Annotated in this window: 103 protein-coding genes and 3 pseudogenes; 51 read left to right on the top strand and 55 right to left on the bottom strand. The window is 63.7% G+C overall.

The features are described 5' to 3' along the window. Positions 1-190 precede the first annotated feature (190 nt). The 4 genes from BUB53_RS18295 to BUB53_RS18280 are packed head-to-tail and all read right to left on the bottom strand — an operon-like array spanning position 191 to position 5,246. The gene (locus BUB53_RS18295; RefSeq protein WP_073036810.1) at positions 191-757 is read right to left on the bottom strand and encodes a sarcosine oxidase subunit gamma; all 567 of its coding nucleotides are present in this window, start codon (positions 755-757) and stop codon (positions 191-193) included. After that, positions 750-3,698 carry a sarcosine oxidase subunit alpha family protein gene (locus tag BUB53_RS18290; RefSeq protein ID WP_073036808.1) on the bottom strand — a complete coding sequence of 983 codons (2,949 nt, stop codon included), beginning with the start codon at positions 3,696-3,698 and terminating at the stop codon, positions 750-752. The genes BUB53_RS18295 and BUB53_RS18290 overlap by 8 nt, the downstream gene beginning before the upstream one ends. Next, entirely contained in the window at positions 3,695-3,982 is a 288-nt protein-coding gene (locus BUB53_RS18285) for a sarcosine oxidase subunit delta (protein WP_073036806.1), read from the bottom strand. The genes BUB53_RS18290 and BUB53_RS18285 overlap by 4 nt, the downstream gene beginning before the upstream one ends. 13 nt (positions 3,983-3,995) lie before the next feature. Then, positions 3,996-5,246 carry a sarcosine oxidase subunit beta family protein gene (locus BUB53_RS18280; protein WP_073036804.1) on the bottom strand — a complete coding sequence of 417 codons (1,251 nt, stop codon included), beginning with the start codon at positions 5,244-5,246 and terminating at the stop codon, positions 3,996-3,998. An 89-nt stretch (positions 5,247-5,335) separates the two neighbouring features. On the opposite strand from BUB53_RS18280, the gene BUB53_RS18275 reads away from it, so the two are divergent. Next, a complete protein-coding gene (locus BUB53_RS18275) occupies positions 5,336-6,295 on the top strand; it encodes a GlxA family transcriptional regulator (RefSeq protein ID WP_073036840.1) in 960 nt (319 codons plus the stop codon). A 7-nt stretch (positions 6,296-6,302) separates the two neighbouring features. Here BUB53_RS18275 and zapE read toward each other — a convergent pair whose 3' ends face one another. Continuing rightward, a complete protein-coding gene (zapE, locus tag BUB53_RS18270; protein WP_073036838.1) occupies positions 6,303-7,364 on the bottom strand; it encodes a cell division protein ZapE in 1,062 nt (353 codons plus the stop codon). A 132-nt stretch (positions 7,365-7,496) separates the two neighbouring features. Here zapE and BUB53_RS18265 point away from each other — a divergent pair, with 132 nt between their 5' ends. Both BUB53_RS18265 and BUB53_RS18260 read left to right on the top strand, forming a co-directional pair. Next, on the top strand, positions 7,497-8,738 hold the full coding sequence (locus BUB53_RS18265) for an MFS transporter (RefSeq protein WP_073036802.1): 1,242 nt from the start codon (positions 7,497-7,499) through the stop codon (positions 8,736-8,738). Between the two features lie 19 nt (positions 8,739-8,757). Beyond that, on the top strand, positions 8,758-9,120 hold the full coding sequence (locus tag BUB53_RS18260; protein ID WP_188745026.1) for a cupin domain-containing protein: 363 nt from the start codon (positions 8,758-8,760) through the stop codon (positions 9,118-9,120). A gap of 9 nt (positions 9,121-9,129) precedes the next feature. Here the strand turns inward: BUB53_RS18260 and BUB53_RS18255 are convergent, their stop codons facing one another. From BUB53_RS18255 to mbfA, 9 genes are all read right to left on the bottom strand, one after another. Further along, positions 9,130-10,050, bottom strand: a complete 921-nt coding sequence (locus BUB53_RS18255) for an alpha/beta fold hydrolase (RefSeq protein WP_073036800.1) — start codon at positions 10,048-10,050, stop codon at positions 9,130-9,132. Beyond that, a complete protein-coding gene (locus BUB53_RS18250; protein ID WP_073036798.1) occupies positions 10,047-10,964 on the bottom strand; it encodes an ornithine cyclodeaminase family protein in 918 nt (305 codons plus the stop codon). Before BUB53_RS18250 ends, BUB53_RS18255 begins: the two co-directional genes overlap by 4 nt. After that, complete coding sequence (locus BUB53_RS18245) at positions 10,961-11,581, bottom strand: HAD family hydrolase (RefSeq protein ID WP_073036796.1); 621 nt, start codon at positions 11,579-11,581, stop codon at positions 10,961-10,963. The genes BUB53_RS18250 and BUB53_RS18245 overlap by 4 nt, the downstream gene beginning before the upstream one ends. 4 nt (positions 11,582-11,585) lie before the next feature. Further along, positions 11,586-12,551, bottom strand: coding sequence for a DMT family transporter (locus tag BUB53_RS18240; RefSeq protein ID WP_073036793.1), 966 nt, complete (start codon positions 12,549-12,551; stop codon positions 11,586-11,588). A gap of 19 nt (positions 12,552-12,570) precedes the next feature. After that, the gene (locus BUB53_RS18235; RefSeq protein ID WP_073036791.1) at positions 12,571-13,017 is read right to left on the bottom strand and encodes a YaiI/YqxD family protein; all 447 of its coding nucleotides are present in this window, start codon (positions 13,015-13,017) and stop codon (positions 12,571-12,573) included. Continuing rightward, positions 13,014-14,456, bottom strand: coding sequence for a Si-specific NAD(P)(+) transhydrogenase (sthA, locus tag BUB53_RS18230; protein ID WP_073036789.1), 1,443 nt, complete (start codon positions 14,454-14,456; stop codon positions 13,014-13,016). Before sthA ends, BUB53_RS18235 begins: the two co-directional genes overlap by 4 nt. A gap of 3 nt (positions 14,457-14,459) precedes the next feature. Further along, on the bottom strand, positions 14,460-15,293 hold the full coding sequence (gene fghA / locus BUB53_RS18225) for an S-formylglutathione hydrolase (protein ID WP_073036788.1): 834 nt from the start codon (positions 15,291-15,293) through the stop codon (positions 14,460-14,462). A gap of 82 nt (positions 15,294-15,375) precedes the next feature. Next, positions 15,376-16,308: an AEC family transporter gene (locus BUB53_RS18220; RefSeq protein WP_073036786.1), complete on the bottom strand. Its 933-nt coding sequence runs from the start codon at positions 16,306-16,308 to the stop codon at positions 15,376-15,378. A 109-nt stretch (positions 16,309-16,417) separates the two neighbouring features. Then, positions 16,418-17,395, bottom strand: a complete 978-nt coding sequence (gene mbfA, locus BUB53_RS18215) for an iron exporter MbfA (protein ID WP_073036784.1) — start codon at positions 17,393-17,395, stop codon at positions 16,418-16,420. A gap of 164 nt (positions 17,396-17,559) precedes the next feature. Between mbfA and BUB53_RS23035 the strand changes: the two genes are divergently transcribed. Both BUB53_RS23035 and BUB53_RS18210 read left to right on the top strand, forming a co-directional pair. Beyond that, a complete protein-coding gene (locus tag BUB53_RS23035) occupies positions 17,560-17,718 on the top strand; it encodes a hypothetical protein (protein ID WP_188745027.1) in 159 nt (52 codons plus the stop codon). 81 nt (positions 17,719-17,799) lie between these two features. Then, complete coding sequence (locus tag BUB53_RS18210; RefSeq protein WP_073036782.1) at positions 17,800-18,417, top strand: TetR/AcrR family transcriptional regulator; 618 nt, start codon at positions 17,800-17,802, stop codon at positions 18,415-18,417. A gap of 48 nt (positions 18,418-18,465) precedes the next feature. Here the strand turns inward: BUB53_RS18210 and BUB53_RS18205 are convergent, their stop codons facing one another. From BUB53_RS18205 to smpB, 4 genes are all read right to left on the bottom strand, one after another. After that, positions 18,466-19,650 (bottom strand): amino acid aminotransferase, encoded by a 1,185-nt coding sequence (locus BUB53_RS18205; protein WP_073036779.1) that lies wholly within the window; start codon positions 19,648-19,650, stop codon positions 18,466-18,468. Next, a complete protein-coding gene (gene sseA, locus BUB53_RS18200) occupies positions 19,650-20,507 on the bottom strand; it encodes a 3-mercaptopyruvate sulfurtransferase (protein WP_073036777.1) in 858 nt (285 codons plus the stop codon). The genes BUB53_RS18205 and sseA overlap by 1 nt, the downstream gene beginning before the upstream one ends. 77 nt (positions 20,508-20,584) lie before the next feature. Beyond that, on the bottom strand, positions 20,585-20,866 hold the full coding sequence (locus BUB53_RS18195; RefSeq protein WP_073036775.1) for a hypothetical protein: 282 nt from the start codon (positions 20,864-20,866) through the stop codon (positions 20,585-20,587). A gap of 92 nt (positions 20,867-20,958) precedes the next feature. Beyond that, entirely contained in the window at positions 20,959-21,435 is a 477-nt protein-coding gene (smpB, locus tag BUB53_RS18190) for an SsrA-binding protein SmpB (RefSeq protein ID WP_073036773.1), read from the bottom strand. A 228-nt stretch (positions 21,436-21,663) separates the two neighbouring features. On the opposite strand from smpB, the gene BUB53_RS18185 reads away from it, so the two are divergent. Beyond that, positions 21,664-22,167, top strand: coding sequence for a CoxG family protein (locus BUB53_RS18185; protein ID WP_073036771.1), 504 nt, complete (start codon positions 21,664-21,666; stop codon positions 22,165-22,167). On the opposite strand, the gene BUB53_RS18180 is transcribed toward BUB53_RS18185, so the two are convergent. Beyond that, positions 22,160-22,864, bottom strand: a complete 705-nt coding sequence (locus tag BUB53_RS18180; RefSeq protein WP_073036768.1) for an SGNH/GDSL hydrolase family protein — start codon at positions 22,862-22,864, stop codon at positions 22,160-22,162. The two genes, BUB53_RS18185 and BUB53_RS18180, sit on opposite strands and share 8 nt — an antisense overlap. Positions 22,865-23,080: 216 nt before the next feature. Between BUB53_RS18180 and BUB53_RS18175 the strand changes: the two genes are divergently transcribed. From BUB53_RS18175 to BUB53_RS18115, 14 genes are all read left to right on the top strand, one after another. Beyond that, positions 23,081-24,013 (top strand): ABC transporter ATP-binding protein, encoded by a 933-nt coding sequence (locus tag BUB53_RS18175; RefSeq protein WP_073036766.1) that lies wholly within the window; start codon positions 23,081-23,083, stop codon positions 24,011-24,013. Further along, positions 24,010-24,771, top strand: coding sequence for an ABC transporter permease (locus BUB53_RS18170; RefSeq protein ID WP_073036764.1), 762 nt, complete (start codon positions 24,010-24,012; stop codon positions 24,769-24,771). The genes BUB53_RS18175 and BUB53_RS18170 overlap by 4 nt, the downstream gene beginning before the upstream one ends. Before the next feature lie 118 nt (positions 24,772-24,889). Further along, entirely contained in the window at positions 24,890-25,687 is a 798-nt protein-coding gene (locus tag BUB53_RS18165) for a S49 family peptidase (protein WP_073036761.1), read from the top strand. Position 25,688: 1 nt separating this feature from the next. Then, a complete protein-coding gene (locus BUB53_RS23030) occupies positions 25,689-25,859 on the top strand; it encodes a hypothetical protein (RefSeq protein ID WP_188745028.1) in 171 nt (56 codons plus the stop codon). Beyond that, positions 25,856-26,821, top strand: a complete 966-nt coding sequence (locus BUB53_RS18160; RefSeq protein WP_073036759.1) for a calcium/sodium antiporter — start codon at positions 25,856-25,858, stop codon at positions 26,819-26,821. The genes BUB53_RS23030 and BUB53_RS18160 overlap by 4 nt, the downstream gene beginning before the upstream one ends. 15 nt (positions 26,822-26,836) lie before the next feature. After that, complete coding sequence (locus BUB53_RS18155; RefSeq protein ID WP_073036757.1) at positions 26,837-27,616, top strand: SDR family oxidoreductase; 780 nt, start codon at positions 26,837-26,839, stop codon at positions 27,614-27,616. 290 nt (positions 27,617-27,906) lie between these two features. After that, complete coding sequence (gene uvrC, locus BUB53_RS18150) at positions 27,907-29,775, top strand: excinuclease ABC subunit UvrC (protein ID WP_073036755.1); 1,869 nt, start codon at positions 27,907-27,909, stop codon at positions 29,773-29,775. A 70-nt stretch (positions 29,776-29,845) separates the two neighbouring features. Then, positions 29,846-30,520, top strand: a complete 675-nt coding sequence (locus tag BUB53_RS18145) for a TetR/AcrR family transcriptional regulator (protein ID WP_073036752.1) — start codon at positions 29,846-29,848, stop codon at positions 30,518-30,520. Then, positions 30,517-31,821 carry a phenylacetate--CoA ligase family protein gene (locus BUB53_RS18140; protein ID WP_073036750.1) on the top strand — a complete coding sequence of 435 codons (1,305 nt, stop codon included), beginning with the start codon at positions 30,517-30,519 and terminating at the stop codon, positions 31,819-31,821. The genes BUB53_RS18145 and BUB53_RS18140 overlap by 4 nt, the downstream gene beginning before the upstream one ends. Then, positions 31,818-32,579 carry an enoyl-CoA hydratase/isomerase family protein gene (locus tag BUB53_RS18135; RefSeq protein WP_073036748.1) on the top strand — a complete coding sequence of 254 codons (762 nt, stop codon included), beginning with the start codon at positions 31,818-31,820 and terminating at the stop codon, positions 32,577-32,579. Before BUB53_RS18140 ends, BUB53_RS18135 begins: the two co-directional genes overlap by 4 nt. Positions 32,580-32,628: 49 nt before the next feature. Further along, a complete protein-coding gene (pgsA, locus tag BUB53_RS18130; protein WP_073036746.1) occupies positions 32,629-33,210 on the top strand; it encodes a CDP-diacylglycerol--glycerol-3-phosphate 3-phosphatidyltransferase in 582 nt (193 codons plus the stop codon). A gap of 3 nt (positions 33,211-33,213) precedes the next feature. Beyond that, positions 33,214-33,459 (top strand): molybdopterin converting factor subunit 1, encoded by a 246-nt coding sequence (moaD, locus tag BUB53_RS18125; protein WP_073036744.1) that lies wholly within the window; start codon positions 33,214-33,216, stop codon positions 33,457-33,459. 2 nt (positions 33,460-33,461) lie between these two features. Beyond that, entirely contained in the window at positions 33,462-33,905 is a 444-nt protein-coding gene (locus tag BUB53_RS18120; protein WP_073036741.1) for a molybdenum cofactor biosynthesis protein MoaE, read from the top strand. A gap of 171 nt (positions 33,906-34,076) precedes the next feature. Continuing rightward, positions 34,077-34,367 (top strand): SCP2 sterol-binding domain-containing protein, encoded by a 291-nt coding sequence (locus BUB53_RS18115; RefSeq protein WP_073036835.1) that lies wholly within the window; start codon positions 34,077-34,079, stop codon positions 34,365-34,367. A gap of 335 nt (positions 34,368-34,702) precedes the next feature. Here the strand turns inward: BUB53_RS18115 and BUB53_RS18110 are convergent, their stop codons facing one another. Continuing rightward, positions 34,703-35,665, bottom strand: coding sequence for a Hint domain-containing protein (locus BUB53_RS18110; protein WP_073036738.1), 963 nt, complete (start codon positions 35,663-35,665; stop codon positions 34,703-34,705). Beyond that, positions 35,652-36,266: a toxin-activating lysine-acyltransferase gene (locus BUB53_RS18105; protein WP_084729319.1), complete on the bottom strand. Its 615-nt coding sequence runs from the start codon at positions 36,264-36,266 to the stop codon at positions 35,652-35,654. Before BUB53_RS18105 ends, BUB53_RS18110 begins: the two co-directional genes overlap by 14 nt. A gap of 252 nt (positions 36,267-36,518) precedes the next feature. Between BUB53_RS18105 and BUB53_RS18100 the strand changes: the two genes are divergently transcribed. Next, complete coding sequence (locus BUB53_RS18100) at positions 36,519-37,868, top strand: aminotransferase class III-fold pyridoxal phosphate-dependent enzyme (protein ID WP_073036831.1); 1,350 nt, start codon at positions 36,519-36,521, stop codon at positions 37,866-37,868. Between the two features lie 69 nt (positions 37,869-37,937). On the opposite strand, the gene BUB53_RS18095 is transcribed toward BUB53_RS18100, so the two are convergent. From BUB53_RS18095 to BUB53_RS18085, 3 genes are all read right to left on the bottom strand, one after another. After that, positions 37,938-38,225 carry a sll1863 family stress response protein gene (locus BUB53_RS18095; protein ID WP_073036736.1) on the bottom strand — a complete coding sequence of 96 codons (288 nt, stop codon included), beginning with the start codon at positions 38,223-38,225 and terminating at the stop codon, positions 37,938-37,940. Between the two features lie 159 nt (positions 38,226-38,384). Continuing rightward, positions 38,385-39,929, bottom strand: coding sequence for an alanine/glycine:cation symporter family protein (locus BUB53_RS18090; RefSeq protein WP_073036734.1), 1,545 nt, complete (start codon positions 39,927-39,929; stop codon positions 38,385-38,387). A 26-nt stretch (positions 39,930-39,955) separates the two neighbouring features. Then, on the bottom strand, positions 39,956-40,390 hold the full coding sequence (locus BUB53_RS18085) for a universal stress protein (protein WP_073036731.1): 435 nt from the start codon (positions 40,388-40,390) through the stop codon (positions 39,956-39,958). A gap of 312 nt (positions 40,391-40,702) precedes the next feature. Between BUB53_RS18085 and BUB53_RS18075 the strand changes: the two genes are divergently transcribed. Continuing rightward, on the top strand, positions 40,703-41,119 hold the full coding sequence (locus tag BUB53_RS18075) for a protein tyrosine phosphatase family protein (protein WP_073036726.1): 417 nt from the start codon (positions 40,703-40,705) through the stop codon (positions 41,117-41,119). 5 nt (positions 41,120-41,124) lie between these two features. Continuing rightward, positions 41,125-41,853: a 2-dehydro-3-deoxygalactonokinase gene (locus BUB53_RS18070; RefSeq protein ID WP_073036724.1), complete on the top strand. Its 729-nt coding sequence runs from the start codon at positions 41,125-41,127 to the stop codon at positions 41,851-41,853. Between the two features lie 88 nt (positions 41,854-41,941). Here BUB53_RS18070 and BUB53_RS18065 read toward each other — a convergent pair whose 3' ends face one another. The 4 genes and pseudogenes from BUB53_RS18065 to BUB53_RS18050 form a co-directional block, all read right to left on the bottom strand. After that, positions 41,942-42,850: a metal ABC transporter permease gene (locus BUB53_RS18065; RefSeq protein WP_073036828.1), complete on the bottom strand. Its 909-nt coding sequence runs from the start codon at positions 42,848-42,850 to the stop codon at positions 41,942-41,944. A 5-nt stretch (positions 42,851-42,855) separates the two neighbouring features. Beyond that, positions 42,856-43,749: pseudogene (locus BUB53_RS18060) on the bottom strand (metal ABC transporter permease); the annotation flags it as partial. Beyond that, positions 43,739-44,557: a metal ABC transporter ATP-binding protein gene (locus tag BUB53_RS18055; RefSeq protein WP_073036722.1), complete on the bottom strand. Its 819-nt coding sequence runs from the start codon at positions 44,555-44,557 to the stop codon at positions 43,739-43,741. The gene BUB53_RS18055 and the pseudogene BUB53_RS18060, both read right to left, overlap by 11 nt. A gap of 1 nt (position 44,558) precedes the next feature. Continuing rightward, on the bottom strand, positions 44,559-45,536 hold the full coding sequence (locus tag BUB53_RS18050; RefSeq protein WP_084729317.1) for a metal ABC transporter solute-binding protein, Zn/Mn family: 978 nt from the start codon (positions 45,534-45,536) through the stop codon (positions 44,559-44,561). A 156-nt stretch (positions 45,537-45,692) separates the two neighbouring features. On the opposite strand from BUB53_RS18050, the gene deoC reads away from it, so the two are divergent. From deoC to BUB53_RS18035, 3 genes are all read left to right on the top strand, one after another. Further along, a complete protein-coding gene (gene deoC, locus BUB53_RS18045; RefSeq protein WP_073036720.1) occupies positions 45,693-46,682 on the top strand; it encodes a deoxyribose-phosphate aldolase in 990 nt (329 codons plus the stop codon). Between the two features lie 51 nt (positions 46,683-46,733). Then, positions 46,734-49,079: an aldehyde dehydrogenase family protein gene (locus BUB53_RS18040; RefSeq protein ID WP_073036718.1), complete on the top strand. Its 2,346-nt coding sequence runs from the start codon at positions 46,734-46,736 to the stop codon at positions 49,077-49,079. A gap of 206 nt (positions 49,080-49,285) precedes the next feature. Continuing rightward, positions 49,286-49,981, top strand: coding sequence for a sulfotransferase family protein (locus tag BUB53_RS18035; RefSeq protein ID WP_073036716.1), 696 nt, complete (start codon positions 49,286-49,288; stop codon positions 49,979-49,981). Between the two features lie 98 nt (positions 49,982-50,079). On the opposite strand, the gene BUB53_RS18030 is transcribed toward BUB53_RS18035, so the two are convergent. Further along, complete coding sequence (locus BUB53_RS18030) at positions 50,080-52,263, bottom strand: hypothetical protein (protein ID WP_073036714.1); 2,184 nt, start codon at positions 52,261-52,263, stop codon at positions 50,080-50,082. Between the two features lie 148 nt (positions 52,264-52,411). Here BUB53_RS18030 and BUB53_RS18025 point away from each other — a divergent pair, with 148 nt between their 5' ends. Further along, entirely contained in the window at positions 52,412-53,086 is a 675-nt protein-coding gene (locus tag BUB53_RS18025) for a thiamine diphosphokinase (RefSeq protein ID WP_073036712.1), read from the top strand. A 4-nt stretch (positions 53,087-53,090) separates the two neighbouring features. On the opposite strand, the gene BUB53_RS18020 is transcribed toward BUB53_RS18025, so the two are convergent. The 3 genes from BUB53_RS18020 to BUB53_RS18010 all read right to left on the bottom strand — a co-directional run bounded on the left by BUB53_RS18020 (position 53,091) and on the right by BUB53_RS18010 (position 56,335). Continuing rightward, positions 53,091-54,011, bottom strand: a complete 921-nt coding sequence (locus BUB53_RS18020) for a DMT family transporter (protein WP_073036709.1) — start codon at positions 54,009-54,011, stop codon at positions 53,091-53,093. Between the two features lie 86 nt (positions 54,012-54,097). Beyond that, positions 54,098-55,471: an L-serine ammonia-lyase gene (locus BUB53_RS18015; RefSeq protein ID WP_073036707.1), complete on the bottom strand. Its 1,374-nt coding sequence runs from the start codon at positions 55,469-55,471 to the stop codon at positions 54,098-54,100. A 159-nt stretch (positions 55,472-55,630) separates the two neighbouring features. Then, a complete protein-coding gene (locus BUB53_RS18010) occupies positions 55,631-56,335 on the bottom strand; it encodes a glutathione S-transferase family protein (RefSeq protein WP_073036705.1) in 705 nt (234 codons plus the stop codon). A 135-nt stretch (positions 56,336-56,470) separates the two neighbouring features. Between BUB53_RS18010 and rpiA the strand changes: the two genes are divergently transcribed. From rpiA to BUB53_RS17980, 6 genes are all read left to right on the top strand, one after another. After that, a complete protein-coding gene (gene rpiA / locus BUB53_RS18005; RefSeq protein WP_073036703.1) occupies positions 56,471-57,259 on the top strand; it encodes a ribose-5-phosphate isomerase RpiA in 789 nt (262 codons plus the stop codon). 32 nt (positions 57,260-57,291) lie between these two features. Then, positions 57,292-58,647, top strand: coding sequence for a glutathione-disulfide reductase (gor, locus tag BUB53_RS18000; RefSeq protein ID WP_073036701.1), 1,356 nt, complete (start codon positions 57,292-57,294; stop codon positions 58,645-58,647). An 81-nt stretch (positions 58,648-58,728) separates the two neighbouring features. After that, a complete protein-coding gene (gene hflK, locus BUB53_RS17995; protein WP_073036699.1) occupies positions 58,729-59,892 on the top strand; it encodes an FtsH protease activity modulator HflK in 1,164 nt (387 codons plus the stop codon). Beyond that, positions 59,892-60,929, top strand: a complete 1,038-nt coding sequence (hflC, locus tag BUB53_RS17990) for a protease modulator HflC (RefSeq protein ID WP_073036697.1) — start codon at positions 59,892-59,894, stop codon at positions 60,927-60,929. Before hflK ends, hflC begins: the two co-directional genes overlap by 1 nt. Beyond that, on the top strand, positions 60,926-61,123 hold the full coding sequence (locus BUB53_RS17985; RefSeq protein WP_084729303.1) for a DUF2065 domain-containing protein: 198 nt from the start codon (positions 60,926-60,928) through the stop codon (positions 61,121-61,123). Before hflC ends, BUB53_RS17985 begins: the two co-directional genes overlap by 4 nt. Before the next feature lie 223 nt (positions 61,124-61,346). Continuing rightward, positions 61,347-62,741 (top strand): Do family serine endopeptidase, encoded by a 1,395-nt coding sequence (locus BUB53_RS17980; protein ID WP_084729313.1) that lies wholly within the window; start codon positions 61,347-61,349, stop codon positions 62,739-62,741. 156 nt (positions 62,742-62,897) lie between these two features. On the opposite strand, the gene BUB53_RS17975 is transcribed toward BUB53_RS17980, so the two are convergent. The 4 genes from BUB53_RS17975 to rbfA are packed head-to-tail and all read right to left on the bottom strand — an operon-like array spanning position 62,898 to position 65,552. Continuing rightward, positions 62,898-63,461: a DUF1643 domain-containing protein gene (locus BUB53_RS17975; RefSeq protein WP_084729301.1), complete on the bottom strand. Its 564-nt coding sequence runs from the start codon at positions 63,459-63,461 to the stop codon at positions 62,898-62,900. After that, entirely contained in the window at positions 63,458-64,363 is a 906-nt protein-coding gene (gene truB / locus BUB53_RS17970; RefSeq protein WP_073036693.1) for a tRNA pseudouridine(55) synthase TruB, read from the bottom strand. Before truB ends, BUB53_RS17975 begins: the two co-directional genes overlap by 4 nt. A gap of 54 nt (positions 64,364-64,417) precedes the next feature. Continuing rightward, a complete protein-coding gene (locus BUB53_RS17965) occupies positions 64,418-65,170 on the bottom strand; it encodes a phosphodiester glycosidase family protein (RefSeq protein ID WP_143163270.1) in 753 nt (250 codons plus the stop codon). Further along, complete coding sequence (gene rbfA / locus BUB53_RS17960; RefSeq protein WP_073036691.1) at positions 65,157-65,552, bottom strand: 30S ribosome-binding factor RbfA; 396 nt, start codon at positions 65,550-65,552, stop codon at positions 65,157-65,159. Before rbfA ends, BUB53_RS17965 begins: the two co-directional genes overlap by 14 nt. Before the next feature lie 176 nt (positions 65,553-65,728). Between rbfA and dapB the strand changes: the two genes are divergently transcribed. Further along, positions 65,729-66,547 (top strand): 4-hydroxy-tetrahydrodipicolinate reductase, encoded by an 819-nt coding sequence (gene dapB, locus BUB53_RS17955; RefSeq protein ID WP_073036689.1) that lies wholly within the window; start codon positions 65,729-65,731, stop codon positions 66,545-66,547. Between the two features lie 397 nt (positions 66,548-66,944). Here dapB and BUB53_RS17950 read toward each other — a convergent pair whose 3' ends face one another. Continuing rightward, positions 66,945-67,124: a DUF1674 domain-containing protein gene (locus BUB53_RS17950; RefSeq protein WP_073036687.1), complete on the bottom strand. Its 180-nt coding sequence runs from the start codon at positions 67,122-67,124 to the stop codon at positions 66,945-66,947. Between the two features lie 67 nt (positions 67,125-67,191). Here BUB53_RS17950 and BUB53_RS17945 point away from each other — a divergent pair, with 67 nt between their 5' ends. The 7 genes from BUB53_RS17945 (at position 67,192) to BUB53_RS17915 (ending at position 75,839) form a co-directional block, all read left to right on the top strand. After that, positions 67,192-68,469 (top strand): RsmB/NOP family class I SAM-dependent RNA methyltransferase, encoded by a 1,278-nt coding sequence (locus tag BUB53_RS17945; RefSeq protein ID WP_073036685.1) that lies wholly within the window; start codon positions 67,192-67,194, stop codon positions 68,467-68,469. Between the two features lie 191 nt (positions 68,470-68,660). Then, entirely contained in the window at positions 68,661-70,406 is a 1,746-nt protein-coding gene (locus tag BUB53_RS17940) for a heparinase II/III family protein (protein ID WP_073036683.1), read from the top strand. A 34-nt stretch (positions 70,407-70,440) separates the two neighbouring features. Further along, positions 70,441-72,030, top strand: coding sequence for a bifunctional phosphoribosylaminoimidazolecarboxamide formyltransferase/IMP cyclohydrolase (gene purH, locus BUB53_RS17935; RefSeq protein ID WP_073036681.1), 1,590 nt, complete (start codon positions 70,441-70,443; stop codon positions 72,028-72,030). Between the two features lie 10 nt (positions 72,031-72,040). Continuing rightward, a complete protein-coding gene (gene lspA, locus BUB53_RS17930) occupies positions 72,041-72,514 on the top strand; it encodes a signal peptidase II (protein ID WP_073036679.1) in 474 nt (157 codons plus the stop codon). Between the two features lie 52 nt (positions 72,515-72,566). Further along, positions 72,567-73,091, top strand: a complete 525-nt coding sequence (locus BUB53_RS17925) for a DUF3035 domain-containing protein (RefSeq protein ID WP_073036677.1) — start codon at positions 72,567-72,569, stop codon at positions 73,089-73,091. Between the two features lie 106 nt (positions 73,092-73,197). Next, on the top strand, positions 73,198-74,529 hold the full coding sequence (locus BUB53_RS17920; protein WP_073036675.1) for a M16 family metallopeptidase: 1,332 nt from the start codon (positions 73,198-73,200) through the stop codon (positions 74,527-74,529). After that, positions 74,526-75,839, top strand: a complete 1,314-nt coding sequence (locus BUB53_RS17915) for a M16 family metallopeptidase (protein WP_073036673.1) — start codon at positions 74,526-74,528, stop codon at positions 75,837-75,839. The genes BUB53_RS17920 and BUB53_RS17915 overlap by 4 nt, the downstream gene beginning before the upstream one ends. A 9-nt stretch (positions 75,840-75,848) precedes the next feature. Here BUB53_RS17915 and BUB53_RS17910 read toward each other — a convergent pair whose 3' ends face one another. Genes BUB53_RS17910 through BUB53_RS17895 form a run of 4 tightly spaced genes read right to left on the bottom strand, consistent with a single transcriptional unit; the run spans position 75,849 to position 79,808 of the window. After that, positions 75,849-76,415, bottom strand: a complete 567-nt coding sequence (locus BUB53_RS17910; protein WP_073036660.1) for a PqiC family protein — start codon at positions 76,413-76,415, stop codon at positions 75,849-75,851. Positions 76,416-76,420: 5 nt separating this feature from the next. After that, a complete protein-coding gene (locus tag BUB53_RS17905) occupies positions 76,421-78,514 on the bottom strand; it encodes a PqiB family protein (RefSeq protein WP_073036659.1) in 2,094 nt (697 codons plus the stop codon). Continuing rightward, complete coding sequence (locus BUB53_RS17900; RefSeq protein ID WP_073036657.1) at positions 78,511-79,149, bottom strand: paraquat-inducible protein A; 639 nt, start codon at positions 79,147-79,149, stop codon at positions 78,511-78,513. Before BUB53_RS17900 ends, BUB53_RS17905 begins: the two co-directional genes overlap by 4 nt. Positions 79,150-79,163: 14 nt before the next feature. Further along, the gene (locus BUB53_RS17895; protein WP_073036644.1) at positions 79,164-79,808 is read right to left on the bottom strand and encodes a paraquat-inducible protein A; all 645 of its coding nucleotides are present in this window, start codon (positions 79,806-79,808) and stop codon (positions 79,164-79,166) included. A 421-nt stretch (positions 79,809-80,229) separates the two neighbouring features. Here BUB53_RS17895 and BUB53_RS17890 point away from each other — a divergent pair, with 421 nt between their 5' ends. Then, a complete protein-coding gene (locus tag BUB53_RS17890) occupies positions 80,230-82,134 on the top strand; it encodes an ATP-binding protein (protein ID WP_084729311.1) in 1,905 nt (634 codons plus the stop codon). 5 nt (positions 82,135-82,139) lie between these two features. Here BUB53_RS17890 and gyrB read toward each other — a convergent pair whose 3' ends face one another. The 9 genes from gyrB to mutM form a co-directional block, all read right to left on the bottom strand. After that, positions 82,140-84,557: a DNA topoisomerase (ATP-hydrolyzing) subunit B gene (gyrB, locus tag BUB53_RS17885; protein ID WP_073036640.1), complete on the bottom strand. Its 2,418-nt coding sequence runs from the start codon at positions 84,555-84,557 to the stop codon at positions 82,140-82,142. A gap of 183 nt (positions 84,558-84,740) precedes the next feature. Next, on the bottom strand, positions 84,741-85,361 hold the full coding sequence (locus tag BUB53_RS17880; RefSeq protein WP_073036638.1) for a LysE family translocator: 621 nt from the start codon (positions 85,359-85,361) through the stop codon (positions 84,741-84,743). Beyond that, positions 85,358-85,789 carry a VOC family protein gene (locus tag BUB53_RS17875; RefSeq protein ID WP_073036636.1) on the bottom strand — a complete coding sequence of 144 codons (432 nt, stop codon included), beginning with the start codon at positions 85,787-85,789 and terminating at the stop codon, positions 85,358-85,360. The genes BUB53_RS17880 and BUB53_RS17875 overlap by 4 nt, the downstream gene beginning before the upstream one ends. Next, positions 85,786-86,898: a DNA replication/repair protein RecF gene (recF, locus tag BUB53_RS17870; RefSeq protein ID WP_073036634.1), complete on the bottom strand. Its 1,113-nt coding sequence runs from the start codon at positions 86,896-86,898 to the stop codon at positions 85,786-85,788. The genes BUB53_RS17875 and recF overlap by 4 nt, the downstream gene beginning before the upstream one ends. Before the next feature lie 59 nt (positions 86,899-86,957). Further along, complete coding sequence (dnaN, locus tag BUB53_RS17865; protein WP_073036632.1) at positions 86,958-88,076, bottom strand: DNA polymerase III subunit beta; 1,119 nt, start codon at positions 88,074-88,076, stop codon at positions 86,958-86,960. 174 nt (positions 88,077-88,250) lie between these two features. Beyond that, complete coding sequence (dnaA, locus tag BUB53_RS17860; RefSeq protein ID WP_229709589.1) at positions 88,251-89,639, bottom strand: chromosomal replication initiator protein DnaA; 1,389 nt, start codon at positions 89,637-89,639, stop codon at positions 88,251-88,253. Between the two features lie 489 nt (positions 89,640-90,128). Beyond that, the gene (gene rpsT / locus BUB53_RS17855) at positions 90,129-90,392 is read right to left on the bottom strand and encodes a 30S ribosomal protein S20 (RefSeq protein ID WP_073036819.1); all 264 of its coding nucleotides are present in this window, start codon (positions 90,390-90,392) and stop codon (positions 90,129-90,131) included. 290 nt (positions 90,393-90,682) lie between these two features. Further along, positions 90,683-91,459, bottom strand: a complete 777-nt coding sequence (locus BUB53_RS17850; RefSeq protein WP_073036619.1) for an enoyl-CoA hydratase — start codon at positions 91,457-91,459, stop codon at positions 90,683-90,685. A 65-nt stretch (positions 91,460-91,524) separates the two neighbouring features. Continuing rightward, the gene (gene mutM / locus BUB53_RS17845; protein WP_073036617.1) at positions 91,525-92,376 is read right to left on the bottom strand and encodes a bifunctional DNA-formamidopyrimidine glycosylase/DNA-(apurinic or apyrimidinic site) lyase; all 852 of its coding nucleotides are present in this window, start codon (positions 92,374-92,376) and stop codon (positions 91,525-91,527) included. 135 nt (positions 92,377-92,511) lie between these two features. On the opposite strand from mutM, the gene BUB53_RS17840 reads away from it, so the two are divergent. The 5 genes from BUB53_RS17840 to BUB53_RS17820 all read left to right on the top strand — a co-directional run bounded on the left by BUB53_RS17840 (position 92,512) and on the right by BUB53_RS17820 (position 98,645). Then, on the top strand, positions 92,512-93,336 hold the full coding sequence (locus tag BUB53_RS17840) for a dienelactone hydrolase family protein (protein ID WP_073036615.1): 825 nt from the start codon (positions 92,512-92,514) through the stop codon (positions 93,334-93,336). A 97-nt stretch (positions 93,337-93,433) separates the two neighbouring features. After that, entirely contained in the window at positions 93,434-94,177 is a 744-nt protein-coding gene (ubiE, locus tag BUB53_RS17835; RefSeq protein ID WP_073036613.1) for a bifunctional demethylmenaquinone methyltransferase/2-methoxy-6-polyprenyl-1,4-benzoquinol methylase UbiE, read from the top strand. 1 nt (position 94,178) lies between these two features. Then, positions 94,179-95,711 carry a 2-polyprenylphenol 6-hydroxylase gene (gene ubiB / locus BUB53_RS17830; protein WP_073036611.1) on the top strand — a complete coding sequence of 511 codons (1,533 nt, stop codon included), beginning with the start codon at positions 94,179-94,181 and terminating at the stop codon, positions 95,709-95,711. A 127-nt stretch (positions 95,712-95,838) separates the two neighbouring features. After that, positions 95,839-97,959 (top strand): YjbH domain-containing protein, encoded by a 2,121-nt coding sequence (locus BUB53_RS17825; RefSeq protein WP_308424336.1) that lies wholly within the window; start codon positions 95,839-95,841, stop codon positions 97,957-97,959. 2 nt (positions 97,960-97,961) lie between these two features. Beyond that, the gene (locus BUB53_RS17820; protein WP_084729299.1) at positions 97,962-98,645 is read left to right on the top strand and encodes a YjbF family lipoprotein; all 684 of its coding nucleotides are present in this window, start codon (positions 97,962-97,964) and stop codon (positions 98,643-98,645) included. 82 nt (positions 98,646-98,727) lie between these two features. Here the strand turns inward: BUB53_RS17820 and BUB53_RS17815 are convergent, their stop codons facing one another. The 4 genes from BUB53_RS17815 to BUB53_RS22845 all read right to left on the bottom strand — a co-directional run bounded on the left by BUB53_RS17815 (position 98,728) and on the right by BUB53_RS22845 (position 101,268). Continuing rightward, entirely contained in the window at positions 98,728-98,985 is a 258-nt protein-coding gene (locus BUB53_RS17815; RefSeq protein WP_073036607.1) for a hypothetical protein, read from the bottom strand. 141 nt (positions 98,986-99,126) lie between these two features. Beyond that, positions 99,127-100,014 (bottom strand): phosphotransferase family protein, encoded by an 888-nt coding sequence (locus BUB53_RS17810; protein ID WP_084729297.1) that lies wholly within the window; start codon positions 100,012-100,014, stop codon positions 99,127-99,129. A 73-nt stretch (positions 100,015-100,087) separates the two neighbouring features. Continuing rightward, the gene (locus tag BUB53_RS17805) at positions 100,088-100,768 is read right to left on the bottom strand and encodes a flagellar hook capping FlgD N-terminal domain-containing protein (protein WP_084729296.1); all 681 of its coding nucleotides are present in this window, start codon (positions 100,766-100,768) and stop codon (positions 100,088-100,090) included. An 11-nt stretch (positions 100,769-100,779) separates the two neighbouring features. Further along, positions 100,780-101,268, bottom strand: coding sequence for a flagellar hook-length control protein FliK (locus BUB53_RS22845; RefSeq protein WP_159437867.1), 489 nt, complete (start codon positions 101,266-101,268; stop codon positions 100,780-100,782). 672 nt (positions 101,269-101,940) lie between these two features. Between BUB53_RS22845 and BUB53_RS22840 the strand changes: the two genes are divergently transcribed. The 4 genes and pseudogenes from BUB53_RS22840 to BUB53_RS23515 form a co-directional block, all read left to right on the top strand. Continuing rightward, positions 101,941-102,117, top strand: coding sequence for a hypothetical protein (locus BUB53_RS22840; protein WP_159437866.1), 177 nt, complete (start codon positions 101,941-101,943; stop codon positions 102,115-102,117). A gap of 146 nt (positions 102,118-102,263) precedes the next feature. Continuing rightward, positions 102,264-102,548, top strand: a complete 285-nt coding sequence (locus BUB53_RS17790) for a rod-binding protein (protein WP_308424337.1) — start codon at positions 102,264-102,266, stop codon at positions 102,546-102,548. Beyond that, positions 102,541-102,900, top strand: a complete 360-nt coding sequence (locus BUB53_RS17785; protein WP_073036599.1) for a hypothetical protein — start codon at positions 102,541-102,543, stop codon at positions 102,898-102,900. Before BUB53_RS17790 ends, BUB53_RS17785 begins: the two co-directional genes overlap by 8 nt. 206 nt (positions 102,901-103,106) lie before the next feature. Further along, positions 103,107-103,247 (top strand): annotated as a pseudogene (locus tag BUB53_RS23515) (flagellin N-terminal helical domain-containing protein); the annotation flags it as partial. Here BUB53_RS23515 and BUB53_RS17780 read toward each other — a convergent pair. Then, a pseudogene (locus BUB53_RS17780) lies at positions 103,235-104,500 on the bottom strand (flagellar hook protein FlgE); the annotation flags it as partial. The pseudogenes BUB53_RS23515 and BUB53_RS17780 overlap by 13 nt on opposite strands. Positions 104,501-104,688 lie beyond the last annotated feature (188 nt).

Genomic DNA, 104,688 nt, shown 5'->3' with positions numbered 1-104,688 from the left:
GGCCGAACGCAGCACGTCGATACAGGCCTCGGCGGCAAAGGCAACGCTGTCGTCCTGGCTGAGGAACACGAAATCGCCGGACAGGCTCCGGCGGGCATGCATCGCGCAGGAAACGGCGGATCGGGCGGTATCCAGGTTTTCATGATACATGGCGTGTTGTCTCTCTCTGGCTTGGCGGATTGCGTATGGGTCAGGAGGTGTTCCTGATCGAGGTTTCGACGGCGTGCAGGAAGGAATTGGCCGAAGAACTGGCCGACAGCAGCAGGAACGTATCCTCGCCGGTGCGGACGATCAGTGCGCCCAGATGTTCCATCACGGTGCGCGCGGCATCGCCTTCGGCAAAGGCATCGCGGTGCAGATCAACCGGACAGATGCGTTCCAGAACGGTGCGGCTGTCGGGGCCGGTGATTTCCAGCCCGGTCCAGACATCCGTCTGGTCGGTGGTATAGGCCGTTCCCTTGAGGCGGGTGGCGACGGCACGTTCGGCATCGGGCGTGGCATGCGTGAAGATCACGAAGGCCTGATCGGAGCCGAGGCGGACAAGGCGCGCGCCCTCTTTGGTGAGGGTCGAGCGGCCCGGTTCGGGCAGGGCCGCGCCATAGGCGGATTTCACGGCCTTGAGCGCGGCGTCCTCGGCCCCAAGCGGCAGGGCGATGGACACGATGGCCAGATCCGCCGGGGCGTGCAGGCGTGTCGTGCCGAAGATCTTGTCATACCCGGCCAGCGGCGGGGTGGATATCAGCGTATAGTCAGGCACGGAGGCGCTCTCCTTCCGGGTCGATGAAGTGGGCGGAAACGATTTCGACTTCGGTTTCGCCACCTTTGAGCGGGTTCACGGCGCGGACGATTTCGCCCATGCGTTCATCGCCACGCCTGATGAAGCCGAGGCCGACGGAATGGCCAAGGCTGGGGGAGTACGCGACAGAGGTCATCCAACCCTGATCGGTTTCGGTACTGGCGGTTTCGCCGCGATTGACGAAATGCGACCCGGCGGTGAGGGGCTCGGCCCGGTTGACGGGCCGGACGCCGACCAGTTTCACCGCGTCGTCGCGGATCATGTCCGGGCGTTGCGACAGGACGTTGCCGATGCACTCCTTTTTCTGGCTGACCATGCGGCCCATACCGAGGTTATGCGCGGTGGTCTGGCCGTTGAGTTCGGGACCGGCGGCGTGGCCCTTTTCGATCCGCATCACGCCAAGGGCCTCGGTGCCGTAGGGGGTGGCGTTGAATTCGCGGCCCGCCTCGATCAGCACGTCCATCATGGAGTTGCCATAGCGGGCGGGCACGGCGATTTCATAGGCCAGTTCGCCCGAGAAGGAGATGCGGAACAGGCGCGCGGGCATGCCGCCGCAAACCGTGATCTCGCTGCAGGCCATGAAGGGGAAGGCCTCGTTCGAGATGTCGTGGCTTTCGTCCACTACCTTGCGCAGCAGGTTGCGCGCGTTGGGGCCGGCCACGGCGAATTGCGCCCAGCCATCGGTGGTCGAAATCAGGTGCACATCCATGTTGGGCCACAGGCACTGGCGGGCGAATTCGAGGCGGCGGAACACCAGCACCGCATTGGCGGTGGTCGTGGTCATGACGAAGTGGTTTTCCGACATCCGCGCGGTGGTGCCATCGTCATAGGCGATGCCGTCTTCGCGCAGCATCAGGCCATAGCGGACCTTGCCGACGGGCAGTTTGGCAAAGCCGTTGGCATAGACCTTGTTGAGGAATTCGGCGGCGTCGCGCCCCTGAATGTCGATCTTGCCGAGGGTGGTCACGTCACAGATGCCGACCGAATTGCGGGTCATCTCGACCTCGCGGTCGACGCTGTCGCGCCAGCCCTTTTCACCGGGGCGGGCGAACCATTGCGCGCGCAGCCAGTTGCCGACCTCGACGAAGGTCGCGCCGTTTTCGGTGGCCCAGTTGTGGCTGGGCGTCAGGCGGTAGGGGCGGAAATCGGTGCCGCGCGCGCGGCCTGCCAGCGCACCCAGGGGGATGGGTGTATAGGGCGGGCGGAAGATGGTGGTGCCGGTCTCCGGGATCGTCTTGCCGGTGCATTCGGCCATGATGGCCAGCGCCGGGATATTGGCCGTCTTGCCCTGATCGGTGGCCATGCCGAGCGTGGTATAGCGTTTCAGGTGTTCGACCGAGCGGAAGCCCTCGCGGTAGGACAGTTTCACGTCCTTCACGGTGACGTCGTTCTGCTGATCGAGCCAGGCGCGCTTGCGGCTTTCGCGGACATGCCAGAAGGCCGAGCATGTGCTGGGCTCGTCCTCGGCGCGGGGGGCGTCGGTTTTGGCGGGGGTGAACCCCAGGGCCTCGATCTGGGCATTGGCGGCGGCCTGCCCTTCGGCCAGCGCCGCGGCCAGCGTGAGCGCGCCATTGGCGGCCCCGGCCACGGCCATGCCTGCGGGCAGGCTGGCGCCGGGGACGAAGGCGTTCAGGTCGTCGCGCCATTCGGGGCGGCCGCGCTGGTGACAGGTGAGGTGGACATTGGGGTTCCAGCCGCCCGACACGGCGAGCGTATCCGCCGGGATCACCTGACCGTCGGTGAGAGTTATGGATTTCAGCCCCTTGCGGCCCACGGTATCCATCACCGCCGCATTGCGGACATGGCGGATGCCGGGCAGGTCGATGGGGGCGGGTGCATCGCGGGTGTCGATTACGGCGGGGACGGCGACGCCACGGGCCAGCAGATCGGCGGCGGTGCGCCAGCCGTCGTCGTTGTTGGTGAACACCGCCACCTCCTGCCCCGGCGTGACGCCGAAGCGGTTGGCATAGGTGCGCACGGCCCCGGCCAGCATGATGCCCGGACGGTCGTTATTGCCAAAGGCGATGGGCCGTTCGGTGGCCCCGGCGGCCAGAACGGCGCGTTTGGAGTAGATGCGCCACAGCACCTGACGGGGCTTGCCGCCCGCGTCGGACAGGTGATCGGTGCAGCGTTCGAGCGCGCCGTAGGTGCCGTGATCGTAGGCGCCGTAGACCGTGGTGCGCGGCATCAGGCGGACGTTGTCCATCGCGGCCAGTTCGGCCACGGCCTGCGCGGCCCAGTCGGCCCCGGCCATGTCATCGACGGCGTGCGTTTCGGCGTTGAGGCGGCCGCCGGGGGTGAAATCCTCGTCCGCCAGCACGACGCGCGCCCCGGCACGGCCAGCGGCCAGCGCCGCCGACAGGCCCGCGGGCCCCGCGCCGATCACCAGCAGGTCGCAATGGATGAAGCCCTTGTCATAGCTGTCGGGATCGTCCTGCATGGACAGGCGGCCAAGGCCGGCCGAGGCGCGGATCACCGGCTCGTACAGTTTTTCCCAGAACGCCCTGGGCCACATGAAGGTCTTGTAATAGAAGCCCGCCGACAGGAAGGGCGACATCAGGTCGGTCAGCGCCATCAGGTCGAATTCCAGCGGGCCACGATGGTTCTGGCTGTTGGCGGCGAGCCCGTCGAACAGTTCGACCGTGGTGGCGCGGGTGTTCGGCTCTTGCTGCGCGCCGGAGCGCAACTCGACCAGCGCGTTGGGTTCTTCGGACCCGGCGGTGAGGATCCCGCGCGGGCGGTGATATTTGAACGAGCGGCCCACGAGGCGCTGGCCGTTGGCCAGCAGCGCCGAGGCGAGCGTATCGCCGGGGTGGCCCGCCATGCGCTTGCCGTTGAAGGTGAAGGCGACGGTGCGGGTGCGGTCGATCTGGCCACCCGAGATGCGGTTTTTCTGGGTCATTTGTCGCGCCCCCGGCTGCGGGCCACGTCGCGGGCCATCTGCACATCGGTGATTTCGTGAGTGGTCGTGTCGCGCGTGACCACGAGCCACGAGCGGTCGCCCTGTTCGTGATACCAAAGCTCCCGATGGGGGCCGGCGGGGTTGTCGCGCAGGTAGGCGTAATCGTGGAATTGCTGCATGGCGTCTTCGGCCTGCCAGTCGGGGCGGTCGATCAGCGCGGCGTCGCCCAGATAGATGAATTCGGCAGCATCGCGGGGGCCAAGCAGGGGGTGGTTGATGATCATCTGTCGTCCCTCCTCAATGCAGGTTGGGCTGGTTGCCCATGCCTTTTTCGTCGATCAGGTTGCCCGAAATGAACCGATCAAGACGCATTTGCGTGGCGGTCGGGTGCGGTTCGTCGCGGGCCAGCAGGTGGGCATAGCAGAAGCCGCTGGCGGGCGTGGCCTTGAACCCGCCATAGCACCAGCCGCCGTTGAAATAGAGCCCGTCGATCCCGGTCTTGTCGATGAAGGGCGAGCCGTCCATCGACATGTCCATGATCCCGCCCCATGAGCGCAGAAGCCGCGCGCGCCCGATCATCGGCATGATGGCCATGCCGCCTTCGGCCACGTCTTCGACAACCGGCAAGTTGCCGCGCTGTGCGTAGGAATTGTAGCCGTCCAGATCGCCGCCGAAGACCAGACCGCCCTTGTCGGACTGGCTGACATAGAAATGGCCCGCGCCGAAGGTGATGACGCCGGGGATCACCGGCTTGAGCCCTTCGGTGACGAAGGCCTGAAGGACGTGCGATTCGATGGGCAGGCGCATGCCCGCCTTTTCCATCACCCGGCTGGACGAGCCCGCGACACAGACCGCCACCTTGCGCGCGCGGATCGCGCCGCGCGAGGTCTGCACGCCGGTGCAGCGACCGTTTTCGATGTCAAAGCCGGTGACTTCGCAATTCTGGATGATGTCCACGCCGCGCGAATCCGCGCCGCGCGCATAGCCCCAGGCCACGGCATCGTGGCGCACGGTGCCGCCGCGCCGCTGATAAAGGCCGCCCTTGATCGGGAAGCGGGCATTGTCGAAATCGAGGAACGGCAGTTCGGCGCGCAGCTGATCGGCATCGGCGAGTTCGGCATCGGCCCCGGCGAGGATCATCGCGTTGCCCCGGCGCACGAAGGCGTCGCGCTGTGCGTCGGTGTGGATCAGGTTCAGGATCGAGCGCTGGCTGACCATGGCGTTATAGTTGAAATCCTGTTCCAGCCCTTCCCAGAGCCTGAGCGAGAATTCATAGAACGGCTCGTTGCCCGGCAGCAGGTAGTTGGAGCGGATGATCGTGGTGTTGCGCCCGATATTGCCCGAGCCGATCCAGCCCTTTTCCAGCACGGCGATATTGCGCATGCCGAATTCCTTGGCCAGATAGTAGGCCGTGGCAAGGCCGTGCCCGCCCCCGCCGACGATGACGATGTCGTATTCGGGCTTGGGGTCGGGCTCGCGCCAGACGGGTTTCCAGCCCTTGTTGCCGGTCAGACCTTCGCGGAAGATCCGGAATGCAGAATAGCGCATTTGCGTTCGGTCCCATTTCTGAACTTCCCGTCAGATTGGGCGTCATTTCCGATTTGAACTTTCACGAAAAGGTCGGATACATTCACAAAATGGACAATCACGCCACAAATCCCCGTGACAGCCGCCGGATCGGCATCTTGCCGGTCGAGGGATTCGCCATGATGTCTTATGCGGCGCTGACCGAGCCGATGCGCGCGGCGAACCTGCTGGCGGGGCGGGACCTGTACGAGATGGTCAATATCGGGCGCAGCATGGCGCCGGTGGCCAGTTCCGGCGCGGGACTGGTGGCGCCGCAGGCGAAGCTGGGCGACGATCCGCGGCTGGATTACCTGTTTGTCGTGGCCGGGGGCGACCCGGCGGCCTTTGCGGACCGGGCGATCACCGGATGGCTGCAACGGCTGGCGCGCCGGGGGGTTCTGCTGGGCGGTGTGTCGGGCGGGCCGGTCATCCTGGCGCAGGCGGGGCTGATGGAGGGGCGGCGCATGACGGTGCACTGGGAACATGCCGCCGCACTGAGCGAGGCGCTGCCGCATCTTCTGATCGAGCGCACGCTGTACGTGATCGACCGCGACAGGGTGACCTGTGCGGGGGGCACCGCGCCGATGGATCTGATGCATGCGCTGATCATGCAGCATCACGGCGCGCAGTTCGCCCGGCTGGTCAGCGACTGGTTCATGCATACCGAGGTGCGCCCCTCGGTCGGGCCGCAGCGCGCCGGGCTGGTGGAGCGGGTGGGCACCACCGCGCCCGCGATCCTGGATGCGGTGGAGGCGATGGAGGCCAATCTGGGCGATCCCCTGCCTCTGGCGCGGCTGGCCGAGGTGGCGGGGCTGTCGCCCCGGCAGCTGAACCGGCAATTCAGCGACAAGCTGGGCCGCCCGGCGATGCGCTATTACCGCGATCTGCGGCTGGACATGGCGCAGAACCTGTTGCGCAACTCGCCGCTGAGCCTGACCGAGATCGCGCTGGCCACGGGGTTTGCCAGTTCCTCGCATTTCTCGCGGGTCTATGCGCAGCGGTTCGGGCAACCGCCGTCTGCCTATCGGTAGGGTGGGATTAGTCCTGACCCCAGCCGTCGGACTGCATTTCGCGCAGGCGGCTGGCAGTGCGTTCGAATTCGAAACTGCCTTCGCCTTCGAGATAGAGGTATTCCGGCTCGGCGGCGGCGGAGCAGATGAGGCGCACCTTCGCCTCGTAGAGCGCGTCGATCAGGGTGACGAAGCGCTTGGCCTCGTTGAAGTTCGAGCGCCCGAGTTGGGGGATATTCTCCAGCACCAGCACACGCGCGGCCCCGGCCAGCGCCAGGTAATCGGCGGGACCGAGCGGCTTGCCGCAGAGATCGTAGAAGCTGGCGCGCGCCACGCCGTTGTGGAAGGCGGGAATTTCGACCTCGCGCTTGTTGACGTGCAGGGTGAGGACATGCGCGGGCTGGCCATCGGTCAGATCGTCCCACAGCGCGGCCATCTGTGTGCGGGTCTCGGGGCCGAGGGGGGAGAAATAGGTGCGGCTGCCGGAGAGGCGGTCCTGCCGGTAATCGGTGGGGCTGTCCATTTCGTGCACGACCATGCGCTGTTTGAGCAGGTCGATGAAGGGCAGGAAAAGCTGCCGGTTCAGCCCGTCCTTGTAGAGATCGTCGGGCGGGCGGTTGGAGGTGGTGATCACCACGACGCCCGCTTCGAACAGGGCCTCGAACAGGCGGCCCACGATCATCGCGTCGGTGATGTCGGTGATCTGCATTTCATCGAAGGCCAGCAGGCGCACATCGTCCGAAACGGATTTGGCGACGGGGGCGAGGGCATCCTCGACGCCGCGTTCGCGGGCGGCGTGCATGCCGGCGTGGATTTCCTGCATGAAGGCGTGGAAATGCACGCGGCGGGCGGGCACCGGGACGGTTTGCACGAACAGGTCCATCAGCATCGACTTGCCGCGCCCCACCCCGCCCCACAGGTACAGCCCCCTGGGTGGTTCGGGCGCACGGCGGAACCAGCCCTTTCTGGCGGTCTGGCTCAGCCCGTCATGGATGCGGTCGAATTCGGGCAGGGCCGCCTTTTGCGCGGAATCCGGGGTCAGGTCGCCTTGCGCGACCTTCTGGGCGTAGAGATCGGTCAAAAAGTCCATCCGCCCCGCATAACGCGGCGCAGCGCGCAAGAAAAGATGCAAGCGGCGTGTTGATGAACGGCATCACAAAGGCTGAATTGACGGCAGCGGGGTTTTGCCTAATCTGGCGCGGCGCAGGAACAGGATGACCCGATGACCCCGAAAGCCAACCTTTTCACGCCCGTGCTGATCGCGGGGTGCCTGATCATGCTGGTGTCGTTCGGCATCCGGGCGTCGTTCGGGGTGTTCCAGATTCCGATTGCCGAGGAATTCGGGTGGCTGCGCAGCGAATTCAGCCTTGCGATTGCCATTCAGAACCTCGCCTGGGGGATCGGACAGCCGATTTTCGGGGCGCTGGCCGAGCGGATGGGCGACCGCAAGGCGATCGTGCTGGGGGCGCTGGCCTATGCCGCCGGTCTGGTTCTGTCCTCGTTCGCCGTATCGCCCGAGGCGCATCAGGTTTACGAGATCCTTGTGGGCTTCGGCATTGCCGGGACGGGGTTCGGCGTGATCCTGGCCGTGGTGGGGCGGGCGAGTTCGGACGAGAACCGCTCGATGAGCCTGGCCATCGCCACCGCCGCCGGGTCCGCCGGGCAGGTGTTCGGCCCGCCGGTGGCCGAGGCGTTGCTGGGCGTGATGAGCTGGCAGATGGTGTTTCTGGTCTTTGCCGGGCTGATCCTTGCCTCGCTGGCCTTCCTGCCGATGATGCGCGCCCCCGAGGCCGCCAGCCGCGCGGAACTGGAGGAAAGCATCGGTGCGTTGCTGGGGCGGGCGTTTCGCGATCCGTCCTATACGCTGATCTTCCTGGGCTTTTTCAGTTGCGGCTATCAGCTGGGCTTCATCACCGCGCATTTCCCGGCCTTCATCACCGAGATGTGCGGCCCGATTTCGCCCGGCGGGGTGCTGCATTCGGTCGGGGTGACGACGACCTCGGCGCTTGGGGCGGTGGCCATCGGGGTGATCGGCATGGCCAATATCGCCGGGACGCTGACCGCCGGGTGGCTGGGCAAGCGGTATTCCAAGAAATACCTGCTGGCCGGGGTCTATGCCGCGCGCACGGTGGTGGCGGCGGCGTTCATCATGGTGCCAATGACACCCGCGACGGTGCTGCTGTTCTCGGTCAGCATGGGCGCGCTGTGGCTGGCGACGGTGCCGCTGACCAGCGGGCTGATCGCGCATATCTACGGGCTGCGCTATATGGGGACGCTTTATGGCATCGTGTTTTTCAGCCACCAGGTGGGCAGCTTCATGGGTGTCTGGCTGGGCGGGCGGATGTATGACATGTACGGCGATTACACCATGGTCTGGTGGGTCGGCGTGGGTGTCGGCGCGTTTTCGGCGCTGGTGCATCTGCCGGTGAAGGAAAAGCGCGACCTGCCGCCGCTGGCGGCGTGAGGGTGACGGTTTTGCCCGGATGAGTGAGCGCGCCGTGATCGTCAGCAAGGACACTGCCGAACATTATGGCTGGGGCGCGCGCTGCGATGGCTGGATTCTGGCCTCGGGGGAGGATCTGCTGATCATACAGGAGCGCATGCCCGCCGGAACCGCGGAGGTGCGGCATTATCATCGCCGCGCGAAGCAGTTCTTTTTCGTTCTGTCCGGCAGGCTGACCATGGAAGCCGATGGAGATGTCTTCGAGATTGGCGCCCAACAGGGCATCGAAATCGGGAAAGACGTTCCTCATCAGGCGCGCAATGACAGCGATCAGGAGGTTGTTTTCCTGGTTGTCTCGGCCCCGACCAGCCGGGGGGACAGGATCGAGGCTCCGGGCCCGTAAACGGCGGGGTCAACGGATCAGTTGCGCCTCCAGCACCGACAGCAGTTCGGAATCGTGGGTATAGGCCAGGGCGTGACCCGCAGTCTCGATCACTTCCTGACGGGCGGCGCGGTTCCATTCGGCCAGTTTGCCAAGGCCCGAAATCGGGATCACCCCGTCCGCCCGCGCCCAGATCGCCAGAACGGGCAGGCCCGCCGCAGCGACCGCCCGGTGGGCGGGCTGCATGTCTTGCTCGAGCATATTGCGCAGCGAGGACAGGACGGCAGGGCGAAAGCCGCGTATGTCGAGTTCGGCCAGTTGCAGATCGACCGCATCGGGGATGGAAGAGGACATGCCGCGTTCGGTTTCCAGCGCAGCGCGGTAGTTGCGGGCGTAGAACGCCATGAACAGCCATTGCCCCAGCCGGTTGTGATTGACGACAAGCCGCGCGACCGGGCCCAGATCGCGCCCCATCCCGGCGGGGGCGAGCAGAACGAGCTGCCGGATGCGTTGCGCGTGTTTGGCGGCGAAGGCGGCGGCGATGGCCCCGCCCATCGAATAGCCCATAAGGGTGACGGGCCGATCCACCCCGAGGGCATCGAGCAGGTCTTCCAGTTGGGACACGAAAAATGCCGCGTCCTGCGTACCGCGCGGGCGGGCGGAATGGCCGCGCCCGTAAAGATCGTAGGTCAGCACGCGAAAGCCCTGTTTCGCCAGCCCCTGCGCAATCGGCCCCCAGACGAAGGAGGGCGTGGTCAGCCCGTGGATGCAGACGACGATGGGGCCGTCTTGTGGCCCGGCCCATTGGTAATGGGTGGCCCCGCGCGGCAGGTCGGCCAGGTGCCCCGGCGCATCGGGGCGGGCCCTGGTGACAGAGGGGCGCAGCAGTTCAAGAATGAAGGGCGTGGCAATGACAGCCACGCCGAGCGCCGCAAGCGCCCACCAGATCATTGCGCCGCCAGCCACGCGTCAAGGATGTAGCGGCTGGTCATCAGGTCCAGATGCGCGCCGCCGCCATTCTTGAACAGGGTGATTTCATCGTCGGTGATGCGGTGAAACCTGTCGGGCTCATAGTGGTCGGCGATCAGGTCGTCGCGGGTGATGGTGCCCTGTTCGAGAGGTATCCTGATTTCGCCGATATGGCCGACAGTGGTGTCGTAGCTGTCCACGAAGAGGCGCGCGCGTGTCATGCCCTGGTCGTCCACCTCGCGCATGTCGGGGCGGTAGGCGCCGATCACGTCGATATGCTGACCGGGGCGGAACCATTCGCCATGCAAGAGCGGTTCGGTGGACATGGTGGCCGACGTGACGATATCGGCGTCGCGCACGGCACTTTCCAGATCGTCGGCCACTTGCAGGCCGGGGCAATCCTGCACCATCGCCTCGGCATTGGCGCGGGTGCGGTTCCAGACACGGAAGCGGGCCTTGGGGAAGATCGCCGAATAGGCCTGAAACAGCGAGCGGCCCACGGTGCCGGCGCCGACGATCAGGATGTTTTCGCTGTCCGGGCGGGCCAGCTTGCGGGCGGCGAACACGCTGTCTCCGGCGGTTTTCCACTTGGTCACAAGGTGGAAATCCACCAGTGCGGCCAGCGTACCGTCGCCATCGTCATAGAGGTTCACCGCGCCGTTGATCATCGGGTTGCCCTGTTTCGGGTTGCCGGGAAAGATCGTTGCGGTTTTCACCGCCAGCCCCATCCCGTCGATCCAGGCGGCGCGGTTGAGCATGGTGTCGGGATCGCGATAGAGGAAGTTATCCGCGATCTCGGCCTTGGGCAGTTTGTGCCCGGCCTCGAACGCGTCGCACAGGCCCATCCATGTCAGGTGTTTTTCGCCTTCGTCGAAGGGGATGATCGTGATGGTCATGCGGCCTCGTCCTTTGTCAGCAATCCGTGTTCCACCAGACAATGCGCCCAACCGGCGGGGCCGTCAAACAGGTGTGTTTTCCAGCCGCGCGATCGGGCGGCGGCGATGTTGTCGGCGCGGTCGTCGGTGAACAGCAGGGTTTCGGGCGGCAGGGCGCAGTCCCGTTCGACGGCGGCGTAAATCGCCGGGTCGGGTTTGATCAGGCCCATTTCGCCGGAAATATAGTGGCGGTCGAATTCCGTGAGGAAGGGAAACTGCGCGGCGCTGAGCGGGAAATTCTGCGCGCCGAAATTGGTCAGCGCGAAGGTGGGGATGCCCCTGGCCGCGAGGGCGCGCAGCAGGCGGACGGAATGGGGAATGGCGGGTTGGGCGATCTCGGTCCAGCCGTCGCGAAAGCGCAGGATTTCGGCCTGCCAGTCCGGGTGGGCCTGCGCGGTTTCGGCGATGGTGGCGGCAAAATCGTGCCCCGCGTCGATCCGGTTCATCATGGCATGCACATCGAAAGCCGAGAACAGCGCGGCGGCGCGCTCGGGGCCGATGGTTTCGGCAAAGCGGCGCTCGGGCTGCCATTCGATCAGGACATTGCCGATGTCGAAAATCACGGCGTTGACGGTCATGGAGTTACCTGCGGTTGGGGGATCGGGCGGTGATCGTGCGGTTTCTGGCGGTTTCGCGCCAGACCAGATAGAGCCCCGACCCGACGATCAGCAAAATCCCCGCCCATGCGGTGGGGCCGGGCCATGTGCCGAACACGGTGACGCCCCACATGATCGCCATCGGCATCGAGACATACTCGAACGGGGCGGCAAAGGCGGCTTCGGACAGGCGATAGGCCTGCGAGATGAAAAACCCGCCCATCAGCCCGGTGGTGCCGAGCATCACGAACAGGGGCCAGTCGCCCGGCGCAACCGGGCCCCATGCGCGCAGCAGGAATTCCAGCGACGGGTGGCCGGACCCGGCATAATCGCCATGCCCCAGCGCGGCCCCGAAAATCAGGCTGGCCACGATGAAGGTGGCCTGAATGTAGAACGCCATGGTGGCCGCGGTTTCGGTGCCGCCGATCTTGCGCGCCAGAATGTGCATCACGGCGTAAAGCGTGGCCGCCGCGATGGGCAGGAGCGAGGCCGCCTGAAAGGTCGCCGTACCGGGCCGCACGATCACCAGGACGCCGATGAAGCCCACGGCAATCGCCGCCCAGCGCCGCGCGCCCACGGTTTCGCGCAGGAAGATCACGGAAAACACCGTGATCACCAGCGGCGAGACAAAGAACACCGCGACCGCATCGGCAATCGGCATCGCCGCCAGCCCGAGGAACAGGCACATATTGGCGAACACCACGCAGAAGCCGCGCAACAGGTGCATACCCAACCGCCGGGTGCGGATCACGTGCAGGCCGCCGTTCAGCGGCATGAGGATACCCAGAAACAGCGCCATCGCGATGGTCGAGCGGATGAAGATCACCTGATGCAGCGCATAGCGATCCGACAGGAACTTGATCCCCACATCGTTGAGCGAAAAGCACATCACCGCCACAAGCGCGCAAAGCGCGCCCATCAGGTTGGATCGCGACGTGGTGACGGTTGTCATGAATGCCCCTCGGGGTGTTTTATCGGGCCGCCGCGCGCACGGCCCGTTCCAATGCGTCCAGAAAACGGGAGCGGTCGGCCTTTGTAAAGCCCTTGCCGCCGCCCTGGCGGAAGGGATCGGCGGCGCGCAGGTCGGCCATCAGGTCGCGCGTGGCGAGTACGTTGCCGATATTGGCGGCGGTCAGCGCCTCGCCGTTGTGTTTCAGCACCTGTGCGCCGGACTCGACGCATCTGGCAGCCAGCGGAATATCCCCGGTGATCACCACATCGCCCGGCCCGGCGCGTTCGGCGATCCACATATCGGCCACGTCCGGGCCGTCGGGGACGATCACCGTTTCGACCAGCGGGTTCTGCGAGGGGCGTAAACCGCCGTTCGACACGATGAACATGCGCAAGCCGTGCCGGGTGCCCACCTTTTCGACCTCGGCCTTGACCGGGCAGGCGTCGGCATCGACATAGATGCTCACGTTTTGGCCTTCCCGGTTTTATCCTCGTCGCGTTTGACCTTGTATTCCTCGGGGATGGGCATGCGGTTGAACGCGTCCAGCCCGGCGATTTTATACGCCTCGGCCAGCGTGGGATAGTTGAACGTGTTCTTTACGAAGTAATCCACCGTCCCCTTGAGGTTCAGCACCGCCTGCGCGATGTGGATCAGTTCGGTCGCGCCTTCGCCCACGATCTGCACGCCCAGAACCCGGCGGGTTTTCAGGCTGAACAGCATTTTCAGCATGCCGTGTTCGAGCCCCATGATATGCCCGCGCGAGGTTTCGCGGAACCGTGCGACACCGACCTCGTAGGGGATGCCGCGCTCCTGCATTTCCTCTTCGGACATACCGCAGGTGGAAATTTCGGGCACCGAATAGATACCGTAAGGGAACCACGGGCTTTCGGGCAATGTGGGCGTATCGAGCGCATGGCAGGCCGCGACACGGCCCTGTTGAAGCGAGGTCGAGGCCAGCGAGGGATGCCCGATCACGTCCCCGGCGGCATAGATATGGGGCTGATCGGTCTGATAGGTCTTGCGATCCACCGACAACCGGCCGCGATGATCAGTTTCCAGCCCGGCAGCCTTGAGGTTCAATGCCTCGGTCGCGCCCATGCGCCCGGCGGCGAACAACAGCATTTCGGCGCGCACATGGCGGCCATTGGCAAGGCTGACCTCAACATGCTCGCCCGCGTCCTCTGTTTTCTCGATGGCGCTGCCAAGGCGCAGGTCGACACCGTTTTCGCGGATCTGGTGGGTGAAATCCTCGATCAGGCGGCGGTCGATGAAATCGAGGAATGTCTCGCGCGGCTCGATCAGGGTGACACGCACATCGAGCGCGGAAAACATGGTGGCGTATTCCACGCCGATCACGCCCGCGCCGACCACGATCAGGCTGCGCGGAATGCGCGCCAGTTCGAGAAATTCGTCGCTGTCCACCACCGTCTTGCCGTTGAAGGGCACGGTATCGGGGCGATAGGTTTTCGTGCCCGTCGCGATCAGGAACTTGTCGGCGGTGAGTCTGGTTTTCTCGCCCGCCTCGGTCGCGACTTCGATCTCGGTCGGGGAGACAAAGCGCGCCAGCCCGTTGAGCGTATCCACGTGGTTGCGGGCGAACTGGTGTTCCAGAACGTCCACCTCGTGATCCAGCGTCATGTGCAGGCGCGCCTTGAGGTCATGGGCGCCGATATCGTCCTTGACCCGGTAGGAGCGGCCATAAAAGCTGCGTTCGCGCCAGCCCGACAGGTTCAGCACCGTTTCGCGCAGGGTTTTCGAGGGGATCGTGCCGGTATGCACCGACACCCCGCCGAAGCGATCCTTGCGATCCACCACCAATACGCGGCGCTTCAGCTTGCCGGCCTGAATGGCGGCGGCGCGGCCCGCCGGACCCGAGCCAATGATGATCAGATCGTAATGTGCCATGGATTATTTCGCGTAAAGCGCCTCGGCATGGAAGGCAACGTGATCTTCCATAAAGGTTGAGATGAAGAAATAGCTGTGATCATAGCCCGGCTGCATCCGCAGGGTGGCCTGCTGGCGGCGTTCGGCACAGGCGGCGGCAAGGGCCTCGGGGCGCAGCAGGTCGAGGAACTGATCGCTCGTGCCGGTATCCACCAGAACCGGCCCGTCAAAGCCACGTTCGCGCATCAGAAGGCTGGCGTCATGGGCGGCCCATGTGGCCTCGTCATCGCCCAGATAGGCCGTGAACTGCTTGCGGCCCCAGTCGCTGGCCGTGGGGTTGGAAATGGGCGCAAAGGCCGACACGCTGGTGAAGCGCCCCGGCAGGGACATGGCCAGCGTCAGCGCACCGTGCCCGCCCATGGAATGGCCGGTGATGGCCTGACGCTCTTCGTCGATGGAAAAGTTGGCGTTCAGGACGCGGGGCAGTTCGTCGGCGATGTAATCCCACATCCGGTAATGCGCCGCCCACGGGTCTTGCGTGGCGTTCACGTAGAAGCCCGCGCCCTGCCCCAGATCATAGGCCTCGTCATCGGCCACGCCCGCGCCGCGCGGCGAGGTGTCGGGGAACACCAGCGCGATGCCCTGCTCGGCGGCCCAGCCCTGGGCGGCGGCCTTGGTCATGGCGTTTTCATGGGTGCAGGTCAGGCCCGACAGGTACCACAGCACCGGGACCGGGCCGTCCCTCGCCTCGGCCGGGAGGAACAGGCCAAAGGTCATGTCGCAATCGCAAGCTCTCGATTTGTGGGAATAGACCCCCTGAACACCGCCAAAGCAGGCGTTTTCCGATACGGTTTCCATGGCTGTCCTCATATCTGGCATGTCGGTTGCCCGAAACTGACCACGCCACGGGGGGCAAAGGCAAGCCCGCAGGCGTCACTCGTCAGTAAAGACCCGACACCCAGCCGATCACCAGCGACACGGTCAGCACCGCGAAGGCGGTCGAAATCAGGATCGAGGCCGATACCCGGTGCGGCGCAACCCCGTAGTGCTGCGCGAGGATATAGACATTGCCCGCCACCGGCAGTGCCGCGGCGGCGATCATCACGGCGGCGGCGTAAGGCTCGACCGTGAACAGCACCAGCGCTGCCAGCGCGACGAACGCCGGATGCAGGATCAGTTTGCAGGTGCTCAGCCACCCGGCAATCACCGGCCGTTCCGCGGATTTCGAGGCCAGCGACGCGCCGATGGCGAACAGCGCGCCCGGCGTGGCCGCCCCGCCCAGCAGGATGACGAACTGGTTCATCGGGTCGGGAATGGGCAGGCGCAGCGCCGACCAGCCGAGGCCCAGCGTGATCGAAACGATCATCGGGTTCTTCAGCAGGCCCAGCCCGACGGTGCGCAGGATGCCCAGCGACATCCGCCCGTCGCGCGAGCCGGTGATCAGGATCACCACCAGCGAGCCGAACACGATCAGGTCCACCGCCAGCACCAGCATGACAGGCCCGATCGCAGCCTCGCCCATCAGCAGGGTCAGCATCGGAACGCCCAGAAACCCGACATTGCCGATCACCGCGCATTGCGCCTCGATCGCCGCTTGTTCGATGCTTAGCCGCCGGATCATCGCCACGGCAGTGGCGATGGCGTAAACGAATGCCGTTGCGCTGAGGTAGGCCAGGACGAACTGCCAGTCCAGAATTTCGGCCAGCGAAAGATTGGCCGAAAACCGGAACAGCATGGCCGACAGCGCGAAGTAAAAGACGAACTTGGTCAGCCACGCGGTCGCCACTTCGGGGAAAAACCCTGTGCGCCCCGCGCCATAGCCCAGCCCGATGATCAGGAAGAAAGGCAGCGTCTGAAGGAAGATGTCCAGCATGCGCACTTGGTAACAGGTTGGACCGGATGGTCAATCTGGCACGGCGCGATGCCGTCGCTTTCTTCCGGTCGCAAATCCGCCCGGCGGGGGCAGACAGCCTCCCCTTGCGCTATCCGCTGCCGATCAGGACACCGGCGGCAAAGACCAGAGCGCCGCCCAGCACCACCTGAAACGCCGCGCGGAAGAACGGCGTTTCCATATAGCGGTTCTGAATCCAGGCAATCGCCCACAGCTCGACGAACACCACGGCGATGGCGATCACCGTCGCGGTCCAGAAGTCGGGGATCAGATAGGGCATCGCGTGGCCCAGCCCGCCGACGGTGGTCATGATGCCCGAGGCAAAGCCGCGTTTCACCGGGCTGCCACGGCCCGACAATTCACCGTCGTCGCTGGCGGCCTCGGTAAAGCCCATGGAAATCCCGGCCCCGACCGAGGCGGCAAGCCCCACGAGGAACGTGGTCCAGGTATCCTGTGTGGCAAAGGCAGTGGCGAAGATCGGCGCCAGCGTCGAAACCGAGCCGTCCATCAATCCGGCCAGACCGGGCTGTACCCATGTCAGAAGGAACTGGCGGTGCGCGGTGCGCTCTTCGGCGGCGCGGGCGTCGTCATCGAGATGTTCGGCCTCCAGTTCGGTGGCGCGGTCCTGATGGCCCGCTTCGGCGGCGGCCAGATCGCCCAGAAGTTTGCGGGTGGCGGCATCGGCGGTGCGCTGCGCGGCCTTGTGATAGAAGGCTTCGGCATCGCGCTCCATCGCCTCGGCCTCGGCGCGGATGCGCTCGATCCCGAGGTTTTCCATCAGCCAGACGGGACGGCGCGCATAGAACCCGGCCACGTGTTCGCGGCGAATGAGCGGGATCACACCGCCAAAGCGGCTGTCATGCAGGTCGATCAGGGCGCGGCGGTGGCTGTCTTCCTCAGCGGCCATGCCGTCGAACACCATGGCGGTGTCCGGGTAGTCGGCGCGCAGGCGTTCGGCGTAGTTGCGATAGATCTGCGCATCGTCCTCTTCCGAGGAAATGGCCAGCGCGAGAATTTCCTGTTCGTTCAGGTCCGAGAAACGGCGGCGGGACGAGACACCGGGAATCATGCGTGAATACTCCAAAATTAGAATGATTCTAAATTAGCGCCGCAAAGCCAAAACGCAAGGCCGTGAATATATCTAAACTGTTTAGTTCATTTTTGACTTGAAAACTGAACCGAATCGTTTAGATGTGGCGAAAGTAAACTGATTGGTTCAGATTGGAGACTGCCATGAAACCCGTTCTTGCCGCCATTGCCCTTGCCCTGACTGTCACCCCCGCCCTTGCCGGAGGAATCGACATGAGTACCCTGACCCCGACCCTGACCTATCCCGATCCGGCACCGGCCCCTGCCCCCGTGACCAAGGGCAATGCCGGGATCGACAAGTAAGGACATGGGCCTGACTCGCCGAGATGCTTGCAGCCACCCCACGGCCGGGACTAGACTGATCTGGCTTTGGGGAGACTGCGCATGACGGCCACGGCCTCGGAAATCAAAAAAGGCCGGAAGTTCGATCAGGTGCTGGACGGCGCGCGCGAAGTGTTCATGCGCGACGGCTTCGAAGGTGCCAGCGTTGACGAGATTGCTCGCGTGGCCGGGGTATCCAAGGCCACGCTCTACAGCTATTTCCCCGACAAACGGCTGTTGTTTTCCGAAGTCGCGCGCGTGGAATGCAACCGGCAGGCCGACGAAGCCGTGCAGGAGGTCGGGCCGGACGATCCCATCGAAGACGTCCTGCGCGAGGCCGCCGAACGTATCGTGCATTTTTTCCTGTCGGATTTCGGGCAGCAGGTGTTTCGCATCTGCGTGGCCGAATCACATCGTTTTCCGGAACTGGGCTGCCGGTTCTACAAATCCGGCCCGGCGATGGTGCGGGACCGGCTGACCCAGGTGCTGACCCCGTATGTGGAACGTGGCGTGCTGAAGATCGACGACATGGATCTGGCCGCCAACCAGTTTGGAGAACTGTGCAAGAGCGACCTGTTCATACGCTGCCTGTGCGGCATCTCGACGGATATCCCCGAGGCCGAAGTCGAACGGGTGATCAATGGCGCGGTCGAGATGTTCCTGGCCCGTTACCGGGCATGACGGCAGTACGGCGCCAAGGCGTTTGACACGCCTTGGCTCTCTTTCAAATCAGGCACCGACGTCGATGATCGCCCTGGCCAGAACCGGCACGGTTTCCTTGTTCAGACCGGCAATATTGATGCGGCTGTCGCCCACCATGTAGATCGCGTGTTCATCGCGCAGGCGATCCACCAGTTCCGGCGCGATCCCCAGCCGCGAGAACATGCCGCGATGCTGCGCGACAAAGCCGAACCGATCCGACCCGGAAAGCCGCTGCAATTCGCTGGCCAGTTGTTCGCGCAGCGCCAGCATGCCGGTGCGGACCTCTTCCAGTTCGGTCTGCCAGTCGGCGCGCAGGTCGTCATTGCCCAGAACGATCGACACCAGCCGCGCGCCGTGATCGGGCGGGAAGGAATAGTTCTGCCGGTTGAGATAGGCCAGGTTACCTTGGGTGACGGCGTGCATGCCCTTGTCCTGCGCCACGGCCATCAGCAGGCCGGTGCGTTCGCGGTATATGCCGAAATTCTTGGAACAACTCGCCGCGATCAGGGTTTCGGGGCAGCCCGCAGCAACGGCGCGCGTCGCCGCGGCGTCGGCCTCGAGCCCGTCGCCGAAGCCCTGATAGGCGATGTCGATCATCGGCGTCGCGCCCTTGTCGTTCATCAGGTCGATCACGGCCCTGAACTGCACCATGTTCAGGTTGGCGCCGGTGGGGTTGTGACAGCAGCCGTGCAGCAGCACCACATCGCCCGCGCGCACCTGGCCCAGATCCTCGATCATGCCTTCGAAATCCACGCCACCCGAGCTTTCGTCGAAATAACGGTAGGCGACGGTTTCCATGCCCAGATGCTTGAGAATGCTCAGATGGTTGGGCCATGTCGGGTCCGACACGAACACGCGCACCTGCGGGTTGGCCATTTTGACCAGCTCAAAGGCCTGACGCACCGCGCCGGTGCCGCCGGGCGTGGCCACGGCGGCCACCTGATCGCGGGGCACGGCATCGCCCAGAACCAGCGCGATCATCGCGTCGGCAAAGGCCGGATCGCCCGCAAGACCGGTATAGGCCTTGGTGGTTTCGTCGTCCCACCAGCGGCGCTCGGCCTCTTTCACGGCGCGCATGATCGGCGTCACGCCCTGCGGGTTCTTGTAGACGCCCACGCCGAGGTCGATCTTGGTGTCGCGCGGATCGTCGCGATAGGTTTGCATCAGGGCAAGGATCTTGTCCTTGGGCTGTTCCTTGAGATGTTCGAACATCAGTCTTCTCCGGTGGCGACGGGCACCGTGGGGAAGGCCCCCCATTCGGTCCATGACCCGTCATAAAGTGCATGGTCGGTTTTCCCGACCCGTTCCAGCGCAAGGTTGATGATGGCGGCGGTCACGCCCGACCCGCAGCTGGTGATCACGGGTTTCCCCATATCCACGCCGGCCCGCTCGAAGACGGCGCGCAGGTCGTCGGGAGATTTCATCGTGCTGTCTTCGTTCAGCAAATCGCGGTAATAGACGTTCTTTGCACCCGGAATATGACCGCTGCGCAGGCCCTCGCGCGGTTCGGGCTCTTCGCCACGGAACCGTCCGGGCGACCGGGCATCGAGGATTTCGTAATCCCCCAGCTTGGAGGCGGCGGACACCTGTGTGACATCCTTGACCATCTGGTTCTGGCGGCGGACGGTCATGTGACGATCCCGCACGATGGGCGGCATGTCTTCGACCGGGCGGCCCTCGGCCTGCCATTTGGGCAGGCCACCGTCCAGAACGGCGATATTGTCCTGCCCCATCAGGCGGAACAGCCACCACACGCGGGCTGCGGAAAACAGGCCCTGCGCATCGTAAACCACCACCTGATGCCCGTCGCCCACGCCCATCGCCCGCAGGCGGGACATGAACTTTTCGACCGGCGGGACCATATGCGGCAGGTCCGAACGGTGATCGCTGATATCGTCGATATCGAAGAATCGCGCGCCGAGAATATGGACAGCGTCATACTCGGCGCGGCCATCGCGGCCTTCGGTCGGCAGGAAACAGGTGCCGTCGAGAACCCGAAGATCGGGATCTTTCAGGTGGTCGGCCAGCCAGCCGGTAGAAACAAGCGTTTTCGGATCGTCATGTGCCATCGGCGCCCCCCGGTTTCGGACGCCCAAGCACTAGCGCGCAGGGCCATGAAGGGCAAGCGCCCAGACCCGGCAGCGCGTTATTTCACAAGCATGTTCTTGATCAGGCCGACAATCACCAGCACCACGCCGCCGCCGATCCCGCCCGAGGCCACCTGCCCGACCAGAGCACCGATATCCACACCGCCCGCGGCTTCGGCAATACCGTCCGCACCGACCATCGACAGAAGCTGCCCGCCCAGACCGCCGCCAACAATCCCGGCGATGGAATTGCCCAGCACGCCGAGATTGACGTTCTTCAGCAGGCCCCCGGCAATATTGCCGCCCACCGCGCCTGCGATCAGACTGATCAGAAGTTCCATGATTACCCCCAAGGTTTTTGGACACCCCGCCAGCCTAACAAAGCGCTTGGCACCGGCCCAAGGGGAATTGGGGCGGCGGTATCCCCGCCGGACTAACCGTGTTCCTTGAGCAACCGTTGTTTCTGGCGGTTCCAGTCGCGCCTGGCCTCGGTTTCGCGCTTGTCGTGGGATTTCTTGCCCTTGGCGATCCCGATCTTCATCTTGGCCATGCCGCGATGGTTGAAATACAGAACCAGCGGCACCAGCGTCATGCCCTTGCGCTGTGTCGCGTTCCAGAGATGCGCCATTTCCTTCTTTGAGACCAGCAGCTTGCGCTTGCGTTTCTCTTCATGGGCAAAGGTCTTGGCCTGCTCATACGGCGCGATATAGGAGTTCACCAGCCACAGCTCGCCGTCTTCGACCAAGGCATAGCTTTCGGCGATGTTGGCCCCGCCTTCGCGCAGGGATTTCACCTCGGAGCCTTCAAGGACGATGCCGCATTCGAGATCCTCTTCGATGGCATAATCGAAGCGGGCGCGGCGGTTTTCCGCCACCACCTTGTAGTTCGGGTTGTCCTTGGGCTTGGCCATGATGCCTGTCCTGTGCCTTGTCTGCTGCGCCGGGCGCGAAGCGGCAAGATAGACCTTCGGGAGGGGCGATCCAAGGGGGTGCGCGCGAATCCTGCGCCGGCCGTCGGATTAATGGAGAAAACCGGCAGGGGGCCGGGATCGCGGACCGGGCGGGCGCAATGGCTTGGCCGGATCATCGGCTTGGGCTAGGCTGGCGCAGGACATGCACGCGACAGGAGGGGACGCCCCATGAAAATGAACGACGAGCGGATTATCGAGGCCGACCGCGCAACCGTCTGGGCAGCGCTGCTGAACCCCGATGTGCTGAAAGAATGCGTACCGGGCGCGCAGGAGGTGACGGGCAACCCCGAAGACGGGTTCGAGGCCACCGTGACCCAAAAGGTCGGCCCGGTGAAAGCCACGTTCAAGGGCGCGGTGACCGTTTCGAACATGGTGGACCACGAAAGCCTGACCCTGACCGGAGAGGGCAAGGGCGGCGCGGCGGGTTTTGCCAAGGGCGGGGCCGATGTCCGTCTGGAAGAGGTGCCCGAGGGCACCAAGCTGATCTACGATGTCGAGGCCAAGGTCGGCGGCAAGCTGGCGCAGCTTGGCAGCCGGATCGTCGACGGGTTCGCCAAGAAGATGGCCGACAATTTCTTTACCCGGCTCGAAGAGGTGATCGAAGGCCCGAAGGAAGGCGACGACACCGAAGAGGCGGAAAAGAAAGGCTGGCTGAAGCGGCTGATCAGTTGACGGGCTGCCTGCGGCGTGAGCGTTCGCGGATCAGGTCCGAGATACGCTCGCCGATGGCGCGGCTGCCCTTGGCCGAAGGGTGAATCCGATCCAGCCCGTGGTAGGACCGGTCGCCATACGGCACCAGATCGGCCAGCGACACGAAATGAACGCCCCGGTCCAGCGCGGCAAGGCGGGCAAGACGGCGATCCATTTCATCGCCGTCATCGGCGCAGCCCTCGATGGGCGAGGTCACGCCGGGGGTGCGCAGGTAGCCGACGAACACCACCTGCGCACCGGTCTGGCGCAGTTTCGACACGAAACCGGGAATGCGCCCGCGCCGCCCGTCCCTGGAGATCAGGCGGCTGATCCGCCCGTTGCAGGGGCCGCAGCCGCAGCCCATCCAGATATCGTTGCCGCCGCCGTTCAGCACGATCCAGTCCCATTTGCCGGGGCGGTATTGCTTGGTGATGTTCAGGCCCATGCTGCCCGATATGGGCAAGGCATAGAGATACCGCGCGCCCACCACCGAACGGTCGGTCACCGGTTCATGCAGTTCCTGTTCGATGGCATGGGACACGCCCATGCCCTTGGCACTGTGCATGGCCATCATCGAATCACCCAGAAGCAGAATGCGTGCGTGCGAGTCGCGAGTGACGGGTTCGGTGCAGCCCATCAGGAAAAGAAGGGCGGCAAGGGGTGCAAGGCGTCGGATCATGATGGTTATAAGCGTTCCTGTCGGCTGTGGAAGCAGGGTAACATGGCGAGGGTAAAGCCTGTCCATATCCCGGCTGGCTTTCCCGGGAAACAGTCTGATGCCGTGGCGGGAACGATCACTTTCGCATCAGCGCACAATCGGGCCTGCGCAGGTGTGCCCTTGCGCGACCGGTGAATTCCCATAGCTTGACGCGCAGCAATTCAGGGAGGGCACCGCATGTCATCCATCGTAGAGGTACAGGGCCTGCGCAAGGTCTATGACGACGGGTTCGAGGCGCTCAAGGGCGTCGATCTGTCGATCCATAAGGGCGAAATCCTGGCGCTGCTCGGACCCAATGGCGCGGGGAAAACAACATTGATTTCAACGCTGTGCGGGATCACCACCCCCACGGGCGGCAGCGCCAGCGTGGGCGGGCATGACATCATCGGCGGCTATCGCGCGGCGCGGGCGATGATCGGTCTGGTGCCGCAGGAGGTGGCGCTGGAGCCGTTCGAGAAGGTGATCAACACGGTCCGGTTTTCGCGCGGCCTGTTCGGCAAGAAACAGGACGATGCGCTGGTCGAGCGCACGTTGCGGCAGTTGTCCCTGTGGGACAAGCGGCACAACCAGACCAAGGAATTGTCGGGCGGGATGAAGCGCCGGGTGCTGATCGCCAAAGCGCTGATCCACGAGCCACAGGTGCTGTTCCTGGACGAGCCCACGGCGGGCGTCGATGTGGAACTGCGCCGGGACATGTGGCAGGTGGTGGAAGAGTTGCGCGCCCAGGGCGTCACCATCATCCTGACCACCCATTACATCGAAGAGGCCGAGGCCATCGCCGACCGCGTCGCGGTGATCAACAAGGGTGAAATCCTGCTGGTGCAGGACAAGGCCACGCTGATGCAGCAGATGGGGCGGAAATCCCTGCGGATCGAACTGGCCGAGCCGATCACGGCCGTGCCGGAAGCGTTGAGCGAATACGAGCTGGAACTCTCGGACGACGGCCAGTCGGTGACCTATCACTATGACACGCGCGGCCAGAGCGGCACGGGCATCACCCGGCTGATGCAGGCGCTGGCGCAGGCCGGGCTGCACCTGCGCGACATCCACACGCGGCAATCCAGCCTCGAGGAAATCTTCGTCGGGCTGGTCAGGGAGGGCGCAGCATGAACCTGTATGCGATCGGGGCGATCTATATCTACGAGATGAAGCGCTTTTTCCGCACCTTGATGGAAAGCCTTCTGTCGCCGGTGATATCGACCTCGCTTTATTTCGTGGTGTTCGGCTCGGCCATCGGCAGCCGCATCGACCAGGTCGAGGGCGTGACCTATGGCGCGTTCATCGTACCGGGGCTGATCATGCTGAGCGTGATGACCCAGGGGATCAGCAATGCCAGTTTCGGCATCTATTTTCCCAAGTTCATCGGCACCGTCTATGAATTGCTGTCAGCGCCGGTGAATTTCCTTGAAATCGTTCTGGGCTATGTCGGGGCGGCGGCGACGAAATCGCTGATGATCGGGGTGGTGATCCTGCTGACCGCCGGGTTTTTCGTCGATCTGGATATTCAGCACCCCTTGGCGATGCTGGCCTTTCTGGTGCTGACCTGCCTGTCGTTCTCGCTGTTCGGGTTCATTATCGGGATCTGGGCGCAGAGTTTCCAACAATTGCAGATCATCCCCCTGCTGGTGATCACGCCGCTGGTGTTCCTTGGGGGCTCGTTCTATTCGATCTCGATGCTGCCGCCGATATGGCAAACGCTCACACTGTTCAATCCGGTGGTCTACCTGATCTCGGGCTTTCGCTGGTCGTTCTTCGGGCAGGCGGATGTGCCCGTGGGGCTGAGCCTGCTGGCGATTGCGGGCTTTACCGGGATTTGCCTTGCGCTGATCTGGCTGATCTTCCGCACCGGATACCGGATCAAGGAATAAAACGGGGCCGTACGGGCGTGACTTATTTGCCCGTGCGGCGGGACTTTTTCAGCGATCCGTAAACCGCGCGGGGCCTGCCGCCTTGTTTGTCGGCGACCGGCATTCTACATCGGGTCGCATGAAAGAGCGTATTCCCTTTCTCAATCGCGGCCCCCTGGTGTCGGTGATCCGCCTGAGAGGCGCCATCGGAACCGGCAGCCGCTCACAGCTGAATGACGAGGCGCTGGCCCCGGTCATCGAAAAGGCGTTCCGGCGCGGCAAGCCCAAGGCGGTTGCGCTGCTGATCAACTCGCCCGGCGGATCGCCGGTGCAATCCTCTCTGATCGCGGCGCGCATCCGGCGGCTGGCCGAAGAGCAGGAGATTCCCGTTCACGCCTTTGTCGAGGATGTCGCGGCCTCGGGCGGGTATTGGCTGGCGAGTGCCGCCGACGACATATGGATCGACGAGGCGTCGATCGTGGGGTCGATCGGCGTGATCTCGGCAGGGTTCGGGGCGCATGTGCTTTTGTCACGACAGGGCGTGGAGCGGCGGGTACATACCTCGGGCAAATCGAAAAGCTTCCTCGATCCGTTCCTGCCGGAGAAACCGCAGGACGTCGAACGCCTGAAAAGCATTCTGGAACAGATGCATGGCGTGTTTGAAACACAGGTGACATCGCGCCGGGGCGACAAGCTGTCGGGCGACGCAGAGCTGTTCACCGGGGAATTCTGGCTGGGCCGCCGCGCGGTCGATCTGGGGCTGGCCGACGGGATCGGCCATGTGGTGCCCAAGATGAAAGAGCTGTACGGCGACAAGGTGCGCTTTGCGCAGTATGGCCGCAAGCGCGGATTGTTCCAGCGGTTCGGCATGACCCTGGCGCAGGACGCGGTCTCCACCATCGAAGAACGCGCCGCCTACGCGCGGTTCGGGCTTTGACATGGTCGTAAAGATCGTCGTTCTCTTCCTCGTTTTCATGGGTGTGATGGCCATGTTCGGCAAGCTGCGCTTTCCCGGCCAGCAAAAGCTGAGTTCGGCCAAATGCCCGAAATGCGGCCGATACAGGATCGGCAAGGGCCCCTGTAGCTGCACGAAAGGCAAGCGCAAATGATGCCGTGGATTCTTGCAGCCCTTGGCCTGCTCATCCTGCTGCTGGCCGGCGATGCATTGGTCAAGGGCGCGGTGAACCTGAGCCTTCGGGTGGGCATCCCGGCCCTGATCGTCAGCCTGACCATCGTGGCCTTCGGCACTTCGGCGCCCGAATTGCTGATCTCGGTCAATGCCGTGCTGGACGACAAGCCGGGGCTGGCGCTTGGTAATGTGGTGGGGTCGAACACCGCGAATATCCTGCTGGTTCTGGGGATACCCGCGATATTGTCGGTCTTGCACACCAGCACCTGCAACACCCGCAAGACCTATGTCTTCATGCTGGTTGGGTCGATCCTGTTCATCGCACTCGCCTTTCTGGGCGAATTCACACTGGTGTCGGGGCTGATCCTGCTGGCCGTACTGGCCTGTGTCCTGACCGATGCCTTTCTGGAGGCCGGACGGCATCGCCGTGAAACCGCCGCGCTGGCGCTTGCCGATTCCGAAGAGGGCGAGGATATCGAGGGCGCGGACCCGGACATGCCGTGGTGGCAGATCGTCGTCTTTCTGGTTCTGGGTCTGATCGGGCTGCCACTGGGGGCCGATCTTCTGGTCGACAATGCCTCGATCATCGCGCGGCAATATGGCGTCAGCGATACCGTGATCGGGTTGACGCTTGTGGCGCTTGGCACATCGCTTCCGGAACTGGCGACCACGGTGATGGCCGCGCTGCGCAAACAGGCCGATGTGGCGCTTGGCAATGTCATCGGGTCGAACATGTTCAACCTGCTGGCGATCATCGGGATCACTGCCGTGATCGGGCCGATCCCCGTCGATCCCGAGTTCCTCCAGTTCGATCTGTGGGTGATGCTGGGCGCGTCGCTGCTGATCGTGCCGTTCGTCTTTTTCCGGCAGGACATCACGCGGCTCTGGGGTGTGGCCTTGACCGGGCTCTATCTGATCTATGTGTTTGTCGTGCTGTCATGAACGGAGACTGACACGATGACACAGGCACTGGTGACCGGCGCGGGCAAGCGCCTTGGGCGGGCGATGGCGCTGGAACTGGCGCGCCGCGGCTATGACGTGGGCGTACATTACGCCACCAGCGCCGACGAGGCCGAAGCGGTGGCCGAAGACATCCGCGGCATGGGTCAGCGCGCCGTGGCGTTGCAGGCCGACCTGTTGCAGGAGGATCAGGTGCAGGCGTTGCTGCCCGAAGCGGCACGCGCTTTGGGCGGGCCGATCACCTGCCTGATCAACAACGCCTCGATCTTTGAATACGACAATATCGGCACCGCCACCCGCGAAAGCTGGGACAGGCATATGGAAAGCAACCTGCGCGCGCCTTTCGTGCTGACGCAGGCGCTGGCCGCGCAGATCCCCGAGCCGGGCCAGTGCGACAATGGCGAGACACTGGCGCATGGGCTGGTGGTGAACATGGTCGATCAGCGGGTGCGCAAACTGACGCCCGAGTTCATGACCTACACGCTGGCCAAGATGGGGCTGTGGGCCTTTACCCGCACCGCCGCGCAGGCGTTGGCGCCGCGAGTGCGCGTAAACGCAATCGGGCCAGGACCGACCCTGCAAGGCCACCGCCAGAGCGACAGCCATTTCCAGCGGCAACGGCAGACCACCGTTCTGAACCGTGGCGCGAATGCCGAGGATATCGTTGCGGCGCTGGCCTATTTTCTGGATGCACCGGCGGTCACGGGGCAGCTTTTGTGCGTGGATGGCGGGCAGCATCTGGGCTGGCAGACACCCGATGTCCTGGGGGTGGAGTGATTATCCCCGCGTCAACTTGTACACTTGTCGCAGAACCGTTACCTCAGCGTTACAAAAAGCCCTTTGTTTTCAACATTTTGCAGGCACTGGATGTTTTTTGCGTTTGTTTTCAAAAGGTTAAAATACCGCCTAAATTTTATGCAGATCGAAGAACCCCCCTTAAAACAAGGGAAATTTTCCCGTCCCCGAAACTTGCCCCCAAAGTTATCCACAAGAATCGTGGACAGGTTTCCTCTTGCCTGTAGCGCAATAAGATTGCAGCCAGCCCCGAGAATCATATCTTAACGCATATGTCCGAGCAGCCCACAGACAGCCCCCCAAAAACCGGACACAAGGTGATCCATTCCTACCTGCGAACGCTGGATGCGTCGCCGGGGGTGTATCGTATGCTCGATGCCCAGGCGCGGGTGCTATATGTGGGCAAGGCGCGGAATTTGCGCGCCCGCGTATCCAGCTATGCCCGACCCACGGGGCACACGCCGCGGATCGCACGGATGATCAGCGAAACCGCCTCGATGATGTTCCTGACCACGCGCACGGAAACCGAGGCGCTGTTGCTGGAACAGAACCTGATCAAGCAGCTCAAACCGCGCTACAACGTGCTGCTGCGCGACGACAAGAGTTTCCCCAATATCCTTGTCACCGCGCATGATTTTCCGATGATCAAGAAACATCGCGGCGCGAAGAAGGAGAAAGGCCATTACTATGGCCCCTTCGCCAGCGCGAGCGCAGTGAACCGGACGCTGGCGCAGTTGCAGCGCGCGTTCCAGTTGCGCAATTGCACCGACACGCAGTTCGAAAGCCGCACCCGCCCCTGCCTGCAATACCAGATCAAGCGCTGCACCGCGCCTTGCGTGGGGTATATCAGCCAGGAAGAGTACAACGCCGCGGTGAAGGATGCCGAGCGGTTTCTGTCCGGTCGCTCGACCGAGATTCAGAACAAACTGAAAACCGAGATGTCCAAGGCCTCGGACGCGATGGAGTTCGAACGCGCGGCGGCCCTGCGCGACCGGATCAAGGCAATGACGCAGGTGCAGACGGCGCAGGGCATCAACCCCCGCACGGTGACCGAGGCCGACATTCTGGCGCTGCATCTGGAAAACGGGCAGGCCTGTGTGCAGGTGTTCTTCATCCGCGCCGGGCAGAACTGGGGCAACCGCGATTTCTATCCCCGCGTCGGTGCCGATGTGGAAGAGGCCGAAGTGCTGGAGGCCTTCATCGGCCAGTTCTACGACAGCAAGGAGCCCGCGCGGCAATTGATCCTGTCGCATGGCATCGAAAACGCCGACCTGATGACAAAGGCCCTGACCGGCAAGCTGGGGCGCAAGGTGGAGTTGCTGGTGCCCAAACGCGGCGAGAAGGCCGAGCTGGTGGATGCCGCCCTGCGCAATGCCCGCGAGAGCCTTGCGCGCAAGATGTCGGAAACCGCCACGCAGGCGAAACTGCTGAAAGGGCTGGCCGAGGCCTTCGATCTGCCCGGCCCGCCGCAGCGGATCGAGGTGTATGACAACAGCCATATTCAGGGCACCAACGCCGTGGGCGCGATGATCGTGGCCGGCCCGGACGGGTTCATGAAGAACCAGTATCGCAAGTTCAACATCAGGGGCGACGACCTGACCCCCGGTGACGATTTCGGCATGATGAAAGAGGTGCTGACGCGGCGCTTCAAACGGTTGCTCAAGGAAGACCCGGACCGCGAACAGGGGCATTGGCCCGACCTTCTGCTGATCGATGGCGGTGCGGGGCAGGTCAGCGCCGTGGCGCAGATCATGCGCGACATGGGCGTAACCGACATCCCGATGGTGGGTGTCGCCAAGGGCGTGGACCGCGACCATGGCAAGGAAGAGTTCCACCGCACCGGTCAGCGGCCCAAGGCGCTGCGCCACAACGACCCGGTGTTGTATTTCATCCAACGCCTGCGCGACGAGGCGCACAGGTTCGCCATCGGCACGCACCGCGCCAAACGAGCCAAGGCCGTGGGCGCGACCCCGCTGGACGAAGTGCCCGGCGTGGGCGCGGCGCGCAAGCGCGCTTTGCTGACCCATTTCGGCAGCGCCAAGGCCGTGAGCCGCGCCAACCTGGCCGATCTCAAGGCCGTCGACGGCGTGTCTGAAGGGCTGGCGCAGAAAATCTATGATTTCTTCCACGAAAAGGGTTGATGAATTTTACCATATTGACTTGTAGATAATTTTTATGAACATGATGTCATGTTTATATTTAAGGCAGACCATGACGCTCACAGCACCTACCGCTGACACCACCCCCCTGCCCGATACGCATGCCACACTTTTGGCCGAGCGAGCGCAGGACAAGCCCAAGGGCGAACGCACCCGCGCGCAGATCATGATGGCGGCTTGCAACGTGCTGGACCGCACCCCGCCGCAGGACGTGACCATCGGCGCGATCTGCAAGGCCGCGGGCATCGCGCATGGCACGTTCTACATCTATTTCCCGGATCGTGACGCGCTGCTGGCCGATCTGTTGCTGGGCTTCGTAGCGCATTTGCAGGGCCGGATGCTGGCGGCCGGACATGACACTCCACAGGATCGCATACGCGCCGCGACCCGCGCCTATGCGGTGATGTTCGAACAGAACCAGGGCCTGATGCGTTGCCTCGTGCATCACCTCGATACCTTCCCCGAAGCGCGTGCCGCCTTTCATCGGCTGAACCGCGATTGGCTGGAAACCGTCGTCGGCGCCATGCAACGGCGGCTGGAACAAGAAGGCCGCACCGTCACCGGGGACGAGTTGTGGCGCAGGGCCTATGCCCTTGGCGGGATGGTGGATCACTACCTGTCCAGCCTGTTCCTGTCCCGCGAACCGGGGGTCGTTGCGGTTTCGGCCAGCCGCGACGCGGTGATCGAAACGCTGAGCCTGATCTGGGAAAGGGGACTGGAACCATGAGCCTGATCGACAACGCGCACCGTATGGACCCCGACGATCTGGCCGCCCACCGGCAACAGGCTTGGGCGCGCCAACGGGCCTATGTGATGGAAAATTCGGAGTTTTACCGCGACTTGTGGCAGGGCCGGACCCCGCCCGAGGATTTGCGCGACCTGCCGGAACTGCCCCTTTCGGACAAGGCGCAGTTGCGCATTTCGCAGGCAGACCACCCGCCTTATGGCAACTACCTGGCCTCGGGTGTGCGGCAGGCGGTGCGCCTGCACCGGACATCGGGCACCACGGGGCAGGCGATGAACCTGGCGCTGTCGGAGCGTGATTGCGCCATCACCGAAACGGTCGGCGGGCGCTGTCAGGCTTCGGCGGGGCTGACGCCCGATCATACGGTGGTGCATTGCCTGAACTACCAGATGTGGATGGGCGGGTTGACCGATCACATGACCTTGCAGGCGACCGGCGCGATGGTGGTGCCTTTTGGTGTCGGATCGACCGAACTGCTGGTGCGCACCATTCAGGAGGTGGGGATCACCGCGATCTCCTGCACGCCGTCCTATCCGGCGGTTCTGGAACGTGTGATCGAACAGAAGTTTCCGGGTCTCACCCCGCGCGATCTGGGGCTGAAGCTGGGCCTGTTCGGCGGCGAGGCCGGGCTGGACGACCCGGCCTTTCGCCAGCGGCTGCGCGATGTCTGGGGGATGGAGCCGCGCAATGCCAATTACGGCGTGTCCGATGTGTTCTGCAATTTTGCGGCGCAGTGCGAACACGATACGCGGCTGCATTTCATGGCCGCCGATGTGCTGCATGTCGAACTGATCGACCCGGACACCGCCACGCCCCTGCCGCTTGAGCCCGGCCAGACGGGCGAAATGGTGCTGACCCATCTGGCGCGCGAGTGTCAGCCGCTGGTGCGGTTCCGCACCGGCGATATCATCACGGTCGACGAAACCGAACCATGCCGCTGTGGCTGCACCGGTTTCCGGTTCCGGGTGGTGGGGCGCTCGGATGACATGGTGGTGGTGCGCGGGCTGAACCTGTTTCCCACGATGGTCGCCGCCGTTCTGAACGAATTCAACGAGTTGTCGGGCGATTACCGCATCCATCTGGACACCCCGCCACCCTATGACAGCCTGCCGGTACAGGCGGAGCTGGCCAAGGGGCAAGCCGAGGATACCGGACTGGCCGAGCGTGTGTCGGCCGCGATCAAAGCCAAGCTGGGCGCGACTGCCCGCGTGACCCTGCTGCCCGCGGGCAGTTTCGAATTGACCGAAGGCAAGACCAAGCGCGTGATAAGGGAGTACCGATGACCGATTTCACCTATGACACCGTCCTGAGCGAATTGGGCGAAAACGGCGTTCGCACGATCACCCTCAACCGGCCCGGCAGCCTGAACGCGATGAACCGGCAGCTGATCGACGATGTCGCGCGGGCGTTCGAGGAGGCCAATGCCGACCCGGCGACACGGGCAATGATCTTCACCGGGGCAGGCAAGGCATTCTGTGCGGGCGACGACCGGCGCGAACATGTCCACCCCGAGACCGAGGAAGAGGCCCGCGATCTGGTGCAGGCGATCCAGAGAGCGACCCATGCGATCACCCTTGGCGCCAAGCCGGTTGTCGGCGCGATCAACGGCTGGGCCGTGGGCGGCGGGTTTGAATGGGCGATCAACTGCGACTTTCCGATCTGGGCGCAATCGGCGCGCGGGTTCTTTCCCGAGGTCTCCCTGAACCTGTTCGTGACCGGCGCGGTCACGTCTTTGCTGCCTGCTCTGGTGGGGCTGAACAAGGCGCGCGAGATGCTGTTTTTCGGGGATCGTTACGACGCCGACGAGTTGCTTCGTATCGGGCTGGCGTGGAAAACCGTTCCGGACCAAGATCTTATGAGCGCCGCACAGGATACCGCGCAGCGCCTTGCCGATCTGCCGCCGCTGTCGGTACGCGCCATGAAACGGGTGTTGAACGCCGCCGCCCTGCCCGACCTGCACCGCGCGCTGCAATTGGAAACCGATGCCACCGTGGCCGGATTCATGGACCCGGAAACCACCCGGCGGCTGAGTGCGTTCTGAGCGGTTTTGAGTCCTTTCCCTCGGGGCGGTCAGCGGCTAGAACAGGGCCATGATCTGGACCGTACCCAATATCCTGACGGCCTTGCGGCTTTTGGCGGCGCCCGCCGTGGCGGTGATGTTTCTGTATTTCCACCGCCCCTGGGCCGACTGGTTCGCGCTGGTGCTGTTCATCGGCGCTGCGATCACGGACTGGTTCGATGGGTATCTTGCAAGGGCTTGGAAACAAACAACAAAACTTGGCACGATGCTGGACCCGATTGCCGACAAGGCGATGGTGGTGATCGCGCTGATGGTGATCGTTGGGTATTCCAGCATGTCGCCCTGGCTGGTGTTGCCGGCGACGGTGATTCTGTTTCGCGAGGTGTTTGTCAGCGGGTTGCGTGAGTTTTTGGGCGATACGGCGGGGACGCTCAGGGTCACGAAGCTGGCCAAGTGGAAAACGACCGCGCAAATGATTGCAATTGCTGTGCTTTTTGGACAAGGCGTGGCCGAGCACTATATCGGGGCTATGGCGCGGATTACGGTGATGCTGGGCCATGCGGGGCTGTGGATCTTGTGGATCGCCGCCGCGCTCACGTTGATCACAGGCATAGATTACTTCAAGAAATCAATGCCTTACCTGAAGGATTGAGACATGGATGTACTGTATTTCGCATGGGTGCGGGAGCGGGTTGGGCATCCGAAGGATCGGGTGGAGACCGGCGCCGCGACGGTGCGCGAACTGGTTAACGAACTGCGCGAGAAGGAAGAGCGGTACGCCGCCGCCTTTGCCGATCTGGACGCGCTGCGGGTGGCCGTGGATCAGGAACTGGCCGATTTCGACGCGCCGCTGAACGGTGTGCGCGAAGTGGCGTTTTTTCCCCCAATGACGGGGGGTTAAGCGTGGATATCCGGGTTCAGGACGCGCCGTTCGATCTGGGCGCCGAGGCCAATGCCTTTGCCGCGAAACAATCGGGGATGGGGGCGCTGGTGACGTTCACGGGCATCGTGCGCGATCTTAACGATGGCGGGTTGGATGCCATGAAGATCGAGCACTACCCCGGCATGACCGAAAAGGCGATCGAAAAGATCGCCGCAGAGGCGCTAAGCCGTTGGAATCTGGGCGATATTCTGGTCATCCATCGCTATGGGCGGTTGCAGCCGGACGAGGTGATCATGATGGTCGCCACCTCTGCCCCACACCGGGCGGATGCCTTCCAAGGGGCTGAATTCCTTATGGATTTCCTGAAATCCCGCGCCCCGTTCTGGAAAAAGGAAGTCGGCGGCGACTCGGTCGATTGGGTGGCGGCCAGGGACGAGGACGAGGACGCGCTGAGCCGGTGGTGAGTTTCGTACGTTTTGTACGATGTGTACGCGGGTTTTGTACGAAACTCAGGGGGTTTGCGGAAATCTGCGCCCATGATGGACACAACGGCCCATTTGACGCAGGGTTCCGATTGCCCCGCGCCCGGATTTCGCCAAGCTGACCGCAGGACATTTCCGCAACGCGAGGCCGGCATGAGCGACGTCATCCAATCCTATATCGACACCCTGACCCCCAAGGCGCGCGGCACGATCAAGGGCACCGCCAAGCTGGTGATCACCGGCGAGGGCGCGATCATGCTGGACGAGACCGGCGCACGGGAAGGCGACGAAGAGGCCGACGTGGTGCTGATCGCCAGCGACGCGGTGTTCCGCAACATCCTGTCGGGCGAACAGAACCCGGTGATGGCCTTCATGTCGGGCAAGCTGAAGGTCGAAGGCAACACCCAGCGCGCACTGAAGGTGAGCAGCATTCTGACGGGGTGAGGGAGTGCCTTGCGCGAGGGCGGTTCTGGCGCGGCATCGCATGTCCGCGGGCAGGCGGCCCGACAGAGGGTCTGTGCGGTTTATGCCAGCCCCATCCGCAAAAGACCGGATCGAGGCGCGACCGCCAACCAATCGCCTGTCCGGGGGGCGGACAGGCGATGGCGCGGCGGCCTTTGGCCGCTGTTCGCGCGGGGGTGCCTTGCGGATTGGTCCGGTGTCTTCTTCGCGCGAGACAGAGACATAAGCGCGCCGCGCATCGCGCCTTCGGGGAAATATCGCAGACCGGGCAAACCCCGTGACGACCGGAGCCCTTCGGGCGCTTTTGGCTGTGGCGCTCAGGAGGTCTGGCGTTTGCGGGCGGTGGGCGCATCGTGCTCTGTGTCGAGGGCGCGGCCCGCCTGCCCGCCTTCGACGATGCGCTTTTGCAGATGCGATGGCGGGATGAGGCGCGCGGGGGTGGCGAGGCGCCGCTGCACATCGGGTCCGGGGAACAGCGCCTCGATTTCAAGCAGGGCGTAGGGAGGCAGGGTGTTCCTGGCCTCTTCGCCGAGCAGCAGGCTTTCGGATGCGGTGCCCTCGGCCAGAACGATCTGGTGCCGGTCGAAAAGCAGGTGATGGTAGGACACCGGACCGTCCGGCGGCGCCAGATCGACCCCCGGCCAGCCCAGAAAGCGGACGGCGGGCAAAAGAACCTCGTCGACATCGCACATCCGCCGCACCCATGCGCCGGTGACAAGCAGCCGATGCTGGCGCGACACCCGGAGATCGTTCCGGGGCAGGCCAGCGCCAAGCGCCCCCTTGCGGATGCGTATGGGGCGCATGCGCTCTTCCTGCGCCAGGGCCGGTGCGTGAACCGTGCGCTGGCCGGTCCAGCGGACCGGTTGCAGGTTCTCGTCGCGGGTCATCACCAGATCGCCGGGGCGGATCGATTCCACCGGCCTGGGACCGGCGGCGGTTTCGATCATCGTGCCCGCCACGAAACAGGGCACGCCCGTGATGGTGATGGTGACCGTCTGCGTATCGTTCCCGCCGGTATCCTGAACGCGTATGACGAAAGTATCGGTAAGGGTTTGCCCCGCATCGAGCGCCTGAACCGCGGGGTTGGTTTCATCAAGATCGTAGGTCCATGTTCCGGTGGAGGGATCGACGCTGGCGCTGCCATAGGAGGGGCCGCTCTGGACCGACCATGTGTCGGACCAGATGTTGCCCGAGGTGTCGTCGAGATCGCCGGTCACCAGGGATGTGCTGTCGGCGTCGATGGCACCTGTGCTGTCGCCTCCGATCTCAGGCGCGCCCATGGGGTTGCTCCTTGAGAAGGCGTTTGAACTGGCCCACGCCGTAAGACCGGATGTCGATCCGGTCATCGGCCGAGGCGCGGCTCCATTCGACGATGCGGTATCTGGTGCCCGGCTTGTTGTGCCACAGCGTTCTGAGCCGCAGCACATCGGGGTTTTGCGTCAGCAGGGGAACGATCTGGTCGAGATGTCCGAAGGGGGCGATGAAATCGACCAGCCAGTGCGACGTGCCGCTGTTCCAGTCCTCGGGGCCGAGCGGCTTGTGATCGACGGCAAATCTGTATTCGGCCTGCGGCGACAGCCCCGCCCAGGTGATCGCGGCGCGCGGATGGCCGTTGGAGCGGAACAGCTTGTACTGGCCCAGACGCAGCGGCGGCTCGAAACAGGCGAAAAGATCGTAGAGTGGCCGCGGGCGGTGATAGCGCGTGAGCGCGGCAAGGTAGAACAGGCTGCCGAAATCGGCCAGGAAGGGCTCGGGCAGGTCGAACCAGTCTTTCGGGAAGGGCCGGGCGGAAGACGACGGGAGCGGGCCGGACTCGCGCAGTTCGGCAAAATGGCGCATCGTGGCGCGGAAGAATTGCTCCGAGTCCGATTTCCCGGTCATGGTGTTTATCTGCGATGACGGATATCGCCGCTTTGCGCGGTCTGGCTGCCGTCATGCCTGCCTCAATCATGCGCGATACGGTGCGCTATCCTCTGCATGCTACCCAAAAACCGGGGGTTCGGCAATGCATTTGTCCGGTGCGCCCCGCATCCGGGTGCGACCAAACAGCGCCTGCGCCCTCTGGACAGTGCCGCCGCGCGGGTGCAACAGTTTGATCAAATATCCGACTCATGGATCGAACGGAGCTGTACGATGAAAGACGACAATTTCCTGCGCGAGATGAACGCCAAGTATCTCTGGCACCCGATGGGCCATCCCGGCGAGGCGCGCGAGAACGCGCCCAGGATCATCAAGGGGGCCGAGGGCACCGAGATCATCGACATCGACGGGCACCGCAGTGTCGATGCCGTGGGCGGGCTGTGGTGCGTGAACCTCGGCTATTCCAACGATGCGGTGAAGCAGGCGATCTCGGATCAGTTGTGGGAGCTGCCCTATTATTCGTCCTTCGCCGGCACCAGCAACCCGCCCGCGATCGAGGCGTCCTATGCGGTGCAGGAGTTCTTTGCCGAGGACGGCATGGTGCGCAGTTTCTTCACCAGCGGCGGGTCGGACAGCGTGGAGACCGCGCTGCGCCTGTCGCGGCAGTATCACCGCCTGCGCGGCGAGCCGACCCGCACCAAGTTCCTGAGCCTGAAGAAGGGCTATCACGGCACCCATTTCGGCGGCGCCAGCGTGAACGGCAACAACCGCTTCCGCATCGGGTACGAGCCGCTGTTGCCGGGCTGTTTTCACCTGCCCAGCCCCTATTGCTATCGCAACCCGTTCGATGCCATCGACCCCGAGTTGCTGGCCCAGAAGATCGCGGCGGCAGCGGTGGACGAAATCGAATTCCAGGACCCCAGCACCATCGCGGCCTTCATCATGGAGCCGATCCAGGGCGCCGGTGGGGTGATCGTGCCCGATGCCAGCTTCATGAAGCTGATGCGCGAGATTTGCGACAAGTACGGCATCCTGATGATCTCGGACGAGGTGATCACCGGGTTCGGGCGCACCGGCGACTGGTCGGGCGCGCGGCACTGGGGCGTCAAGCCCGACATGATGACCTGCGCCAAGGGCATCACCAGCGGGTATTTCCCGGTGGGCGCAGTCATGATCGGCGAGAAGGTGGCCGACGTGTTCGAAAACGCGGGCGCGGACGGGGCGATCTGGCATGGCTACACCTATTCGGCGCATCCGGTGGGGGCGGCGGCGGTCGTGGCCTGCCTGTCGGAAACCCTGCGGCTGGACACCAAGACCAACGCGGCGGCGCGGGGCACGCAGCTTTATGACGGGGTGTGCAAGCTGGCCGAAAAATACGACATCATCGGCGATGTGCGCGGCGGGCACGGGTTGATGACCGGGATCGAGATCGTCAGCGATCGCGACGCCAAGACGCCGATGGATGGCGAAACGATGAAGCGCATTCACCAGACGGCCTATGAAAACGGTGCGATGGTGCGTCTGGGGGCGCATAACATCCTGATGTCGCCGCCCCTGACCATCACCGAGGCCGAAGTCGACCGGATCGTCGGCGCGCTGGACAAGGGGTTTGCCGCGGCCTGAGGGGACCGACAGCACTCACAATCGGACATGCGCGCCCTGTGACGGGGCGCGCATGTCGTGTTTCCGGGGTCAGCCGAAGCGGTTCCAGGCGTTCTTCATCGCGTCCGACATGGCATCCCATGCCTTGTCGGCGCCGTCCTTGAAATCCTTCCACGCCTCGGCGCTGGCGGACTGGACCTGTTCGAGTTCCTTTTCCATCCGGTCGCGGCGCTTTTTCAGCTCGTCGATCTGTTCCTTGTATTCGATCTGCGCGTCGGCCTGGGCCTGCCTGGCCTTGGCTTGCAGCTTGTCGATATCGGCCTTCCATTCATCCAGTTTGGCGTTCATCTTTTCCTGATAGGCGGTCTTGTCGTCCATGGAATCGTCTCCTTCAATCGAATTGATCGCTGTGGCGAAAGGGTAGCGCCTATTTCGCACCGATCAATGCGCAGTGCAGCATTGCGCGACAATGCGCCATGAACACGCAAAGGGCCGGCGCATGGCACCGGCCCCCTGCCGTTCGCTGTGAATCGCGCGTTAGTGGAACTTGTGAATCTCACCCGATTTCAGGCGTGCGAGATAGCTGTGCAACTCTTTCTTGACGATGGGCATGAGGAAGTAGAGCCCGAACACGTTGACCACCGCCATGGCAAAGATCGCCGCATCCGAGAAGTCGATCACCGGGCCGAGATTGGCCGCCGCGCCGATCACCACGAAGATGCAGAAGATGACCTTGAAGGTGATTTCCTTGCTCTTGCCTTCGCCGAACAGGTAGGTCCAGGCCTTGAGCCCGTAATAGGACCAGCTGATCATGGTCGAGAAGGCAAACAGGATCACCGCCAGCGCCAGCACATAGGGGAACCATCCGAACGCCGTGGCAAAGGCCGCCGAGGTCAGGCTGACGCCCGAGGAACCGTCCGCCGTCTGGATCATGCCGCTGTCGGTCACGAGGTAGAGGCCGGTTTCCGGATCGCTCACAAGCTGCCCCGAGATGATGATGACCAGCGCGGTCATGGTGCAGATCACCACGGTGTCGATGAAGGGTTCCAGAAGCGATACGAAGCCTTCGGTGATCGGCTCCTTGGTGCGCACCGCCGAGTGGGCGATGGCCGCCGAGCCGACGCCCGCCTCGTTCGAGAAGGCGGCCCGCTTGAAGCCCTGGATCAGCGCCCCGACCATGCCCCCGGCAACGCCCAGCCCGGTGAACGCCCCGGCAAAGATCTGTCCGAAGGCCCAGCCGATCATGTCGGCGTTCATCAGGATGATGACCAGCGCAGCCAGCACATACATCACGCCCATGAAGGGCACGACCTTTTCGGTCACGCTGGCGATGGATTTCAACCCGCCGACGATCACCGCGAACACCACCACCGCAAAGATCACGCCGGTGATCCAGCCGGGGAATTCCCCGACGATCCCGGTGATCTGCTGGTGCGCCTGATTGGCCTGGAACATGTTGCCGCCGCCCAGCGCGCCGAGGATACAGAAGATCGAGAACATCACCGCAAGGATCTTGCCGCCGGGCAGGCCGCGTTCGGCAAAGCCCTTGGTCAGGTAATACATCGGACCGCCCGAAACGGTGCCGTCCTCGTATTCGTTGCGGTATTTCACGCCCAGCGTACATTCGGTGAACTTGGATGCCATGCCCATCAGACCCGCGAGGATCATCCAGAACGTGGCCCCCGGCCCGCCGATGCCGATGGCCACCGCGACCCCGGCGATATTGCCAAGGCCCACCGTGCCCGACAGGGCGGTGGCAAGCGCCTGGAAGTGGCTGACCTCACCGGCGTCGTTGGGATCGGAGTAGTCGCCCTTGACCAGCGATATCGCATGCCCGAAGGCGCGGAACTGGATAAAGACGAAATACAGCGTAAAGACCGTCGCCGCGATCACCAGCCAGGCCACGATCCACGGAAAGGACGTGCCGGGAAAGGGGCTGAAGATGAAATTGACGAACCAGCCGGTGGAAGACGCGAAAAGCTGATTCACCTTCTCGTCGATGGATTGGGCCAATGCCGGGGCCGCGCCGATCAGGCTGAGCCCGGCTGCGGCTGCCGCCGCCCGTGTAAATGTACGATACATGGAATGCTTCCCTGCTGATATTGGTTTTATGGCACGATGGTGCAGGGCACCGGGGCCGTCTGCACAAGCGCGCTGGCGACCGATCCGAACACGCGCGCACCCCAGGCCGAATGGCCGTTGCGCCCGATAAAGATCTGGCCTGCCCCGTTTTCCCTGGCGATCTCGCACAGAACCTCGGCGATCCTGCCATAGCGGATGACGCTTTCGATTTCGGCGCCCTTGCCCGACGCCTCCTTGACGACCGGGGCCATCAGGGCGGTTTCGGCGCGCTCCAGCTCTTCGCGGCGGCGCTTGTGGCGCTCTTCCAGTTCGGTGGGCGTCAAGAAGGAATAGGGCGACCATTCCAGCACATGCGCGATCAGAACCGCACCGCCCTGCGCCGCAGCGCGCTCGATCGCGAAATCCAGCGCGCGCCGCGCGGCCTCGCTGCCGTCATATCCGACGACGAATTTTCCGGACATCAGTGTAACTCCCTCGTTCTGTTGGCTGCCGCATTATACATCAGGCGCGGCAGAATGACGCATCATAGCATGAGCCGCCCGATCAATTTTCCCCATTTTCTCGATTAATCGGTTCATTTGCCTGCAAAATGATCGTTTTTCGGACTGAACGGCTGAATAAGCAGGCATTCGCAGGCCGCGCCCAAATCCCCGCCCAGCCGGACAGCCCCCCGCCCCGTGCCGGGGGCATATCGGCCTGCCCGGCCTTTCCGGCCATTGAAATCGCCCCTGATTTCGGCGCATATGTCGGCCCAGACCCCAAGGAGGCGCGCCATGGACATTCGCAGGATCACCGAGGATTACGCGGTCAGCCCGCAGATTTCCCCCGACGATATTCCCGAAATCAAGGCCGCCGGGTTCCGCTCGATCATGTGCAACCGCCCGGATGGCGAGGATTACGGACAGCCCGAATTCGACGCCGTGGCCGAGGCCGCCCGCGCCGAGGGGATCGAGGTGCGCTGCGTGCCGATCGTGTCGGGCATGGTCACGCCGCAGGCCGCGCAGGACTTCGCCGCGGCACTGGAGGACATGCCCAAACCGATGCTGGCCTATTGCCGCTCGGGCACGCGCTGCACCATGCTGTGGAGCATCGCCAGCTACGGCAGGCTGAGCGGCGATGAGATCGTTTCGGCGGCGCGCGATGCGGGGTACGATATGTCGGGGCTGGTCCGGCAGCTGGACCGGGGCTGAGCCCGATGACCGGCTGGATCGCCATGGGCCGCGACGGCGACGGGGTGACGGCCCATGCGATGCAGGGCGCGACCCTGATCCGCAGCGCCCGTGGAACCGATGAGGCCGCCGCGCTGGCCCATCTGGATTTCGACGCCAGCCGCACCGTTCATATCGGCGATGGCACCCCCAACGGTATCCCCACCGCCGTGCTGCCCACGGGCGGCGCCCGCCTGCCCGCCCTCACGCAGGACACCCCGCCCGATGTGATCGGGGCCTGGGTGCGTATCTGGATCGCCGGGGCGCTGGCGGATCGTCCGAACTGGGATGGCGTGATCTGCGCCGCGCAGGGCGATGTGCGCCACTGGATTCACATCAGCGCCAATGAGGTGGTGAGCTGCCAAAGCACCCTGACCCCGCGACTGGCCGCCGCGCTGGAGGGCGCGACACCGCCGGACGAACAGGCGCTGGCCGACAGCCTCAGCCGCCCCGAACGTCTGGCCGCGCATCTGCGCGCCGCTGAGGTCAGCGGCAACCGCGCCGCGATCACCGGCCACCTGATCGGGGCCGAACTGGCCGCGACACGGCGCTATTGGCTGGGGCAGGAGGTAATCCTGATCTCACCCGACGGCACCGCCTCGGGGCTTGAAACGGCGCTTGTCGCCCAGGGCGTGCCGGTTGGCACACTGGCCGCCGATGGCCTTCTGCCCGCCGGTCTGGCCGCGCTGGCCTCGGCGTTCGGTCTGGCGGACTGATCTTTCTCCTGCTCATAAATATCCCGGGGAGTGTGAGGGGCAGCGCCCCTCACTCAATCAAACCTGCGCGCCGAAGGCGCTCCTTTTTCTAACTGCGGGTCCGGCAGGGGCCGAACAGCGCCGCCGCGCCGAGGATCACCCCCGACACGGTGGCGATCATCCCCGCCGCGCTGACCGCGTGCCGGCCGCCCAGCCAGAGCGGCCCATAGCCCGCCAGCACGTAACCCAGCAGCGCCGACAGCGTGGCAAAACCGACGCTCCACCAGATCTGGCGCTCCAGCCGGTTTGTCATCAGCCGCGCGGCGGCGGGCGGGCAGATGAACATGGCGATCACGATGATCGAGCCCACTGCGTCAAACGCCGCGACGGCGGCGATGGCGGCCATGACCACGAGGATCAGGCCGATCCCCCGCACCGGCAGGCCGAGGGTTCGGGCGAAGCCTTCGTCGAAGGTGGACAGTTTCAGCGGCCGCCACAGGATCGCCGTCAGCGTCGCCACCAGCGCCAGCACCGCCGCCATGCGGGGCAGTTCCGGCGGCAGGGCGCGCAGCGCCTGTGGGTCGCTCAGGGCCGCCCAGCCCGTGCCGTCCAGCCAGATCAGGCTTTCCAGATTGCCATAGAGCGCGTGCTGCACGTCGAGATGGACGCTGGACGTGTCGCTGAGTTCCAGCAGCAGCACCCCGGCGGCGAACATCGAGGTGAAGACCACGCCCATGGCCGCGCCCGGCTCGATCCCGCCGAGGCGGCGGACGGCCTCGATCAGCAGCACGGCCACCAGCGCCGCGCCGCCCGCGCCCAGCATCATCGGCCATGTGGCCACGGCTCCGGTCAGCAGGAAGGCGGCGACGATGCCGGGCAGGACCACATGGCTGATCGCATCGCCGATCAGGGCCTGACGGCGCAGCAGCAGGAAATTCCCCGGCAGCGCACAGGCGATGGCCGCCAGCGTGCCGATCAGCATGGGCGGCAGCGAAAGCGAGACGAATTCGGCCCCCATCATGCCTGCACCTTCCGGCGGCGCAGGGCAATGGCCAGCACGCCCCGGCGCGGTGCCGCCAGCAGCGACAGGGCGAATATGGCGGTGGCCAGCAGGACGATGATCGGCCCTGTCGGCAGGCCCGGCGCGGTGGCGGAAATCGCCGCGCCGCCATAGCCCGAGATCCCGCCGATGCCTCCGGCCAGGGCGATGACGACGCCCGAGCGGTCGGACCAGAACCGCGCGGCCACAGGCGGGACGATCAGCAGCGCCACGATCAGGATCAGCCCGACGATCTTGAGCCCGACGACGGTGATCGCCATGGCCAGCCCCATCATCGCCAGTTCGATCCGGCGCACGTTCATCCCCTGCGCGGTGGCATAGCCCGGATCGAAGGCCACCATCAGCATCGGGCGGCGCAGCAGCAGCGCCAGCGCGAGCACCAGCGCGCCGCCGATGGCGATCACAAGGGCATCGGCGCGCACCATGCCCGCCGTCGCCCCCAGCAGGAAGGTTTCCAGCCCGGCCTGACGGCCCGAGCCCAGTGTCTGGATCACCGTCAGAAGCACCACCCCCGCCCCGAAGAACACCGACAGCACCGCGCCGATGGCGGCGTCTTCGCCCAGCCGGGTGCGGGCGCTCAGCCAACTGACGCAGAGCAGGCCCAGCCCCGCCGACAGCGCCGCGCCCAGCAACAGCCCCGGCAGGGCGCGCCCGTCGCCGCCGAACACCACCATGACCATGAAGGCCAGCGCGATTCCCGGCAGGGTGGCATGGCTGACCGCGTCGCTGACCAGCGCACGCTTGCCGAGGAACAGGAAGGTGCCCACCGCCCCGGCGGCCATACCCAGGAGCCCCGCCCCGACAGCGACCAGCGCCGCGTTATAGCCCAGTTGCAGGGTGAGCGCGTCACTCAGCATGGGGTGTGCCGTTCGACAGCCCTGGCAGCGTACTGGCCAGCCGCCCGTCATAGGCGGCATGCAGCGTGTCGGCGGTAAAGGCGGTGGCGACCGGGCCTTCGGCGATGGCGCGGGTGTTCATCAGGAACACGCGGTCGAAATACTCAGCCACGGTGGACAGGTCGTGATGCACGGCAATCACCGTGCGGCCTTCGGATTTCAGCGATTTGAGCACGCCGATGATCGCCTTTTCGGTGGCGGCATCGACCCCGGCGAAGGGTTCGTCCAGCAGGTAGAGGTCTGCCCCCTGCGCCAGCGCGCGGGCCAGGAACACGCGCTGTTGCTGGCCGCCCGAAAGCTGGCCGATCTGGCGGTCGGCCAAGTCCTGCATGCCGACGCGCGACAGGCAGGCCATGGCGGTTTCGCGGTGGGCGGGCCGGACCCGGCGCAGCAGGCCGAGTTCGCGGTAGAGCCCCATCAGCACCACGTCCAGCGCCCGTGTCGGGAAATCCCAATCGACACTGGCGCGTTGCGGGACATAGGCGATGCGGGCGAGTTGCCGCGCCAGCGGTTTGCCCCAGCATGTGACCGTGCCGGACACGGGCCGCTCGATGCCCAGCGCCGCCTTGAGCAGGGTCGATTTGCCTGCACCGTTGGGGCCGATGATCGCGCTCATCCGTCCCGGTCGGAACGTGACATCCACCGAAGTCACCGCCGGTTTGCCGCCATAGGCCACGGTCAGCCCGCGGATCGCCAGGGGGCTGTCGGCCAGGGCGGCCGGGGCATCCACGATCGGGCGATCCCCGGTCAATCTTGCATCCAGCATCATGTCACAGCCCGGTGCGCAGCCTGCCATCCATGCCGCGCGCGGGCACCTGCCCGCCAAGGGCGGCGGCGATGGTGGTGACGTTATGGTCGATCATGCCGGGATAGGTGCCTTCGTAGGTGCCCGGTTCGCCCATCGCGTCGGAAAACAGCTCGCCCCCGATAGCCACCTCATGGCCCTGCGCGGCAGCCCCTTCGACAAGGGCGCGCATGTTGCGGTCCGAGACCGAGGTTTCGACGAACACAGCGCGGATATCGCGGGTGACCAGCATATCGACCAGCGTGCGGATACGGTTCAGCCCGGCCTCGGATTCGGTGGAAATGCCCTGAATGCCGACCACCTCGAACCCGTAGGCCCGCCCGAAATAGTTGAACGCATCATGCGCCGTCAGCAGCACCCGCGACGCGGGCGGGACGGAGGCCAGAACATCGCGCGCATACTCGGCGAGGCGGTCGATCCGGTGCAGATAGGTTTCGGCATTGGCGGCGAACAGAACGGCATCGTCGGGCGCGGCGGCGGTGAGCGCGTCGCGCACGGCGTGCAGCACATGCACCCACAGGTCGGGCACCATCCACACATGGGGGTCGAACTTGTTCTCGTAGTCTTCATGCGCGATCAGATCGGCGCGCGGCACGGATTCACCCACGGCGGTGACGGGGCCGCGTTCGGCCAGCTTGTGCAGGAGGTCCTGCATCTGCGCCTCGAGATAGAGGCCATGCCAGAGGACCAGATCGGCGCGGGTCAGCGCCACGATGTCGCTGCGCGTCTGGCGGTAGGAATGCGGATCGACGCCGGGGCCCATGAGGGCCTGCACGGTGACGCGATCCCCGCCGATGACCCGCGCGGCATCGGCGATCATGCCGGTGGTGGCGACCACGTTGAGGCGCGCGCCCTGCGCCCGCAGGGGCAGCGCGGTAAAGGACAGTGATCCGGCGGTCAGAGCCAGAAGGCGGCGGCGGGAGATATGTGTGGCGGATGTCATCATCATGGCGGTCACCATGGAGCAGTTTGAAACGGGTGTCAATGCAAATGAGAACTATTCTCAATTGCAGGTGAGGTTGCACCGCCCGCTTGCCAAGGCGCGGGCGGCGTGCGACTCTGATTTTCCGGTTTTCACCCCACAGTGCGGACATGCCCGATGCAGACTCTTGGACAGGATCACGTCAGCCACCTGCCGCAAGCGATGGAGCCGCGCAACGAGGGGCTGCCGCTGGACCTTGGCTGGCTGCGGGCGGTGCGCGTCAACACCGCTGCCGTTCTGCGCCGCACCGCCACCTTGCCCGCCCGGCGCAGCCTGAAGGGCGCGCAACAGGCGGCGTGGCTGTGCAAGGCGGTGGAATGCATCGACCTGACCACCCTGTCGGGCGACGACACGGCGGCGCGGGTGCGGCGGCTATGCGCCAAAGCCCGCCAGCCGGTGCGCGCCGATCTGCTGAAGGCACTGGGCCAGCCGGGGCTGCGGGTGGGGGCGGTCTGTGTCTATCACGAAATGATCGCGCCCGCGCTGGAGGCGCTCGAAGGCTCGGGGATTCCGGTGGCGGCGGTGTCCACCGGGTTTCCGGCGGGGTTGTCGCCGTTCCGGCTGCGGCTGGCCGAGATCGGGGAAAGCGTTGCCGCCGGGGCGCAGGAGATCGACATCGTGATCTCGCGCCGGCATGTGCTGGAAGGGAAATGGGAGGCGCTTCATGACGAGTTGTGCGCCTTTCGCGCGGCTTGTGGCCCGGCGCATATGAAGGCGATCCTGGCCACCGGGGAACTGGGCGATCTGCGCACTGTCGCGCGCGCCTCGCTGGTGGCGATGATGGCGGGGGCGGATTTCATCAAGACCTCGACCGGCAAGGAACCCGTGAACGCCACGCTGCCTGTGGGGCTGGTGATGCTGCGGATGATCCGGGACTACCACGCGCGCACCGGCCTGCGCGTGGGCATGAAACCGGCAGGCGGGATTTCACGCGCGAAGGACGCCCTGACATGGCTGATCATGGTGCAGGAGGAACTGGGCGCGCGGTGGGTCTCGCCCGATCTGTTCCGCTTCGGGGCGTCCTCGCTGTTGGGCGATATCGAGCGGCAGCTGGAGCATCACGTCACGGACCGGTATTCCGCCGCGTGGCGCCACGGCATGGGATGACGCGCCCGGACGGAGCCGGCGGATTTTGAGTATTTGGACCGGGAAGACGACATGACCGAGCAGCAGAGCGATCAGATGACGGGCTATGGCCCTGCCCGCGAAAGCGCCGCCGAGGCGCTGGCCTGGCTGGTCGATCAGGGCGACCGGTTCGGGCATTTCATTGACGGTGCGTTCACCGCGCCGGGCAACGGATTCATGTCGCACAACCCCGCCACGGGCGAGGTTCTGGCCACGCTGACGCAGGCCGGTGCGCGCGATGTGGACGCCGCCGTGGACGCCGCGCGCAAGGCGCAGGGCAAGTGGCACAGGCTGGGCGGCAAGGGGCGGGCGCGGCACCTGTATGCGCTGGCGCGGATGATCCAGAAACATGCCCGCCTGTTCGCCGTGCTGGAGGTGCTGGACAACGGCAAGCCGATCCGCGAGGCGCGCGATATCGACATCCCGCTGGCGCAGCGGCATTTCTATCATCATGCGGGGCTGGCGCAGCTGATCGACAGCGAATGCCCCGACACCGAGCCGCATGGCGTGTGCGGGCAGATCATCCCGTGGAATTTCCCGCTGCTGATGCTGGCGTGGAAACTGGCCCCGGCGCTGGCGGCGGGCAATACGGTGATCCTGAAACCGGCGGAGCAGACCTCGCTGACCGCGCTGTTGTTCGCCGATATCTGTCGGCAGGCCGGATTGCCAAAGGGCGTGGTCAATATCGTCACCGGCGACGGGACGGTGGGCGAGATGATCGTGACTCATGCGGGCATCGACAAGATCGCCTTTACCGGCTCCACCGCCGTCGGGCGGCGCATCCGCGAACTGACGGCGGGCAGCGGCAAGGCGCTGACGCTGGAACTGGGGGGCAAATCGCCGTTCATCGTGTTCGACGATGCCGATCCGGACTCGGCGGTCGAGGGCGTGGTCGATGCGATCTGGCTCAATCAGGGGCAGGTCTGTTGCGCCGGGTCGCGCCTGTTGCTTCAGGAAAGCATCGCCGAGGCGTTCCTCGACAAGCTGCGCGCACGGATGGCGCGGCTGCGGGTGGGCGATCCGCTGGACAAGAATACCGATATCGGCGCGATGATCGACATGACGGCGCGCGACCGGGTGGCGGCGCTGGTCGAGGGGGCGGGTGGTGCGCGTTTCACCCCCGACACGCCCCTGCCCGAAACTGGCGCATTTTGTCCACCGACCCTGATCGCCGGGCTGTCCCCTGCCGATCCGCTGATGCAGGACGAGATTTTCGGCCCGGTTCTGGTGTCCACCACCTTCCGCACGCCTGCCGAGGCGGTCGCGCTGGCCAATGACACGCGCTATGGGCTGGCGGCCTCGGTCTGGAGCGAGGATATCAGCCGCGCGCTGGTGGTCGCGCCGCAACTGGCGGCGGGGGTCGTCTGGGTCAACGGGACGAACATGCTGGACGCGGCGGCCCCCTTTGGCGGGCTGCGCGAAAGCGGCTTTGGCCGCGAAGGCGGGTGGGAGGGGCTGGCGGCCTATACCCGGCCTGCGGGCAAATCCAGACCGCTGGCGCGGATCGCGCCCTTTGCAGGCAACGGCGATCCGGCGGCGGGTGATATCGACCGGACGGCGAAACTCTATATCGGGGGCAAACAGGTGCGGCCCGATGGCGGATACAGCCGCAATGTATACGGCAAGGCTGGCAAACTTCTGGGGCAGGCCCCGATGGCCGCGCGCAAGGATATCCGCAACGCGGTGGAGGCCGCGCGCGGGGCCAGTGCATGGGGCCGCAGCACTGGCCACCAGAGGGCGCAGATCCTGTATTACATGGCCGAGAACCTGTCGGCGCGAGCGGATGATTTTACACGCCTTGTCAATCACATGACCGGCACGCGCGGCGGCGCGAAAGAGGTGGAGGCGGCAATTGACCGGCTGTTCACCTGCGCCGCCTGGGCCGACAAGATGGACGGGCGCAGCGTGGACACCCCCGTACCGGGCCTGACGCTGACCCTGCGCCAGCCGGTGGGCGTGATCGGCGCGCTGTGCCCGGACGAGGCGCCGTTGCTGGGGCTGGTCTCGGTGTTGGGGCCGATCATGGCGATGGGCAACCGGGCGGTCCTGGTCGCCTCCGAGCCCTTCCCGCTGGCGGCGCTGGAGTTCGTGCAGGTGCTGGAAACCTCGGACGTGCCTGCGGGGGTGGCGAACCTGCTGAGCGGATGCCACGAGGATCTGGCCCCCACGCTGGCCGGACATATGGATATCGACGCGGTCTGGAGCTTTTCCTCGTCCGACCTGTCCGGGGCGATCGAACGCGACAGCGCCGCCAGCCTGAAACGCACATGGGTCAACCACGGCACGACGCGCGACTGGCCGGGGCCGCAGGGCGAAGGCCGCGCATTTCTGGACGCCGCGACCGAAATCAAGACACTCTGGCTGCCCGCCGCGTTGTGACGAGCCGTCGGCCAACATGAAAACACCCGGCGCGGCGTGACGCATGACGGAACATCGGGGCCGGGTTTGCACCCCCGATTGCCCAACGCCCGACATTAATCACCAAGACCGGACCGATAGGGGACTGACCATTCAGGGCAAGTCCATTACAGTCGTATCAATCCGCAGACCAAAGACGAATTCCAAAACCCGAGGTGACTGTCCTTATGCAACTGTTGGTCCCCGACTTTATTTGTATCGGCGTACAAAAAGCCGGGACAACATGGCTTTACAATCAGCTTGTCGCGAATCCCCTGATCAGCATCCCCGAGAAAGAGTGCAACATCCTGACAGAGCCGAGGGGCCATCTTCAGCGATACACTGATTTTTACGCCGGCACGCATGAGGGAAGGCTGCTTGGCGACGTGTCGCCCTTTTATGCGACACAGCCGGTCATTGCGCAGCGCATCAGGGAGATGAACCCGGATTGCAAGGTGATCATCGTGTTGCGCGATCCGGTGGCGCGGGCGTTTTCGCAATATCGCATGGCCACCAAGGCGGAACGCATTCCGCCCGAAACGACACTTTGGCGGGCGTTTCGCAAGAACATGCAATTCATGCAACAACGGGGCTGTTATCTGGATGTGCTCCGGAGATTCGACGATGCCGGGTTCGACCGGCGCAACATACTGCCGTTGCCGTTCGAATGGATCGGAGAGAACCCCCTGGCGTTGATGGACAGGCTGAACGCGTTTCTGGGGGTCGAGGGGGCCGCTGACGATGCGTTGATGGCGCAGCGGTTTGCATCCTACACACAAGGGGCGCAGCCACCCGAAAAAGACGCCGCGCGCATTCGCAAATGGTACGCGTCGCGAAATGCAGGGCTGCGCGAGTATTTGTGGTGGCAGCCGGAGTGGCTTTGACCGCCCCGGAATCAGGGCGCGAGCATCCGTCGGCGAATCGTGAAAACGCCCGGTGCGGTATTGGGCCGACCGGGCGTTTTTCTGAATGATTTCAGGGTTTAACCGACGTTGCGGGCCTCGCCGCGGTAATCGGTTTCGTCGGTGATGGTAAACCGCCCGCCCTTGAGCTTTTGCAGTTTGCCGTCGCGCAGAAGCTGGCCGAAGCTGCGCAGGCCGTCCTCGCGCGAGAACGTGTCCTGTTTGACCTCTTTCAGCTTGCCCATCAGCATCGGGCGCGAAAACTGCGGGCGACCTTCGACATCCGACAGGTAGGCGGCTGCGGCTTCCAGCAGTTCAGGCAGGCCGCTGGCGCCCATCTGATCGGCGAATTCGGCAAAACCGCCATCCAGCGAGTCATCCGGGGTTTCGTCAGCCACCAGATCGGTCGTCGAAACGCGGCGCGGGCGGACCGCTTCGCGCGGGGCCAGATCATCGACGCGCTGTTCGGCCACCAGTTTGAGCGGCGCGGGGCGCAATTCGGTCGGGCGTGCCGAACGGCTGGCGCCCGAGGTGCGCGGACGGCGCGGGCGGACCACTTCGGCGAGGTCCGAGCGATAGGGCGTGTCGTCCACGTCGCGGTCCATCTCGGCACCGGCCTTTTTCTCGGCGCGGGTGGCGGCGACGGCGGCGCGCAGGTGCTGGATCACGCTGCGGCGACGGTTCGATTCGGGTTCTTCAAGATGCGTATCGGTCTTGTCGAACATGCGGTTGACGTCGCCGCCTTCGCGTTCGGCGCGTTGCAGCTTGCGCAGGCCGCGCGGGGCGGGGTCTTCCTCGGCTTCGGGCTCGGGCTGTTCGGCGGTCGCGGCCTCTTCGGTTTCGGCTTCGGCGCTGAAATCCTCGTCCAGATCGTCGTAATCTTCGTCGTCCTCGAAGCCCATCTCGGCCTCGACCTCGGCCAGTTCGCGTTGCAGCTCGGCCTCGTCCTCGGGCGAGAGGCCCATATCGCCGCTATCGTCATAGGAGGCATCGTCAAAGACGTTCAGGCTGTCGTCAGCCTCGTCGTCTTCCTCTTCTTCGATATAGCCCCCGGCGATCGCGGCCTCGAATTCGGTGCGCTTCATCTTGACGACGCGGGCGCGCAGGAGCGGTTGTCCGGCCTCCTCCCCTGCGGCGTCCTCGGCGGCTTCGTCCCGGTCTTCGACGGCGTCTTCGGGCGCAAGGCGCAGCGGCGTGGCCGTGGCCTCGGGCTCTTCGGGCTCGGACTCTTCGGCGATGTCCTCGGGCGCATCGGCCGTTTCAGGCATGGAATCGGCCAGAAGTTGCGCCAGCGTATCCTCGAACAGATCGGAGCCGTCCGCCGTTTCGGTGTCCGCCTCATCCGCCTGCGGCGCGGGGACCGCGGCGACGGGCGCTTCGTCGTCGGTATTGTCTTCGCTGTCGAAACGCGACAGCAGCGCCTCCAGTTCGTCCTCGTCCGGGTCTTCGGACAGGGCCTGTTCCTGCGCGATATCGTCCTGCTCCAGCGCCATTTCCATTTCGGCGGCGGTGGTATCGACGAAATCCTGCGCGTGTTCGTCTTCGGTATAGTCCGCGGCGGTATAGCCCTGATCGGCATGCGCCACGACCGAACGGATACGGCGCAGCTTGGCGGCGACGCTGTCGGTTTCGTCGTCGGCTTCGGCAGGGGCGACTTCCACGGCTTCGGCGGGCTCTTCGGCGGCTTCGGCCAGGTCTTCAACCGTGTCAACGGGCTCTTCAGCCTCGGCGGCGGGAGTCTCGACCGCTGCGATGGGCGCCTCGGCGGTTTCCGCCGGGCCCTCTTCCTCGACCTCGGCAACGGGCTCTTCCATGGCCTCGGCCGTCTCTTCGACCTCGGCCACAGGCTCCTGCACCGGTTCAGCCGGTTCCCCGGCCTCGGCGGCAGGCTCTTCCGCCGGTTCTTCTGCCTTGGGTTCGGGGGCCTCGGGCTCGGGCGTCTGCGCCTCGGCTTGCGGTGTTTCGGCAGGCTGCGGTGCGGGGGCGTCGGCCCCGGTCAGCGCGGCGGCATCCCCGGCGCGCAGCACGATATTGCCCTCGGCCTCGTGGGCCTCGACACGGCGCGCGATCTCGCGTTCGGCGATCCGGGCCAGCATCTCGGCATCCGGCGTCGGGGGTTCGGCCCCGAAATACCGGTCATCGGCGGCAAGATCGCGAAAATACTCGGCAATCGCCTTCATCGTTTCGAAGGAATCGTCAAACCCTTCGAGCGTGCACGAGAAGGTGCCATAGGAAACTGTAAGAATTTTACTTGCGTTTACCATAATAATGCTCGCTTTACTTTGCCTGCGACAGTCGTGTTTACCCTCGGCGACACGTCGAAAGCGGCCCGATTCTAGGAACTTTACCGTATCATTTCATGGTGAGAATGTGGTCTGTTTCGAAAATAGGGGATAATCGCGGGGTTGTCAGATGATTGTTCACGAAAATGAGCCCATTACCCTGATTGGCGGGGCAGAAATCACCACTCAGACCCTGAATCGCGCCCGCGCTTTGGCCCCGAATGTGGTGGCTGCCGACGGCGGAGCGGACGCCGCCCTGGTTAATGACCTGATTCCCCAGGCCGTGATCGGCGATTTCGATTCGCTCAGCGACTGGGCGCGCGGGCAGTTGCCGGAAGACAGCCTGCACCCCATTCCCGAACAGGACAGCACCGATTTCGACAAGTGCCTGCGCAACATCGCCGCGCCGCTGGTGATCGGCATCGGGTTTTCCGGCGCGCGGCTGGATCACCAGCTGGCCGCCTACAATTCGCTGGTGCGCCACCCGCACCGGCGCTGCATCCTGCTGGGCCGCGAAGAGCTGGTGTTTCTCGCCCCGCCCGAGCTGCGGCTGGACCTGCCCGAAGGCTGCGAGATGTCGCTGTTTCCGATGGGCGCGGTCGAGGGGCTGTCGGACGGGCTGAAATACCCGATTTCCGGGCTGAACTTCGCGCCCGACGGGCGCGTGGGCACCTCGAACCACGTCACCGGGCCGGTCAGCCTGTCGATGACCGCGCCCAAGATGCTGGTGATCCTGCCGGAAGCCGCGCTCGAAGTTGCGGCGGCGGCGTTGCTGGCGGCGCGGGCGGGCTGGCCCGGCGCATGACCGGCTAAACCGGCGGCAGGGGGCGGCGGCGGATGCTTTGCAGGCGTTCACGCGCGAACACATAGAGCCCCGAGCCGACGATGATCGCGATCCCCACCCATGTCAGGGCGTTGGGGAAATCGCCAAAGGCCCAATACCCCACGGCGGTGGCCGCCACGATCTCCAGATATTGCAGCGGCGCGACGGTGGCCGCCGGGGCCAGCCGCACGGCAAAGCTGATGAACAGGTGCGACACGGTGGAAATCACGCCAACCGCCAGCAGCGTCCAGACGGCAAAGCCATGCGGCATCGCCGGATCGAGCAGCGCATTGCCGGTGCCGTCGAACAGCAGCAGAAGCGGCGCGATGATCGCCATGGCGGCCAGCGCCGTGTACCCCTGCAAGGTGATCGGATGCGTGACGCGCGCCATCTTGCGGGTCATCACCATATAGAGTGCGAAACACAGCGCCGTGCCCAGCGGGAACAGGGCCACCGGCCCCAGATCCTGAAAACTGGGCTGGATCACCAGAACGGCCCCGCCAAACCCCACCATGCAGGCCACGATCCGCCGCCAGCCCACCTCTTCGCCCAACAGGAACCCGCCCAGCAGGGTCAGGATGAAGGGCTCGACGAAAAAGATGGCGATGGCATTGGCGATGGGCATGTAGCGGATCGCGGTGAAAAACAGCCCCGTCGCCACCACGATCAGCGCCGCACGCGCCAGGTGCAGACCGCATTCGCGCCAGCCGGGCCGGTGCGCCATGCCCAGACCCAGCGCCAGCGGCAACAGGAACAGCCCCTGAAGCCCGAACCGGAAGGCCAGGATTTCCATGACCGGGATGTAATCGGGCGTCGCCTTGGCAAAGGCGTCCATGACCGGCGCAATGGCCGAAAAGGCGATCATGCAAAGAATGCCCGCAAGGACACGGTCGTTCGATTGGCTCATGGAGGGCTCCGGCGTTGATGACCCCCCAGCCTTAGGGGCATCCCGCCCCCTGCGTCCAGCCTGAATGCGACACGCGCATGCGCCCCTCAGCAGTTGGGCACGTTCACCGCCAGACCGCCCAGCGAGGTTTCCTTGTATTTCTCGCTCATGTCCTCGCCCGTCTGGCGCATGGTTTCGATGCAGGCATCCAGCGGGACAAGGTGGGTGCCGTCGCCGCGCAGCGCCAGCGAGGCCGCCGATACGGCCTTGATCGCGCCCAGCCCGTTGCGTTCGATGCAGGGCACCTGCACCAGCCCCTTGACCGGATCGCAGGTCATGCCGAGGTGATGCTCGAGCGCGATTTCGGCGGCGTTCTCGATCTGCGCGGGCGTGCCGCCCAGAACGGCGGCCAGCCCGGCAGCCCCCATCGCCGAGGCGCTGCCCACCTCGGCCTGACAGCCCGCTTCGGCCCCGGAAATCGAGGCGTTGTATTTCACCAGGCCGCCAATGGCCGAGGCCGTCAGCAGGAAATCCTCGATCTTCGCTTCGGACGCCCCCGGAACATGTTCGAGCCAGTATTTGATCACCGCCGGAACCACGCCCGCCGCGCCGTTGGTGGGGGCGGTCACCACCTGCCCGCCAGCGGCGTTTTCCTCGTTCACCGCCATGGCATAGAGACTGATCCAGTCATTGATCTTGTGCGGCGCCTGAAGGTTGGTCCCGCGCTCTTCCAGCAGGGCATCGCGGATGCCCTTGGCGCGGCGGCGCACCATCAGCCCGCCGGGCAGTTCCCCGTCGGTGTGCATGCCGCGCTCGATGCAGTCGTCCATCACCTGCCAGATCCGCGCCACGCCCGAGCGCAGGTTTTCCGGCCCGCCGCGTGAAATCTCGTTGGCTTTCTTCATCTGCGCGATGGACTTGCCGCTGGTTTCGGCCATTTCCAGCATTTCGGCCGCCGATTTGAACGGATAGGGCACCGGATCGCCCTCGTCGGTGTTGCGGCCCTGCGCCAGTTCCGCCTCGGTCATCACGAAGCCGCCGCCGATGGAATAATAGGTCTCCTGCAAGATCACGTCGCCCTGCGCGTCGGTGGCCATCAGGATCATGCCGTTGGCGTGGCCCGGCAGGTTGGGGCCGAAATCGAACAGCAGGTCTTCTTTCGGATGAAAGCGCAGTTCGGGCAGGCCCGGCGGGCGCACGGTATGGGTTTCGCGGATCTGGTCCAGCGTTTCCTCGGCCTTGTCGTGGTCGTAATCGTCGGGTTTGAACCCGGCCAGCCCGAGGATCGTCGCCCGGTCGGTGGCATGGCCCACGCCGGTAAAGGCCAGCGATCCGTGCAGCGATCCGCGCACGCCATGCGGTTCGAACGGCGCGGCGCGCATCTTGTCCAGAAACTGCGCGGCGGCCACCATCGGCCCCATCGTATGAGACGAGGACGGGCCGATCCCGACCTTGAACATTTCGAAGACGGACAGAAACATGCGATCCTTCCTGTTGCCTGGCCTGCACGGCACGCGGGCCTTTTGCCTGTATGCCTGCGCGATCCGGGATTTCCCCGCGCAAAAGCGACCGACTCGTCCAAATCTGCGCCAATAGAGTCAATGTCGGGGCTATGGGCCGCCGATTCAACGGTCATGGCGTCAGGTGGCGCTGCCTTCGGGCGGATCGGGCGGCTGCGGCGCGGTGAAGGGCGCAGGCCCCAGCCCCTCGGCGGCGATCGCGGCGGCGGTGCTGGCGCGGGTTTCCAGCGCGGCGGTCAGCGCATGCAGGCGCGGCCAGCGGTTCAGGTCGAACCAGCCGGTCTCGGCCTCGGGATAGAGCGCCAGCCAGCGCAGAACCGGCCCGAGATAGAGACCGATCACCGTCGGCGCGGCCCCGTCGAACAGCGCGGGCAGATCGCCCGCGGCACTTTCCAGCGTGTCCAGATGGCGCGCGATCTCGCCCTGCATATGGGCCCGCAGCCGCGCCTGCGCCGCCGCGTCAGAGCCGATATAGCGATCGGGATAGAAACTGATCCGCAATGCCGGATGCAGTGTGTTCGAGACGAAAAACAGCCATTTCAGCATGTCGCCACGCGCCGGATCGCCCGGTGCGGGGGCCAGCGCGCCGTGCCGGTCGGCCAGCCACAACAGGATCGCCCCGGTCTCGAACACCGCGCCATCGGGGGTTTCCAGAACCGGGATCAGCCCGGCGGGATTGAGCACGCGATAGGCGGCGCTGTCCTGTTCGCGGGTGGCGCGGTTGACCAGAACGGTCGCGTAAGGCTGCCCCAGTTCCTCCAGCGCGAGGCGGACGATCAGCGAGGCGTTGTCGGGCGCGTAATGCAGGCGATAAGGCGTATCCATGACCGCAGCCTATCCGGTGACACACCGCGTGCCAGCCTGAAAACGACACATGCGCCCCCGCGATGCCCTTTGCCTCTCGCACCCGGCGGGCAACTTGCCTATAACCGGGGCCGAAACATTCGGGGAGTCGCTGCCATGTCCGGAGAATTGTCGCCCATCGACAAAGCCAAATTCGTCGCCGCCAAGCGGTCTGTGGACTATGTCGAGGACGGCATGCGCGTCGGTCTCGGGACCGGCTCGACCGCCGCGTGGATGGTGCGCTGCCTTGGCGAACTGGTCCGCGATCAGGGGCTGAACATCAAGGGCGTGCCCACCTCGACCCGCACCGCGGACCTGGCGCGCGAGGTCGGGATCGACGTGATCAGCCTCGACGAGGCCCGCTGGCTGGACCTGACCATCGACGGCGCCGACGAGTTCGACGCCAACCTGAACCTGATCAAGGGCGGCGGCGGTGCGCTGTTGCAGGAAAAGATCGTCGCCACCGCCAGCGACCAGATGATCGTGATCGCCGATATCGGCAAGGAGGTCGAAACCCTCGGCGCCTTTCCCCTGCCCGTCGAGGTGATCCCGTTCGGCTGGCAGACCACCAAATCGCTGATCGAGGAAATGCTGATCTCGATGGACGTTCTGGGCCGCGACGCCTCGCTGCGGATGAACGGCGAGCGGCCCTTCGTGACCGACGAGGGGAACTATATCCTCGATCTTCACCTTGGCCGCATCGGCAAGGCCAACCAGCTGGCGATGGTGCTGAACCAGATGCCGGGCGTGGTGGAAAACGGGCTGTTCATCGACATCTGCGACGTGGTGATCCTCGGCTATGGCGACGGGCGCGTCGAAACCCGCGACATCAACGAGGGCACGGTGGAAGAGGACCGGCTGGATTTCCTTGAATCCGACAACCTGTTCACCGATCTGCAAGACTGAGCATCGCAGAATACGCAGGCAAAGGGGCAGACATGACCTTCGATTATGATCTTTTCGTCATCGGCGGCGGCTCGGGCGGGGTGCGCGCGGCGCGCGTCGCGGCGCAGGGCGGGGCCAGGGTGGCCCTGGCCGAAGAAGACCGGTACGGCGGCACCTGCGTGCAGCGCGGATGCGTGCCCAAGAAACTGATGGTATTCGCCAGCGAATATCCCGGCCATATGGAAGACGCGCAGGCCTATGGCTGGACGGTGCATGCCGGCGGCTTCGACTGGCCGACGTTCCGGGGCAAGCTGCACGCCGAACTGGACCGGCTGGAAGGCGTCTATCGCAACATCCTCGGCAATGCCGGGGTGCAAACCTACGACACCCGCGCCACCGTGGCCGATGCGCATACCGTCGCGCTGTCCACCGGCGAGCATTTCACCGCCAAGCATATCCTTGTCGCCACCGGCGGCTGGCCGGTCAAACCCGATCTTCCGGGGGCCGAAGAGGCCCTGACCAGCAACGAGATTTTCCACCTCGAAGACCTGCCCCGTTCGATCCTGATCATCGGCGGCGGCTATATCGCCAGCGAATTCGCCTGCATCCTGAACGGTCTGGGCGTGCAGGTGACGCAATATTACCGCGGCGCGCAAATCCTGCGCGGTTTCGACGAAGAGGCGCGCGGCCTGATCGCCGACGAGATGATGCAGAACGGCGTCGATCTGCACCTCGGCTGCAATATCGTCGAGATGGAAAAACGCGACGGCGGCTTCCGGGTCAAGGCCACCAATGGCGATGAACGCATGTTCGATCAGGTGATGTTCGCCACCGGGCGCACCCCCAACACCGCCGGTCTGGGCCTGGAAGAGGCCGGTGTCGAACTGGGCCGCAACGGCGAAATCGTGGTGGACGATTACAGCCAGACCAGCGTGCCGTCGATCTATGCCATCGGCGACGTGACCGACCGGGTCAACCTGACGCCGGTGGCGATCCGCGAAGGCATGGCCTTTGTCGATACGGTGTTCAACGGCAATCCCACGCCCGTCGATCACGCGCTGATCCCCACCGCGATCTTCACGCAGCCCGAATTCGGCACCATCGGCCTGTCCGAGGAAGAGGCCCGCGATCAGGAGCCGGTGGACATCTACGCCACGTCCTTCAAGCCGATGCAGCAATCCTTCGCGGGCCGGGCCGACCGGGTGCTGATGAAGCTGATCGTCAGCAAGGAAACCCGCAAGGTGCTGGGCTGTCATATCGTCGCGCCCGGCGCGGGCGAGATGATCCAGCTGGCCGGGATCGCGGTGAAAATGGGCGCCACGAAAGAGGATTTCGACCGCACCGTGGCGGTCCATCCCACGATGTCCGAGGAATTGGTGACCATGCGCGAACCGACGCGCAGCGCTTGATTTTTCGCACATGTTGCACAGTTTAGAAACAACGTCCCGCGAACTGCGCGGGGCCAACGGTAGGTAGAGGGAACAATATTCATGGCTGGACAGTCTGGCGGCCCGTGGGGCGGCGGCGGAAATTCAGGCGGCGGCGGGGATGACAACCGCGGCGGCAACCGGGGCGGACGACGCCCCCCCGACGGCGGGCCGCAGATCCCCGAAATCGACGAGCTCATGCGCAAGGGGCAGGATCAGCTGCGCGTGCTCATGGGCGGTCGAGGCGGCGGCGATGGCGGCCCCGGCGGCGGTGGCGGCGGCCCGGCTTTCGGGCGCGGCAGCATCCTGCTGGGTATCGTGATCGCCCTTGTCCTGTGGGCTGCGGCCAGCTTCTATACCGTCAAACCCGAAGAACAGTCGGTTGAACTGTTCCTTGGCGAATATTCCTCGACCGGCACTCCGGGCCTGAACTTCGCGCCCTGGCCGTTCATCACCTACGACGTGATCAACGTCACCTCGGAACGTACCGAGGATATCGGCGTCAGCCGTGGCGGTGACGGCCTGATGCTGACCACCGACGCCAATATCGTCGATATCGACTTTCAGGTGGTGTGGAACATCAACGATCCGTCCAAACTGCTGTTCAACATCCGCGATCCGCAGCTGACGGTGCGCGCCGTGTCCGAATCGGTCATGCGCGAAATCATCGCCGCCACCAATCTCGCGCCGATCCTGAACCGTGATCGTGGCATCATCGCCGATACTGCCCGCGAAAACATCCAGGCCACGCTGGACGACTATGAAAGCGGCATCAACATCGTGCGGGTGAACCTCGATACCGCCGACCCCCCGCGCGAGGTGATCGACGCCTTCCGCGAGGTGCAGGCCGCCGAACAGGAGCGCGACCGCCTGCAACGTCAGGCCGATGCCTATGCCAACCGCGTTCTCGCCGAAGCCCGCGGTGAAGCCGCGCAGGTGGTCGAAGCCTCGGAAGGCTATCGCGCCCGCGTGGTCAATCAGGCCATCGGTGAGGCCAGCCGCTTTATCGCGGTGGCGCAGGAATTCAACCGCGCCCCCGAGGTCACGCAGCGACGTCTGTACCTGGAAACCATCGAACGCACGCTTGGCCAGCTCGACAAGGTTCTGATCGACGAAAGCAGCGGTGCCGCACAGGGCGGTCAGGGCGTCGTGCCCTACCTGCCCCTCAATGAACTGCGCCGCAGCGGCGGTGCGTCCTCCAACACCAGCAACGGGGGCTCGAACTGATGCGTAAATCCGCACTTCTCCTGCCGGTCGCGGTGGTCGCCGTCATCGGCGTTCTTTCCTCGATCTTCATCGTGGACGAGCGCGAAAAGGCGCTTGTCCTGCAATTCGGCCAGATCCGTCAGGTGGTCGAGGAACCGGGCCTTGGCTTCAAGATCCCGATCATCCAGGAGGTCGTGACCTATGACGACCGTATCCTGTCCTTCGACACCGACACGATCGAGGTCACGCCCTCGGACGACCGCCGCCTCGTGGTGGACGCCTTCGCGCGGTACCGCATCTCGGACGTGGTGCAGTTCCGTCAGGCCGTGGGCGTCGGTGGTATCCGCGCCGCCGAGGATCGCCTGTCGTCGATCCTGAACGCCCAGATCCGTGAGGTTCTGGGTGCCGATCAGGTGACCTCCGACACGATCCTGTCGCCGCAGCGGGGCGAACTGGCCCGCCGCATCCGCGCACAGGCCCGCGCCAGCGCCGAAAGCCTGGGGCTGGAAATCGTCGACGTGCGGCTGAAGCAGACCAACCTGCCCCAGCAGAACCTCGACGCCACCTTCGCCCGGATGCGCGCCGAACGCGAACGCGAGGCCGCCGACGAAATCGCCCGCGGTAACGAGGCCGCGCAACGCGTGCGCGCCGCCGCCGACCGGACCGTGGTCGAAACCGTCTCCAAGGCCGAGCGCGAGGCCGAGATCACCCGAGGCGAGGCCGACGCCGAACGCAACCGGATCTATGCCGAAGCCTTCGGGAACAACCCCGAATTCTTCGCCTTCTACCGGTCGCTGTCGGCACTGGAACGCTCGTTGCGGGGGGAAAATTCGACGCTCGTGTTCTCGCCCGACAGCGAGTTCCTGTCCGAACTGTTCCGCTCGGTGCGCGCCGGCGGTCTGCGCGAAGTCGCGATCGACGATATCGACATCGACCGCCTGCGCGAAATGGCCCCCGATATGGAAATCTCGCCCGACCTGCCCGAATCCGAACGCCAGCGGCTGGAAGAGGAAGAGGAAGACGCCCGGAGCGACGACGACACAGGGGCGACCAATTGATCGAAACACTGCTTCTGGCCCTCGGGCTGGTGCTGATCGTGGAGGGGCTGGTCTATGCGCTGGCCCCTTCTCTTTTGGAGCAGATACTGGCCGCGCTGGCGCAACTGCCGCCGGATCAGCGGCGGCTCCTGGGGCTGGCCTCGCTGGCGGTGGGGCTCGTCATGGTCTGGGCCGCGAAACAGCTTGGCGCTTGATTTCCGTTTCACTTGGTCTTCACATGGGCGTGACAGGATGTTGTGTTCTTTGCGTTCACCCCAACGTTGCCTAAATAGGTAACAGACCCGAGAACGCGCACCGGCCCGGCCCCGGTGCCCATCCGGACAAAGGCAAGGAGAGATTACCGTGACAGCCCAATCCGTTTCCGTTCCACATTCCGGCCAGGGAACGCTGCGCGCGCTGTGGCTGACCGCGCTGACCATGGCCCTGGTCATTGCGCAGGCCCTCAGCGCACAGGCCCGCCCCGACAGTTTTGCCGATCTGGCCGACAAGGTCAGCGCGGCGGTCGTCAACATCACCACCTCCACGGTGATCGCGCAGGGCACCGGCCCCTCGCCCATCGTACCCGAAGGCTCCCCGTTCGAGGATTTCTTCCGCGAATTCCGTGACCGCAGCGGTCCGGGCGACCGCCCCCGCCGCACATCGGCACTCGGCTCGGGCTTCGTGATTTCCGAAGACGGGTTCGTGGTCACCAACAACCACGTCATCGAATCCGCCGACGAGATCATCGTCGAATTCTTCTCGGGCAAGGAACTGCCCGCCGAGGTGATCGGCACAGACCCCAAGACCGACATCGCCCTGCTCAAGGTGAAAACCGACACCGCGCTGCCCTTCGTCAGCTTCGGCGACAGCGACACCGCCCGCGTGGGCGACTGGGTGGTGGCCATGGGCAACCCGCTCGGCCAGGGCTTCTCGGTCTCCGCCGGGATCGTATCGGCCCGCAACCGCGCGCTGTCGGGCACCTATGACGATTACATCCAGACCGACGCCGCCATCAACCGCGGCAACTCGGGCGGCCCGCTGTTCAACATGGACGCTCAGGTGATCGGCGTGAACACCGCAATCCTGTCGCCCAATGGCGGCTCCATCGGCATCGGCTTCTCGATGGCCTCGAACGTGGTCACCCGCGTGGTCGACCAGCTCAAGCAATACGGCGAAACCCGCCGCGGCTGGCTGGGCGTGCGCATCCAGGACGTGACCGATGACGTGGCCGAAGCCATGGAACTGGACGAGGTGCGCGGCGCCCTGATCACCGACGTGCCCGAAGGCCCCGCCGCCGAGGCCGGAATGAAAGCCGGCGACGTGATCCTGTCGTTCGACGGCAAGGCGGTCGAAGACACCCGCAGCCTCGTGCGCCAGGTGGGCAATACCGAGGTCGGCAAAACCGTGCGCGTCATGGTCTTCCGCCAGGGCAAGACCCAGAACCTCAAGGTCACCCTCGGCCGCCGCGAAGTCGCCGAAGGCGCGGTGCCCGTCGCACAGCCCGGCGGCGAGGCCGACGAGCCTCCCAGCACCGAAATGCTGGGCCTCACCCTCAGCCCGCTCGACGACGAGCTGCGCGGCCAGCTCGAGCTGGATGACGACGCCACCGGGCTGGTGGTCACCGATGTCGACAATCTCTCGGACGCGTTCGAAAAAGGCGTCCGCGCGGGCGACCTGATCACCGAGGCCGGCCAGCAAAAGGTCACCTCGATCACCGATCTCGAAGACCGCATCGCCGACTCGCGCGAGGCCGGGCGCACCTCGATCCTGCTCTTGGTCCGCCGCGCCGGGGAACCCCGCTTCGTGGCCCTGCCCGTCGACAGCGAGGAATAAGTTTCCCGGAGACTGAAACAGAAAGGGCGCCTTCCGGGGCGCCCTTTTTTTCATGCCGCCCCGCTGTTTGGGGGGCGCTGCCCCCGTCGCCGCAAGCGGCGACTCCCCCGGGATATTTTCAGCAAGAAGAAAAGTGGAGCGCGGATTTGCCCGCGCTTACTCCGGCAACGGGAAATCCATCAACGGGGTGTCCTTGCGCAGGTAGAGCGGATGCTTGGCCGAACCGTCCTTGTTCAGCCCAAGGCATCGCAACGGTCTGCCCGTGGCGGCCATGGCGCGCAGCACCTCCTGCACCACGGGCTGAAACCGTTTGTGCAGCTTGCCATAGGCCATGACGATCAGTTCCGAGTCATTGGCCATTTCGACCAGCGCCGGAATATTGGCCGGGCTCCCGGCCAGCGCGGGATCGGCGGGAATATCTTTGGGCGAGGTCGCCCGCCAGTCCAGCACGTTGCCCTTCAGGTAACGGGTAAAGCCCCAGTCGCGCGCGAACATCAACTCGCGGTGACAGGTCGGGTCCGACACGTCGGCGGCAGCGACCGACGGGTTCATGCCCACGAACAGCACCGCGCGCGGCGCCTCTCCTTCGGGAGTCCAGTCACGGGTCAGCGCCTGCCGGTAGCGGCCGCAGTCGGAAAACGTGGCGCCGCCGATCACCCCGTCGGGCAGTTTCAGGCGCACCTTGCCGCCCGGATCGTGCGCCGCCGCGCCGCCGCTCATTGGTTGAACACCCGGCTGGGGTGCAGTTCCCCGGCCTTGAACCGGCCCACGGCCACGGCCTTGCCGTCGTAGGAGGCCCAGCATTCCTCACCGTATTCGACATCATGGGTGATCACCATGCCGGGGTTGCCGTTCCTGAGCCGCGCCAGCCCCGCATCGGTGCAGCTCACTTGCGGCAGGTCATCCAGCCCTTCCTCGAGCGGGCGGATATGCTCATCGAGCTCGGGCGTTTTCGCCATCTCGTCGATCTGTTCGATGGTCAGCCCGTCCTCGGCCCGGAACGGCCCCGACCAGATGCGCCGCAGCCGCGTGACATGGCCAAAGCACCCCAGCGCCTCGCCCAGATCGCGGGCGATGGCGCGCACATACCCGCCCTTGCCGCAGGTCATTTCCAGCGTGACATGATCCGCATCGGGCCGGTCGGTCATCAGCAGTTCCTCCACCCAGAGCGGGCGGGCCTCGACCTCGAAGTCCTCACCGTCGCGCGCCAGCTTGTAGGCGCGCTGCCCGTCGATCTTGACGGCGGAATATTTGGGCGGCACCTGCATGATCTCGCCGATAAAGGCATTGAGCGCCTCCTTGATGGCGTCATCGTCGGGGCGCGCGTCGCTTTGCGCGATCACCTCGCCCTCGGCATCGTCGGTATTGGTGGCCTGCCCCAGCCGCACGGTGAATTCATAGGCTTTCAGCGCGTCGGTGATATAGGGCACGGTTTTCGTCGCCTCGCCCAGCGCCACCGCCAGAACGCCCGTCGCCTCGGGGTCGAGCGTGCCCGCATGGCCCGCCTTTTTCGCCTGCAATGCCCAGCGCACCTTGTTGACCACCGCGGTCGAGGTCATCCCCGCCGGCTTGTCCACGACCAGCCAGCCGGAAATATCGCGCCCCTTGCGTTTGCGTGCCATGTGTCGCCCCCTTGTCCGATGAAGGCGCGGGCCTAGCCCAAGCCCCGCGCGCTGTCAATTCGGCATGCGCCCCACGACACCCACGATCGGCCCCATGGGAAAACCGCCATCGTGCCGCCCGATCCCCGGCGCATAAAGCCGCGAGATATTGCCGTCGAAATAGAGCGCCTGCGGCACCTTCAGCACATCGCGAAACAGGGTGCCGAACTCGTGAAACGTGACCGGCCCCTCGGAAATGGCGAACACCGCGCGCCGCCCGTCGCCCGAGGTCCCCACCCCGTTGCGCACATAGCGGCTGTCACTGTCGGGCAGGAATCGCGGATGCAGCGCCCCGTCGATCACCAGCATCGGCCCCGATTGCGTGGCAGCCCGGCAGCCCGGCGCCTCGCGCTCATAGCGCAGGGTCTCGATCACGTCGGCCCGCCCCTCGCGGATGCAGAACACCCCGTTGGGCAACATGCCGAAATTCCCCGGCCCCGCCGAGGTGACCAGCGGCGCGCGCGCCTGCCCGTGCTCCACGTACAGCCCCACGGGGCGGCGGTCGGTGTGATACATGCCGCCGTTCATCGCGAAATCCAGCCGCTCGCCCCCGGGTGCCAGCGCCGCATCGACATTGCCGAAACTGGCCAGCGGCTTGCCGCTCTGCTCGTCCGTCAGGAACAGGCGCAGCTCTTCGCGCCCGGCATCGACCTCGCAGACGGTGAACGCCTGCCCGGCATGCTCCACGCTCCGGCACTCCACCGCAGCGGCGGGCCCGGCCAGCGCGATCAGCGCGGCCAGCCAGCGCAGCACTCTACCCTTCGACATCCCGGCGCACCTTGTCCTGTGCGAACAGACGGCGGGTTTCGTCCATCTGGTCGAACGTGGTGTCGATGCGAAACCGCAGGTCGGGCGAGAATTTCAGCCCCAGCTTCTTGCCGATCACCCGGCGCAATTCGCCCTTGTTGCGGGCCAGCAGGGGCACGACATCCTCCTGCCCCTCGCCGCCCAGCGGCAGAACATAGGCCGTCGCGATCTTGAGATCGGGCGACACGCGCACCTCGCCCACCGTCACCGACATGCGGTTCAGGTCGGGATCGTGGATATCGCCACGCATCAGAACCTCGGACAGGGTCCGGCGGATCAGTTCGCCCACGCGAAGCTGCCGTTGCGAGGGGCCGGGCCCGTCATGAAACTTGTTCTTAGCCATGTCCCGCATCTAGTCGCTCCGCGCCTCTTTGCCAAGGTGAATGCAGCCCCCCGGTTCTTCTTCCCGGCACGAATGCTCAAATTCCGCCGCCCGCCCCGCGCGCCGGACGCTTGCCCATTGTGCGCGCCCCCCGGCCCGCGCTACACACCCGCCAACAGTGAAACGGAGACCCGACCATGACAGACCTGCCCGGAATCGTTGTCACCGGCGCCTCGGGGCGCATGGGCCAGATGCTGATCCGCACCGTGCAGGAGAGCGACCGCGCACGGCTTGTCGGCGCGCTGGAACGTCCCGGCCATGACTGGATCGGTCAGGATGTGGGCCGCGCCATGGGCGGTGCCGAAATCGGGGTCACCGTCACCGACGACCCGCTCGAAGCCTTCGCGCGCGCCCATGCGGTGATCGACTTTACCGCGCCTGCCGCGACGGTCGAGTTCGCGGGCATCGCCGCGCAGGCGCGTTGCGTGCATGTGATCGGCACCACCGGCATGGGCGAGGACGACCTGAAAAAGATCGCCGCCGCCGCGCGCCACGCCATCGTCGTGCGCGCCGGGAACATGAGCCTCGGGGTTAACCTTCTGGTGCAACTGACCAAAAAGGTCGCCGCCGCGCTGGACGAGGATTACGACATCGAGGTGATCGAGACCCACCATAACCAGAAGGTCGATGCCCCCTCGGGCACCGCCCTGATGCTGGGTCAGGCCGCTGCCGACGGGCGCGGCGTGTCGCTTGATGCGGTGTCGGACCGGGGCCGCGACGGAATCACCGGCAAGCGCGAACGCGGCCATATCGGGTTTTCCGCCATCCGGGGCGGGGACATCGTGGGCGAACATGACGTGATGTTCGCCGCCGCGGGCGAGCGGGTGATCCTGCGCCACGTCGCCACCGATCGCGCGGTATTCGCACGCGGCGCGCTCAAGGCCGCGCTCTGGGGGCAAGGGCGCAAACCCGGCGAATACGACATGCTGGACGTGCTGGGGCTTGGCGACGGGTGACAAGGCAGCGTGGTCGCGCGACGGCCTTTGACAAGCCGGGCAGCGCCAGACCGCGGGATGGCGACCCAACGTTTGCGCGCTGGCACTTTATCTCAGCCATATCCGAAATAGATTTAAGCGGGGTGCAAACGTCAGCCAATCGCCAGCCCGGGGGCGGTCTGGCGATGCGCGGCGCCTTCGGCGCTATTTCGCGCAAGGACTTTACCCGATTCTGTAGAAAAGAGCGGCTTGCCATCTGAACAGCGGATGAGGCTACACAGACCGAGCGATCCTTTTTCTCATTCGGGATCAAGGCACAGGCCGCCGCGCATCGCCGCACCGCGGCCCCGCGATACACGGCTATACACCCCAAACGCCAAACGTCTGTTCCGCCAGCCGGAAGAAACCCGGCCACCCGTCAAAAATCGACCGCCAGCCCCTTTTTCTCCCAGTCGCCATAGCGCACGGGCTCCAGCCCCTCGCGCCGCCCGCCCAGCTCTTTGGGCAGGTCCATCTCCTGCGCCTTGCGGCGGCGCTCCTCGGCCTCGGCCAGCGCTCGCAGCGCCTCGGGCGGCAGGTCGCGTTTTTCCTCGCTCATGGTCAGGCTTCCTTTGATCCGGTGCCCCTGATATATGCCCGCTTCAGCCCAAGGCCAAGGAAATCCGATGTCGCAGCGCCCGCCCCAGCCCTCTGCCCGCCGCAGCGCGGTCTATCTTCTCGATCAGGTTCTGGGCGAGGGGCGGCTGATGTCCGATCTGATCGCCTCCGGCGCGCTGGACCGGCTGGACCCGGCGGATCGCGCCCGCGCACAACGGCTGGCCAACGACACCCTGCGCGGCATGGACCGCGCCGACCGCCTGCTCAAACGCCACCTGCGCAAACCCCCGCCGCTGCATGTGTTCAACATCCTGCGCCTCGGCACGGTCGAACTGTGCAATGGCGGCGACGCGCATGGCGTGGTCAACGATCTGGTCGGCCTGATCGGGGGGCACAAACGCTATGGCAACCTCAAGGGGCTGATCAACGCCGTGCTGCGCAACATGGCCGATGGTGCGGGCCGCTCGTGGAACGACCTGCGCCTGCCCCGGCTGCGCAAATGGCTGCGCGATCCGCTGGTTCAGGCCTGGGGCGGCGGGGCCGTGGGCGCGATGGAAAAGGCGCATTTCGCCGGGGCCCCACTCGACCTGACGGCCAAAGGCGATCCGGCGGCGCTGGCCGCGCAGCTGGACGGCACGCTCCTGCCCACGGGGTCGGTGCGCCTGTCCGATGCCGGGCAGGTTTCGGCACTGCCCGGCTATGACGCGGGCGACTGGTGGGTGCAGGACGCCGCCGCCGCCATGCCCGCGCGGGTGCTGGCCGCGCAGCCGGGCGAAACGGTACTGGATATGTGCGCCGCGCCGGGCGGCAAGACCTTGCAACTGGCCGCCGCCGGGGCGGATGTCACCGCGCTCGACCTCTCCGAGCGGCGGATGGAGCGGGTGCGCGAAAACCTCGCCCGCTGCGGGCTGTCGGCGACCTGCGTCACCGGTGATGCGCTGGAGCATTCCGGCGGGCCCTATGACGCGATCCTGCTGGATGCCCCCTGTTCGGCCACCGGCACGATTCGCCGCCACCCCGACCTGCCCTATGCCAAGGACGGTTCGGAATTCGGGGCTCTGATCGAATTGCAATCGGCGATGCTGGATCATGCGCTGTCTCTCCTCAAGCCCGGCGGGCGGCTGGTGTTCTGCACCTGCTCGCTTTTGCCGGACGAAGGTGAATGTCAGGTTGACGAAGCGCTCGCACGTCACCCCGGCCTGTCCGTGGACCGCGCCGCCGTGGCCGATCTGCCGGGCGTCGATCCGGCATGGATCACCGAAGAGGGCGGCTTGCGCCTGCGCCCCGATTACTGGCCCGATCTGGGCGGGATGGACGGGTTCTACATCGCCTGCCTGCGCGTCTGATCGGGCCGCGTTGCGTCCATCATGGACACGACTTTCGCCAATCGTGCCGATTTTCGTACAAAACCCGCGTACACTTCGTACGTTTCGTACAAAACCCGAGGCCACGGGCCGGAATCTTCCGGTGACTTGGCGGGCGGGCCGGTCTATAGTGCGGCCAACAACGCCGGTAAGAGCGTTCAGAGGTCAGGTATATGTCGCATTCCGAAACCCTGTCAGCGCATCTTTCGCGCCTGATGAACCGCCTTGCCGCGCGCCGCGCGGCCTGGACGCGCCCGGCCACCGCTTTCGTGTCGCAACCCGAACCGCGCACCATCGGCAGCTTTGCCCGAGGGCGGCAGATATCATCGGGTAACTTCCTGTTTTCCGGCCATCTTTTGCAAAGCCCCGAGACCAATATGTGGGATCTGGAGGCGCCCGATTCCTCCTTCGCCGAGGACCTGCACGGCTTCGGCTGGCTCGACGATCTCGCCGCCGCGGGCGATCCCCCCGCCCGCACCTGCGCGCAGGATTGGGTCTGGACCTGGATCGACCGCTACGGCGGCGGCAAGGGGCCGGGCTGGACCCCCGACCTGACGGGCCGGCGGCTGATCCGCTGGATCAACCACGCGCTGTTTCTGCTCAACGGGCACGAGGGAAACGACTCGGCAGCCTTTTACAAGTCATTGGCACAACAGACAATTTTCCTTGGGCGCCGGTGGAAGGCGTCGCGCCCCGGCCTGCCCCGGTTCGAAGCGTTGACAGGGCTTATCTATGCCGGGCTGTCTCTTGAGGGAATGGAAAGCCATGTCGATCCGGCGGTGCGTGCGCTGGCCCGCGAATGCGAGTCCCAGATCGACGCGGCAGGCGGCATTCCCACCCGTAACCCCGAGGAATTGCTGGATGTTTTCACCCTGCTGACCTGGGCCTCGGTTGCATTGTCCGAGTCGGGCCTGACCCTCAGCAAGGCGCATTGGGCCGCGATCGAACGCATCGCCCCCACCCTGCGCACCCTGCGCCACTCCGACGGCGCACTGGCCCGGTTCCACGGCGGTGGGCGCGGGCTCGAGGGGCGGCTGGATCACGCGCTGGCCAACAGCGGGGTCAAGACCCGGCAACCCGATGGATTATCAATGGGTTACGCCCGTCTCAGCGCGGGCCGGACCAGCGTCATCATTGATGCCGCGCCCCCACCCGAGGGGCGCGCTTCGATCAACGCCCATGCCTCGACCTTGGCATTCGAACTGACCTCGGGCCGCCGCCCGCTTATCGTGAACTGCGGTTCAGGCGCGCAGTTCGGCGCGCAATGGCAACGCGCCGGCCGCGCCACGCCTTCGCATTCCACTCTGGTCGTCGCCCGTCAGTCCAGCTCCCGCCTCGGACGCGGACCGCAGCGGCAGAACTGGCTGACCGAAGCCCCCCGCAAGGTGCCGATCGCGGTCAGCCAGGCCCCCGATGGCCTCCGCTTCGAAGGCGCGCATGACGGATACCTGAAGACCCACGGCCTCACCCACACCCGCAGCATCGACCTGACCTTCGATGGCCGTGGCATCGCGGGCGAGGACATGCTGCTGACGCTGGCAGACGCCGACAAGCGCCGTTTTGACAAGGCGATGGACGCGGTCGGCCTGCAGGGCATTCCCTATGCGGTCCGGTTTCATCTGCACCCGGATGTGGACGCCAGCCTCGACATGGGGGGCGCGGCAGTGTCGATGGCGCTCAAAAGCGGAGAAATCTGGGTGTTCCGCACCGACGGGCGGGTCAAATTATCGCTTGAACCCAGTGTCTATCTGGAAAAAACACGCCTCAAACCGCGTGCGACCAAACAAATCGTTCTATCCGGCCGCATGATGGAGTATGCGACCCGCACAAGGTGGTCACTGGCCAAAGCGCAGGAAACGCCCATCGGCATCCGCGACCTGACGCAAGACGCGCTCGAGCCGGTCACCGAAGACGATTGAACAGAACACAAGCCAACCCGAGGATCTGCTGCCAATGACCGATCTCGCCCCCGTGCAACGCGCGCTTCTTTCCGTTTCCGACAAGACCGGACTGGTCGAACTGGGTCAGGCCCTGGCCGACCGGGGTGTCGAGCTTCTGTCGACAGGCGGCAGCGCCAGGGCGCTGCGCGACGCCGGGCTGACGGTCAGGGATGTTGCCGATGTCACCGGGTTCCCCGAAATGATGGATGGCCGCGTGAAAACCCTGCACCCGGCGGTGCATGGCGGCCTGTTGGGCCTGCGCGACAACGATCAGCACATGGCGGCAATGACGGCGCATGGAATCAAGCCCATCGACCTGCTGGTGGTGAACCTTTACCCGTTCGAGGAGACCGTCGCCAAGGGTGCCGACTATGACACCTGCATCGAGAATATCGACATCGGCGGCCCGGCGATGATCCGCGCGGCGGCCAAGAACCACGCCTTTGTCAACGTGGTGGTGGATGTCGAGGATTATCAACCGCTGCTGGACGAACTTGCCGCCAATGACGGGCAGACCACCTATGCCTTCCGCCAGCGTCTGGCGTTGACGGCCTATGCCCGCACCGGGGCCTATGATGCCGCCGTTTCATCCTGGATGGCAGGTGCCTTGGATGAACAGGCGCCGCGCCGCCGCGCCGTCGCCGGCAAGCTGGCGCAAACCCTGCGCTATGGTGAAAACCCGCATCAGAACGCGGCGTTCTACGTCGACGGCAGCAACCGCCCCGGCGTGGCCACCGCCACCCAGCATCAGGGCAAGGAACTGAGTTACAACAATATCAACGACACCGACGCCGCCTTTGAACTGGTCAGTGAATTCCTGCCCAAGGACGGCCCGGCCTGTGCCATCATCAAACACGCCAACCCTTGCGGCGTGGCCCGTGGTGCAACCCTGAAAGAGGCGTATTCGCGTGCGTTCGATTGCGACCGCACGTCGGCCTTTGGAGGGATCATTGCGCTGAACTCGACCCTCGATGCGGAAACCGCCGAGGAAATCTGCAACATCTTCACCGAGGTGGTGATCGCCCCCGGCGCACATCAGGACGCCAGGGACATTTTCGCCAAAAAGAAAAACCTGCGCCTGCTGACCACGCCGGGCCTCGCCAACCCTGCCGAATCCGGGCTGATGCTGCGCCAGGTTTCGGGCGGCTATCTGGTGCAGGACAAGGATAACGGGCGGCTGGACGCCTCGGACCTCAAGGTGGTGACGAAACGCGCCCCCACCGACCGGGAACTGGCCGATATGCTGTTTGCCTGGCGCGTGGCCAAGCACGTGAAGTCGAACGCCATCGTCTATGTCAAGGACGGGGCCACCGTGGGCGTCGGCGCGGGCCAGATGAGCCGCGTTGACAGTTGCCGGATCGCCGCCCGCAAGTCGCAGGACATGGCCGAGGCGCTTGGCCTCGACGCACCTCTGACGCAAGGCAGCGTCGTTGCGTCGGATGCGTTCTTTCCCTTTGCCGATGGCCTGCTGACCGCTGCCGAGGCGGGCGCGACGGCGGTCATTCAGCCGGGTGGGTCGATGCGTGACGACGAGGTGATCGCCGCCGCTGACGAGGCCGGGCTGGCCATGGTCATGACCGGCATGCGCCACTTCCGGCACTGAGGAACAGGCAATGCGTTTGGTATTCTGGGTAGGACTGTGCACGTTCCTGATAGATCAGGTGACCAAATACTGGGTCGTGCACGGGATGAACCTGGCGCAGATCGGGTCGATCGATCTGTTTCCGCCCTACCTGAACCTGCGCATGGCTTGGAATTACGGCATCAATTTCGGCCTGATGGCTCAGGACAGCCCGCTGACCCGTTGGGTGTTGATCGCGGTTGCCCTGGTGATTTCCGCCGCCGTTCTGTGGTGGGTGTATCGCGACCCTGCCGGTTTCTGGCAGAAAATTTCCGCTGGCCTGCTGGTTGGCGGCGCGCTTGGAAACGTGATCGACCGGCTGATTTACGGAGCGGTTGCGGACTTTCTGAATATGTCCTGTTGTGGGTTGAACAATCCTTATGCGTTCAACGTGGCCGATATCGCGGTTTTTGCAGGGGCATTGGGCATGGTGCTGTTCAGCCACGATGGTAAAAAGGCCTCGTGACCTCAGGCGCAGGATGCGTTACATCTGGTCGCGAAATTGCAGGAGACGGGCGATGGGTTTGCCGCGTATCACACTGATGATCCTTGTTCTCGGGCTTGCCGCGTGCAGCAGCCGGGATGACGACATCGTGCTCAAGCGGATCAAGGACAAGGGCAACGGGCCCAATGAGTTCACGATTCTGCCGACCAAACCGCTGCAAGCGCCCGAGGACTACGCCAGCCTGCCCGCTCCGGCACCGGGCACGGTGAATCTGGTTGACCCCCGGCCCAAGGAAGAAGGCATTGCGGCTCTTGGCGGAAATCCCGCCGTGATGCGGGGCACCGCGCCTGCCGCTTCGGACGGGGGCCTTGTACGGCACGCCAGCCGCTATGGCACACAGCCCGGCATCCGCCAGCAAACGCGCCGCGAAGACATCGAAACCCGCCGACGCCATGGCCGTGTCAACCTGATCCGGCTCGGCAATGCGGACGATTATACCGACGCCTATAAACGTCAGTGGCTGGAAGCCTCGCGCGAAGAACGCAGGATGCGTCAGCGCGGGATCGAGACGCCAAGCGCACCCCCGCCCGAGGACTGATACGGGGCGGGTGCTCACAACACTGTCATTGACCGTCATTGCGCTTGAAACGTGCTGACCGCACCGTATCTTACCCACAGCCATTCGCCGTCAAACGGAGTGTTTCATGCGCCGACTTATCGCAAGCGCCATGTTCTGTCTTGCCGCGGCCCTGCCCGCCGTCGCCAAGGAACAGGTTTCATCCTTTACACTGGATAACGGAATGGACGTGGTCGTGATTGAGGATCATCGCGCGCCTGTCGTCGTTCACATGGTCTGGTATCGCGCGGGCGCGGCAGACGAAAAACCCGGCGTCTCGGGTGTGGCGCATTTTCTGGAGCATTTGCTGTTCAAAGGCACCGAAACGATGGAGCCGGGCGAGTTCTCGGCCACGGTGGCGCGCAATGGCGGTAGCGACAATGCGTTCACCAGCTATGACTACACCGCCTATTTTCAGCGTGTCGCAGCGGACCGTCTGGATTTGATGATGCAGATGGAAAGCGACCGGATGGTCAATCTGCAACTGGGCGAAGACGACATCCTGACCGAACGCGATGTGATCATCGAAGAACGCAACCAGCGGGTCGAGAACAATCCCGGCGCGCTGTTTCGCGAACAAATGAGCGCGGCGCAGTATCTCAATCATCCCTACGGCATTCCGATCATAGGCTGGCAGCACGAGATGCGCGAATTGGGGCTGGAGGATGCGCTGGAGTATTATCAGACCTATTACGCGCCCAATAACGCCATCCTGATCGTTGCCGGCGATGTGACCCCGGACAATGTGCGCGACATGGCGCAAAAGCACTATGGCAAGTTGCCGGCGAATCCTGCTTTGCCCGAACGCGCGCGCCCGCAGGAACCGCGCCAGATGGCCGAGCGGCGGATGGTGTTCAGGGATGCACGCGTGGCGCAGCCCTATGTAACACGCTCGTATCTTGCCCCCGAACGTGACAGCGGATCACAAGAGAAGGCAGCGGCGTTGACCTTGCTGGCTGAAATCCTTGGGGGCGGATCGACATCGGTACTGGCCGAGGAATTGCAGTTCGAAACCCGTCAGGCGGTGAACACCGCCGCCTATTACGGGGACACATCGCTGGATGACTCGACCTTCGATCTGGTGGTCATGCCCGCGCCCGGCGTCACCCTGCAAGAAGCCGAGGACGCAATGGATGACGTGATTGCGGGTTTCCTGGAAACCGGCGTCGATCCCGAGCAACTGGACCGGATCAAGATGCAGATGCGCGCCTCGCAAATCTATGGGCAGGACGATGTCGGTCGGCTGGCCAATCGCTATGGCCGCGCCCTGACGCAGGGCCTGACCGTAGAGGATGTGCAAGCGTGGCCCGATATCCTGCAAGCGGTGACAGCCGAAGATATCATGGCCGCCGCGCGTGAGATTCTTGACCGAGACAAAGCCGTGACCGGCTGGCTGGCCGCACCGGAGGTGACCCAATGATGCGTTTCGTTCTGTCATTCGTAACCCTGCTTGCGGCTTTGCCCGCATGGGCCGAGGTCAATATCAAGGAAATGACCACCCCCGGCGGCATCAACGCCTGGCTGGTCGAGGAACATTCGATTCCCTTCGTCGCGCTTGAACTGCGGTTTCAGGGCGGCACGTCGCTGGACCCGGACGGCAAGGAAGGGCTGACAGGCCTGATGGTCGGCCTGCTGGAAGAGGGCGCAGGCGATATGGATGCGCGCAGCTTCGCCCGCGAGGCCGAAACGCTCGCCGCGTCGTTCAGTTACAACGCTTCGGACGATACGGTGGGGATTTCGGCCCGCTTCCTGAGCGAAAACCGGGACCAGGCCGTGGCGCTGCTACGGGAAAGCCTGATCAATCCGACCTTCGAGCAATCCGCAATCGACCGGGTGCGCCGACAGGTCAATTCGATCATTCGCTCGAACCAGAAAGACCCGCGAGACATCGCGGGCGACGCCTTTGCCAAACTGGTGTATGGCGATCATCCCTATGGCCGTCCCGAATTCGGCACACTGGAAAGCGTCGCGAACCTGACACGCGACGATATCGTCGCGGCCCACAAGGCCGCCCTGACCCGTGAGCGACTGTATGTCAGCGCGGTCGGCGACATCACCGAAGAAGAACTCGCAACGCTGCTGGACAAGCTGTTGCTCGACCTGCCCGAAGCTGGCCCTGACATGCCCGGCGCGGCAGACATCAACCTGCCCGGCGGGATCGAGATCGTCGATTACGACACCCCGCAGTCGGTTGTCATATTCGGCCAGCCGGGGATCGACCGGGACGATCCGGATTTCTTTGCCGCCTACCTGCTGAATCACATCCTCGGCGGCGGGTCGTTCGAAAGCCGCCTGATGAATGAAGTGCGCGAAAAGCGCGGGCTGACCTATGGCGTCTATTCCTATCTCGTGGACAAGGAAAACGCACAGCTTTGGCTGGGCTCCGTCGCATCCGCCAATAGCCGGGTTGCCGAAGCGATCAGCGTCATCCGCGCCGAGTGGGAACGCATACGCGACGAAGGGGTCACCGAAGAAGAGCTGGCCGATGCCAAGACCTATCTGACAGGGGCTTACCCGCTGCGGTTCGACGGAAACGCGCCGATTGCGAACATCGCCGTCAACATGCAGATGGAAGGGCTGGATACGGATTACATCGCCAATCGAAACGACATGGTGAACGCCGTGACGCTGGACGATGTGAACCGTGTCGCACGCGAATTTCTGGACCCGTCGAAACTGACCTTCGTCGTGGTCGGCAAACCCGAGGGGCTGACCAGTTCGATCAACTAGGGCGACCTGTCAGCGCAAACCGTCGCGCGCGATTGCAACAGCCAGATCACGCACCGCCTGACCACGCGCGGCGGCAATATCCGCCGCCGTGGCGTCGCCCTCGATCGGAACGGTCAGGTCAAACAGACGCGCCCGATCGCGGCCCGTTTCCGACGAAACGAAATACTGCCCGCTCAGTCGAAACGTGCCATCGGCATGGGCCAGCATATCCTCGATCCGCAATTCGACCTCTGCCTCGGGATATCCCGCAAACGGCCAGGGCTCCGACGCGATCTGCGCGCGGGTGATCTGCGACAGGTAGCGCGATAGTTCCAGTGTCACTGCCCGGCTGGGATCGTCGGCCCATAACAGGCCCGCAGTGCTGTTCAAAAGCCCTGCGTCATCGGCAACATAAATTTCCTCGGACGCCGCATAGCTGGGCAAGGATACCTCGCGCAAAGCAACCGAGCGATAGGCGATGCTCTGTGTCGCGCCGACGCCCGCCTTGGGGACTGCAATGCGTTGGTCGGGCGCGCCGCTGCAAGCGGACACGATGACAGCTGTCAACAGGAAAGGGGCAAAACCGATTTTGGGCATAGTACTCAACGTCCTGTCAGTAGGGAATTGGGATTGCGTTCAATGGCGCGGGCCAGGGATGCAACGGCCTTGGCGGCCTTTTGAACCTCGATGAGGGCAGCGCGCGCATCACGTCCGATGCCGTTGCTGGCCTCGTAGCCTTCCAGTGTAGCATTCGCGCGGGCCAGAACGCCCCTGGCTTGCGCGATCAGGTCGGGCAGTTCACGGCCTGCGTCGGCAACGGTATCCGCAGCCTCACTGGCCGAAGCCAGTGCCGAGGTGGCATTTTCAACAACACCGCCTTCGCGCAACTGTTCCAGTACCGCACCGAGTTCCGCCAGAGCACCGTTCAGCTTTTCCGGCAATTGCCTGGCGGCATCACTGGCCAACAGACTTTCGGTGGTTTGCAGAAGGTCGGTAAACTCTGCCGCCAGCGTGTCGATCTCGACCGTTTCGGCCTTCGCGGCGACCGCGTTCAGTCGTTCGACCAGATCAGGGATCCCGGCCACGGCACTGCTTACGCCTTCGGCGGCCTCGGAGGCGCTATCCACGGCGGCGGTCAGGCGCGTGACCGTATCCTGCTCGTTCAGGCGGGTGACGGTTGCCTGAAGCTCGGTGACCACCGCATTCAACCGCTCGGGCAGGGCCTGAATATCGTCGGAATTCACTATTCCGCGCGCATCGCCCAAGAGCCCGTTCAGGTTTTCCGGCACGGCTCGAATATCATCGCTTGTGATCAGATTATTGGCGTTTTCCATCAGCGTGATCGCCTGTTCCATAACCTCTTCGACCGGCAAGGCGTTGATCCGTTCAAACACGCCCTGCGCCGTGGCCGACACATCCGCGATATCGCTTTCGGTGGTCGGGATATACAGCACATCGGCCTCGCCACTTTCCAACCGGGCAGGTGGGGCGTCGGGCACATCAACCAGTTCAACCTTGAGCCCCCCTGTCAGGATCGAGGCCGTGGCCAGACGGGCGCGCAAACCGTCGCTGACGCGTTGGCGGATGAAATTCAGGGCGGTATCGGCCCCATCTTCACCCTCGAGGCCCAGAAGACTGGGACGTATGGACAGGGTCACCACCAAGCGTACCCGATTGTCGCCAAACACATCAGGATCGACCAGGCCGCTAAGCGCAGTCACCTCGCCGATCCGCAATCCGTTCAGTTCGACCGGCGCATCGACAGCCAGGCCGGAAACATTCTCATCAAACACTGCCGACAGAGTAACACGCTCGCCGTCATCGGCGGCAAAGATACTGGAGCGCGCGGTTCCCTCATCGGGGTGGACAACAAAACTGGTGCCACGCTCTACCGGGGTCCCGCCCGAGACCATGGTTTCAAACGTCACCCCTCCCGACACCAGCGATGCAACCGAGGAAAAATCCAGTACCGCACCACTCGGACCAAGCGAGAAGGAAAAACCGGACGTATCCCAGAACCGCGTCGCGGAACTGACCAGACGGTCATGCGGTTTGAAAATCAGAGCCTCGGCCTCGGCGGCGACACCGTCGGGGGATATTCGGGTTTTACCAAGACGTCCCACGGTGATGCCCCGATAAAGAATTGGTGCGTTCGGTGTCAGCGTCGTCTTGCCCGCAGCCCGAAGCGTCAGCCGCAGCCCATCCTCCCCCAGGCTTTCCAGCGGCGCGTCCGGCAAACCCTCGAACCGCGGCTGCATACCTTCTGGCTGATCGTCCCAAACACCTTCGATATAGACACCCGACAGCACTGTGTTCAGGCCTGAAACGCCCTGCGTGCTGACCTGCGGGCGCACCACCCAGAACTGGGCACTGGAATCGACATAGGGCGCGACATCCTTGTCCAGACGCGCAGACACCAAAACGCGCCCGAGCCCGTCGGTAAAGCCGACATCCTCGACCAGACCGACAACGACATCGCGGAACCGGACCTCGGTCGTGCCGGGTTTGACTCCCGACGCATTTTCGAAACTGATTTCGACCAACGGCCCGCGTTCCAGATAATTCTGGATCGCAATACCAAAAACCGTCAGCAACGCGATGATGGGCACGATCCACACGAACGTGAACCGTTGGAACAGGTTTTGGCCTGCCTCTTTCACCGGGGCTTCAGGAGGGGTTGGATCAACACTCGTCACGCGGAACTTTCCTTTCTGACATCGTCGGACGCTAAGCCATGGTCAGGCGCATCGCCGCGTCTCTGGGTGTCCCATATCAGCCGGCTGTCGAAACTCTGCGCCGACAGCATCGTGAAAATGACCGAAAGCGCGAAAAACAGGCTGGCCCGTCCGGGAGTGATCGAAGCCAGCGCCTGAAGTTGGACCAGCGCTGACAGAATCGCAACGACAAAGACGTCGATCATCGACCAGCGGCCGATATATTCGACCACCTCATAGAGAAAATGCCGCCGCTGCCCGGAAACCTGAGGACCGCGCCAAACACCAATGGCCAGCCCTGCAATCAAGACGAACTTTGCCACCGGAATCAGGACACTTGCCGCGAGGATAATAAGCGCCACGCCCCAATTGCCATGTTGCGCCAGTTCCACTGCACCGCCGACAATCGTATTGCTTTCGGTGCTGACCAGCGTACGGGTTTCCAGCATCGGATAGAGATTGGCCGGGACATAGCACATCAGCCCGACCAGCCACCACGCCCAGACCTTTTGCAATGACAGCCCGTCACGTGACTGCAAGGCGCTGCCGCAACGCGGACAATATTGCGTACCCATGGGCGAAACACGTGAGCAGCGGGTACAGCCCACGAGACCCATCTCGCGTGCGGTTTTCAATTCTCCAACGACTTCCATATCGAATACCTGCACATCAGATTGTCGGTGACCACCACGATCACGACGAGAACCGCAAACATCCAGGCCGCCGGGCCGAACACGACATGTGCCATATCCCCGATCTTGACCAGCGCCACCGCGCAGCCAAGCGCGAAAATCTCGGCCATCGACCACGGCAGCAATGCCTCGGACAGCCTGAAGGCCGGGCGTGCCCAACGGGCCGGTGGCCGGTCACGAATGATCGGCGCCAGCACATAGATCAACAGAACCAGCCGCAGCATCGGAATGATCACGATGAACATCAGGACGGCGACAGACAGGACCGACAGCGCCCCGGTAAAGGCAAAGGCCGTTTGCAGGATAGATGCACCATGATGCAAACCGCCCGCGTCTATTGCCAGAAACGGAAAGACCGAGGCCGCGACGATCAGGATCAGCACGGTCAGCGCCAGGGCAATCAGTTGCTTTCCCGCCTTGCGGCGTGGCGCGATCAGGACATGGTGACAACGCGCGCAATAAGCCCGCTCGTGTTGCTCGACCCGTGGGGCAGTATAGACCGCATCGCAACCGGGACAGGCAATCAGACGATCCAGATCAATCCCTGCATTCTGTGGGTCGCTATCTGACTGAGGTCGTGTCATGTGCCTCCGGACGTATTCTGCCGATCCAACCGGTGATCACGTGGCGCCCCGGTTGGAAGCCTGTAAAATCGCTCACCGCATCTCTGCAAAAAAGCGAAGAGCCTGAATCAAGGTGATTCCAGAATAGGTGATCCTTTTCTACCTTGCGACAGCTGTTTCAATTGGTTCTGTGGCAGAGCGGTAATTTGTCAAGGTTAGGGCGCACTCTCTGAATCTACATACCGCAGTTCCATCGTGGCGACGCCAGGCTGGCTTGCATCCGGGCATGCCGGCGCAGTATTCCTTAACGATGTCGAATGCGCGATTACATAACGCCGAATCTGGCCGGAACGTCATAGCCACAGGGATCTGACGGGTGTCTGTTTTCAGAACCCTGTTATCCTCGGTGCGCATTCGCCTTCTTGTGATTGCCCTTCTGCCGATGCTTGTACTGCTTCCGCTCTTGCTGGGTGGGTCGATGTTGCGGTGGGCCGGTAAGATCGACGAGATTCTGATTACCAAGGTGAACGGCGACCTGACGATTGCCGATCAATATTTGCAGAGGTTGCTTGAGAACTCGGGCGAGCGCCTTGCCGGGTTTGCAAACTCCGTCGCGTTGCGTGACGCGATGGAGGACAACAGCGCCCGAAACGCCCTGTTGGAAGAACAGCGCGAAAAGCTGGAGTTGGACTTTCTTTACATTACAAACGGCGAGGATAGCCCCGAAGGCTTTTCGCCCGCGAACTGGCCCGTGATCGCAACGGCGCTCGATGGGCGCTGGCGCAGTGCGGTCGATATCCTGCGTCCTGCCGAACTGGAGTTGCTTGCGCCCGGTCTGACCGAGAAAGCCGCGATCACATTGGTCGAAACGCGCGCAGCAGTACCGACAGATCGCACCGTTGAAGATCGCGGCATGATCATCCACTCCGCCGCGCCGATCCGTCTGTCTGATGGGCAGACCGGCGCATTGGTCGGAGGACGTTTACTGAACCGGAACCTCGATTTCATCGATACGATCAATGCCCTGGTCTATCGCGAACAAAGCTTGCCGGACGGCAGCCAGGGGACGGCAACACTGTTTCTCGACGACGTGCGGGTTTCGACCAATGTACGGCTTTTCGAAAACGTCCGTGCGCTCGGCACCCGCGTGTCTGCCGCGGTGCGCAAACGGGTTCTGGGCGACGGGCAGGTTTGGCTGGACCGTGCTTTCGTCGTCAACGACTGGTACATTTCGGCTTATGAGCCGATTGTAGACAGCCACGGCGCACGGGTGGGAATGCTCTATGTCGGGTTTCTCGAGGCGCCATTCCGGGCAGCGAAGGTCAATTCCGTTCTGACCATCACCTTGCTGTTTCTGCTGATCACCATCCTTTCGGTTCCTCTCTTCCTGCGATGGGCAGGCCATATTTTCCGGCCGCTCGAAAAGATGACGCAAACCATTGCCAAGGTCGAGGCCGGCGATATGAACGCGCGAAACCTGCCCGCCGGAGACAGCGGCGAGATCGCGCAGGTCGCCAGCCATCTCGACACGCTTCTGGACCGAATCCAGGAACGGGATCGTCAGCTTCGGGAATGGGCGGAAAGCCTTGAACAAAAGGTTGACGAGCGCACCCACGACCTGAGCGAAGCCAACCGCAAACTGGAAGAAACGACCGAACAACTGATCATGTCCGAAAAGCTGGCCGCCGTGGGCGAGATCACGGCCAGCGTCGCACATGAGATCAACAACCCCATTGCGGTGATTCAGGGCAATCTGGAAGTTGCCCGAGGACTGCTGAATGAAGAGGCCGACAAGGTTTCAACCGAGTTCCGGCTGATTGACGATCAGGTCTACAGGATCAGCGCCATCGTTTCGAAGCTGCTGCAATTCGCCAAACCCGAGGAGTTCTCGGGGGCGACCAACGTCATTTCACCCGCCGATGTGGTCAGGGATTGTCTGGTGCTGACCCGCCACCAGATCGAGGCGGCAGGGGTATCCATCGTCACGCATCTGGACAGCGATCTACAGGTACGCATATCGCGGACAGAATTGCAGCAGGTTCTGGTCAATCTCATTCTGAACGGGATTCAGGCGATGCCGCAGGGTGGAACGCTGACCATCCGCGTCCGCGATGCGCAAGGCAACGTGGCGATAGATGTGCAGGACACAGGCCACGGTATTCCTGCCGATGTCCTGAAACGTATCTTCGATCCCTTCTACACGACGAAACAGGCCGAAGGCACCGGGCTGGGTCTGTCGATCAGCCAGAAACTGGTTACCCGCGCCGGCGGCACGCTTGGCGTGCAATCCAAACCCGGCGCGGGCAGTGTTTTTCTGATCACCCTGCCTGCTGTGGCATCCGAATAGCTTGTTCAGAAGTCCAGATTTTCCACGTTCAAGGCATTTTGCTGAATGAACTCGCGGCGCGGTTCGACCACGTCACCCATCAGTTTGGTGAACAGATCGTCGGCCTCGGCCACATCGTCGATCTTGACCTGCAACAGCGTACGCGCCTCGGGGTCCAGCGTGGTTTCCCACAACTGACCGGGATTCATTTCGCCCAAGCCCTTGTAACGCTGCAATTGCAGGCCCTTCTCGCCTTCTTTCAGGATGGCATCCAGCAGATCCAGCGGGCCATAGATATTCTGCACCCTGTCTTTGCGCACCAATGTCGCGGGATGCGTATAGATATCGCGCAACCCCTGAGTCAGCTGCCCCAGGCGGCGCGCTTCGCCCCCGCGCAAGACGGGGCCGTCCAATGTGCGCATTTCCTCGACCCCGCGCACGATGCGGGTCAGGCGGATGCCGTAATCCTGTGTCGGGCGGCCTTGCCAGCCGCGTTCGTATTCCAGTGCGATCAGGTCCAGCCGTTCGGCGACAGTATCGGCCACGCCTTGCAGATCGGAATCGACACGCCCCGGCAGGAACGCCTCGGCAATTGCGGCCTGTTCCAGAATGTGGCGCGGGTAATGCGTGGGGAAGGCTTCGAGGATACGTTTGGTTTGGCGGGCCTCTTCGACCACGCGGACCAGATCCTGCCCTATGATCTCTTCGCCCGAACCAAGGCGCAAAACCGCATCATCGGTACCTTGCTGGATCAGGTAATCTTCGAGCGCCGGTTCATCTTTCAGATACACTTCCGACTTGCCGCGCGACACTTTGTAGAGCGGCGGTTGCGCGATGTAGAGATAACCGTTTTCGATCAGCTCGGGCATCTGACGATAGAAGAACGTCAACAACAGCGTCCGAATATGCGCACCGTCCACGTCGGCATCGGTCATGATGACGATCTTGTGGTAGCGCAGTTTCGACAGATCGAACTCGTCCCGCCCGATTCCGGTGCCAAGCGCCATCACCAGGTTGCCGATTTCCTGGCTGCCGAGCATCCGGTCAAAGCGCGCCCGCTCGACGTTCAGGATTTTACCGCGCAGCGGCAGAACGGCCTGCGTTCCCCGGTCCCGGCCTGTTTGAGCGGAGCCCCCGGCGCTGTCACCCTCGACAAGGAAAAGTTCCGTCTTGGAGGGGTCTTTTTCGGAACAATCCTTGAGCTTGCCAGCCAGGTAATTGACATCCATCGCGGTTTTACGGCGAGTCAGTTCGCGGGCTTTTCGCGCTGCTTCACGGGCAAGGGCGGCCTCGATGATCTTGCCGACGATCTGCCTGGCTTCGTTCGGGTTTTCCTCGAACCACTCCGACAGTTTCTCGTTGACCAGACCCTCGACTGCCGGGCGCACCTCGGAGCTGACCAGCTTGTCCTTGGTCTGGCTGGAAAACTTGGGATCGGGCACCTTGACCGACAACACACAGGTCAGACCCTCGCGCGCGTCGTCGCCGGTAAAGTTCACCTTTTCCTTTTTCGCGATTCCGCTTTCCTGTGCGTATTTCTGAATGGTGCGGGTCAACGCGCCACGGAAACCGGCCATGTGCGTACCGCCGTCACGCTGCGGGATATTGTTGGTAAACGGCAGAACGGTTTCGTGATAGCTGTCGTTCCACCACATCGCCACTTCGACACCGATATCGTCCCGCTCGCCGGTAATGAAAATCGGGTCTTCGATCATCGCCGTTTTGTGACGGTCGAGATACTTCACGAATTCCTTCACGCCACCGTCATAGTGCAAATCGGCCTCAAGCACCTCTTCGGGGCGTTCGTCGCGCAGGATGATGCGCACGCCGGAGTTCAGAAAGGCCAGTTCGCGCAGGCGCTTTTCCAACGTCTCGAAACTGTAGTCGAGGTTCGAGAACGTATCGGTCGAGGCCATGAAACGCACCTCGGTCCCTTTGCGGCCATCGGCGGGACCGACCTCGCGCAGGTGTTCGGCGGTCTCACCACGTTCGAACCGGGCGTAGTGTTCCTTGCCATTGCGCCAGATGCGCAGTTCCAGCCAATCGGACAGCGCATTGACCACCGAAACACCGACGCCATGCAGCCCGCCCGAGACCTTGTAGGAGTTCTGGTCGAACTTCCCGCCGGCGTGCAATTGGGTCATGATGACCTCGGCGGCGGAAACGCCTTCTTCTTCGTGGATTTCGACCGGAATACCGCGGCCGTTGTCGCTGACTGAAATGCTGGAATCGGCATGAATCGTGACGTTCACCGCGTCGGCGTGACCGGCCAGAGCCTCGTCGATGCCGTTGTCGACGACCTCGTAAACCATGTGGTGCAGGCCCGAGCCGTCGTCGGTGTCGCCGATATACATGCCCGGACGTTTGCGGACTGCCTCTAACCCTTTGAGAACTTTGATGGAATCCGCGCCATAATCATCGGGCGACGGTGCTGCTTCGGCCATTCTTTTGTCCCTTCGCACTTTTGTCATTTTATACGATTTTCTGGGGGGGATGTCACGCGTTTACCCCAATATTTAGTGGTGCCGGACCCCCAGATCGGCTGGTCCGCGCAGATCGCCCAAAAGGGCCGGAAACCGCATCGGTAAAACGTCGGTATCGTGTCGGTATTTCGTCGGTGCGAAACCTCAGGTCAGGGCGATGACGACACCCACGACAATCAACAGCCAGCCCGAGATCACATTGGTGCGCCGGATCGCATTGGGCGAGCTCATGACCCGCCGAATGCGATCGACGAACAGGGCCAATGACAGGTTCCCGATCAGCGGAATCAGAAACGACAGGAACACGATCGCGGCAATGTCCGGGGGCGTAATGCGCGACAGGTCGAAGAACCCCGGCAGGACGCCCATGTAGAACAGGATCGCCTTGGGGTTGCCAAGGATCGCCGCCAGCCCCGCCATGAACCCCGCCCATGTTCCCGGCCGGGTCAGGCGGCTATCGGCAGCAATCGAGCGGTCGGCATTGCGGATCAGCAAGATGCCCATGCCGACGAACATCAGGATCGCCACGATCTGCAACGCCAGCATGAAGCCGGAAAACACCGAAACGATCCAGGTGACGCCGAGGATGGCGAGGAACGGCCAGAGCACATCGCCCACGACCACACCAAGCGCCAGTGGCCACGCGGCATTAAACCCGCCGGACATGGAGCGCGCCAGCATGGCCAGCCACACCGGGCCGGGTGTCAGGAACAACACGAGCAAAGCGCCCGCATAAAGCGCGAGATCGGAAAGAGAGAGAGTCATTCGCCCTCCGGCAGGGTCAAAGAGCCATCATCGGCCAGAGGCCAGAAGGGGTTCATCGCCACCTCCCAGACATGACCATCGGGATCGGCGTAATAGCCGGAATATCCACCCCAGAACACTTTTTCCGGACGCTTGAGTGCCGTGGCGCCTGCCGACATCGCAAGTTCGAAGGCGGTGTCGACTTCGGCCTCGGTGCTGAAGTTCTGCGCGAGTGTCATTGCACCCGTGCCGAGGGTGGCATCAGGGCGGCCCTGATCGGCGGCAAGGGCCTGAAGCCCGAACACCCCCAGCACCAAACCGTTCATCTGATAGAAGCTGATGCCATCCGCTTCCTCTGCCGGGGACCAGCCAAGGGCGGCATAAAACGCCCGTGCACGCGGCAGGTCGTGCACGCCAAGCGTGATGAGGGTCACACGTTGCGGTGTCATTGCAGGGGCCTTTCGCTGATCTGGCTGATGCCGTCGGTTTCCGTCACCTCGACACTTTGCGCGCGATCACCCAGTTCGGCAAACAATTCCGGGCCTGTGCCCGTCATCCATGCCTGCGCGCCAAGGGCGCATATTTCGTCGTACAGCGCGGCACGGCGACCGGCGTCCAGATGGGCCGCGACCTCATCCAGCAGCAGGAGCGGCGGCGCGCCGAAATCGCGGGCCAGTGCGCGGGCATTGGCGAGGATCAGCGACACCAGAAGTGCCTTCTGCTCGCCCGTCGAACAATCCCGCGCGGGCACGCCCTTGGCGGCATAGACACCGTACAAATCTGCGCGATGCGGGCCAACCAGGGTGCGCCCGGCGGCCAGATCGCGAAACCTGCTTTCGGCGAGGGCATCGGCCAGATCGGCGGGGGTGTCGGGCATGTCGCCCTCGGTCGTGGTCAGTTCGAGGTCGGCGGCGGGAAAGGCGGTTTCGGCCTTGTCCTGCGCTGCACGCAACTGATCGAGCGCATAGAGGCGATTGGCGTGGATCGCTGCTCCGCTTTCGGCCATCTGCCGTTCGAGCGCGATATACCAATGGGCATCGCGCACCTGATCCTTGAGCAACCGGTTGCGTTCGCGCATCGCCTTTTCATAGGTCAGCGTGGCCTCGGCATGGTCGGGCCGGAAACTGAGCGTCATGCGATCCAGAAACCGGCGGCGGCCTTCGGTGCCTTCGATCCACAGCCTGTCCATCGAAGGGATCAGCCACAGAACCCGCGCGATCCGGCCTAGCGCGGTTTGCGAAGCGGTCTTGCCGTCGATCCGAACCTGCCGCGCGGCACCTTCTTCGGACCATGTTTCGACCTCGTGCACCTGATGCAGGGATTGCAGGAGACCGGTAACTTTCCACCCCAAGGCCTCGGGGCGGCGGGCCATGTCCTGCGCCGCCGCACGCCGCAGCCCGCGACCGGGTGAAAACAGCGACACCGCTTCGAGTATATTGGTCTTGCCCGCACCGTTCGGACCAAAGATGGCCACGGGCCGCGCATCGAACGTCAGCCGCGCGCCCTTGTGGGAGCGGAAATGCGACAGGGTGAGGTGGGAGAGATAGAGATCACCCATGGGCTAAGTCCGTTTTCGTGCCAGAAAACGGTACGGACCTTGGAAAATTCCGTCCAGCCTCACACCCGCATCGGCATGACGACGTAAACCGCGCTGGTATCGTTGCCTTCGCGCATCAGCGTGGGATCGCCGGACGAGTTGAACATGAACACGGCGTTTTCACGATCAACCTGGCTGGCGATTTCCTGCAAGTATTTGGCGTTAAAGCCGATTTCCAGCCTCTCATCGCCATAGGCGACGGCCAGTTCCTCTTCGGCGGCGCCGCTGTCGGGGGCGTTGACGGACAGGATCAGGCGGTCTTCGTCCAATGTCAGCTTCACCGCGCGCGAGCGTTCGGAACTGACGGTCGCCACACGATCCACGGCTTGCGCGAATTCGGCGGCGTCCACCTCGAGCTTGCGGGTGTTTCCCTGCGGGATGACGCGGGTGTAATCGGGGAAGGTGCCGTCGATCACCTTGGAGGTCAGGGTGATATCGGGTGTGGCGAAACGCACCTTGGTTTCGCTGACCGATACGGCGATCTGCATATCGTCGTCGTCCAGCAGCTTGCGCAACTCACCCACGGTTTTGCGGGGCACGATCACGCCGGGCATGTCGCCTGCACCTTCGGGAAGCTCGGCATCGACACGGGCCAGACGGTGGCCATCTGTGGCGACGCAGCGCAGCACCTTGCCGCCTTCGGCATCGGCGACGTGCATGTAGACACCGTTCAGGTAATAGCGGGTTTCCTCGGTGGAAATGGCGAATTTCGACTTGTCGAACAGGCGGCGCAGCACGGGCGCGGGGGCGCTGAAATTGCTGCTGTATTCCGATGAGGCCATCACCGGAAAGTCTTCTTTCGGCAAGGTGGCGAGGTTGAAGTTCGAGCGCCCGGCCTCGACCGTCAGGCGGCCCGACGCCCCGTCATCGGCCAGCGTGACAAGCGCGCCATCGGGCAGTTTGCGCACGATCTCGTGCAGGGTCACGGCGCTGACGGTGGTGGCGCCTGCGCGTTCGACCTGCGCCGGGGCCTTGTCGACCACTTCGATATCCAGATCGGTGGCGCGGAAATGAACGGCATCGCCTTCGGCCTCGATCAGGACGTTGGCAAGGATCGGAATGGTGTTGCGCCGCTCGACGACAGATTGCGCCTGCGACACGGCCTTGAGCAGCGTCCCGCGTTCGATGCTGAGTTTCATGCCCTTGCTCCCTGAACCTGAATAGGTGCCGGCCCCGCGCCGGAGGGGCACGTTAGCAACTTCCCCTTGCGGCTCAAGCCTTTTGTTGTGTTTTGAGTGCTAAATGCCTGAGCGTCAAGGGCGGCCCCGCATCGAGGCAAGGCCGCTTGTCGCAGTGAACACGGTTTGGGCGCTTCAGCCTTCGAGCGTGCGACGCAGGATTTCCAGATCTTCGGCGATCTGACCATCCTGAATTTGCAGTTCCTCGATGCGCTTGACGCCGTGCATGACGGTGGTGTGATCCCGGCCCCCGAAGCGGCGGCCGATCTCGGGCAGCGAGCGGCTGGTCATCTGCTTGCACAGGTACATGGCCACCTGACGCGGGCGGGCAAAGGCACGCAGGCGCTTGGGGCCGATCATGTCGGACAGGCGGATGTTGTAATGGTCGGCAACCTGACGCTGAATTTCCTCGACGCTGATCTTGCGCTCGGACGCGCGCAGCACATCGGCCAGGCAATCCTGCGTCAGTTCGAGCGTGATCTTATGCCCCACCAGAGAGGCGAAGGCGAAAAGCCGGGTCAGCGCGCCTTCGAGAACGCGGACATTGGTGCTGATGCGGTGAGCGAGGAATTCCAGCACGCCATCGGCCATTTCAAGGCCGGGATAGGTTTTGGCGAACTGTTCGGACTTGGATTGCAGGATGCCGAGGCGCAGCTCGTAATCCGTCGGGTGCAGATCGACCACAAGGCCGCATTGCAGGCGTGACTTGATCCGTTCCTCGAGGTTGGCGATTTCACCCGGCGCGCGATCGCCCGAGATGATGATCTGCTTGTTCTGATCCACCAAGGCATTGAAAGTGTGGAAAAATTCCTCTTGCGTGCTGTCCTTGCCAGCAATGAACTGAACGTCATCCACCATCAGAACATCGACCGATCGGAACAGTTCCTTGAAGTCCATCATCTTGCGATCGCGCAACGCCTGAACGAAACGATACATGAACTGTTCCGCAGAAAGGTACAGGATGTTCATATCCGGGCGGCGGGATTTCAGCTCCCACGCGATGGCGTGCATGAGGTGCGTTTTCCCCAGCCCGACACCACCGTACAAAAAGAGCGGATTGAAGGTTACGGGGCCGCCTTCGGCCACGCGTTTGGCAGCGGCATGCGCCAGCTCATTGGGCTTGCCGACCACGAACGTGTCGAAGGTGAACCGTTCATCCAACGGTGCGGTGTTCAGCCGGTCATCTGAACCGGCGGACCCTGACCGTGCCGGTGCTTTGGGATGCTGTTCGCCGGATTCGGACTTTGCGGTCATGGGGACAGAAGTGGGGCTGTGGCCGGAATTGGCGGCGGCGCTGAATTTCACGCGCCTGATTTGCGGTGCGACCGTGTTCATCTGATACAGGATCAGATCCCCGAAATTCTGAGACACATAGTTGCCCAGGAAGCTGGTCGGTACGCTGAAAGTGGCCACGCCATCGGAGACTCCGGACAGCTCGAGCGGTTCGATCCAGTTTGTATAATTGTTCTTGCCGACCGTCTTGAGAAGTTCCTGCTTGAGTTGGCCCCATTGTTCCTGCGTCATTCGTTCCTGTCCCGCGCTTTGTCGCTTCATCCTTGTCCCGCGCATAACAGGCGCGGGCTATTGCGTTTCTGCACGAGGGTGAATTTGGAACAAAAGAACCCTGCCGTCGCGAAAGACGACGGATGCCAAGCCCTGTCCCGAGCCCAAATTCCCAATAAATGTGACAGCGCACATATCGCAGCCTTTCCCCATTGGCTGCGATATCATTGTGCACGTCACATAACGTCTAGTGGACAGGGTGCATGACAACAGCGTTGCCTACGCGCCCAATGGCGTCCGTGGCCGTATCGGTCATGGCCGCCGCTTGTCCCCCCAAGCGTGAATCGCATGCTGAAGCTAGCAAGTTGCCATGCCACGCGGCAACTGATCTTCGCGCTTGACATGACGTTTCTGTGAAAAGAATCTCCCGGCCGTTTTCAGACCGTCACAAAAGAAAAAAGCGCCGGTTCAACCGGCGCCTTTTGGATCAATGATTTAGCACGAAAACGCTTAGCCGAGCGCCTTAACGCGCGCCGACAGGCGCGATATTTTGCGTGAGGCGGTGTTCTTGTGGAAGACGCCTTTGGTGACGCCGCGCATCAGTTCGGGTTGGGCGGCGCGCAGGGCGGCCTGGGCTGCGTCCTTGTCCCCCGAGGCGATTGCCTCTTCGACCTTGCGCAGGTGGGTACGGATGCGCGAACGGCGCGCTTTGTTGACGGCAAGACGGCGTTCGTTCTGGCGAGCGCGTTTCTTGGACTGGGGCGTATTTGCCATTTGAATCAGACCTCTATCAGGTTTGCGTTGTCTAAATAGCGCGTCGCAAACCCACAGGCCGGCATCGTGATTGCCGTAGCTGATTCTGGCCAGGGCGGGCCGCACGCGCATGTATGACGACGCCCTATAGAGAAGTTTTTCGGGTTTGAAAAGCCGAATCTGCCCGCCCTGGCCCACGGCGGCGCGGCCTTTGGGATCGTACAAAACGTACGAAACACATGCCCGTTTCGTACGAAACGGAAAAGGGCGCGCCGGTCAGGCGCGCCCCGTCATGTCGGCCGTTCGCGATCTTACTTGTCGCGGAACTGCGGTTCGCGTTTTTCGACGAAGGCGGCCATGCCTTCGGACTGGTCTTCGGTCGCAAACAGCGAGTGGAAGACGCGGCGTTCGAACAACAGCCCTTCGCGCAGGGTGGTTTCGTAGGAGCGGTTCACCGATTCCTTGATCGCCATGGTGGTGATCATGGATTTCTCGGCGATCTTTTCCGCGACGCTGCGGGCTTCTTCCATCAGTTTCTTGACGGGCACCACGCGGCTGACCAGGCCGGAGCGTTCGGCCTCGTCCGCGTCCATGAAGCGGCCGGTCAGGTTCATGTCCATCGCCTTGGACTTGCCGATGAAACGGGTCAGGCGCTGGCTGCCGCCCAAACCGGCCATAACGCCGAGATTGATTTCGGGCTGGCCGAATTTGGCGGTGTCCGAGGCGATGATGAAATCGCACATCATCGCCAGTTCGCAACCACCGCCCAAGGCATAGCCGGATACGGCGGCGACGATGGGTTTGCGGATGCTCATGATGGCATCGCTTTCGGGGCCGAAGAGGTCTTCGGAGAAGACGTCGACGAAGCCCTTTTCACTCATCATCTTGATGTCGGCACCGGCGGCGAACGCCTTTTCCGAGCCGGTCAGGATGACACAGCGCACCTTGTCATTCGCCTGTGCCTCTTTCAGCGCCTTGCACAGCTCGGTCATGAGCTGGGCGTTCAGGGCATTGAGGGCATCGGGGCGATTGAGTTTGATAAGGGCGACGTGGTCTTCTATTTCGACGATGATCGTCTCATAGGCCATGAAATCTGCTTTCGCTTGTTTCTGTCAGGACGGATTCCTTACCACGGTCTGCGCATTGATCAACCTCATCTTTGGCAGGAGGGACAATAGAAGCTGGACCGCCCCGACTGCACGATGCGGTGAATCGTGTTCGTGCAGCCCGGTGTGCGGCAGGGCTGCCCTTCGCGGTCGTAGACATCGAAACTGTGCTGAAAATAGCCAAGTTCCCCGTCTGCCTGCCGAAAATCCCGCAGCGAGGACCCGCCCGCGCGGATCGCATCGCGCAGCACGTCGCGGATGATCGGCACCAGCGCCGCCGCGCGGGCGCGCGAAATGTTCCGGGCGCGACGTTTTGGCGAGATTCCGGCGCGATAGAGTGCCTCGCACACGTAAATATTGCCGAGTCCGGCCACGATTCGCTGATCCAGGAGGGCGGATTTGATCGGTGTGTTGCGGGTTTTCAGGGCGTCGGCCAGATAGGATTCGTCAAAGGCATTGCCCAGGGGTTCCGGCCCCAGTTTGGCCAGCAGGGGGTGGGTGTCGGCGGCGGCGGTGTCCATCAGATCCATCGCCCCGAAGCGGCGCGGATCGTTGAAGGTGATGCGCGCGCCATTATCCATGTCGAACACCACATGATCGTGTTTTTGCGGTGTGGGGTGATCGTGGTGGAATTGCCCCAACGGATCGCCCGATACGGTCATGCGGCCCGACATGCCGAGGTGAATCAGAAGCGATTCCCCGCCTGACAGATCGGCCAGAATGTATTTCGAGCGCCGCCGGAGGGCCGTCACCCGCTGCCCGGTCAGCCGGGCGGCCATGTTTTCGGGAAAGGGCCAGCGCAAATCGGGGCGGTTGACCTGCGCGCTGGCGATCACCGCGCCCTCCATCGCGGGGACGAGGCCGCGGCGCACTGTCTCAACCTCGGGCAATTCGGGCATTGGCACTCCTTCAAGGGCAACGGACGTGAGGCGCTGCTTACACATAAAGCCAATACAGTGTGTCGTCACGATGCCGCTGAAGAAAAGCCACAATTCTGCGGTTTGACTGGGCCGGTCTGGCAGGAAATTCGAAAAATGTCTTTTATTTATAAACTTATCTTTATGATCGGCATGGCAATGTTTGTTTATGCTGGCGCTGCTTTCCTGCTTCGAGTGGAGAACAGCGCTGCCCTAGATCGGCCAGCGGCATCGCCCGCCTCTCCGGCCGAATTCAAGGAACGCCGTGCGCTCGGCTTCAAAATTGAAAAACTGGCTCGGTACGAATACGCCCCGTCTGCCCGCGTGAAGCGGCTGGCCGAGGTGCATGTTGACGGTGACCGACAATGGTACAGCTATGCGCCGAAACGCAGCGGCGCGTTACCGATTGTTATTTTGCTGCATGGAGCGGGGCGCAACGGGCTATCGATGATCGAGATGTGGCAAAGCACGGCTGATCGCTTTGGCATTGTCCTTGTTGCCCCCGATTCCGAAGCACAATCCTGGACGATAAGCCCGTCCAGTGCCGCCTTTCTGGCCTCCCTCGTGGATAAGGCCGCTGCGCATCACCACATTGACCGGTCCCGAGCCTATCTCTTTGGTCATTCTGCGGGTGCCGTCTATGCGCAGGTATTGTTGAATCGCTTTGAGACCCCATGGCAAGCGGCGGCGATTCACGGCGGCTATGCGCCCGCTGACGAACTGGTCGAGGTTTATGCCGAAACCAAACCGTTGAGAATCTATCTAGGGGAGGCGGATCACCTGTTTTCTGTCGAGCAGGCGCGCCTAACGGGGCAAACGATGGCCGCACGTGGCCATGACACCGAATTGGTCCTCATTCCCGATCACACCCATTGGTTTTACCAAGCCGGTCCGCAGATTGCCGAGGAGAGCTATCGCTGGTTTCGCAGCGTTACGCCCTGAGCGCAGCAAGCCCACCCAAGCGCCTTGAAATAACGCCGCATTGTATCCGCATTGCATCCGCCTATAAAGAGAGCGAAGAGAGAAGGCGGCAAGGTACATGACCGAGGAAACCACCCATTTCGGATTTCAGGAAGTGCCCGAAGGCGAAAAGGCGGGGCGCGTGCGCGGTGTGTTCGGCTCGGTTGCGTCGAAATACGACGTGATGAACGATGCCATGAGTTTTGGCATTCACCGCATCTGGAAAGACGCGATGATGGACTGGCTGGCGCCACGGCCCGGCCAGCGGTTGCTGGATGTGGCCGGGGGCACGGGCGATATCAGTTTCCGGTTCCTGAAACGCGCGGGCCGCGGCCATGCCACGGTGCTGGATCTGACCGAGCCGATGCTGATCGAGGGGCGCAAGCGCGCCGAGGCCGAACAGATGGCGGGCAGTCTGGATTGGGTGGTGGGCGACGCGATGGCGTTGCCGTTCGAGGACAATACTTTTGACGTTTACACGATCAGTTTCGGCATCCGGAACGTCACCCGCCCGCAAGAGGCGCTGAATGAGGCGTTTCGGGTGCTGAAACCCGGTGGGCGATTGATGGTGCTGGAGTTCAGCCAGATTCCGAACGACCTGATGCAGTGGGCCTATGATCTGTATTCGTTCAATATCATCCCGCGCATGGGGCAGGTCATCGCCGGGGACAGGGACAGCTATCAGTACCTGGTCGAATCGATCCGCAAGTTTCCCGATCAGGAGACATTCCTTGGCATGGTGCGCAGCGCCGGGTTCGGGAACGCGAAGTATCGCAATCTGAGCATGGGCATTGCCTGCCTGCATTCGGGCTGGAAGATCTAGGATGCGCGGGCCTCACAACATTTTGCGCCTGATCCGCACCGGCGCCACGCTGGAACGCACGGGCGCCATGGGTGTGGTCATGGACGCGATGGATGCGCCGCCGCTGGTGCGTGGCACGATGCGGTTCCTCGCGTGGCCGTTTCAATGGCTGGGCTATCGCGGCGATCCCGGGATGCCGCCGGCCACCCGCGCGCTGACGGCGCTGGGCCCGGCCTATATCAAGTTCGGGCAGATCCTGTCCACGCGGCCCGATCTGGTGGGCGAGGATCTGGCCACGCAGTTGCGCGTGTTGCAGGACAAGCTGCCGCCGTTTCCGGTGGAGGTTGCCAAGCAGTCGGTCGAGGATCAGCTGGGGCAGCCCGTGGAGGCGGTGTTCGACGAGTTCAGCGCGCCGGTGGCAGCGGCCTCGATCGCGCAGGTGCATCGCGCGAGGCTGCGCGAAACCGGCGAGGCGGTGGCCGTCAAGGTGCTGCGCCCCGGTATCGAAAAGGCGTTCCGCAAGGATATCAACGCGTTCTATTTCGCGGCGAAGATGATCGAATTCCTGTCGCCTGCCTCGCGCCGGTTGCGCCCGACGGACGTGATTGCGCATTTCGAGGGCGTGGTCATGGGCGAGCTGGATTTGCGGCTCGAGGCGTCTTCGGCCAGCGAGTTCGCCGCCAACACATCGGACGATGAAGGCTTCGCCCTGCCGCAGATCAACTGGGGCCTGTCGGGGCGGCGGGTGATGACCATGGGCTGGGCCGATGGTGTGCCGCTGGGCGACAACGCGGCGCTGGATGCTGCCGGGCATGACCGCGTGGCGCTGGGCGAGCGGGTGTTGCAGCTGTTCCTGAGCCATGCGCTGCGCGACGGGTATTTCCATGCCGACATGCATCAGGGCAACCTGAAGGTCGCGCCCTCGGGTGAGATCATCGCCTATGATTTCGGGATCATGGGGCATATCGACGAGTATACCCGCAAGGTTTACGCCGAGATCCTCTATGGCTTCATCAAGCGCGATTACCAGCGCGTGGCCGAGGTGCATTTCGAGGCCGGGTATGTGCCCGCCGACCGTGACGTGGACGAGTTCGCCCGTGCGCTGCGCGCGGTGGGAGAGCCGATTTTCGGCATGGATGCCTCGCATATCTCGATGGGCAACCTGCTGAGCTATCTGTTCGAGGTGACGGAACGGTTCGGGATGGAAACCCGCACCGAGCTGATCCTGCTGCAACGCACGATGGTGGTGGTCGAGGGCGTGGCGCGCTCGCTGAGCCCGCAGATCAACATCTGGCAGGTGGCGAGGCCGGTGGTCGAGGCGTATATCCGCAAGAATATCGGGCCGCACGCCGCTGTGCGCGATCTGCAAAAGACGCTGGCGGTGCTGGCGCGCTATGGGCCGCGGCTGCCCGGTATCGTGGAAAACGCGCTGATCCGGCAATCCATGCCCGTGGTGACCCAGCCCTCCGGCGGGCGGTTGGTGCCGTTCTTGTGGGCACTGGGCGGGGCGGGCGCCGGGGCCGCGGTGACATTGGCTGCGATCTGGATCGGCTGATTTTCGCCTGTGGAGTCACGAAAATGCGACAGGCGATAAGATGTCTTGAAAAACACCCTTAAAGCGAGTTGTTGTCATCAATACCCGCCGTTAGACTCCTCCCCAATGACAAATGTGGAGTGGTCGCTTGACCCGTTTTTCCAACATCGCCCTGGCCGCCGCCGCGACGCTATGCCCGCTATCGGCGGGTGCCGACAATCTGACGACGACCGTGACCAACAGCTATGGTTTACCGGGCGGGCTGATAGATATGCCCACAGCCGAAATGGCGCCCGATGGGCAACTGTCGGCGACAGCGTTCTATTTCGACGGATTCGGACGCAGCACGCTGAGTTTTCAGATCACACCGTGGCTGAGCGGCAGCTTTCGCTATTCCGGCACCGAGGATTTAACGCCGCAGTTTTCCACCTATTACGACCGCAGTTTCGATCTGAAACTGCGCCTTTTGAAGGAAGGCACGTACACGCCGGCCGTGGCCATCGGCTTGCAGGATTTTCTGGGTACGGGCCTGTTGGGAGCGGAATACCTTGTTGCTAGCAAATCCTTTGGCGACCGCCTGAAGGTGTCGGGCGGATTCGGCTGGGGGCGGCTGGGGTCGCGCAATAATTTCGACGGGTTCGGCACGCGCGATCCGTTCAGTTTCGCCGGTGTCGGCACGGGCGGCGATGTCGATACATCCAACTGGTTCCGTGGCGATATCGGCGTGTTCGGCGGGTTCACCTATGACATCACGGACAGGCTGACCTTTGCGGCCGAGTATTCGTCGGACGGGTACGATATCGAACAGGCTGCGGGCGTGTTCCGGCGCGGGTCTCCCTATAATTTCGCCCTGACCTACAAATTGACGCCCGACGCCAATCTGCGGGTGTATTCGCTGTATGGTGAAAAGGTCGGCGTGAGCCTGTCCTTTGGCCTGAATCCCAAGAACATGCCCGTTCCCGGCGGGATCGAGCAGGCACCGCTGCCGGTGGCCGTGCGCGACCCGGAGAGCGCACGGGACCTTGGATGGGCCACGCAACCCACGGCGCGCAACGCCCTGTCCGAACAGTTGCAGGATATGCTGGCCAAGGATCAGCTTGACCTTGTCGGGCTCGAGCTGAGCGATACGACGGCGCATGTAGCGATCAACAATACCACGTATGACCAGCCGGCACAGGCCCTTGGCCGCACGGCGCGGATCATGACGCGCGCCCTGCCCGCCTCGGTCGAGACGTTCCGTATCACCTTTTCGGAAAAGGGAGGCATGCCCGGAACGACCGTCACCTTGCGGCGCAGCGATCTGGAGCGGCTGGAACATGCGCCTGCCGATCAGACGCTGGCGGCGGCGAGTTTCGATGACAGCCTGCGCTATGGGGGGATGCCCGCGCCCGTTGTCGACCGGTTCCCGCGATTCAACTGGGCGATCGCACCGTTTACCCGTATCAGCCTTTTCGATCCCGACAATCCCGTGCGTGCCGATGTGGCGCTGCGGTTCGAGGCGCAAGTCGAACTCGGCAAAGGATGGGTCGCGGATGGCGGCACATCGGTCAAACTGTTCGGGAACCTGGACAAGACCACACAGGTCAGCAACTCGCGGCTGCCAAGGGTCCGGTCGGATGCCGCGATTTACGCCCGCGAGGATGGGCCGCGGCTGGATTGGCTGACGCTGAGCAAATATCACCGGCTTGCACCCGATATCTTTGCCCGCGCCACGGTTGGCTATCTCGAACAGATGTATGCGGGGGCCTCGGCCGAAGTATTGTGGCGCCCCGTGAACAGCCGCCTGGCCATTGGCGGCGAGGTGAATTACGTGCAGCCGCGCGATTTCGACAGCGGATTCGGGCTGCGCAGCCGCCGCACCGTCAGTGGCACCATCCCTGAATTCAACGGCCATGCCTCGATCTATTACGATTTCGGCAACGGCTTCCACGGGCAGTTGGATGCGGGCCGCTATCTGGCCGGAGACTGGGGCGCGACCATTTCCCTTGACCGTGAATTCGAAAATGGCTGGCGTATCGGGGCCTTTGCCACGAAAACCGACGTATCGGCGCAGGACTTCGGCGAAGGGTCGTTCGACAAGGGGATTCGGATTACCGCACCTGTATCGTGGCTGCTTGGAACGCCGACGCGGCAATCGCCCACGGCGGTTATCCGGTCGCTGACCCGCGACGGGGGCCAGCGGCTGAATGTCAGGGGCCGGTTGTACGAGACAGTGCGCCCCTCGCGACAAACCGATATTGCCGACAGCTGGGGCAAGTTCTGGAGATGAGCATGACCTTCCTGACCCGCCTTGGCCTGTTTGGCTGTGTCGCGACGCTGGCCGCCTGTTCCAGCGTGGAGAACCGGCAGAATGTCTTCACCGTCGGCAAGGCAGTGATCGGCCAGCTTTCGGCGAACAAACCTGCCGAGCCCGATCCCAATGAAGTGGCCCGCGTGGCGCAGCATGCGCTGACCCACAGCACCGGACCGCTGGCGATCTATCGTCTGGAAGAACGCAAGGCGGTTGCCATAATCAGGCCCATTGCCCGAAACGGAGCCTATCAGACATGGGCATCCTACGGCAGTTCCGAACGCCGCAGCATCAGCAGCCGCAACGGGATTCTGACGGCCACGCGAGGGCTGGGCAATGACCTGATGTCGTCCGACATCGATGCCCTGCTGGCTCTGGTGAGCCACCGGCAGGCCGGCACAGCATCTATCGAACAACGCTATCTGGACGGCGAGAATCAGACTGTCACAATCAGGTCGGATTGTACGGTGTCCCGTGGCGAATCGGAGGCCTTCGCGGATGGAACCGGCCGGACGGTACGGGTCACGCGCATGATGGCGCAGTGTGAGCAGGACGAACGCCGCGTGACGAACAGCTATCTGGTGACGGATGCCGGTGAAATCGTGCAATCGCGCCATTGGGCGGGCCCGACGATGGGGCACAGCGTGGTGCAACGCCTGCGGTGATTCGGGAACGATTACGGCAAACAAGAAACGGGCCCAAGCGGGCCCGTTTCTGTATTCGTAACGGCAGTTTGCGCAGCTGCGCTTAGAAACCGGTGGTGGTGGTGGTGACGATAGGTCCGTCATCGCTACCCGATGCGGCGACCACGCCAACCAGAATGACACCTGCAACGATGGCGGCCGTCGTACCGGCGCCAACGCCCAGACCCAGGGAGCCTGTGGTTCCTTGCGACGACACGAACGGGTCAGCGTTTACACTGGCTTTGGTTTCTTCAGCGGCAACCGGAGCAGCGGCGGTGACAGCGAGAGCTGCAGCAGCTGCGATAGTCGAAAATTTCTTCATGACACTCTCCAAACCATTTGGACGACAGTTACACCCCGAAGGGATTGGGATCACTATGGCATACATGCCCCGGAAAACAACCTTTATTCGCCTTAAACGGGTAACCGGCCACGCCTTGCGCATATTTGCAACAAACCCTGCCTATTCCTGCATCAGCGTGATAAGCGCCTGCTGTTCGGTCTGGGCCGCGATACGCGCCTGAGCGTCTCCCTGCTCGTGACGCCAGAGGCAATAGGCGAGCATCCGCCAGTGATACCACGGGGCAAGCGCGCGATACCGCTCCGCCATGCCGGGCCATGCGTAACTGGCCAGAAACGCGGCCCTTTCAACGGGTTTCAGGGGGTGTCCCCGGTAGGCAAGCTGCATCGCGGGCGACAGGAATACCGCCAGATCCTCGCACGGGTCGCCTATGGACGGGCATTGCCAGTCGATCAGGCAGGCCGTGTTGCCCGAGACCACCATGTTTCCGGGCACCGGATCGCCGTGCAGCAAGACCGCCTGCCCCGATGGGGCAACCGAAGGACAGGACGGCTCCAGTGCCGCCGCCGCTCGCGCCGCGTGCGATGAACACAACCGCAGGATGGTGCGGGTCTGATCGGCAAGCGCGGCGCTGCCATCGGGGGAACGGCGCAGATTCGCCGGAGGGGTCGCGGCATGGACCCGGTGCAGCGCCCGCGCCGCGATGGCGGCCCCCCCGGCCCAGTTCGTTCCCGCGACATGGCCGTAGATCAGGCAGGGGCCAAGGGGCGTTTCGGCAAAATCCAGAAGCCGGGGGGCGATCCCCTGCCCCTGAAGGTGGCGCAGCACATGACGCTCGACCTGGGGGTCGTTCGGGAACAGCGGGTTTCCGGGATCGCCGGTATAGAGCTTGACGACCACCGGGGGGCCGGACGGCGCCGTCACCTGCCACAGGCGATTCGTGCGCCCGCCCGACAGCGGGTGCCAACGGCCTTCGACCGCCACGCTGCCATGCGATGCAAGCGCCGCGCGCAGGCTGTCGATCATGGCTTGGTCCGGCTGGGTATTCATCGAAGGCACTGTATCCTGCGCGGTGTCGGGGACACCGGACGCTAAGGCACAGGACAGGCCCAGGCAATAGCCATCACTCCTGTGGCGCGCGCAGGCTGAGCACCTTGTCCGAGGCCACCTCTTGCCCGCCCTCCATGACAAGGGCGATTTGCCCGTCGGTATTGCGCGCCTCGACGATCCGGCCATGCACCTGAACCGGGCTGTCCGACAGGTGTTCTCCATTGGCGAACGAGGCCAGCGTGATCGCGTAACGCCCATGCGGGAGGGGTATGCCGCCCGCCCCGATACCGGCCCATGTAACCGCCCCGGCCTGAGCCGGGACATCGGTGCGCTGCACGACGATCCCGCGACTGTCGGTCACGACAAGCTGCGCGGTATCCGCCAGCGTGTCTGGCTGAAGGGTCAGGGTGACCGGAGAGCCATCGAACTGCACCGGAACCTCGGCACGAGCCTCCATCCCCACCCAGCCGGACAGTTGCGCCATGCCGATCGCACCCATCCTGTCGCCAAGGGATTCGAGCAACTGGTTGGTGCGCACCTGCTGTTCGACATTGGAGAAGGTGGCCAGTTGGACGGCAAAATCCTCTGACGCGACAGGGTTCAGGGGGTCCTGATTGCGCATTTGCGCGGTCAACATCTTGAGGAAGGTTTCGAAATCCGAGCTGATGGCGGGCTTGTCAGCCGCACCCGCGGCTTGGGTGGCGGTCTGGGACGCGGAGGCTGTTTGGGTCGTCGTTGGAGATATGGATGTCATTTTGAGCCTGTTCAGAGTCTGATATCGACGTGTTCGGTGGAAACGTGCAGGGGTGGGAGAGGGGTGTCCGACGGCTCGGCCAAGTGCTGCACCGTCGCGGGGGCATCGGAGGTGGATTGCCCGGCATCGCCATCCTGGCCAGCCCCGCCATCGCTCTGGCCGAATGTAAATTCAGCGGTGCCATAGCCCATATCATGGAATTCCTGCGCCAGGATGTCCGCGTGCCGGCGCATCAGGTCGAGCGTTTCGCCACGCTCGGCCAGTACGGTCACGACAATCATGCCGTCACCGGGGGCCATGCTGATCCGGACGCGCCCCAGTTCGGCGGGGTTGAGCATCAGTTCCACCGCACGCTCCGGCCCCGGCCCTGCGCCGCGCTGAACGGCCTCGGCCAATTGCGCGGCGATGTGGCGCGGCACATCCGGGACGGATGAGGGGGCCGTTGTTCTGGGAGCATGGGGGCCTTCGACCATAACAGAGCGAAATTCCGTCACCGACATGGACTCTGGCTGGAAAGCGAGCCGTGACAGAGCCTGCGACTCATCCTGTGCGGCGCTGCGCACCCCTGTTGGGAGGGGCAACGCGGGCGAAGCCGGTATTGTATCGGATTGGCCGTGAGCTTTCGCCGACGGCCGAGGACTCCCGGTTTCCGGGCGGATGGCTGATTGGGAAGAACCAGACGTCTGCAATATCTCAGTGGGCTCACGGGCCGCGGGTGCCGCCGTTTCGGGCCCTGTCGCGTTCAAAGCCCTGGGCGGTATTGACGTTTGCCCGCCTTTCCCCCTGTCAGAAATGATTGCGACGAAACCGGGCAGGCCCTGCTGAACAGGGGTGTCTCTGGCCAACATGACGGACCGTTTGCCCGGCATGGGCAACGCAATATTCGGGGCCATCGCGGAAGAGATATCGTGCGGCGGCATAGCCGTGTCTACCGCTTTTGGGGCCGTATCAGTGACAGATTGATCGACGCCTGGGCTCATCACGGTCGAAAATTGTTCCTTTTGCGCCGCGGCCTGTGCCGACGGAATCCTGACGAGGTTCGATGCATGTTCTGCGCCCGGTCCCACCGGGGCGACGCGCGGGAAATCCGGCGGGGCATCTGGCATTGGATTCACATAAGCCGGTTCCGCATCCTGCAATTCTGCGGGCATCTCCCCGGCGCTATCGGCCACATGCGGAGGCTGGTCCGGACCAGGGGCATCGCCACCCGCGATCTGACCGGAAACCTTTCCGGAACCGGCGATCTGTCCTGTATCGGCTGCGAACACCTTCCCGAAACTGTCGGGGTGGTCCGCGAGAACGCGTTTCTTTTGTCCAGGGACGGGCGAACTGGCCCGGTCACCCGCTGACGGATCGCTTGGCATAGCAAGGGAAAGGATCATCGCATGCTCCGGGATTTCTTCCTCAACGGATCGAGCATGGCAGAGTCCGGTTACTGCTTCTTTACCGGTTTAGGCTCAAATAGAGGTCAGTTCTTTCAATTCGAGGCAAAACAGTGACTGATTTTTTACCACTTCCCCCACCCGGCCCCAAGACCACGACACAGGCGCACGATAGCACGGCAATGGCCGCCGCCAGGAAACTGGAAGCCAGCTTTCTGGCGGAAATGTTGAAATCGACGGGGCTGGGGGAACAAAAGAACAGCTTTTCCGGCAATGCCGGCGAAGATCAGTTCGCCTCGTTTCACCGACAGGCCATTGCCGACCGAATGGTGGAAAGCGGCGGGATCGGGCTGGCCGAGATGTTCTGTAAATCCATGATGGAGAAAAGCGATGACTGAAGATACGCCCCAAACCCTGATCGACCGGCTGGACGATCTGCTGGAAACCGAACGCAGCGCGCTTCTGGCCGGGGATCTGGAAACCATCGCCTCGCTTCTGGCGCGGAAAGAGGCCCTGATCGACGCCCTGAACAGGATGCAACCGAACGACCGGGGTGCTCTAGAAAAGCTGCATGAAAAGGTCACACGCAATCAGGCCCTTCTGGACGGTGCGTTGCAGGGGATTCGCAGGGTCGCGGCCCGCATGGCGGCGATGCGCCGGATTCGCCGGTCGCTTGAAACCTACGATCAAAGCGGGCGTCGGCAGGTCATAGAAGGCGAAGTGGTGCACAAGGTCGAAAAACGAGCCTGATGCAATTGTTTCAAATGCTGGCAAGACGAACCTTCTGGCTTAGCATTCCGTTAGTACTTGTTCCCGATGCTGAACGGGCATCCCGAAACGGATGGCGCAACCACGGACTACCCCGCCGGCTGCATACGTCAGAACGACACCGAGACCGTCCCGTTCGGGCCGGAAAGTGAAATCGGTGCAAAGCACCACAGGCTAAGGAACATTCTATGTCCAGCATCCTAACCAACAACAGCGCCATGGTGGCCCTGCAAACCCTGCAATCTATCAACGGCAACCTGGCCAAGACGCAGGATATGATCTCGACCGGCAAGGAAATCGCCACCGCCAAGGATAACTCGACCGTCTGGATGACCTTCGCGTTCGAGGAATACGCTCGCTGCGTCTGGATCATGTCGGTCAGTTCACCCGCGACATCGGTTGCCGATTCCTCGCGGGCAAAGGCCACCACATCGCCGGTCGGGCCATCACCCGCATCCCACAGGAAAAACGAACCGCTGTTCGATGAGGGTATGAATGTCTGCTTGTCGATGGACACCATGCCGTTGGGGTTGGGCAAATCCACCAAGGGAACCTGATAGATGGTGCGGGTGATCCCGGTATCGTATGATGCATGAACAAAGCCATTCGCATCCACTTCTACCGCCACCATGTTGCCAACCGGCGATCCGTCCTTGGAAATCGACAGAGGCGCAAAGCTGTCGGACAGTTGCGTCAACCCATTCGAGGCCCCCAATTGTCCGATATTGATTTCAAGCGGACCGCCGGCAACATTCACGATAACGCTGCCATTGGCCGGGTCATATGCCCCCCCTGACAGGGTCGAAACCGCCAGAAGCGTACCGCCCGAGGCGCGGGCATCGTCAAATGTAAGAGAATATTCACCGATCACGGCCCCGTCCTGCGCAGAGTCCGTCAGCGTCATGGTCCATTGATTGGACGACCCGCTGGCAGGGATCACCGGCGCAAACTCGATCATGATATTTTCCGAGATGCCGAGGTTGTCATAATATTCAACCGGCAATCTCCGTGACTCGCCCGTTGCCCCTGCATCCGTCTCGGTCCCCGGCAGATTGATGCCCAGGCTTATTTCGGTCGTGGGTTCACCGGTCAGCTGGTCCGCATTGATCTGAACGGGCTCAAGACCATCGCTGGTATCGCGCGGAAATTCAGGGACATTTCCGTCGGGGCCGGCGGGCCACCCCAGCAAAACAAGGCCCGAATCCGTCGCCAAACGGCCTTGGGCATCGGTTCGAAACGAGCCTGTTGTCGTCAGCAGCATCTGGGGATCGCCATTGCCAATCTCAACCTGGCTGGCGGCCGCAACAGGCAACATCCCGCGGCCGCGTACCGCCAGATCCGTTGGATTTGACGTTGGGACAAGCGGGCCGCTTTCGTCGATCAGCCTATGCGTGCTGGAACGAACGCCCCCTGCCGAATAGCTGCCGCCACCCGAGGAAATAACAAGCGACTGAAAGTCGGTTTCGACACGCTTGTAGCCATAGGTTGCCGAGTTCGCGATGTTGTCGGAAATGGCGGCAAGGCGGGCCGCATTGGCCGACAAGCCCGCAACACCGGCATTGAGGGAGGAAGAAATCGTCATGGATACACCTTTCTGCTGTACCAGGGGTTGTCCCGATCCAGCATGGGGCATGTTCATTTAACAGCGGGTGAACAAATAAAATCCGCCACAATTCCCTAGGCGGCGTCTGCATTTAGGGGATTCCCAAATCAGCCTCCGTTTGATTCAAGATCAAAAACGGGAGGCGATCTTGAGCAGACGGACTTTGA

The sequence above is a fragment of the Roseovarius pacificus genome (assembly GCF_900142665.1).
Classification (GTDB): domain Bacteria; phylum Pseudomonadota; class Alphaproteobacteria; order Rhodobacterales; family Rhodobacteraceae; genus Roseovarius; species Roseovarius pacificus.
This window is presented reverse-complemented; position numbering and strand designations above follow the sequence as displayed.

What these genes read in the sequence shown, in the direction of transcription:
- BUB53_RS17895 (WP_073036644.1), bottom strand. Translation starts at nt 79,808, where the DNA reads ATGACACGACCTCAGTCAGATAGCGACCCACAGAATGCAGGGATTGAT.
- BUB53_RS17840 (WP_073036615.1), top strand. Translation starts at nt 92,512, where the DNA reads ATGTCTTTTATTTATAAACTTATCTTTATGATCGGCATGGCAATGTTT.
- BUB53_RS17965 (WP_143163270.1), bottom strand. Translation starts at nt 65,170, where the DNA reads ATGTCGAAGGGTAGAGTGCTGCGCTGGCTGGCCGCGCTGATCGCGCTG.
- BUB53_RS18160 (WP_073036759.1), top strand. Translation starts at nt 25,856, where the DNA reads ATGATGCCGTGGATTCTTGCAGCCCTTGGCCTGCTCATCCTGCTGCTG.
- BUB53_RS18100 (WP_073036831.1), top strand. Translation starts at nt 36,519, where the DNA reads ATGAAAGACGACAATTTCCTGCGCGAGATGAACGCCAAGTATCTCTGG.
- BUB53_RS18010 (WP_073036705.1), bottom strand. Translation starts at nt 56,335, where the DNA reads ATGGATACGCCTTATCGCCTGCATTACGCGCCCGACAACGCCTCGCTG.
- zapE (WP_073036838.1), bottom strand. Translation starts at nt 7,364, where the DNA reads ATGGACTTTTTGACCGATCTCTACGCCCAGAAGGTCGCGCAAGGCGAC.
- BUB53_RS18250 (WP_073036798.1), bottom strand. Translation starts at nt 10,964, where the DNA reads ATGACCATCACGATCATCCCCTTCGACGAAGGCGAAAAACACCTGACA.
- BUB53_RS18020 (WP_073036709.1), bottom strand. Translation starts at nt 54,011, where the DNA reads ATGAGCCAATCGAACGACCGTGTCCTTGCGGGCATTCTTTGCATGATC.
- rpiA (WP_073036703.1), top strand. Translation starts at nt 56,471, where the DNA reads ATGTCCGGAGAATTGTCGCCCATCGACAAAGCCAAATTCGTCGCCGCC.
- recF (WP_073036634.1), bottom strand. Translation starts at nt 86,898, where the DNA reads ATGGGTGATCTCTATCTCTCCCACCTCACCCTGTCGCATTTCCGCTCC.
- BUB53_RS18025 (WP_073036712.1), top strand. Translation starts at nt 52,412, where the DNA reads ATGATTGTTCACGAAAATGAGCCCATTACCCTGATTGGCGGGGCAGAA.
- BUB53_RS22845 (WP_159437867.1), bottom strand. Translation starts at nt 101,268, where the DNA reads ATGTCGGTGACGGAATTTCGCTCTGTTATGGTCGAAGGCCCCCATGCT.
- BUB53_RS17805 (WP_084729296.1), bottom strand. Translation starts at nt 100,768, where the DNA reads ATGACATCCATATCTCCAACGACGACCCAAACAGCCTCCGCGTCCCAG.
- ubiB (WP_073036611.1), top strand. Translation starts at nt 94,179, where the DNA reads ATGCGCGGGCCTCACAACATTTTGCGCCTGATCCGCACCGGCGCCACG.
- BUB53_RS18290 (WP_073036808.1), bottom strand. Translation starts at nt 3,698, where the DNA reads ATGACCCAGAAAAACCGCATCTCGGGTGGCCAGATCGACCGCACCCGC.
- mutM (WP_073036617.1), bottom strand. Translation starts at nt 92,376, where the DNA reads ATGCCCGAATTGCCCGAGGTTGAGACAGTGCGCCGCGGCCTCGTCCCC.
- BUB53_RS17875 (WP_073036636.1), bottom strand. Translation starts at nt 85,789, where the DNA reads ATGACACCGCAACGTGTGACCCTCATCACGCTTGGCGTGCACGACCTG.
- BUB53_RS18260 (WP_188745026.1), top strand. Translation starts at nt 8,758, where the DNA reads ATGAGTGAGCGCGCCGTGATCGTCAGCAAGGACACTGCCGAACATTAT.
- BUB53_RS17850 (WP_073036619.1), bottom strand. Translation starts at nt 91,459, where the DNA reads ATGGCCTATGAGACGATCATCGTCGAAATAGAAGACCACGTCGCCCTT.
- BUB53_RS17925 (WP_073036677.1), top strand. Translation starts at nt 72,567, where the DNA reads ATGGGTTTGCCGCGTATCACACTGATGATCCTTGTTCTCGGGCTTGCC.
- BUB53_RS17820 (WP_084729299.1), top strand. Translation starts at nt 97,962, where the DNA reads ATGACCTTCCTGACCCGCCTTGGCCTGTTTGGCTGTGTCGCGACGCTG.
- truB (WP_073036693.1), bottom strand. Translation starts at nt 64,363, where the DNA reads ATGGCACGCAAACGCAAGGGGCGCGATATTTCCGGCTGGCTGGTCGTG.
- deoC (WP_073036720.1), top strand. Translation starts at nt 45,693, where the DNA reads ATGCAGACTCTTGGACAGGATCACGTCAGCCACCTGCCGCAAGCGATG.
- dnaN (WP_073036632.1), bottom strand. Translation starts at nt 88,076, where the DNA reads ATGAAACTCAGCATCGAACGCGGGACGCTGCTCAAGGCCGTGTCGCAG.
- dapB (WP_073036689.1), top strand. Translation starts at nt 65,729, where the DNA reads ATGACAGACCTGCCCGGAATCGTTGTCACCGGCGCCTCGGGGCGCATG.
- BUB53_RS17915 (WP_073036673.1), top strand. Translation starts at nt 74,526, where the DNA reads ATGATGCGTTTCGTTCTGTCATTCGTAACCCTGCTTGCGGCTTTGCCC.
- BUB53_RS18035 (WP_073036716.1), top strand. Translation starts at nt 49,286, where the DNA reads ATGCAACTGTTGGTCCCCGACTTTATTTGTATCGGCGTACAAAAAGCC.
- BUB53_RS18175 (WP_073036766.1), top strand. Translation starts at nt 23,081, where the DNA reads ATGTCATCCATCGTAGAGGTACAGGGCCTGCGCAAGGTCTATGACGAC.
- fghA (WP_073036788.1), bottom strand. Translation starts at nt 15,293, where the DNA reads ATGGAAACCGTATCGGAAAACGCCTGCTTTGGCGGTGTTCAGGGGGTC.
- dnaA (WP_229709589.1), bottom strand. Translation starts at nt 89,639, where the DNA reads ATGACGCAGGAACAATGGGGCCAACTCAAGCAGGAACTTCTCAAGACG.
- BUB53_RS17945 (WP_073036685.1), top strand. Translation starts at nt 67,192, where the DNA reads ATGTCGCAGCGCCCGCCCCAGCCCTCTGCCCGCCGCAGCGCGGTCTAT.
- hflC (WP_073036697.1), top strand. Translation starts at nt 59,892, where the DNA reads ATGCGTAAATCCGCACTTCTCCTGCCGGTCGCGGTGGTCGCCGTCATC.
- BUB53_RS18205 (WP_073036779.1), bottom strand. Translation starts at nt 19,650, where the DNA reads ATGTTCGAACATCTCAAGGAACAGCCCAAGGACAAGATCCTTGCCCTG.
- BUB53_RS18095 (WP_073036736.1), bottom strand. Translation starts at nt 38,225, where the DNA reads ATGGACGACAAGACCGCCTATCAGGAAAAGATGAACGCCAAACTGGAT.
- BUB53_RS17950 (WP_073036687.1), bottom strand. Translation starts at nt 67,124, where the DNA reads ATGAGCGAGGAAAAACGCGACCTGCCGCCCGAGGCGCTGCGAGCGCTG.
- BUB53_RS17940 (WP_073036683.1), top strand. Translation starts at nt 68,661, where the DNA reads ATGTCGCATTCCGAAACCCTGTCAGCGCATCTTTCGCGCCTGATGAAC.
- BUB53_RS17810 (WP_084729297.1), bottom strand. Translation starts at nt 100,014, where the DNA reads ATGAATACCCAGCCGGACCAAGCCATGATCGACAGCCTGCGCGCGGCG.
- BUB53_RS18040 (WP_073036718.1), top strand. Translation starts at nt 46,734, where the DNA reads ATGACCGAGCAGCAGAGCGATCAGATGACGGGCTATGGCCCTGCCCGC.
- BUB53_RS18055 (WP_073036722.1), bottom strand. Translation starts at nt 44,557, where the DNA reads ATGATGCTGGATGCAAGATTGACCGGGGATCGCCCGATCGTGGATGCC.
- BUB53_RS23030 (WP_188745028.1), top strand. Translation starts at nt 25,689, where the DNA reads ATGGTCGTAAAGATCGTCGTTCTCTTCCTCGTTTTCATGGGTGTGATG.
- sthA (WP_073036789.1), bottom strand. Translation starts at nt 14,456, where the DNA reads ATGGCACATTACGATCTGATCATCATTGGCTCGGGTCCGGCGGGCCGC.
- BUB53_RS18015 (WP_073036707.1), bottom strand. Translation starts at nt 55,471, where the DNA reads ATGTTTCTGTCCGTCTTCGAAATGTTCAAGGTCGGGATCGGCCCGTCC.
- pgsA (WP_073036746.1), top strand. Translation starts at nt 32,629, where the DNA reads ATGATCTGGACCGTACCCAATATCCTGACGGCCTTGCGGCTTTTGGCG.
- BUB53_RS18030 (WP_073036714.1), bottom strand. Translation starts at nt 52,263, where the DNA reads ATGGTAAACGCAAGTAAAATTCTTACAGTTTCCTATGGCACCTTCTCG.
- BUB53_RS18140 (WP_073036750.1), top strand. Translation starts at nt 30,517, where the DNA reads ATGAGCCTGATCGACAACGCGCACCGTATGGACCCCGACGATCTGGCC.
- BUB53_RS17880 (WP_073036638.1), bottom strand. Translation starts at nt 85,361, where the DNA reads ATGACTCTCTCTCTTTCCGATCTCGCGCTTTATGCGGGCGCTTTGCTC.
- BUB53_RS18210 (WP_073036782.1), top strand. Translation starts at nt 17,800, where the DNA reads ATGACGGCCACGGCCTCGGAAATCAAAAAAGGCCGGAAGTTCGATCAG.
- BUB53_RS18170 (WP_073036764.1), top strand. Translation starts at nt 24,010, where the DNA reads ATGAACCTGTATGCGATCGGGGCGATCTATATCTACGAGATGAAGCGC.
- BUB53_RS18245 (WP_073036796.1), bottom strand. Translation starts at nt 11,581, where the DNA reads ATGACCGTCAACGCCGTGATTTTCGACATCGGCAATGTCCTGATCGAA.
- BUB53_RS18145 (WP_073036752.1), top strand. Translation starts at nt 29,846, where the DNA reads ATGACGCTCACAGCACCTACCGCTGACACCACCCCCCTGCCCGATACG.
- BUB53_RS18110 (WP_073036738.1), bottom strand. Translation starts at nt 35,665, where the DNA reads ATGGGCGCGCCTGAGATCGGAGGCGACAGCACAGGTGCCATCGACGCC.
- BUB53_RS18090 (WP_073036734.1), bottom strand. Translation starts at nt 39,929, where the DNA reads ATGTATCGTACATTTACACGGGCGGCGGCAGCCGCAGCCGGGCTCAGC.
- BUB53_RS23035 (WP_188745027.1), top strand. Translation starts at nt 17,560, where the DNA reads ATGAAACCCGTTCTTGCCGCCATTGCCCTTGCCCTGACTGTCACCCCC.
- BUB53_RS17910 (WP_073036660.1), bottom strand. Translation starts at nt 76,415, where the DNA reads ATGCCCAAAATCGGTTTTGCCCCTTTCCTGTTGACAGCTGTCATCGTG.
- BUB53_RS18275 (WP_073036840.1), top strand. Translation starts at nt 5,336, where the DNA reads ATGGACAATCACGCCACAAATCCCCGTGACAGCCGCCGGATCGGCATC.
- lspA (WP_073036679.1), top strand. Translation starts at nt 72,041, where the DNA reads ATGCGTTTGGTATTCTGGGTAGGACTGTGCACGTTCCTGATAGATCAG.
- gyrB (WP_073036640.1), bottom strand. Translation starts at nt 84,557, where the DNA reads ATGGCCGAAGCAGCACCGTCGCCCGATGATTATGGCGCGGATTCCATC.
- hflK (WP_073036699.1), top strand. Translation starts at nt 58,729, where the DNA reads ATGGCTGGACAGTCTGGCGGCCCGTGGGGCGGCGGCGGAAATTCAGGC.
- BUB53_RS18115 (WP_073036835.1), top strand. Translation starts at nt 34,077, where the DNA reads ATGAGCGACGTCATCCAATCCTATATCGACACCCTGACCCCCAAGGCG.
- BUB53_RS18220 (WP_073036786.1), bottom strand. Translation starts at nt 16,308, where the DNA reads ATGCTGGACATCTTCCTTCAGACGCTGCCTTTCTTCCTGATCATCGGG.
- BUB53_RS18280 (WP_073036804.1), bottom strand. Translation starts at nt 5,246, where the DNA reads ATGCGCTATTCTGCATTCCGGATCTTCCGCGAAGGTCTGACCGGCAAC.
- BUB53_RS17980 (WP_084729313.1), top strand. Translation starts at nt 61,347, where the DNA reads ATGGCCCTGGTCATTGCGCAGGCCCTCAGCGCACAGGCCCGCCCCGAC.
- BUB53_RS18240 (WP_073036793.1), bottom strand. Translation starts at nt 12,551, where the DNA reads ATGACAACCGTCACCACGTCGCGATCCAACCTGATGGGCGCGCTTTGC.
- BUB53_RS17900 (WP_073036657.1), bottom strand. Translation starts at nt 79,149, where the DNA reads ATGGGTCTCGTGGGCTGTACCCGCTGCTCACGTGTTTCGCCCATGGGT.
- BUB53_RS18285 (WP_073036806.1), bottom strand. Translation starts at nt 3,982, where the DNA reads ATGATCATCAACCACCCCCTGCTTGGCCCCCGCGATGCTGCCGAATTC.
- BUB53_RS17890 (WP_084729311.1), top strand. Translation starts at nt 80,230, where the DNA reads ATGCTTGTACTGCTTCCGCTCTTGCTGGGTGGGTCGATGTTGCGGTGG.
- BUB53_RS18180 (WP_073036768.1), bottom strand. Translation starts at nt 22,864, where the DNA reads ATGATCCGACGCCTTGCACCCCTTGCCGCCCTTCTTTTCCTGATGGGC.
- BUB53_RS18185 (WP_073036771.1), top strand. Translation starts at nt 21,664, where the DNA reads ATGAAAATGAACGACGAGCGGATTATCGAGGCCGACCGCGCAACCGTC.
- BUB53_RS18155 (WP_073036757.1), top strand. Translation starts at nt 26,837, where the DNA reads ATGACACAGGCACTGGTGACCGGCGCGGGCAAGCGCCTTGGGCGGGCG.
- rbfA (WP_073036691.1), bottom strand. Translation starts at nt 65,552, where the DNA reads ATGGCTAAGAACAAGTTTCATGACGGGCCCGGCCCCTCGCAACGGCAG.
- BUB53_RS18065 (WP_073036828.1), bottom strand. Translation starts at nt 42,850, where the DNA reads ATGGGGGCCGAATTCGTCTCGCTTTCGCTGCCGCCCATGCTGATCGGC.
- moaD (WP_073036744.1), top strand. Translation starts at nt 33,214, where the DNA reads ATGGATGTACTGTATTTCGCATGGGTGCGGGAGCGGGTTGGGCATCCG.
- BUB53_RS18255 (WP_073036800.1), bottom strand. Translation starts at nt 10,050, where the DNA reads ATGATCTGGTGGGCGCTTGCGGCGCTCGGCGTGGCTGTCATTGCCACG.
- BUB53_RS18195 (WP_073036775.1), bottom strand. Translation starts at nt 20,866, where the DNA reads ATGGAACTTCTGATCAGTCTGATCGCAGGCGCGGTGGGCGGCAATATT.
- BUB53_RS18075 (WP_073036726.1), top strand. Translation starts at nt 40,703, where the DNA reads ATGGACATTCGCAGGATCACCGAGGATTACGCGGTCAGCCCGCAGATT.
- rpsT (WP_073036819.1), bottom strand. Translation starts at nt 90,392, where the DNA reads ATGGCAAATACGCCCCAGTCCAAGAAACGCGCTCGCCAGAACGAACGC.
- BUB53_RS18105 (WP_084729319.1), bottom strand. Translation starts at nt 36,266, where the DNA reads ATGACCGGGAAATCGGACTCGGAGCAATTCTTCCGCGCCACGATGCGC.
- BUB53_RS18165 (WP_073036761.1), top strand. Translation starts at nt 24,890, where the DNA reads ATGAAAGAGCGTATTCCCTTTCTCAATCGCGGCCCCCTGGTGTCGGTG.
- BUB53_RS18050 (WP_084729317.1), bottom strand. Translation starts at nt 45,536, where the DNA reads ATGACATCCGCCACACATATCTCCCGCCGCCGCCTTCTGGCTCTGACC.
- BUB53_RS17785 (WP_073036599.1), top strand. Translation starts at nt 102,541, where the DNA reads ATGACTGAAGATACGCCCCAAACCCTGATCGACCGGCTGGACGATCTG.
- BUB53_RS22840 (WP_159437866.1), top strand. Translation starts at nt 101,941, where the DNA reads ATGCGGAGGCTGGTCCGGACCAGGGGCATCGCCACCCGCGATCTGACC.
- gor (WP_073036701.1), top strand. Translation starts at nt 57,292, where the DNA reads ATGACCTTCGATTATGATCTTTTCGTCATCGGCGGCGGCTCGGGCGGG.
- uvrC (WP_073036755.1), top strand. Translation starts at nt 27,907, where the DNA reads ATGTCCGAGCAGCCCACAGACAGCCCCCCAAAAACCGGACACAAGGTG.
- BUB53_RS18085 (WP_073036731.1), bottom strand. Translation starts at nt 40,390, where the DNA reads ATGTCCGGAAAATTCGTCGTCGGATATGACGGCAGCGAGGCCGCGCGG.
- purH (WP_073036681.1), top strand. Translation starts at nt 70,441, where the DNA reads ATGACCGATCTCGCCCCCGTGCAACGCGCGCTTCTTTCCGTTTCCGAC.
- sseA (WP_073036777.1), bottom strand. Translation starts at nt 20,507, where the DNA reads ATGGCACATGACGATCCGAAAACGCTTGTTTCTACCGGCTGGCTGGCC.
- BUB53_RS17975 (WP_084729301.1), bottom strand. Translation starts at nt 63,461, where the DNA reads ATGAGCGGCGGCGCGGCGGCGCACGATCCGGGCGGCAAGGTGCGCCTG.
- BUB53_RS17815 (WP_073036607.1), bottom strand. Translation starts at nt 98,985, where the DNA reads ATGAAGAAATTTTCGACTATCGCAGCTGCTGCAGCTCTCGCTGTCACC.
- mbfA (WP_073036784.1), bottom strand. Translation starts at nt 17,395, where the DNA reads ATGATTCCCGGTGTCTCGTCCCGCCGCCGTTTCTCGGACCTGAACGAA.
- BUB53_RS18135 (WP_073036748.1), top strand. Translation starts at nt 31,818, where the DNA reads ATGACCGATTTCACCTATGACACCGTCCTGAGCGAATTGGGCGAAAAC.
- smpB (WP_073036773.1), bottom strand. Translation starts at nt 21,435, where the DNA reads ATGGCCAAGCCCAAGGACAACCCGAACTACAAGGTGGTGGCGGAAAAC.
- BUB53_RS18070 (WP_073036724.1), top strand. Translation starts at nt 41,125, where the DNA reads ATGACCGGCTGGATCGCCATGGGCCGCGACGGCGACGGGGTGACGGCC.
- BUB53_RS18265 (WP_073036802.1), top strand. Translation starts at nt 7,497, where the DNA reads ATGACCCCGAAAGCCAACCTTTTCACGCCCGTGCTGATCGCGGGGTGC.
- ubiE (WP_073036613.1), top strand. Translation starts at nt 93,434, where the DNA reads ATGACCGAGGAAACCACCCATTTCGGATTTCAGGAAGTGCCCGAAGGC.
- BUB53_RS17920 (WP_073036675.1), top strand. Translation starts at nt 73,198, where the DNA reads ATGCGCCGACTTATCGCAAGCGCCATGTTCTGTCTTGCCGCGGCCCTG.